Raw genomic sequence first — 115,343 nt, 5'->3', positions numbered from 1 at the left:
TCTTCAAGACGGGGCTTGGCGCCACCAACCATTTCGAGGCGGCCGCCTTCGTGCGCTCGCGCGCCGGCGTCGACTATCCTGATATCCAGTACCACTTCATCCCGGCGGCGGTCCGCTACGACGGCAAGGCGGCAGCGAAGTCGCACGGCTTCCAGGCACATGTCGGGCCGATGCGCTCGAAGTCGCGCGGCTCGGTGACACTGCGCTCGCCAGACCCGAAATCGAAACCGGTGATCCGCTTCAATTACATGTCGCATCCGGACGACTGGACGGAGTTTCGCCACTGCATCCGGCTGACCCGCGAGATCTTCGGCCAGCAGGCATTCGACGGCTATCGCGGCAAGGAAATCTCGCCGGGTTCGCACGTGCAGTCGGACGACGATCTCGATGTCTTCATCCGGGACCACGCCGAAAGCGCCTACCATCCTTGCGGCACGTGCAAGATGGGCCGCGCCGACGACATGATGAGCGTCGTAGATCCGGAATGCCGGGTCATCGGTGTCGACGGCTTGCGGGTCGCCGATTCCTCGATCTTCCCGCGTGTCACCAACGGCAATCTCAACGCACCGTCGATCATGACCGGCGAGAAGGCTTCCGACCACATTCTCGGCCGCACGCCGCTGGCGCCGTCCAACCAGGAACCATGGATCAATCCGCGCTGGCAGGCATCCGACAGATAGAGCATGATCCGGCGGACGTTGCGCCCAAGCGAAGACGATTTGGAGACCTCCCATGCGCGCCCAGCCCACGGCATCGCACTATGTCAACGGACGCTACATCGACGATGAGCAAGGCGCGCCGCTGCCGGTCATCTACCCGGCAACAGGCGAGACCATCGCCATGCTGCGCTCGGCGACGCCGAACGTTCTGGAACTCGCCATCGAGGCCGCACGGGCCGCGCAGCCTGCCTGGGCCCGGCTGAAGCCGGTCGAGCGCGGACGCATCCTGCGCCGTGCCGCCGACATCTTGCGCGCCCGCAACGCCGATCTCGCTCGCATCGAGACGCTCGACACCGGCAAGGCGATCCAGGAAACGCTGGTCGCGGATGCACCGTCGGCCGCGGACTGCCTGGAATATTTCGGCGGCGCGGTCGCCGCCTACAATGGCGAGGCTGTCGATCTCGGCGGACCCTTCGCCTACACACGGCGCGAGGCGCTCGGCGTCTGTGTCGGCATCGGCGCCTGGAATTATCCGATCCAGATCGCCGGCTGGAAATCCGCACCCGCACTCGCCATGGGCAACGCCATGGTGTTCAAGCCGTCGGAAAACACGCCGCTTTCAGCGCTGGCGCTGGCCGAGATCTACAGCGAGGCCGGCCTGCCTGACGGGCTGTTCAACGTGGTGCAGGGCTATGGCGATGTCGGCGCCGGCCTCGTCGGCCACGACGTCGTCGCCAAGGTCTCGGTGACCGGCTCGGTGCCGACCGGCCGCAAGGTGCTGTCGCTGGCCGGCTCCAAGATGAAGCACGCGACGATGGAGCTCGGCGGCAAGTCGCCGCTGATCGTCTTCGACGATGCCGATCTCGAAAATGCCATTGGCGGCGCCATGCTCGGCAATTTCTATTCGACCGGCCAGATCTGCTCCAACGGCACGCGCGTCTTCGTCCAGAGCGGCATCCACGACCGCTTCGTCGAGCGCCTTGTCGAGCGGACGAAGAAGATCCGCATCGGCGACCCGCTCGACCCCGAGACCCAGATGGGTCCGCTGGTCTCCAAGGCGCAGCATGAGAAGGTGGTCGGCTATATTGCGGTCGGCAAGCAGGATGGTGCTGTTCTGGCCTGCGGCGGCAATGTGCCGTCGCTGCAGGGTTTTGACGGCGGCTTCTTCGTCGAGCCGACGGTGTTTACAGGCGTTACCGACACGATGCGCATTGCCCGCGAAGAAATCTTCGGACCTGTCATGAGCGTGCTGAAATTCGACGGCGAGGACGAGGTGATCGACCGCGCCAACGACACCGAGTTCGGCCTTGCCGCCGGCGTCTTCACGCGCGACCTGCCGCGCGCCCACCGTGTCATCGCCGAGCTGCAGGCCGGCACCTGCTGGATCAATGCCTACAATCTGACACCGGTGGAAATCCCCTTCGGCGGCTTCAAGCAATCGGGCATCGGGCGGGAGAATTCGCTGGCGGCGCTGGCGCTCTATTCGCAGCTCAAGTCGATCTATGTCGAGACCGGGGATGTGGCGGCGCCTTACTGAATTGGCGAACCGTCTCCAAAAACGTTGGCGGGACAGCGCCCCCCTCAGCCTACCTTCTCCGCCGTCCCATCCAGATACTGCGTCAGTGCGCAGACCAGATGATAAAAAATGCTGGCCGGCACGTCGGTCGCCAGCGAGCGGCCGCGCTCGTCGATGCGGTCGATCCACAGGCCGAGCGGCGCCGGGTCGATGTGCCAGCGGAACAGCCGGCCGACGCGTGCCTCGATCTCCGGCTTGAGATCCGGCCCGCCCGAACCATCCAGTGCAATCGCCGCCTTGAGCGCCTCGGCCTGTGGCCAGCTGCGGGAGACGCGGTCGAGCGGCAGGCCCTGCCGCGAGACGGCGCCATAGGCAAGACCGGTGGCACGGTTGAGGCCGTTGGCGATAGCGGAGGCATAGAGTTTCCTGGCAAAGCCGCTCAGCTCGGCCTGGCCGCTGCGCCGCGCGAAATCGACCAGCAGCGAGGCCCATTCGAAGTGATGGCCGGGCTCGGTCCAGGACCCTTTCTCGCCAGCCGACGGTTTCCATTCGGCATCGAAATACTCGCCAAGCGTCCAGCTGTCCGGGTCGAAGAAATGGCTGCGGAACAGGTCGATGATGCGTGCCGCGCGGCGCAGATGGGCACGCTCGCCGGTCGCCTGATACCAGGCGAGGAAGGCCTCGAGCAGATGCATGTGCGGGTTCGAGCGCCGCTCACCCTCCCCGTCCGACGTCTCGAGGAAGCCGGTCATGCGGCTGTCCTCGAGATGCGCGTCCAGAAAGGCCAGGGTTTCCTCGCCGAGCCGCAACGCATCGGGATTGCCCGACATATGCGCATGCGCCAGCGCCAAGAGCACGCAGGAATGATCGTAGGCATCCTCGGTGGCATCGGCGACGCTGCCATCGACATTCAGCGTGCGCACCCAGCCGCCTTTGTCGGTGCGGCCCTTCCCGGCCATGAAGTCGATGCCGTGGCTGATCAGCCGGTCAGCCGGACCGTCCCAGCCGCGCGCCTTGGCAACGGCGAAGGCATAGACCTGCCTTGCCATGGTGCGCATGCGCTTGGGCTTCATCAGCGGCGCGGCGTCAAGGCCGAGCGCTTCGTGGAACCCGCCATGGCGCTCGTCGACTCCTGATGTCGACCACAGCGGCAAGGTCTCCTGAAACAGCCAGTGATGCACGCGCCGCCGCCAGGCGCCGCTTTCGATGACGCGGTCATGCGCCGGTGTGAACCGGGTTTCCAGCCGGCCCGACTTCTCGAGCTGTTCGACGATCTTCTTGACGTGCTGGCTGTGGCTGACCGGGGCGACGAAGGTGGCGTCGGCGGTGGAAACGATGGCGACGTCCTTCATGCCGATCGCGGACAAAAGGCGGCCGTCGCTGCGGATGTAGGAGTTCTCGCAGTCGATGGCGACGACATCGCCGATGACGATGTTACCCTGGCCGTCGGCTGGGCCGACATCGAGCAGCGACTGCCAGGAGCCGAGATCGTTCCAACGGAAGCCGGCCGGCACCATGGCGATGTCTCTTGCCCGCTCCATGACGGCGTAGTCGATCGAGTTCGACGGAATGGCGGCGTAGAGTTCCAGCGGCATATAGAGGCCCGACAGATCCGATGTCGCCGCCCTGTAGGCCGCTTCGGTGGCCTGCCAGATATCAGGCTGGAACACTGCGAAGGCATCGCGCATGGCGCCGGCGCGAAACAGGAAAATACCGGTGTTCCAGTAGAAATTTCCGGCCTGGAGATAGTTCTGCGCAGTCGCAAGGTCCGGCTTTTCGACGAAACGCGACACGTCGAAGGTGCCGCCGCTTTCGGCTGCGACCTCGATATAGCCGTAGCCGGTCTCGGGCTGCGTTGGCTTGATGCCGAACACCACCAGCCGGCCGGCGCTTGCCGCCTCGGTGCCGGCTTCGACACTCTGCCAGAATTGGCGCGGGGTTGATATCTCATGGTCGGACGGCACCACCAGCACCAGGCTGTCGCCGAACTCGGACAGCGTGCGCAACGTCGCCAGTGCCACGGCGGCGGCGGTGTTGCGACCGGTCGGCTCGAACAGCGGCCCGCCGCCGGCGAGATCGAGGCCGGCGAGATCGGCATGGACGCGTTCGGCATGGCGCTCCGAGGCGATCAGGAAGATCGGCGTGTCGCCTTCCGGCCTCGCCGTCAACCGACGCAAGGTCTTGGCCAGCATCGAGCCGTCGCCCGACAGATCGTGGAACTGCTTGGGATTGTCCTCGCGCGACAGCGGCCACAGCCGTGAGCCGACGCCGCCGCTCATGACAAAACTGACGATCCGCTCGGTCATTCGGGTCTCGCGCTCAGAAGGTAATTGGTGGCCGGTTGCTACCACACAAGCCTTAAGCGGTGTTTATCCCATTGGGAATGCGCTCTGATGCAAGTTCGATGAATGCCCTGACCAGCGGCGAAAGGTGGCGGCTACTCGGATAGAGGGCATGCAGGCCGCCGGCCGGTGTCGTGTAATCCCTGAGAATGTGCTGCAGCCGTCCGTCATCGATCAGCCCTTCGGCAATCGGCTGCGGCAATTGGGCGATGCCGAAGCCGGCGAGCGCGGCCGCGACGACCGCCTGCATTTCATTGGCGGCGAAGCGCCCGGCCACAATCACCGTTTCCTGGCCGTGCGGCCCGTCCAGCACCCAGTGAGCGCCTGAGGCCGACGGGCCTGCGATGACGCATCGGTGGTGCGTGAGGTCCGCCGGACTTTCCGGCATGCCGTGCCGTGCGAGATAGTCCGGGCTGGCGCAGAGCAGCCTATGCGCGGAACCGAGCTTGCGGGCGATCAGCGTCGAATCCCGAAGGATCCCGGTGCGGAAAGCGAGGTCTATGCCGTCCTCGACCAGATTGAGCCTGTCGTCGGTGAGGCGCAGCTCGACATTGGTCTTCGGATACATTGCGAGAAAGTCAACCACCGTGCGGATGAGAAAATGACCGCCAAAGCCGACCGGGGCCGAAATGCGAATCGTGCCCGATGGTTCCGCCCTCGCCTCGGCAAGGCGCAGATTTGCCTCCTCGATGGTCCGCAGCCCCTGGCTGCTCTGCTCATAGTAGAGACGCCCGGCATCCGTCAGGTTGAGGCTGCGTGTCGTGCGCTGCAGCAGGCGGACGCCGACTTCGCGTTCGAGCGCGGCGATGCGGCGGCTGACCGTCGTCTTGGGCATGGCGAGCAGGCGCGCGGCAGCGGTGAAGCTGCCGGCTTCGACGACCCGAGCAAACACGACGATATCGTTGAAGTCGATCATTGTATCCAAAATTGGAACTAAGTTTTCCAATTATAGCCAATTATGCATCAATGCGACAGGTCCTAATTTTGCTCCAGGAGAAACAAGAAGGAGCAGACATCATGACCAGCAAACGAAGCATTCTGGTGACCGGCGCTACCGGCCAGCAAGGCGGCGCGGTTGCGCGCGCCCTGTTGTCGAGGGGACACCGCGTCAAGGCACTGACGCGCAGGCCCGACAGCGAGGCAGCGCGGCAACTGGCGTCGGCGGGCGCCGATGTCGTCGCCGGCGATCTCGCTGACGCGGCCTCCGTTATGAAGGCCGCCAAAGACGTCGACACCATGTTCTTGATGGGCAACAGCTATGAGGCTGGCATGCAGGAGGAGACCCTCCAGGGGATCATCGCCGCCGATGCGGCCAAGGCTGCGGGCGTCGGACATCTGATCTATTCATCCGTTGCCGACGCCGACAAGGAGACCGGCATCCCGCATTTCGACAGCAAATATCTCGTCGAGAAACATGTCGTCGGGCTTGGCATCCCCTACACGATCAGCGCGCCGGCCGCGTTCATGGAGAATATCGTGGCGCCATGGTCGATCGGCGCGCTCAGCCAGGGCACTTATGCCTTCGCGATGCCTCCCAAACGCGTCCTCCAACTGGTCTCCCTGGCGGACATCGGCGGCTTCGTTGCCGCTTTGGCCGAACGGCGAGAACAGGTGTTCGGCAAGCGCTTCGATTTCGCCGGGGACGAATTGTCGGGCGAAGAGCAGGCGAAAATCCTGTTCGAGGCCATTGGTCGCCCGATCCGCTATCAGGAAATACCGATTGCCGTGGCGCGCCAGCAAAGCGAGGATGCGGCGCTGATGTTCGAATGGTTCGACCGCGTCGGCTACGACGTCGATATCGCGGCCTTGCGCAGGGATTTCCCCGAGGTCCGCTGGCACGATTTCGCCGACTGGGCGCGAGCGTTCGACTGGAGCGCTCTGGAGCGGACAGCTTCAGCCGGCTGAGTAACCGTCGCCGACAGTCTGCGATGCGACGAGGTCGTGAAGGCTAGAAGGTCTGGTTGTAGGCGCCGACTTCCCGACTGCGGCGCAGCACGGCGTCGACGGCCTCGAACATCTGCCGGCGACGATCCGACGAGACCGGGCTTTCGACGACCACGACAAGCTCCGGCTTGTTCGACGACGCCCGCACCAGTCCCCAGGTGCCGTCCTCGGCGACGACGCGCACGCCGTTGACGGTGATCAGATCAGCGATCTTCTGGCCGGCGAAGCTGGCGCCACTCTGCTTCATCGCCTGAAAATCGGCAACCACCCGCTCGACCACGCCATACTTCACATCGTCCGCGCAATGCGGCGACATGGTCGGCGTGCCGAAGGTCAGCGGCAACGCCCGGTAGAGGTCGGCCATCGAACTGCCGGGGCTGCGATCCAGCATCTGGCAAATGGCGATTGCCGTGACCAGCCCATCGTCGTAGCCGCGTCCGATCGGCGGGTTGAAGAAGAAATGGCCGGATTTTTCGAAACCGGCGACGGCGCCGAGTTCGGCGACGCGGCGCTTGATGTAGGAGTGGCCGGTCTTCCAGTAGTCGGTGACGGCGCCATTGGCGCGCAGCACCGCGTCGGTGTTGAACAGGCCGGTCGACTTGACGTCGACGACGAAGGTCGCGCCCGGGTGGAGCAGCGAAATATCGCGCGCGAGCATCACACCGACCTTGTCGGCGAAGATCTCGTTGCCTTCATTGTCGACGACACCGCAACGGTCGCCGTCGCCGTCGAAGCCCAGGCCGACATCGGCGCCGGTCTCCAGCACCTTGTCCCTGATGGCGTGCAGCATCCGCATGTCCTCGGGATTGGGATTGTAGCGCGGGAAGGTGTGGTCGAGCTCGACATCGAGCGGGATCACCTCGCAGCCGATGCGCAGCAAGGCTTCCGGGGCAAAGGCGCCGGCGGTGCCGTTGCCGCAGGCGGCGACCACTTTCAGCTTTCGCGTGATGCGCTTGTCGCGGGTCAGATCGTCGAGATAGGTGGCGCGAAAATCGCGGACGAAATCATAGGAGCCGCCGCCGGCAAGATCGAAGTCGCCGGCCTGCACGATCGCCTTCAACGCACCCATCTCCTCCGGGCCAAAAGTCAGCGGCCGCGCCGCGCCCATCTTGACGCCGGTCCAGCCATTCTCGTTGTGCGAGGCGGTGACCATGGCAACGGACGGCGTATCGAGTGCGAACTGGGCGAAATAGGCCATCGGCGACAGCGCCAGGCCAATATCCCGGACCCGTGCGCCGGTGGCCATCAGGCCGGTGACAAGCGCCAGTTTGATCGACAGCGAATAGGAACGGAAATCGTGCCCGGTGGCGATATCGGGTCCGGCGCCGAGGCGGCGAATCAGCGTGCCGAGCCCCATGCCGAGCGCCTGGACGCCGATCAGGTTGAGTTCGGGCGGTTGCGTCGAGCCCGGATGGCCGAACCACCAGCGCGCATCATATTCTCGAAAGCCGGACGCTTTGATCAGCGCCTCGGTTTCGAATTCGAAGCTGTTGGGGCGGGCTTCGCCAACGATTTTTGGGCCAAGGATTTTTGGGGACAAGACAGCAGAGCTCCAGGCGGCAGAAATACGATCCGTCGAGGCAGCGGCTTAGCACACAAGGCTTTAAGCCACGTTTATCCCGGGTGGAAATCCGGGCTTTCCGGGAATGCCCGACGAAAGAGGACGAAATGCGACAGAAGTGCTGCCATTGCCGCTTGCAGGAACGAAGTGCGGCGGCTATAAGCCCGCGGTCTGGTCACGGAGTGTAGCGCAGCCTGGTAGCGCACCTCGTTCGGGACGAGGGGGTCGCAGGTTCAAATCCTGCCACTCCGACCAGAAAAAACAATGTGTTAGCGCATCCCGACTTTGGCGCCCCCACAGCCATTCACGACCTTTCTCATTGGGCGAACGGCAATGATGGTTCAGGCCAGCGCAGTCATGTGACTCCAGCGAAGTTCGCAGTCGCGAGATGTCACGCTGACGCTGGATCACCAATAGGTGACAAGCTCGCGAAGGTACGCAGGACTCATACCGTCGCGCCACCCGTAGTGATCCGCTGTACTTCGGGCCTTCCGCTTGCGGTGCTGCCATGCTTAATTCGAGTAAATTCACACCAAATTATAGAGTTGCCCCGTGATACCAATCTACATTGGGTATGATCCACGCGAATCCCGAGTTCTAGACGTAGCGCGATGGAGCGCCTACCGACGGACAAGCACGCCGTTGCAGATACAGCCACTCGTGCTCAAAGACCTTGAAACCCAAGGAATCATGAAGCGACCGATGGTGGTACGTGATGGTAAGCTCTGGTGCCCGATTTCCGAGGCACCGATGTCGACCGAGTTTGCCATATCGCGCTTTGCCGTTCCGTTTATGAGGCAAGGCGGCTGGGCCATGTTCTGCGATTGTGACGTCCTGTTTCTGAAGGATCCAGTCACGCTGCTCGATCTGGTCGATCCTTCCTACGCGATTATGGCGGTTAAGCACCAGCAACGCGAATCCGAAGCGGTCAAGATGGACGGGCAAACGCAGACGTTCTATCGCCGCAAAAACTGGTCGTCGGTCGTTTTGTGGAATCTGGATCATCCCGCCAACAAACGGCTTACCACCGAGATGCTCAACACGTGGCCCGGACGTGATCTTCACGCCTTCAAATGGCTTGAGGACCATGAGATCGGAGAGTTGCCTCTGGCATGGAACTACCTCGTCGGGGCTTCGGCTTCCGAACTCAAGCCCGCCGATGTCTCGCTGGCGCACTACACGCTCGGTGGTCCCTGGTTTGCGGGCTGGTCCGGCGTCACGCAATGGGACGAATTGTGGCGCCGAGAAGAAAGCATTCTGCGCGCCTTTGAAGACGCGGTTCAGATTCCCACATGAAGACTACGCTTTCGCATTTCTTGCCAACCTTCTCAAAGCCAATTCTTCGCTTGCCTAGGGTCACGGGTCCCGCCTTGGTGATGGGGTCGGCGCCGAATTTTCGCCTCCCGGAGGGACACGATGCCGATTGGGCACTTGTGACCGTCAATGCTTCCCAGCTTTTGGCGGAAACCTTCGGCCTCCCCGTTCCTCATATCGCCCTGATCCGCCGCGGCATTTTGGTCGGCGAGGGCGAGCAGGATTTTTACAAGCGTGATTTGTTAAAAGGACGGCAGGCAAAGCATCTGATCATCCCGATTTGGCCGGACGTTGAGGACAAGCTGAAAGCCGGTTGTCGCACCTTCGATTATCGTTATGACACCTTGCAGGCGCTTACCAAATGGCAGCTTGCCAACATCGTCTGGCGGCTCAGCGGCAAATATCATGTGTCCCGCGGCTGGCACCGCAAAATCTCCACAGGAGCCTTCGCGATCATGCTGGCGCGTTTCGCCGGTTTCGCTCCTGTTGTAGTCAGCGGGTTTTCCCTGTCCCAAGCCGGACATGGATACGACACCCGAAATGCCTTCCGATATCATGCCGACGAGGATGCGGATTTGCTTCGACGGATGGTGAGAAGAGGCGAGCCAATCTACGCAGAGGATAGGGACTTCGCTGCAGAAAGTGGATTGCCCTTGTGGCAGGGACAGATGCCATGACGACGACAGCAGCAGCCCGATGGCGAATGGCAGATGGTCGAATCAGGGCGGCATTGCCTAGCATTTTCTAAGAGCGCGTAATGATGGTGAGCCAAGCAACGACAGGGCCAAGGATTGAGGTTTCGTCTTTGAACTGCTTTCAAGACGGCCTTGCTTCGATATCGAAAAGAGAGATATCCGTTAGCCGGAACCGTGAGCTCGATTGGACGTTGGTGCCCACCAAAGACCAATCTGACCCGCCCCTCGTGAGGTCGATGTGCTGAATATCTCGATGGCTGATCGGCTGGCTATCAAGTCCATTCTCGTAATTCAGACGAAGTACATCGGGGATGTCATTCTGACCTCGGCGCTCGTGCGAAATCTGCGCCTCGCTTACCCAAACGCTGCGATAGCCATGCTTTGCGCTCCTGGCCTGCGGGACTTCGTAGTCAGCCAGAATATCGCAGACGTGGCCATCGGATTCGACCGTCGAGGTCATGGTAGAAGTCTGCCTCAGCGAGTGAAGGAGTTTTCAACCTTGGTCGCTGACCTCCGCCGCCGGAAATTCGATCTCACCATTGATCTAACTGACTCGAAGACATCAAGGATAATCCACAGGTCAATCGGCGCTCCTCTGCGCGTTGGATACAATCCCCCGGAAAACCCCCTGAAATTCTGGGAAGTTCAGCCTGCTAATATATTTGCTGACACCTTCGGCCATGGAGGCGCGCACTACTTGTACCGATATCTGTCCCCGCTTGAAGCGCTTGGGATAGAATTGCGCGAAGTGACACCGAGGCTTGAACCCACACCAGTCGGGCGAAGCGCATCTACCCAAATTCTGGTGCAAAGCAATCTGGCTGTAAAAGCTTTCGTCGCAGTGCACGCTGGAGCAAGGTTCGAAGGGCGGTGTTGGCAACCTGAACGGTTCGCTGCAGTAATCGACGAGGTTTATGCAACGACGGGCCTGCGGTCACTGCTGATTGGTGGACCTGATGAGAGCGCAACCGCACAAGCTATCCTGAATGTGGCAGTGTCACCATTGGTGAGCGTTGTTGGTAAAGCCTCGCTTGAGACACTAACAGCATTGCTTGCGGATGCATTTATCTTTCTGGGAAACGAGAGCGGCCCAATGCATTTAGCTGCGTCAGTCGGAACTCCAGTTGTGGGCCTGTATGGCCTGACGCCCCCCGACATCTGGGGGCCTTTTGGGGTGCTTCACCGCACCGTTGAGCCGCCGTTGCCTTGCCAGTGTGTTGCGCCCGATTTGTGCAAACCCAACAACCCGGGCGGCGTCTACTGCGTTCATCGACTACCAGTTGCCAAGGTCGCTCAAGCGACACGAGACTTGATAGATGCAGTGAGACAACAGGCGAATGAGACGCCCAATTGAACCTACTCCCTCTGGAGGAGACAGCCACGACCGGCCCGCTCGAAACCGTGAAGCTGCAGGCCTATGTCGACAAGAATCGTGCGCTCTCCATTCGGTCATCGGCAAGCCGTACAGCTTCACTAGTCCGCTCGACAACTCGCTCAGTCGCGAAATCGATTTTGAACGCTGCTGGCTGTCAATAACATCCCATCGTCTTGTGCTCATCTAACCTGGCTGTGACGCTGGTTCGGCAGGCCAGTTGCGATAGTGTCGGCCGGCCGGGAGCGCTTGGGCCAGACCTTCTGCGATCACACGATATAGGGCAGCGGCGGCGCCGCTGTTACCTCTGACGGCGGCTTTGATTTTGTCTGGCCACCCAAGCTCCCAACTGGCGCCAGCCACCTTCAGGCCCATCACTTGTCCGGCATGGTCCCTTCTTCCTCGGCTGATCACATTCCGATGAATGGGTGACGAAAGGCCGACGGGCAGAACTTGCGTTGCGCCTATCGGAGGCCGAAGAAGCTCAATATCGCCAACACGATGACAATCGCTCCAACAAGCCAAATGATATTGTTCATGATCTCTCTCCCGTTGCCTAAGACCGCGTCTCTGGCGAAACGCGGACCGACCAGCCTTTGCCAGCTGATCTTCAGCCGGCAGTCGTGGTGTCGGCTGTGAGGAATAGAACTATTAGGCGAGCCTAATGTTCCGCCATTTGGCGAGATCGAGAGATAGCCCGGTGAATCGCCTTATGTTGGCAATGGCCATGTTTCGACCGGCAGCAGCGACAGAATGCCGGTGATGCCGGAGCCACTATGCGCAAATTGGTTTTCACAGCCGCAGTAGGGCTTGCCTGTTTCTGTGCGCCCCCCCAGGCGGACGACGAGCGGTCCTGCGATATAGTGGCGGCGGCAGCCCAGCTCTCGGAGAAGACCAACTGTAGGGATGGCGATATCGCTACCATCTCTGGCATGAGCAGCCAGGAACTGCCGCGGGCAATAGCCAGATATTGCGATTTTTGGGGGCAGATCGTTGCGCGGCCCGATACGAGCCAGACCGACGCCTCGAGCCACATGGTTCTTTGCAGGTACCGTCAGCGAGAGGCAGTTCCCTCCCAGCCTTAAGCGATGCCGTCGCCGGTCTTTCGACTTGCGGCAGACTTCCCGGCTCCCTGGCGAAACCGGAACCAAGGGAACTCAGCGGCATTTATCCAACGAAGGGCCAATTAAGGAATGGAGAAACTGCAATGAAAACAATGATCATGTGCGCTTTGGCGCTTTCCATTGGATTACCGACCATAGCTTCGGCAGCCGAGGCCGATGTGGTTATCAGAACCCACCATCGACACCATAACAACGTCAAGATCATCAACGAGGAAGGTGAACGCCTGCATCACCGTCGTCACGGCGAAGTTGCGTTCTACGACCATGGCCGCCGGCATCATCGTCGAGACACCGTCATTGTGACAGGCTCCACTCACCGCTATTACCATCGGCATCACCGTGTGGTGATCGAAAACGGCGGCTACTGATCACCGACAGTCGGCCCGGCTCTTTGGAGTCGGGCCATTCGGCAATTTTTCTTGAGGTTCTTACGCACACGCGCCCAGCCCAGCTATCTCCATAGCCTTCTGCTGAAGGCCACATTTGGCGTTGCCGCTGGCGGGGAGCGCGCCTGGGCGTTGCCGAACGTTCTGGTGGCGGCGCACTTTGACGAAAATGGCGGTCAGCTTTAGGTTGGTTCGATGGATATTCTAGGCCCAGTAGATCGACGATGCCGGATGCCGACATGAATCGGATTTCAACGGCTGCCTCGCCACCGATTCTTGTGATTGCGCTGTTTCTCGTCGCCGGCTGTTCATCGTTCAGCAGAACGGTCGATCCGGCAAAATACGACTCGATGACCTGCACCGAACTCAACAGCGCGATAGGAAACATCGCCCGCGACATCTCGCAGACCGCGATCACCCGCGGCAAAGTCGCTAACACCAGCGTCCCGCGCTGGCTGCTGGGCGGCGCGCGCGTGAAGGGCGCGGTCGCGGAGCGTGAAACGGCCAGGATCGACCGGCTGAAGCAGCAGCAGGAGGTTCTTGCCGGCGCAAGGGCGCGCAGGTGCACCTCGCCATCGCAATAAGCTTGACCCCCCGGTTGAGGCGATCAGGCGCTCAACCTGAACCGCGTGACATCGATCGCGGCGGCCATCAGCGTCTGCGTGTAGGCGTGCTGCGGATTGCTGAAGATCGCCTCGGTCGGCCCCTCCTCGACGATCTTGCCCTGCTTCATGACGATGATGTAGTCGGCCATGGCGCGCACGACCGAAAGATCGTGGCTGATGAAGAGATAGGACAGCTCGTGGTCGGCCTGCAGCTTGCGCAGCAGTTCGACGATCTGCTTCTGCACCGAGCGGTCGAGGGCCGAGGTCGGCTCGTCCAGCACCACCAGCTTGGGCTTCAGGATCATGGCCCGGGCGATGGCGATGCGCTGCCGTTGCCCGCCGGAAAATTCGTGCGGGTAGCGGTTGCGTGCGTTGGGATCGAGGCCGACTTCGCGCAGGGCCTCGACCGCGCGTTGATCGCGCTGCTTGCCCGACAGGTTCGGCTCATGCACCAGAAGCCCTTCGGTGATGACCTGGCCGACGGTCATGCGCGGCGACAGCGAACCGAACGGATCCTGGAAGACGAGTTGCATCTCGCGCCGCAGCGGCCGCATCGCCTGTCGGTCGGCCTGGGAAATGTCGCGAGCGCCGAAACGAATAAGGCCATCACTCGGTAACAGCCGCAGCAAAGCGCGGCCGAGCGTCGATTTGCCCGAGCCGGATTCACCGACAATGCCGATGGTCTGGTTGCGCTGCAGCCGGATCGAGATGTGGTCGACGGCGCGCAGCATCAGCGGTTCGCCAGCAAGGAACCCGCCGCCGATCCTGAATGTCACTTCGACATTTTTGCCTTCGAGCACCACCGGGGCATTGGCGGGCGGCGGCGCCTTGCTGCCGGTCGGCTCGGCTGCCAGCAGCATTTTGGTGTAGGCGTGCTGGGGGTTGACGAAGATGGCCTCCGCCCCCCCCTCCTCGACAACCTCACCCTGGCGCATGACATAGACCCGGTCGGCGAAACGCCGCACGATGCCAAGATCGTGGGTGATGAAGACGATCGCCATGCCGAGCTTGCGTTGCAGCTCGGCCAAAAGCATCAGGATCTGCGCCTGGATGGTCACGTCGAGCGCCGTCGTCGGCTCGTCGGCGATCAATATGTCGGGGTCGTTGGCGAGCGCCATGGCGATCATGACGCGCTGGCGCTGGCCGCCCGACATTTCGTGCGGATAGGATTTCATCCGCCGCTCCGGATCGGGGATATGCACGAGGCGCAACAGCTTGAGCGCCTCTTCGCGTGCCTCGGCGGCGCCTAAGCCGCGATGCCGGCGGATCGGTTCGATCAGCTGGTTGCCGATCGAATAGAGCGGATCGAGCGAGGTCATCGGCTCCTGGAAGATCATGCTGATCTTGCGGCCACGGACCTTGTTCAGCTCGGATTTGCTCAATGTCAGAAGATTGCGGCCGCGATAGTCGACACTGCCGGTGGCTTCGCCATTTGATGCCAGCAGGCTCATCGCCGCCATCATCGTCTGGCTCTTGCCGGAGCCGGATTCGCCGACAACGGCAACGGTTTCGCCCGCATTGACGTGGATGTTGATGCCCTTCACCGCCTCGACCGCGCCGTCGAGCGTGCGGAAACGGACGCGCAGGTCCTTGACGCTGAGGATCGTTTCGGAAGCGGCCATCTTAGCGATCCCCATCTTTATCGATCTCTCGGGTCGAGCGCGTCGCGCAGGCCGTCGCCGACGAAATTCAGGGCGAACAGCGTCGAGACAAGGAAGAAGGCGGGAAACAGCAGCAGCCAGTTGGCGGTGCCGATGTTCTTGGCGCCGACCGAGATCAGCACGCCCCAGCTGGTCATCGGCTCCTGCACGCCGAGCCCGAGGAACGACAGAAAACTCTCCAGGATGATGACCTGCGGCACCAGCAGCGTCATGTAGATGACGACCGGACCGAGCAGGTTGGGAATGACGTGGCGCAGCAGGATGCCGCGCTGGCCGACACCCATGGCTTCCGCCGCCTGGACATATTCCTGGCGGCGGATCGACAGTGCCTGGCCGCGCACGATGCGCGCCATGTCGAGCCACAGCACGGCGCCGACCGCCAGGAACATCAGCACGAAGTTGCGGCCGAAGAACACCACCAGCATGATGACGAAGAAGATGAAGGGCAGCGAATACAGCACGTCGACGATGCGCATCATCACCTCGTCGACCTTGCCGCCGGCAAAGCCGGCCGCGGCGCCATAGATCACGCCGATGACCACCGCAACGACGCCGGCGAGCATGCCGATGGCCAATGAGATACGCCCGGCCATCAGCGTGCGCGCCAACAGATCGCGGCCGGTGTTGTCGGTGCCGAACAGGAAATATTGCTGCTTGACCGACGCGCTCATCGTCATTTCGAGGCCGTCGGGCGATTTGCTCTCGATCTTGGTGTTGTCGAAGGCATCGGAACGGTCGAGATAGCGGATGTTGCGGTCGTCGATCGGCTTGGCCGACTTGACGGTGACGAAGATCTTATTGCCTTCCTGCCGCCATTCCTTGATGTCGACCCGCATCCGCTTGATCGCCTCGGTGAGCGCCGTCTCGATCATGTCGGCCTTCGGATAGGCCGACAGGCTTGGCGGCGTACGCACATAATCGGCATAGATGGTCGTGTATTGATGCGGCACGAGCCAGGGCCCGAACACGCTGATGACCGCGATCAGGGCGAGATAATAGAGGCTGAACATAGCGGCGCGATTGGCCCTGAGGCGCGCCCAGGCGTCACCCCAGAGCGAGCGGCCGATGATGGCGGGAGCGGTGGCCGCGATATCAGTCATAGCGCACCCTCGGATCGACGACCGCGTACATGACGTCGACGATCAGGTTGAAGACGATGGTGAAGATGGCGATCACCACCACTGTTCCCATCACCAGCGTGTAGTCGCGGTTAAGCGCGGCGTCGACGAAATAGCGGCCGACGCCCGGAATGGAGAAGATCGTCTCGACGATGACCGAGCCTGTCAGCAGCGCCGCGGCCGCCGGACCGGTGAAGGAGACGATCGGCAGGATGGCGCCGCGCAGCGCGTGCTTGACCACCACCGACCAGTCGGAAAGGCCGAGCGCACGGGCTGTGCGGATATGATGCGAGCGCAGTGATTCGATCATCGAGCCACGCATCAGCCGGGCGACGATGGCGATCTGCGGCAAGGCCAGCGTCAGCGCCGGGCCGACCTTGTTGATGAAGGCGCCATCACCCCAGCCACCGATCGGCAAGAGCTTCCAGGTCAGCCCGAACAGGAGCTGGATCACCGGCGCGATGACGAAGGTGGGGATGGTGCTGCCGGCGGTTGCCAGCGCAATCACCGTATAGTCGCCAAGCTTGTTCTGGTTGAGCGCGGCAATGGTGCCAAGCATGGAACCGAGCAGAAGTGCAAGGACGAGCGCCGAGGCGCCGAGCTGGACCGAAATGGGCAGGCCCTTGGCGAAGAGTTCGGTGACGGTGAAATCCGGCATGTTGTAGCTCGGGCCGAAATTGCCGCGCAGCAGATTGCCGAGATAGTGGACAAATTGCAGCCAGAGCGGGTCGTTGAGGCCGAACTGGGCTTCGAGATTGGCCCTGATCTCGGGGCTCAGCCCCCGCTCCTGGTTGAATGGGCCGCCTGGAGCGACGCGCATCAGGAAAAACGCCATGGTCACGATGACGAACAGCGTCGGAATGGCGGTCAGAAGCCGCCTAAATACGTATCGCAGCATCGGTGCCCCGCTTGATCCAGAGCAGCGCGCGTCCAGTTGGACGATTATGCTCCAGCCTGCAAATCTTCGCACCGACTTTGTCGAAAATCGATTCCGGTTCCCGGGCCGATGCGATGGCAAACCAGCACCGCCGCGCATTGGGTTGCGCGGCGGCCCAGCTATGGGATCAGTCCTTGCTGATGAAGCGGGACGGATGGATGTCCATCACATTGTCGTCGAAGCCATGCAGCTTCGAGGAAACGATGTCGTGGTAGCTGTAGTAGAGAATCGGGATCTCGCCGACGTCGTCGATGAGGATGCGCTCGGCCTCGGCGAGGTCCTTCATGCGCTCTTCGGGCTTGCCGCCGGCGGCGGCGGCCTTGTCCATGGCCGCTTCGTAATTCGGGCTGTTGTAGTTCGAATAATTGTTGCCGCTGGCTTTGCGGGATATGCCGAGGAAGGTTTCCGGGTCCTTGTAGTCGGCGATCCAGGCGGCACGCGCCACGTCGTAGTTACCCTTCTGCTCGAGGAAGGAGTAGTGGGTCTTGGTGTCGGTGTTGAGCAGCGTGACCTCAACGCCGAGCGGCTTCAGCTGTTCCTGGATGGCGACAGCGGTGTTCTTGTGGTTTTCCGAGGTGTTGTAGCGGATCTCCATCTTCAACGGATGCTCGGGTGTATAGCCGAGTTTCTCGAGGATCTTCTTGGCAGCGTCCTCGCGGTCGATCTGAGGCATATCGGCATATTTGGCCAGTGCCGGCGTGTAGCCCTCGATGCCCGGAGGTACCATCGAATAGCCGGGCAGCATCGAATTCTGCCAGACTTTTTCGGCCAGGAAGTCGCGATCGATCGCCATGGAGATGGCGTTGCGCAGTTCGACATTGTCCCATGGCGCCTTGTCGGTCTTGATCGCATAATAGTAGGTGCCGAGATATGGCCCGACACGGACCTGGTCGCCGAATTTGGTCTTGAGATCGGCGAGCTGTTCGGTTGGCAGGTCACCGTAGCTGTCGAGTTCGCCGGCCTCGAAGCGCTTCATCGCCGACGAGCGATCCTCGGTCGGGATGTAGTTGACCACGTCGAACTTGACGCTCGCGGCGTCCCAGAATTTCGGATTCTTGACCAGCTTCAGATGGTCGTTGGGAATCCACTCCGCCGCTGTAAAGGCCCCGTTGGAGACCAGCTTGCCCGCCTTGACCCAGTCGGCGCCAAGCTTTTCGATAGACGCCTTGTTGACCGGATAGGTCGCCTGATGGGTCAGCATCTCCAGGAAGTAAGGCGTCGGCGCCTTGAGCGTGACTTCGAGAGTATTTGCGTCAATCGCCTTGACGCCCATATCCTCCGGCTTGCCCTTCTTGGTGTTGACTTCCTCGGCATTCTTCACGGGATAGAGCATGGAAGCGTATTCGGCAGCGGTGGCCGGATCTTCCAGCCGACGGAACGAATAGACGAAGTCGTCCGCCGTTACCGGAGTGCCATCCGACCAGAGGCCGTCCTTGCGCAGCTTGAAGGTGTAGACGGTGCCGTCGTCGGACACCGTCCAGCTTTCGGCGGCGCCTGGAATGAGGTTCGTCTTCTGGTCATGCATGACGAGGCCCTGGAACAGGTCCCGTATGATATCGGCTTCATAGACCGTCGAGGTCTTGTGCGGATCGAGCGTCTCCGCTTCGGCGGCGGCTCCGCGGTTATAGACGGTCTCGGCGAAAGCCGGCGTATAGAACGTGCCGGCGGCCAGCGCCATGGTCGTGGCGAACACCGTCGCCTTCAGCATGTTTTTCAGCATGAAGTTCTCCCTGTCGGCGCAGCCGTCGGCGCGCCTTTAAGTGTTGACGCCCCGGAGCCGATATCTGACCCCTTTGAGCGCGCCGCCGGTTCCCTTCCTGCGGCTGGTGCCCAAACACTAACGCGGAGAATTTTTATTTCAACAGACTCTCTGGGTCACCCAAAGTAAGGCGGCACCAAAGCTGTGCCTCGACAGCCAAAACACCAGCCGAAACCAGAAGCTTGACTTGGTTTCCTCACCTCGACGCGATTTATCACGGGAAATCTGTGGCTGCGTCAGTCTGCGGGAATGTGTTAATGCGCTCTTATGCAACCAAAGGTTACATTACGACTACCTTCTGTACGAATTCTACCCCCGGACGCGTGGCGGCCATGAGTAACAAGTCAAGTAGACTACCAGAAGTTCGTCAAATAACGCGTAAATTTCAAGAAGAATCTGGGACTTCGGCGGTTGAATTCGCCTTTCTCTCGCCCATCTTCATCTTCCTCTGCTCGGAATGGTTGCATATGGTATATATTTTGGCGCCGCCAACTCGGTCCAGCAGATCGCGGCGGATGCGGCCCGTACTGCAATTGCCGGACTGAACCAGACCGAACGCCAGACGCTCGTAGCCAGCTTCGTCACCAACAACGCCGGCGGATATCCCTTCGTGGATGTCAGCAAGTTGACCTACCAGGCCAACGACAGCACGGCCGACGGAAGCCAGTTCGTCGTGTCCATCCAGTACGATGCCCGCAACCTGCCGATCTGGAACCTCTTCCCGGACATTGCCATGCCGGGAACCACGATCAAGCGCCAGTCAACGATAAGGGTCGGGGGCATTTGAATGCTGCTGCGGGCGCGCAATGAGATCGGCCGGCTTGCCCGGTTGATGCTGGGCGACACACGAGCGAATCTTACCGTCATGATAGCATTGAGCGCACCGGTCGCGCTGGCGCTGGCTGCTGTGGGCATCGACGAAGCCTCGATCTACACCGAGCGCCGCGAAGCCCAGGCAATGGTGGACCTGGCGGCGATCACCGCGGCCTCGAACATCGCCAACGTCGAGACCGCCGTGGTGACCACGCTGACCGACAACGGCATGCCAGGTGTGGTGGTTCAAGGCTCGGGACAAACGATCGCGCCAGCCGTCGGCAAAACCGTCGTGTCGGTCACGCCCGGGCGATACGCGGCATCGACCGCCAGTGTCAGCCAACGCTTCCAGGCCGCGTAACGCCCTACAATGCCGTCCGTGTCACCCTGAAGAAGGTCCCCGCCCGCTATTTCGCGAGTTCGCTGATCCCCTCTCCTGTCATTGGCACCGAGGCCACCGCCAGCATGACGCCGCAGGCGACGTTCTCGGTCGGGTCGCGGCTGCTCAGCGTCAATGGCGGCATTCTCAATGCGCTGCTCAGCGGTCTTCTCGGCGGCAACATCTCGCTCAGTGTCATGGACTACAACGGGCTGATCTCGGCCGATGTCAGCGTGCTCTCGTTCATGGACGGCCTTGCCACACAATTGAGCCTGACCGGCGTCACCTATTCGGACGTACTGGCATCGAAAGCGACCGTCGGCCAGATCGCCACGGCCATGGCCAATGTGCCCGGACTTGGCAATACGGCCAAGCTGGCGCTGCAGACGATCGCGTCCAAGTCGACCAGCACGACCAAGATCCCGCTCAGCAAGCTTGTCGATCTCGGCTCCATCGGCAGCCTGGGCCTCGGGCAAAGACCAGCCGGCCTTGGAGTAGACGCCAGCGCCATGGGAATGCTGACCGCCGCCGCCGTGCTGGCAAACGGTACCAACCAGGCCCAGGTCAATCTCGGCGCCACCATACCCGGGCTTCTGTCCACCGCGCTGACCATTGCTATCGGCGAGCCGATGCAATCGTCGCCGTGGCTCGCGGTCGATGGCATCGGAACCGTGGTGCGCACCGCCCAGACGCGCATCAAACTGGTGGCCGCCGTCGGTGTCGGCACGCCCGGTCTCGGCGGCGGTATCAGCCTGCTGGCCGTCAACCTGCCGCTCAATGTGGAAGTCGCCTATGCCGAAGCCAAACTGACCGACATCACCTGTCCGACCGGACCCTCCAGCATAAAAGTTTCCATCGCCGCGCAACCAGGCATAGCCGCGCTGCATCTGGCCAACAGCAACAGTTCAGGCTTCGCCGACTTCAGCCAGCCGCAGACATTCACCGACGCGGAGATCGCTGATGTGAGCCTCCACCTGCTGCTGATCAACATTCCGCTGATACAGGTGATGGGTTCCGCCGCGACCGCGATCACCAACAACAGCCCGACGACGCTGACCTTCGATGCCACCGACATCGCCAACAAGACGGTCAAGACCGTTTCGACGCGCAACATCTCGCAGTCGCTCACCACGTCGCTGGTCAACAACCTGTCGCTTTCGGTCAACGCGCTCGGTCTCGGGATCGATCCGACCGCCCTGCTCGCAACGGTCAAGCCGGCCGTCGTGGCCGTGCTGAACGGGGTGACGGCGCCGGTCGACGACCTGCTCTACAATGTGCTTTCGGCGCTGGGTGTCAGCGTCGGCCAGGCCGATGTGCGGGTTACCGGCGCGACCTGCGGGCGCTCGGTTCTCGTTCAATAAATCAATCGAGGCGGCCAAGGAAGCATCCGAGCGCCGGCAAGGAGAGCTCGGTCGCTTCGATGACCGCAGCATCGCCAAGCCTTGCGACCGATCCGATATCCGGCGGCAACGGCCAATTCCCCGGCTCCCCGGCGAAATTGAAGACACAGAGCAGCCTCTCGCCGCCGCCTTCGCGGATGAAGGCGAGAATTTCGCCCTCCGCATCGAGAAACCGGATCGAGCCCGTCACCAGCGCCGGGTGCTCTCTACGCAGCGCGAGCGTGGCGCGATAGGATGCCAGCACCGAGGTGGCGTCAGTGTTCTGGACGTCGACGGCGCGGGCGCGATGGCTGGCCGGTATCGGCAGCCACGGCTTGGCTGTGGAGAAACCTGCATTGTCGGCGCCGGCCTCCCAGACCATCGGCGTGCGGCAACCATCCCTGCCCTTGACCCCCGGCCAGAAGCGGATGCCAACGGGATCGCGGAGATCCTCATAGGCAAGCTCCGCCTCTTCCAGGCCGAGTTCCTCGCCCTCGTAAAGACAGATCGAGCCGCGCAGGCAGGAGAGCAGCGTGATCGAGAATCCAGCGACCGCGTCGGGGTCGCTGTCCGGCCTTGTCCAGCGGCTGACATGGCGCACCACGTCGTGGTTGGAGAACGCCCAGCAGACCCAGCCATCGGAGACGGCCGTCTCGAAGGCTTCGACGCAGCTCCGCACATGCGCCGCCGAGAACTGCGGGCCAAGCAGATCGAAGGTGTAACACATATGGAGCTTGTCGCCGCCGGTGGTGTAGGCCGCAAGCGTCTGCAATGAGCGGCCCTCATCGCCGATCTCGCCGACGGCGGCGCGGTCCTCATACTCGTCGAGCAACGCCCTGAAGCGCTGGAGGAACGCCAGGTTTTCCGGCTGGGTCTTGTCGAACAGATGTTCCTGGTAGAGGTAGGTGTTGGTCTCGCTGTTGGTGCCGGCGACGCTTGACGCCAAGGGCGGATTGCTGCGCAGCCAGCGGTCGTGGACATAGTAGTTGACCGTATCGAGCCGAAAGCCGTCGACGCCACGCTCCAGCCAGAACCGCACCGTTTCCAAAAGCGCATCCTGAACCTCCGGATTGTGGAAATTCAGGTCCGGCTGAGAGGCGAGAAAATTGTGCATGTAATATTGCCGGCGGGTCGAATCCCACTCCCAGGCCGGGCCACCGAAGACGGACAGCCAGTTGTTGGGGGCGCCGCCATCGGGCTTCGTCTCGGCCCAGACATACCAGTCGGCCTTGGGGTTGTCGCGGCTGGCGCGACTTTCGACGAACCAGTCGTGCTTGTCGGAGGAGTGCGAGAGCACCTGGTCGATGATGATTTTCAGGCCAAGACGGTGCGCCTCGGCGACCATCGCGTCAAAGTCCGCGATGGTGCCGAACATCGGATCGACGTCCTGATAGTCGGACACGTCGTAGCCCATGTCGGCCATCGGCGACTTGAAGAAGGGCGACAGCCAGATGGCGTCGACACCAAGCGAGGCGACATGCTCCAGACGTCTGGTGATGCCGCGCAGATCGCCGCTGCCGTCGCCGGTCGTATCCTGGAAGGAGCGCGGATAGATCTGATAGATGACGCAGCCACGCCACCATCCGGTCTTGTCACCTGCCGCCATTGCGCTTCTCCCTTGTGCCGGCCTGCATGGCTGCGCGTTCGATCATGAAGATCACCGTCCGCCCTGATACCGGCCGCGAGATGTCGGCCGCCACGCCTGTTTCGAGGGCTGGTGCCCAAAAAAACCCTTCGCGCCCGGGCAAGGTGAACATGCTGGCCCGGCGATCGCCGTTAACGAGCACCGCAAGACGGCGTTCGTCATTGGCGACGCCACCCAGGATCATCACCAGGCGGTGCCGCTGCGGATCCTGCCAGCTCTGTTCGTCAAGCGGCACGCCTGTCTCGGTCAGCCATGCGACCTCCGGCATGTCGGATCCGGCTGGTGGCCGGCCAGCAAGGAAGCGTGTATCGGCGAGCGCCGGCACTGCGCGGCGCAGCGTCGAGAGCAGCGCCGTGTAACGCTCCAGTGCCTGGTCGCGCCCGGTCCAGTCGAGCCAGGTGATCTCGTTGTCTTGAGCATAGGCGTTGTTGTTGCCGTGCTGGGTGCGGCCGAATTCGTCGCCGGCCGTCAGCATGATGGTGCCGCGCGAGGCAAATAGTATGGCGAGCAGCGCATGCTGATCGTTCAGGCGCGCAATGGCTACCGCCGGTTCGTCCGCATCGCCCTCGACGCCATTGTTCCAGGACAGGTTCTCATTGTGGCCGTCGCGGTTCTGCTCGCCATTGGCCTCGTTGTGCTTGCGCTCATAGCGCACGATGTCGGCCAGTGTCATGCCGTCATGGGCGGCGATGAAATTGACGGTGCGGCTGGCGTTTTGTCCCTTCGTGGCAAACACATCGGACGAACCGGCAAGCCGGGTCGCCAGCGCACCGACCATGCCGGCGTCGCCGCGCCAGAAGCGTCTGACATCGTCGCGATACTTGTCGTTCCATTCGAGAAAGGGTGGGAGAAAATTGCCGAGCTGATAGCCATCCGGGCCAATGTCCCAAGGCTCGGCGATCAACACGCGATCGGCCAGCAACGCGTCCTCGCGCATTGCATCCAGCAACGGCGCCTGGGGGTCGAATGCTCCTTCGACCCGCCCGAGAATAGGCGCAAGATCGAAGCGGAAGCCATCGACGCCGGCATGCCGGACAAAATGGCGAAGCGTGTCGAGGACCATCTCCTGGACGACGGGATGGTCGCACGCGACCGTGTTGCCGGTGCCGGTGTCGTTGGCCAGCCTGCCGTCGGGTGTGTGCCGGTAATAGGCCTTGTCGAAGCCGCGCAGCGACAGTGTCGGCCCGAGCCGGTCGCTCTCGCCGGTGTGGTTGAAGACCAGATCGAGGATGACGCCGATGCCGGCCTCACGCAGCGCGGCCACCGTGTTTCGCAACTCCATGATGCCGCCAGGTACAAGGCGTGGATCGAGCGCCATGAAGGTGACGGGATTGTAGCCCCAGGCGTTGCGCAGCCCGAGCGCCGGCAGATGCCGCTCGTCGATCGACGCCGTCACCGGCATCAGTTCGACAGCGCCGACGCCGAGTTTTTTCAGGTGCTCAAGGATAGCCGGATGGGCAAGTGCGGCTATGGTGCCGCGCAGCTTTTCGGGAACGTCCGGATGCAGCATGGTGAAGGCGCGCACCGGCACTTCGTAGACCAGGCCGCCGGGCTGAAAGAGCGGTGGCGCAGCCTGCAAGGGTTTCGGCAAGGCTGTTGCAATCGCCTTCGGCATCAGCGGCGCGGTGTCGGCCCCCTCGCTCCGACGCTGGGCCAGCCGCCAGTCATAGGCGTAGGGCCTGTCGATCCCGATGGCGTAGGGATCGATCAGGAGCTTGTCGGGATCGAACCACAGGCCGCGCTCCGGTGCATAGTCGCCATCGGCGCGAAACCCGTAGCGGGTGCCGGGGCCAAGACCAGCGCCGAACAGCGCATGCACGCCCTCGCTTTCCGGTTGCAGCTCAAGCCTTTGGATTTCGCGATTGCCTTGCTCGTCAAAAATCGAGACCCAGAGACGTCTCGCGATCGAAGACCAGGCGGCGAAACGGATGCCTTCGCCGGTGACGATGGCGCCGAGCGAACTCATGCGACCGCTTTCCGTCCTGCCCCTTGTGGAGAGGGTCGTGAACGGGCGTCACCTTCTCCCCTTGCGGGAGAAGGGAAAGCCCTGCGACGCAGGCTATCCGCCAACGTCAAGTAATCACGCTCGGTTTGGGGCGGCCGGTATGGCTGCGAATCCCGGCAATATCATCGGCCGCCGATATCAGATCGGCAAGGGCGGCCTGGGTGTCGAGATCGTGCCTCGACTTGTCGGGCTCGTAGCGCTCGATGTAGACGCGCAGCGTCGCGCCCGACGTACCGGTGCCGGAAAGCCTGAAGACGACGCGCGAACCGCCGTCGAACAGCACCCTGATGCCCTGGTGTTCACTGGTCGAACCATCGACCGGATCGTGATAGGCAAAGTCATCGGCGCTGGCGATTGTCATGCCGCGCACGCTGGTGCCCGGCAATGAGCCTAGCTTGGCGCGGAGTTCGTCGACCAGCGCATTGGCGCGATCACTCTCGACCTCCTCGTAGTCGTGCCGCGAATAGTAATTGCGGCCATAGGTCGCCCAATGCTCGGTGACGATCTGCTTGCAGCTTTCACCGCGCGCGGCGAGGATGTTGAGCCACAGCAGCACGGCCCACAGGCCGTCCTTTTCGCGGACGTGGTTGGAGCCGGTTCCCGCACTTTCCTCGCCGCAGATCGTCGCCATGTCGGCGTCGAGCAGGTTGCCGAAGAACTTCCAGCCGGTCGGCGTTTCATAGATGCCGATGCCGAGTTTTTCGGCGACACGGTCGGCCGCGCCACTGGTCGGCATCGAGCGGGCGATGCCCTTCAGGCCTTCCTTGTAGCCGGGCGCCAGGCGGGCGTTGGCGGCGAGCATGGCGACCGAATCCGACGGCGTGACGAAGATACCCTTGCCGATGATCAGGTTGCGGTCGCCGTCGCCATCGGAAGCGGCACCGAAGTCGGGCGCGTCCGCTCCCATCATCTCGTCATAGAGGTGCTTGGCATGGACGAGGTTGGGGTCGGGATGGTGGCCACCGAAATCCGGCAGCGGCTTGAAATTGCGGCAGGTGCCGTCGGGCGCGCCAAGGCGGTTTTCGAGGATCTCCTTGGCGTAGGGACCGGTCACCGCATGCATGGCATCAAAGCGCATGCGGAAGCCCGACTTGAACAGTTTGCGCAGCGCGTCGAAATCGAACAGGCTTTCCATCAGTTCGGCATAGTCGGCGACCGGATCGATGACCTCGACCGTCATGCTGGCGGCCTTGACCGTGCCGACCGTGTCGATGTCGATCGGCTCGAGATCGGCGATCTTGAAGCTCGAGATCGACTTGGTCTTGGCGAAGATCGCGTCGGTCAGCTTTTCCGGCGCCGGCCCGCCATTGCCGGCATTGTACTTGATGCCGAAATCCTCGTGCGGGCCGCCCGGATTGTGGCTGGCCGACAGGATGATGCCGCCGAAGGTCTTGTATTTGCGGATGACATGCGAGGCGGCCGGCGTCGACAGGATGCCGCCCTGCCCGACCATCACCTTGCCGAAGCCGTTGGCGGCGGCCATGGCGATCGCCTTCTGGATGACTTCGCGGTTGTAGAAGCGGCCGTCGCCGCCGATCACCAGGGTCTTGCCCTCGAACCCCTCCAGCGCGTCGAAGATCGACTGGATGAAGTTCTCGGCGTAGTGCTCCTGCTGGAACACCGGCACCTTCTTGCGCAGGCCCGACGTGCCGGGTTTCTGATCGGCGTAGGGTTTGGTGGGAACGGTCCGTATCATGCTTCAGGCAACCCTTTTCGAAAGCAGCGAGCGATAGAGTTCGATATATTTTTCGGCGCTCTTGTCCCACGACACATCGGCCTTCATGCCCTGGCGCTGCAGCGATTCCCAGACCGCCGGACTGGCATGTGCGTCGACAAGGCGGCGCATGGCGTGCAGCAAGGCGCCGCCATTGCTGGGCGCGAACTGGAAGCCGGTGGCAACGCCGGCCGAGACGGCAGCCTCGTTGGCGTCGATGACGGTGTCGGCCAGGCCGCCGGTGCGGGCAACAACCGGCACGCAGCCATAGCGCAGGCCGTAGAGTTGCGTCAGCCCACATGGCTCGAAGCGCGAGGGAACCACGATGGCGTCGCAACCGCCTTGCATGATGTGCGAAAGTCCCTCGTCGTAGCCGACGACGACGCCGATACGGCCGCGATGCCTGGCCGCGGCGGCAAGCAGCGCGCCTTCGAGGCCGGCATCGCCGGAACCCAGGATGGCCAGCCGCGCGCCCGTGGCAACGATGCCGTCGACCACCAGAGCCAAAATGTCCATGCCCTTCTGCCACGTCAGGCGGCTGACGACGCAGACGATCGGGCTGTCGTCGCGCTCAAGGCCGAAGCGGTCCTCCACGGCAGCCTTGTTGGGCGCGCGCGCCTCCAGCGTCCCGGCCGTGTAGGTGGAGACCAGATGCTTGTCGGTTCCCGGGTCCCAGATGCCGGTGTCGATGCCGTTGACGATGCCATAGAGATCACTGGAGCGCATGTTGATGAGGCCGTCGAGACCCATGCCGAATTCCGGCGAGCGGATCTCCTGTGCGTAGGTCGGACTGACCGTGGTGATTGCCCAGGCCGCCTGCAGGCCGGCCTTGAGGAAGCCGACGCCGCCATAATATTCGACGCCGTCGAGCGCCATCGCCACCGCCGGCAAGCCAAGCTCGCCGAAGATGCCGGCGCCGAACTGGCCCTGGAAGGCAAGGTTGTGGACGGTCATCATCGACGGGACGCCGACCGCCTTGCCGTAGCGCATATAGGCCAGCGTCATCGCCGACTGCCAGTCATGGGCATGGACGATGTCGGGCTGGTAGCCCGAGATGGCACCACCGGCGATGTCGCCGCCGACCTGGCTCAGCGCCGCGAAACGCCGCCAATTGTCCGGCCAGTCGACGCCGGTCGCATTGCCATAGGGGCCGCCGGGACGGTCGAACAAGTGCGGCGCGTCGAGCACGAACAGTTCGAGCCCGGCAAGCTGCACGGAATGGACGGACGCCTTGCCGCCCTGCAGCAAGGGATATTGCATAACCGCCTTCTTTTTCTTGAAGGCGGCCATCACGCTTGGGAAACCCGGGATGAGCGTGCGCATGGTCACGCCCTTGGCGGCCAGAGCGATGGGCAGCGCGCCGGTCACGTCGGCAAGCCCGCCGGTCTTGATCAGCGGAAAAATCTCGGGCGTGACCGACAGAACCTGCATGCGCCTACAATCCGATCCTGTCCGTCCTAGAGTTCTTTGCCCTGGCACAATTCCGGACGGAAAACCGCTTCACACTTTTCCTGGAATTGTTCTTTTGTCTTGGCACAATTCCGGACGGAAAACCGTGTCACACTTTTCCTGGAATTGTTCTAAAGCCCCAGTTTGTCGATCATGTCCTGGGTGACCAGGCAGATGCCCTTTTCGGAAACGCGGAAGCGCTTGGCGTCAAGAGCGGGATCTTCGCCGACCACCAGCCCTTCCGGTATCCTAACACCATGGTCGATGACGACCCGCTTCAACTTTGCGTTCCGGCCGACATGAACGTCGGGCAGCATGACGACCTCTTCCAGCGTCGAATAGGAATTGATGCGCGCACCGGTGAAGATCAGGCTTTTCTTCAGCGAAGCCCCCGAGACGATGCAATCGCCCGAGACAAGCGAGGAGACGGCGGAGCCACGGCGGCCATCCTCGTCATGCACGAACTTGGCCGGCGGCTTCAACTCGGCATAGGTCCAGATCGGCCAGTCGCGGTCGTAGAGGTCGAGTTCCGGCGTCACGTCGGTCAAATCGATATTGGCCTCCCAATAGGCATCGACCGTTCCGACATCGCGCCAGTAGGCTTCGTTTTCGGCGGTCGAGCGGACGCAGGATTTGGCGAAGCGGTGGGCGATCGCCTTACCGTGCTGGACGATGTAGGGGATGATGTCCTTGCCGAAGTCGCGGCTCGAGCCCGGGTCGGCCGCATCACGGCGCAATTGCTCCATCAGGAACTTGGTCTTGAAGACATAGATGCCCATCGAGGCGAGCGCAAACTCCGGCTTGTCGGGAATGCCGGGCGGATCGGCGGGCTTTTCGACGAAGGCGATGATGTTGTCCTTGGCATCGACATGCATAACGCCGAAGCCGGTGGCTTCCATGCGCGGCACTTCGAGGCAGCCGACGGTGACGTCGGCATTGGCGTCGACGTGCTGGCGAAGCATCATCTCGTAGTCCATCTTGTAGATGTGGTCGCCGGCCAGGATGACCATGTATTCAGGCCCGTAGGCCTCGATGATATCGATGTTCTGATAGACGGCGTCGGCCGTGCCTTCATACCACTGCGTTTCCGAGACGCGCTGGCTGGCAGGCAGGATGTCGAAACTCTCGTTTCGCTCGGGCCGCAGGAAGTTCCAGCCGCGCTGCAGATGGCGAATCAGCGAATGCGCCTTGTACTGGGTGGCGACGCCGAGGCGGCGAATGCCTGAGTTGAGCGCGTTGGAGAGCGCGAAATCGATGATGCGCGTCTTGCCGCCGAAATAGACGGCCGGCTTGGCGCGCCGGTCGGTCAGTTCCTTGAGGCGGCTGCCGCGGCCGCCGGCCAGTACATAGGCCATGGCATCGCGCGCCAGCGGCTGGGTCCGTTTCAAGTCTGCCATTTCTACCCTCCCAAGTTGCTCAGTCTCGACATGTTACCCAGTTTCAATGGGCTCAGTCAGCAACGAGTTCCAGCATGATCGTCGACAGCGGCGGCAAAAGCATCGTTGCAGAGATGCCTCCGCCCTCGCTCCGCGCCTCGATCATGCCGCCATTGCCCTTGCCGGAACCGCCATATTCCGAAGCGTCGGTGTTGATGATTTCACGCCAGTTTCCGGCCGTCGGCAACGGCACGCGATAATTGTCGCGCGGCACCGGCGTGAAATTGGAGATGACGGCCACCGGGCTGCCGCCCGGCGCGCTGCGCAGCCAGGCAAAAACCGAATTCTGGCTGTCGTCGACGATCAGCCAGGAAAAGCCTTCCGGTTCGCAATCGCGGCCATGCAGCGCCGGGCGCGAGCGGTAGAGGTAGTTGAGATCGCGCACCGTCTGCCAGACGCCGCGATGCGGACGGAACTCAAGCAGGTTCCAGTCGAGCGCGCGTGCCTCGCTCCATTCGCGGCGCTGCGCGAACTCCTGCCCCATGAACAGCAGCTTCTTGCCGGGATACCCCCACATGAAGGCGTAATAGGCCCGCAAGGTTGCGAATTTCTGCCAATCGTCGCCGGCCATCTTGCCAAGCAGCGTGCCTTTGCCGTGCACGACCTCGTCATGCGAGAGCGGCAGCACGAAATTCTCCGAGAAGGCGTAGGTCAGGCCGAAGGTGAGATCGTTGTGGTGGTGCTTGCGAAAGATCGGCTCCTTGGAGAAATACTCCAGCGTGTCGTGCATGAAGCCCATGTTCCACTTGAAGCCGAAGCCCAGCCCGCCTTCATGCACCGGTGCCGAGACCTTTGGCCAGGAGGTCGATTCCTCGGCGATGGTCATCACGCCCGGATGATGGCCATAGACCTCCTTGTTCATCTTCTGCAGGAAGCTGACTGCCTCGAGGTTCTCGCGGCCGCCCTTTTCGTTGGGGATCCATTCGCCCTGCTTGCGCGAATAATCGAGGTAGAGCATCGAGGCGACCGCATCGACGCGCAAACCGTCGACATGATATTTCTCGGCCCAGAACAACGCGTTGTTGACGAGGAACGACATCACCTCGCGGCGGCCGAAATTGTAGATCGCGGTGTTCCAGTCGGGATGAAAACCTTTGCGCGGATCGGCGTGCTCATAGAGCGCGGTGCCATCGAAATGGACGAGACCGTGCTCATCGATCGGGAAATGCGCCGGTACCCAGTCGAGGATGACACCGACGCCGGCGCGGTGGGCGCCATCGACGAAGCGGGCAAAGCCGTCCGGATCGCCAAAGCGAGCCGACGGCGCGTAGAGGCCGGTCGTCTGATAGCCCCAGGACGGATCATAGGGGTGTTCAGATATCGGCATGAATTCGATATGGGTGAAGCCGGTCTCGACGACATAGGGGATCAGCCGGTCGGCCAGTTCGTCCCATGACAGGAACGTGCCGTCGTCGCGAAGCTGCCAGGAACCGGCATGGACCTCGTAGATCGAGATGGCTTCACGCCGGTGATCGGCATTGCGCCAGAAATTGCGATGCGCCTCGTCGCCCCACGGATGCGCCGGCGGCACCGCGGTCACCGAGGCGGTCGCCGGCCGCAGTTCGGATTTGAAGGCGAACGGGTCTGCCTTCAGCGGCAGCCTGACGCCATCAGGGCCGATGATCTCGTATTTGTAGGGCCTGCCGGCGCCGATATCGGGAATGAACACCTCCCAGATGCCGGTATCGCGACGGTCGCGCATCGAGTGCCGGCGGCCGTCCCATTCGTTGAAATCGCCGACCACCGAGACGCGCCGTGCGTTGGGAGCCCAGACGGCGAAATGCACACCCGTGGCGCCCTCATGCTCGATAACATGGGCGCCGAGCTTGTCGAACAATCTGAGGTGCGACCCTTGGGCGATGTAATAGTCGTCCATCGGGCCGAGCACCGGGCCGAACGAATAGGGATCGGTCAGCCACCAGTCGCCGCCGGCATTGCGTGCGTGATAGCGCAGGGGCTGCCGCTTCCTGATCGACAGCCTGCCTTCGAAAAAGCCGCCATCGTCGCGCCTGGACAGTTCACCCGCGATGATGCCGGTCAGCGTGTAGGCGGTGACGAATTGGGCATGCGGAACGAAGCAGCGGGCAAACAGGCTCTTGCCGACCTCATGGAGGCCAAGGACCGCGAAGGGATCGCCATGCGTGCCGGCAACAATCGCCGCGACATCGCCGGCTGCCGCCAGTCCGTCCGGCCCGCTTGTCGCAGCGGTCGCGCGCGGCTTCTTCATCAGGCAGTGTCCCTCCCCGGGCACGACTCTTTGTTCTCATGCATTTCGTTATCCCAAAACCGCTATGCACTTTTGGGCAACATGCACAGGACCACATTGTTTCGCGGCCTCATGCAATCACATCAGGCGGGCACGTTCCAGATTTCTTTCGCATATTGGCGGATCGTGCGATCGGAGGAGAACCAGCCGACACGCGCAACGTTGCGGATTGCCCTGGCGTACCAGTCGGGACTGTTGCGCCAGACCGCATCGACGTCGCGCTGGGCGGCGGCGTAGGCATCGAAATCGGCGGCGACCATGAACCAGTCGCTCTGGTAGAGACCGTTGATCAAGTCGCGGTAACGATCCGAATCGTCCGGCGAGAAGACGCCCGACGATACAGCGGCCACGGCCTGTGCCAGTTCAGACGATGCTTCGATCACACCGCGCGGGTTGTAGCCATTGTTGCGCCGTTCGGCGACCTCGGCGGTGGTCAGGCCGAAGATGAAGATGTTGTCGTCGCCGACGCACTCCTTGATCTCGACATTGGCGCCGTCGAGCGTGCCGATGGTGAGTGCGCCGTTCAACGCGAACTTCATGTTGCCGGTGCCCGACGCTTCCATGCCGGCGGTCGAGATCTGCTCGGAAAGATCGGCAGCCGGCATCATGATCTCGGCCAGGCTGACATTGTAGTTCGGCACGAACACCACCTTCAGCAGACCGCGCACCGCGGGATCGCGGTTGATGACCCTGGCGACGTCGTTGGCGAGTTTGATGATCAGTTTGGCGTTGTGGTAGCTGGGCGCCGCCTTGCCGCCGAAGAATTTCACGCGCGGCATCCAGTCCCGTTCCGGGTGCGAGCGGATCTGGTCGTAAAGCGCGATCGCTTCGAGGATGTTCAGCAGCTGGCGCTTGTATTCGTGGATGCGCTTGATCTGGATATCGAACAGCGCCGAGGGATCGACCTTGATGCCGAGCCGGTCGGCGACAAGGTTGGCCAGCCGCGCCTTGTTGGCGCGCTTGACGGCAGCGAACTTGTCGCGAAAGCCGGCATCGTCGGCGAAGGCATCGAGATCCTTGATGGCGTCGATGTCGTCGAGAAAGCGGTCACCGATCGCCTCGCGGGCGAGCGACGTCAGCCCGGGATTGCACTGGATCAGCCAGCGCCGCGGCGTGATGCCGTTGGTCTTGTTGTTGATGCGGTCGGGATAGAGCTTGTGCAGATCGGCGAACACCGTCTCCTTCATCAGGTCTGTGTGGAGAGCCGAAACGCCGTTGATGGAATGCGAGCCGACAAAGGCCAGATTGCCCATGCGCACCCGGCGGTCGCCATTTTCCTGGATCAGCGAGATGCGGCTGATCTGCTCGTCCGAGAACTGGTCCGACGCGCGCGCCTCCAGAAGCACTTCGGCATTGATGGCGTAGACGATCTGCATGTGGCGCGGCAAAAGCCGCTCGAACAGCGGCACCGGCCAGCTTTCCAGCGCTTCGGGAAGCAGCGTGTGGTTGGTGTATCCGAAGGTGCGCTTGGTGATGCTCCAGGCAAGGTCGAAATCCATGCCGTGGACATCCATCAACAAGCGCATCAACTCGGGCACGGCGATGGCCGGATGGGTGTCGTTGAGATGGATCGCAGCCTTGTCGGGCAGCGACTTCAGATCACCATACTGGCTCAGATGGCGCTGGACGATGTCCTGCAGCGAGGCGGTGGAGAAGAAGTACTCTTGCCTGAGCCGCAGTTCCTGGCCGGCCTTGTGCGAATCCGCCGGGTACAGCACGCGTGACAAGGCATCGGCCTTGTTGCTTTCGGCAAGCGCGCCGATGTGGTCGCCGGCATTGAACTTGTCGAGCAGGATCGGATCGACCGGCATGCCCGACCACAGCCGCAGCGTGTTGACGCGGTTGGCCCGCCAGCCAACGACGGGCGTGTCATAGGCGACGGCCAGAACATGCTCGGTCGGCTTCCAGACATGGCGCTCGAGCCGGCCGTCCTTGGAGGTGATCGATTCCACCGAACCGCCGAACCCGACCTCGAAGGAGCGTTCGCGCCGTTCGAACTCCCAGGGGTTGCCGTGGTCGAGCCAGGTCTCGGGCAGTTCGACCTGCCAGCCGTCGTGAATCTCCTGGCGGAACATGCCATTGGCGTAGCGGATGCCGTAGCCATGCGCCGGAATGTCGACGGTCGCCATGCTTTCCATGAAGCAGGCCGCGAGCCGGCCGAGACCGCCATTGCCAAGCGCGGCATCCGGCTCGAGTGCCGCGATGAGGTCAAGGTCGACACCCAGCGACGACAGCGCCTCGCGCATGTTGTCCATCAGGCCGAGATTGGAGAAAGCATCGCGCATCAGGCGGCCGATGAGGAACTCCAGCGACAGATAATAGACGCGCTTTTCCTTCTGGTCGTAGGCCTCTTTCGTCGCCTGCATCCAGTTGTCGACAATGCGGTCGCGCACGACCTTGATCGAGGCAGTGAGCCAGTCGTACTGGGTCGCGACCGTGGTGTCCTTGCCGACCCTGTATTTGAGGGCCATCAAGACTTCCCTTGCGAGCGTCTCTGGGTCGGGATTTTCGAGCAGTGGCGGGAGGGGTTCGGATATCATCGCGCGCGTCATGCTGCCTCTCGTGCGGTTGCCATGATCATACCGGCTTTCATCGTTCGTCCCAGCCCATGCTAGCCGATACAGCTGCTTGTTCAATCGATTTAGATGAACCCGGGCCAGCTTACCCTGCGGCAATTTGGCAGTTCAAGCCGCCACAACCGCCTCCGGCGGAACCTTGGCTCCGGTCATGAAGGCCACGGCATCCGACATCGTATATTGCTTGGGATCGATGACGCAGAGGCGACGACCCAGCCGATGGATGTGAATGCGGTCGGCCACTTCGAAGACATGCGGCATGTTGTGCGAGATGAGCACGATCGGCAGGCCGCGCTTCTTGACGTCGAGGATCAGTTCGAGCACGCGGCGGCTTTCCTTGACGCCAAGGGCGGCAGTCGGTTCGTCCATGATCACCACACGACTGCCAAAGGCGGCGGCGCGCGCCACCGCCACGCCCTGGCGTTGGCCGCCCGAGAGCGTTTCCACCGCCTGGCTGATGTTCTGGATGGTCATCAGGCCAAGTTCGGTGAGCTTGTCGCGGGCACGCTTTTCCATCGCCGGACGGTCGAGCATGCGCAGCCATTGGCCGAGAAAGCCGGGTTTGCGGATCTCGCGGCCAAGGAACATGTTGTCGGCGATCGACAGTGCCGGCGACAGCGCCAGATTCTGATAGACGGTCTCGATGCCGGATTCGCGGGCCTCCATCGGCGATTTGAAGGAGACGGGTTTGCCTTCAAGCCGGATCTCGCCTTCGTCGGGCACGGCCGCGCCGGAAATTGCCTTGATGAGCGACGACTTCCCGGCGCCATTGTCGCCGATCACGGCAAGGATTTCGCCCGGGTAGAGGTCGAAGTCGGCATTGTCGAGAGCGGTGACGCGGCCATAGCGCTTGACCAGACCGCGCGCGGTAAGGATGGGTTCCTGGGTCATGATTATGCCGAAACCTTTCTGATCCATTGGTCGATCGCCACGGCGCCGATGATCAGCACACCGGTAAGCAGCACTTTCCATTGCGGATCGGCGCCCAGCATGTTGAGCCCCATGGAGACGACGCCGACGATCATCGCGCCAAACAGCGTGCCCAGGATCGAGCCGCGCCCGCCGAACAGGGAAATACCGCCGATCACCGTCGCGGTGATCGCCTGGAGATTGTAGTCGGTGACGGCGGCTGACGGCGAGATCGAGCCGTTGCGGCCGATGGAGACCCAGGCAGCGAAGGCGGCGATCAGCCCGGCAAGGGTGTAGACCGTCACCAGCACCTTCTTGGTCTGGATGCCCGACAGCTTCGCCGCCTCCTGATCATCGCCGACGGCGTAAACATGGCGGCCCCATGCCGTGTGATTGAGCACGTACCACAAGATCAGGACGAGCACGACCGTGGCAATGACGCCGAGCGTCAGCACCGCCGTGCCGACCTTGAAGCTCATTGCAAAGAGATGCAGCAGCGGTGCCTGGTTGTCGACGTCGGTGTCGCGGATCGTCTCATTGGCCGAATAGATGAAGTTCGTGGCCATGACGATGTTCCAGGTGCCAAGCGTCACGATGAACGGCGGCAGCTTCATGTAGGCGACCAGCAGCCCGTTGAGCAGCCCGCAGGCCGCGCCGGCGGCAAGCCCGATCGCCACGGCGACCACGCTCGGCATGCCGTAGCTGACCGCGCAATTTCCCATGATCACAGCAGAAATCACCATGATCACACCAATCGACAGGTCGATGCCGGCGGTCACGATGACCAGCGTCTGCGCGGCTCCGAGAATGCCGACGATGGCGATCTGCTGCAGGATCAGCGTCAGCGTGTAGGACGAAAAGAATCGCCCGCCGATGGCGATGCCGAAGATGATGACGGCCAGAACCAGCACGATCAGCGGCACCGCGGCCGGCGTCGAATGCAGGAAATGCTGGATGCGCTTGACGGCCGATTTGTGCTCGTCGAAAGCGGCAACGCTTGTGTCGCTGCTCGAGAGAACCTTCTCGAATTCCTGAGCTTGAGCCATGTTTCCTCCCCGTAGAGTGTCAGCCACACGCCGACTCCGGTCCACGCCTTTCCGGTCTGCTGCCGGGATTGTTCGCGGTCACGCGATCCATCGTCCACCCGAAGTGGCCGGGGATCAAGCCCCGACCGCTTCGGTTTTATAGTTGCCGGTCAGACCGGCATCAGCCCCAGCACTTGGCGAGGCCTTCCTTGGTGTCGATGGACTTCACGCCGTTGGCCGGCTTGTCGGTGACCAGGTTGACGCCGGTATCGAAGAAATTCTTGCCCTCGGTCGGCTTCGGCTTGGTTCCGTCCTTGGCGAAGGCAGCGATCGCCTCGATGCCGAGTGCTGCCATCTGCAGCGGGTATTGCTGCGATGTCGCACCGATGACACCTTCGGTCACCGACTTCACGCCGGGGCAGCCGCCGTCGACGGATACGATCAGCACCTGCTTCTCGAGGCCGACTGCCTTGAGCGCCTGGTAGGCACCGACAGCGGCCGGCTCGTTGATGGTGTGGATGACGTTGATGGTGTTGTCCTTTTGCAGAAGGTTCTCCATCGCCTTGCGGCCGCCTTCCTCGTTGCCGTTGGTGACGTCGTGGCCGACGATGCGCGGATCGTCCTCATCGCCGATCTTGTTGGGGTCCTTCACGTCGATGCCGTAGCCCATCATGAAGCCCTGGTCGCGCAGCACGTCCACGGTCGGCTGCGACGGCGTCAGGTCGAGGAAGCCGATCTTGGCGTCCTTCGCCTTGTCGCCGAGCGTGGCGGCGGCCCAGGCGCCGATCAGCTTGCCGGCTTCGAGATTGTCCGTTGCGAAGGTCGCGTCAGCCGCGTCGATCGGATCGAGCGGCGTGTCGAGCGCGATCACCAGCAGCCCGGCATCACGCGCCTTCTTGACGGTCGGCACGATGCCCTTGGTGTCGGATGCGGTGATCAGAATGCCCTTGGCGCCGTCGGCGATGCAGCTTTCGATCGCCGCCACCTGGCTCTCGCTGTCGCCGTCGATCTTGCCGGCATAGGTCTTGAGGTCGACGCCAAGTTCCTTGGCTTTCGCCGTGGCGCCTTCCTTCATCTTGACGAAGAAGGGGTTGGTGTCGGTCTTGGTGATCAGGCAGGCGCCGACACCGGCCGCGGATGCGGACGACGCGAACGCCATGAGACCCAGCGCGGCGGCGGCAAAAACGGTCGATTTCAAAAGTTTTGTATTGGTCACGACTTTCCTCCCAGTGGAACCATCCGGATGCCGGCCAACCGGCATCTGCAGCGCATCCAACGAAATTCTCCCAGCGTGGACGCTGCCTCAACAGACACCAGAGCGAAGTCCCTGTCAATAATTAAATCACTCTTATTTATTATTGACAGCCTTGCTCCGTTCACCCATTCTGGCCTCAAAAGCATTGCGGGGAAGCGACGGGAGGAACAAGGGTGGAGACCGCCATTGCGAGGCACGGTTCGCCCGAGGCGAATGACAGTCTCATTCACCGCGGCACCAACCAGAGCGGCATGCGGGACCACAACGAGCGGTTGGTGCTCTCGCTGGTGCGCCAGCACGGCAGCCTGGCGAAGTCCGACATCGCCCGCATGACCGGGCTTTCGGCGCAGACGGTTTCGGTCATCATGCGCGAACTCGAGGAAGAAGGCCTTCTGCTGCGTCAGGCGCCGTTGCGCGGCAAGATCGGCCAACCCTCGATCCCGATGGCGCTCAATCCCGACGGCGCCTATTTCATCGGCCTGAAGATCGGACGCCGCAGCGCTGAACTCGTGCTGATCGATTTCCTTGGCCAGGTCCGTTCGATGCTGCAGCATTCCTACCGCTATCCGGCGCCACGCGAGACAGTGGAATTCGTCACCACCGGTATGAAGAAGATGCGCGGCGCGCTGACGCCCGCGCAAGACAAGCGCATTGCCGGCCTCGGCATCGCCATGCCGTTCGAATTGTGGAACTGGGCCGATACCGCCGGCGCCCCGCGCGACGTCATGGACGAATGGCGTCACCGCGACATCAGAACCGACATCCAGGCGCAATGCGATTTTCCTGTGTACCTGCAGAATGATGCGACATCGGCCTGCGGCGCCGAACTCGTCTTCGGCCAGACGGGTGCTGCGCGTGACTTCGTTTATTTCTACATCGGCGCCTTTGCCGGCGGCGGCATCGTGCTGAATGGCCGGCTCTTTGGCGGGCCGACCGGCAATGCCGGTGCACTCGGCTCGATGCCGGTGCCGGGGCCGGATGGCAAGCCGACCCAGCTGATCGACGTAGCGTCCATCGCCATGCTCGAAAAGGCGCTCAATGCGCGCGGCGTCGAGGCTTCGCATCTGTGGACATCGCCGGAAGACTGGGGCGAGATCGGCCCCGAACTCGATGACTGGATCGCCAGCGCCTCGCAGGCGCTCGCCTATGCCATCGTCGCCGCATCCTCGGTCATCGATTTCGAAGCGGCGGTGATCGACGGATGGATGCCGAAGGCAGTGCGCCGCCGGCTGGTTGACGCCATCATCGCGGCCATCGCCACGATCGACGGAGAAGGCTTGAAGCTTCCCGCCGTCCGCGAGGGAACCGTCGGCATCCATGCCCGGGCGCTCGGCGGCGCCAGCCTGCCGCTTTCCGAACGCTTCCTGATCGGTTCGACGACGATTTCCAGGAGCGCCTGATGCTGATCGGAATCCCGGCGCTGCTTGGTCCGGAGCTTCTGGCGACATTGCGCGCCATGGGCCATGGCGACGAGATCGCCCTCGTCGACGGAAACTACCCTGCAGAGGAGCAGGCCAACCGTCTCATCCGGGCCGATGGGCATCATCTCCTGCCGGTGCTCGATGCGATCCTGAGCGTGCTGCCGGTCGACGATGCCGTACCAGAGGCGCTGTTTCGTGCCTCGGTCAAGGGTGATCCCTCGCTTGCCGACCCCGTGCATCATGAGATCGAGGCGCTGTGCGCAAAACGCGCTCCCGGCCGCAAGGTGGTTGCGCTGGCCGGTGCCGACTTCTATGCACGGGTCAAATCGGCGCATGCCATCGTCGCGACAAGCGAGCCGCGGCTCTACGCCAACATCATCATCCGCAAGGGCGTGATCTATCCGCCGGAGACCAGGAAACCATGATCCTCTGCTGCGGCGAAGCCCTGATCGACATGCTGCCGCGCACCACGACGGAGGGCGAGCCGGCCTTTGCCCCCTATGTCGGCGGCGCGGTGTTCAACACGGCCATCGCGCTTGGCCGGCTCGGCGCGCCGGCCGGCTTCTTTTCAGGCCTGTCGTCGGATCTGTTTGGCGGCCAGTTCAGGGATGCGCTTGGGGCGAGCAAGGTCAGCTCGACCTATGCGCACACCTCGCCGCGGCCGACGACGCTGGCCTTCGTCAAGCTGCACAATGGCCAGGCGACCTACACATTCTACGATGAGAACACCGCCGGCCGCATGCTGACCATCGACGACCTGCCACAGCTCGGCAACGAGATCGAGGCCATGCTGTTCGGCGCCATCAGCCTGATCTCCGAGCCCGCCGGCAGTGCCTATGAGGAGTTCATGCGGCGCGAGCATGAAAGCCGCGTCATGATGCTCGATCCCAACATCAGGCCGAACTTCATCCCGGACAAGGCAAAGCACCTCAGGCGCATCCGCGCGATGATGGCGATGGCCGATATCGTGAAACTGTCCGACGAAGACCTGAACTGGTTCGGCGAAGCCGGCTCGCACGAGGATGTCATCCGCAACTGGCTCGACCGCGGCCCCAAGCTGATCGTCGTCACGCATGGCAGCGAAGGCGCCGTCGGCTATACCAGGGAACACGCCGTCACAGTGATGCCGGAAAAGGTCAAGGTGGTCGACACGGTCGGCGCCGGCGACACATTCAACGCCGGCATCCTCGCCTCGCTGCACGAACAAGGCCTGCTGACAAAGACGGCGATTGCCGGCCTTTCGCAGGGTGCCATCGGCAAGGCGCTGGCGCTTGGCGCCAAGGCAGCGGCGGTAACGGTGTCGCGCGCCGGCGCCAATCCGCCCTGGCGGCATGAGATCGCCTAAGCAGGCCGCGAGCCGCCTGACGAGCGCTGGGATTGTCGATCACTTTATGTTTCGCGTGACCGTGCCGATCCGATATAGGCTGGTGGCGGCAGCTGCCGAAGCCCGGATTTCAGGCATCTCGAACGATCAGGCCGGAAATCCGAGGTAACAGACTGCGACACTTAAGCAATTCTCGGTTTTGCTCCCGTGCCTTTCTCGGCTGGCGCAACTCTGATACCAGCGGCCGGTTATCTGGCTAACCCGTTTTGAGGCCGACATGCAGTTCATCGATCTTGGCGCGCAGCGCGAACGAATCCGCGACCGGCTAAAGGCCGCGATCGACCGTGTCGTCGAAGAAGGCCGCTATATCCTCGGCCCGCAGGTCACCGAATTCGAGAACAAGCTCGCCGCCTATGTCGGCACCAAGCATGTCGTGGCCTGCGCCAACGGCACCGACGCGCTGCTGTTGCCGCTGTTTGCGGCCGGCGTCGGCCCGGGTGACGCGGTGTTCGTGCCAAGTTTCACCTTTGCCGCCACCGCCGAAGTGGTGGCGCTGGCCAAGGCAGAGCCGGTGTTCGTCGATGTCGACCCGCACACCTACAACATCGACATTGCCAGCCTCGAGGCGGCGATCGCCATGATCAAGAAGGAAGGCCGGCTGAAGCCGAAGGCAATCATTCCCGTCGATCTGTTCGGCCTCGCCGCCGACTATGGGGCGATCATGGCGATCGCCAACCGTGAAGGGCTGATGGTCATCGAGGATGCCGCCCAGTCGATGGGCGGCTCAAGCGACGGCAAGATGTGCGGCTCGTTCGGCGCCGTCGGCTCGACCAGCTTCTACCCGGCAAAGCCGCTTGGCTGCTATGGCGACGGCGGCGCGATGTTCACCAATGACGATGCGCTGGCCGAGCAGCTCAGGTCGTTCGCCTTCCACGGCAAGGGCGAGACGCAGTACGACAATGTCCGCGTCGGCATCAATTCGCGGCTCGACACGATACAGGCGGCGATCCTGATCGAGAAGCTGGCCATCCTCGAAGACGAGATGGTTGCCCGCCAGGTGGTGGCAAACCGCTACGCCGAAGGGCTTGGCGACATCGTGACCGCCGCCCGCAATTTGGACGGCAGCCGGTCTGCCTGGGCGCAGTACGCGATCGAGACACCCAAGCGCGATGGGCTGAGGGCGCATCTCGGCGAAAAGGGCATTCCGTCGGTCATCTACTATGTGAAGCCGCTGCATGCCCAGGTCGCTTATCGCGACTATCCGCGCACGCCGACCGGTCTTGCCGTGTCGGAGGAACTGCCGAAGCGGATCCTGTGCCTGCCGATGCACCCCTATCTCAGCGAAGCCGACCAGGATCGCATCATCGAAACGATCCGCAACTACATCGGCTCGAATTCCGCACAGGCCGCGGCCGAGTAGATTCCGGCCCGTCTCAGGCGGGGCTGACCCCTGCCCTGCCGCTAGCAATGAAATGCGGGTTGGCGAAATCCTCGTCATCGCTCTGCCTGCGCTTGCCATAGACCAGGGGCCGGCCATCCAGCGTGCGCGTCATGCCGCCGGCCGCGCGCAGCACGGCATCGCCCGCCGCAGTATCCCATTCCATGGTGCGGCCGAAGCGCGGATAGACATCCGCTTCGGCGCTGGCGAGAAGGCAGAATTTCAGGGACGAACCGACCGAGACGATTTCGGCGGCACCGAGATCGCGAATATAGGCCTCGGTTTCCGGCGTGTTGTGGGAGCGGCTGGCGACGACGGCCAATGGTTCCACAGCCGTTCTCACCGAGATCGGCCGGCGGGCTGTGATCTGATAGTCGCTGTCGACCTCGATGGCTTCCGCCCTGCCCGGCCGGCCTGAAAAAAAACGACCGCTGCATGGGGCGAAGACGACACCGACTTCCGGCACGCCATCACGGACAAGCGCGATGTTGACTGTGAAATCGGTGCGGCGGTTGACGAATTCCTTGGTACCGTCGAGAGGATCGATGAGAAAGAAAGCCCCGTCCAGGCGCGGTGGCACGATGCCGGCGGATGCTTCCTCCTCGGCCACGCAGGGAATGTCGGGAAATGCGGCACGCAGTCCGGCGAGAATGATCTTCTCGCTTTCGCGGTCCGCCTCGGTCACCGGCGAGGCGTCGGACTTGCGGTCGACCGCACAGCCAGCGTGGAACACACGCATCACCTCGCGCCCGGCCATCAGGGCCAGCCGCTCGAAGACTTCGAGCATCAGCCTGTCGTCAGATGCCGCCGCCGTTGTCGTATTGGTCTTCGGCAATGTCGCGCTCGTTCAGCCAGTGTTCCAGGGCGTCTACCATCTCCTCGGCCGATTTGCCGAGCGTCTTCAGATGGATCTCCGGGGTTTCCGGCGCTTCGTAAGGTGAATCCACGCCGGTGAAATTCTTGATCTCGCCATTCAGCGCCCGAGCATAGAGGCCCTTCGGATCGCGTCTGGCGCATTCCTCGAAAGGCGTATCGACAAACACCTCGATGAATTCGCCGTCGGCCATCAATTCGCGCGCCATGCGCCGCTCGGCGCTGAACGGCGAAATGAACGAGACGATGACGATAAGTCCGGCGTCGGCCATCAAACGCGCCACTTCGGCGACGCGCCGAATATTTTCGACGCGATCGGCGTCGGTGAAACCAAGATCGCGGTTGAGACCATGACGGACGTTGTCGCCGTCCAGGATATAGGTATGGCGACCGGTGGCGAACAGCTTCTTTTCGAACAGATTGGCGATGGTCGATTTGCCGGAGCCCGACAGTCCGGTGAACCAGAACACGGCGGGCCGCTGGTTCTTCATGTCGGCACGGACGCGCTTGCCGACATCGAGCGACTGCCAATGGATGTTTTCGGCCCGGCGCAGCGAGTGCAGGATCATGCCGGCGCCGACCGTGGCGTTGGAGATGCGGTCGATCAGGATGAAGGCGCCGGTGGTGCGATTCTCGGCGAAGGGATCGAAGGCGATCGGTGTCCGCGTCGAGATGTTGCAGATGCCGACTTCGTTCATTTCAAGCGACTTGGCCGCCTCATGGGCAAAGTCGTTGACGTTGATCCGGTACTTCAGGTCTGTGACGGTGGCGCTGGTCTGGTCGGTCTCGGTGCGCAGGATGTAGGAACGGCCGGGCAGCAGCGCATGCTCGTCGAACCAGACGATGTTGGCGGCGAACTGGTCGGCGACCTGCGGCCTTGCGGCCGGCGAAACCAGCATGTTGCCGCGTGAAATCTCGACCTCGTCGTCAAGGACAAGGGTGACGGCCTGACCGGCCGCCGCTTGGGCCAGGTCACCGCCATGGGAGACGATCCGCTTGATGCGCGAGGATTTGCCGGACTTGGCGACGACAACTTCGTCACCGGGTGCAATCGAACCCGACGCGATCGTGCCGGCAAAGCCGCGAAAGTCGAGATTGGGGCGATTGACATACTGGACCGGAAAACGGAACGGCAGTTCGATCACCGCTTCGTCGACCGACACGGTTTCGAGATGCTCGATCAGCGTCGGGCCGGAATGCCATTCCATGCTTTCCGAGCGACGGGTGACGTTGTCGCCGTAGCGGGCGGACATCGGGATCGGCACGATGGTCTGGAAGCCGAGATCGCGCGAGAATTGCCGGTAGGACTCGGTGATGCGGTCGAAGATCGCCTGATCGAACCCGACGAGATCGATCTTGTTGACGGCGAGCACGATGTGCCGGATGCCGAGCAGCGAGGCGATGATCGAATGGCGTCTCGTCTGCGGCAACACCCCTTGCCGGGCATCGATCAGCACAATCGCCAGGTCGGCGGTCGAAGCGCCGGTCGCCATGTTGCGGGTGTATTGTTCATGGCCGGGCGTATCGGCAACGATGAACTTGCGCTTCGGCGTGGCGAAGAAGCGGTAGGCGACGTCGATGGTGATGCCTTGCTCGCGTTCGGCCTCGAGGCCATCGACCAGAAGCGCGAAATCGATGTCGTCGCCGGTTGTGCCGTGTTTGCGCGAATCGCGTTCGAGCGCGGCGAGCTGGTCCTCGAAAATCTGCTTGGTGTCGGACAGCAGGCGGCCGATCAGCGTCGATTTGCCATCATCGACCGAACCGCAGGTCAGGAAGCGCAGCAGCGACTTCTTCTCCTGCGCCGCCAGATAGTCGCGGACGCCATCGGTGGGTGCGAGGCTCTTTGCCATGATGTGGCGCATGGTCAGAAATACCCCTCGCGCTTCTTCTTTTCCATCGAGCCGGCTTCATCGCGGTCGATCAGGCGGCCCTGCCGTTCGGAGGTGCGCGCAGTCAGCATTTCGCCAACGATGGCTTCCAGCGTGTCGGCATCCGATTCGATGGCGCCGGTCAGCGGATAGCAGCCCAGTGTGCGGAACCGCACCAGCCGGTTCTCCACCACCTCGCCGGGCAGCAGCTTCATGCGCTCGTCGTCCTTGAGGATCAGCATGCCGTCGCGCTCGACCACCGGCCGTTGCTTGGCGAAATAGAGCGGCACGATCGGGATGTTTTCCTGCAGAATGTACTGCCAGATATCGAGTTCGGTCCAGTTCGACAGCGGAAAGACGCGGATCGATTCACCCGATGCGATACGGGTGTTGAATATCTTCCACATCTCGGGCCGCTGGTTCTTCGGGTCCCAGACATGCTGCGCGTTGCGGAAGGAAAATATGCGCTCCTTGGCGCGCGATTTCTCCTCGTCGCGGCGAGCGCCGCCAAAAGCCGCGTCGAAACCGTATTTGTCGAGCGCCTGACGCAGCGCCACGGTCTTCATCACATGGGTATGGGTGTTCGAACCGTGATCGAACGGATTGATGTTGTCGCGCACGCCATCTTCGTTGACGTGAACCAGCAGATCGAAGCCGAGTTTCTGCGCCATCTGATCGCGAAAGGTGATCATCTCGCGGAATTTCCACGTCGTGTCGACGTGAAGGAAGGGGAACGGCGGCTTGGCCGGATAAAACGCCTTCATCGCCAGATGCATCAGCACGGATGAATCCTTGCCGACCGAATAGAGCATGACCGGCTTGGCGAAGGCGGCCGCAACCTCACGGAAGATATGGATGGACTCGGCTTCAAGCCGCTGAAGATGCGTAAGCGCAGTTGTCATGGACTGTGAGCGTTCTTTCGTGCCTTCCGACAGAAGACCTTGCCTCAAATCATCGAGCTTTTTGCGCCCGGTTCGAGCCTTGCTTCTGGACAATCTCTTTCGTGCCGGCGTTCTAGCAGATCGCCGTTGTCGAGAACAATGCTGGACTGACGCGGCGGGACACGGTTCGGGAATGAATTTTCCATGCGCGCCGCAAAAGCCGGAAATTCCTGCTCACTGGGCGAACCGACAAGAAAAGCCGGGAAAAATATTGCCTGGCTGAAACACAAGCTGCCATCCGCATGCCTTCGCCAGGCGTCCGTCGGTGGCCCGCCGATTTCTGGTGGCAACCCCGCCTTGCCGCACTATCGAAAAAAGGGGCCAGCCGCTATACCGGCCGTTGAAGACGAGCACGACGCACGATGGAACACGTGTAAATTCGAGGCGGTCATATCCGTTTCCGCTAATGACACCTATCGCTTCCAGAGAATTGCGACCTAGAGCATTGAACCGGTTTTCATCCATAAGACAGCAGTTCACGCCCTCGCGGGTGAATATCTACTTCTCCATCCTTTGCTTCTTTTTTCCACCGGTTCTGGGATCGGTGGTCAGTTTCGTTTTCAATGGCGGAGCCCTCGCGTCCGTCGTGCTGATTGCCACTGGGAAAAGGCGCTTCAACGCCGACCTGCCCGTGATCTGGCTGACAGCCGCAATCTATGCGTACTGCGCGGCCAATCTCGTGGCTTCCGTCGTCAACAACTCGTTCGTCAGAGATGCCCCGCACCTCATCCCGCTCGTCACCTTCCTGTTCTTCCCGGTCTCCTATTCGACCTGGAGCATCACACAGAAAACCACGCTTGCCCGCGTCATCGTGCTCAGCAGCATGGTCGCCTGTTTTGCAGCGCTGCTGATGGCCGTCGTCCAGCAATATTGGATTGGGGTCAGGGCCGAGGGCGGGGCCGGAAATCCGATCGTCTTCGCAACTGTCGTCTGCCTTGCCGTGGTGGTCTGTGTGGCCGGTGCTTTGTCAGGCATAGAGCGAACCCGGAACCCCCTCTTCTACGCCGCACTGGCCGGGACGATCGCCATCATCTATTCCGGTTCGCGTATTGTCTGGCTGGCGCTGCTGATTGCCGGCATCGCTGTTCTGCTGATCAATCATCAGAGGCTCAGAGGCAGGAATGCCGTTCGCGTCCTGCTGCTGCTGGCGGCAGTCGGCGTCGTGATCGCCGCTTTCGGCTTCCAGGCGATATCCGGGCGCGTCGACTTTCTGCGCTCCGATTGGGATGCGCTTGGGACCGGCGGCAATTACGACACCTCGGTGGGAATACGTGTTGCCCTTTGGGAGATCGGCCTCAAAGCGTTCCATGACATGCCAGTGTTCGGACATGGTGTGGGTGCGAGCCAGCTTTTGATCAAGCAGGGGTTTCATGATCAGTTCGCAATGGACACAGGCTTCAACCATTTCCACAACGGCTTCCTGACCGCCTTGGTGCAAGCAGGAATTCTGGGCGCCGCGTCGCTGGCGGCGATCTTTGTCGTTGCCGCTGGAAATGCCGCACGGGTGTTGCGAAACAACAGCGATCCGGTCGAGCGGTTCGGCGCCACCATGATCGTCGTCGTCGTGATCACCTATCTGACGGCCGGAATGACGGGTATCCTCGTTGGCCATGACATCCTGGACTCGGTGCTGATGGTGTTCCTGGTGTGCGGAACATATCTCGCCTCCGGACGTCAGGCGCCTTTGATGGAAGAGCTGGCACTTCCACCCGTGATGGAAGAGCAGACACTTCCATCAGCCACCCAAGAGCTGTTGCGAGCAAGGCAATGAAAGTCTTGGTGACAGGCGCGACGGGTTTCATCGGACGTCTTGTCGCGCATCACCTTCGCGAGGCCGGTGTCGAGCTTCGCCTCGCCTCCCGTCACCCGGAGCGGCTTGGTTCGGGAAACGAGGCTGTGCTGATGCCCGGTTTCGATGCGCCGGCCGCGGCCTTCCTGGAACTTACCAGGGGTGTGACCCATGTCGTCCATTGTGCCGGCCTCAACAATGATCAGGGCAATGCCACCGAAGCCGACTATCGGGCCGCCAATGTGGAGTTGAGCGCGCGGCTGGCGCATGCCGCCGCCACGCAGGCGAGCGGACGTTTCATCCATCTCTCCTCGATCCGGGCCGTGATCGGCGCGCGCGTCAGCGCAACGATCGACGAGAACACGCTTCCCGCCCCGCAATGCCTATATGGGCGCACGAAGCGCGAAGGCGAGATCAAGGTTCTGGACGCCTTTGCGTCGCACGGCCGTTCCGATGCCGCCGTGTTGCGGCTGCCTCCGGTCTATGGAAGCGGCATGAAGGGAAACCTGGCGACGCTGATGCGCCTGGCCGATACGGCGCTGCCGCTGCCGACAGGCGCCTTGACGGGAATCCGCTCGCTGATGTCCTCCGAGGCCGCGGCGCGGGCAGTATCGCACCTGCTGAGCCATCCGGGGTCACTTCGCCCGATCTATGTTGGCGCCGACGTGCCGCCGGTCGCGGTCGCCGCCATCATCGCCGCCTTTCGCAGCGCTTTCGGACGGCCAATGCGCCTGATGGCCGTACCGGCCAGCCTGATGCGGCCGGCCGCGGCCGTGCTGGGCAGGCGGGCGTTTTGGGACGGCATGACCGCGACGCAGATATGCGACCCTGCCCTCTTGATGTCGCAGGGGTGGGCGCCTGAAACCGGCACGCTGGAGCGGCTGGCCGAATTGGCGCGGCTCAGCAAATCCCGACTTCTTGTTTGACCATGATCTTTTCTGCTCAGCCCCGATAGACTGTTCCTAACAGGATCCGAAGGTCGAGCCAAAATGACGCTGTCTTGAGATAGGCGGCATCCGTTTGCGCCAAAAGCTCCGGGTTCGACATGTCGATGCCCCTGATCTGGGCCAGGCCGGTTATGCCCGGAAGTGCCGCCAGAACCCCCAGCCGCCTGCGGTATTCGATCAGTTCCGTTTGCGTCGGCAGACAGGGACGCGGCCCGACCAGGCTCATCTCGCCCTTCAGAACGTTCCAGAATTGCGGCAGCTCGTCGAGCTTGAACTTCCGCAGGACCTTGCCGACCGATGTCACGGAACTCACCGGCGCCTCATGCGTGGGCAATGACGGTGTTCCCTGGTACATCGTGCGCAACTTGTGACAGCGAAAAAGCAGGCCGTCGCGGCCGACCCGCGTCTGCGAGAAAATAACCGGACCGGGCGACGATAGCCGAACGGCAAGGGCGGCGAGCACCAAAACGGGCGACGTGGCCACCAGCAGCAGAGCCGCACCGGCAAGATCGAAGATTTGCTTGGTTGCCTTCATGAATGGCCGATCGTGCTCCCTGCCAAAGCCCCTAGAGCATGATGCCGAAAAGTGCGAAGCGGCTTTCGGACGACATCATGCTCTATCTCTTTGAATTAGAGGCGGATTCAGATTTCAGGTCGATTCGACCTGAAATCATCCGGCTCTAGGCGACGCCGCAGGCGAAGCCCGTCAATGCGGTCGACGTAGCATGAGGTCGTCGCTTGACCAAGTGCGCCATGCAGCCGTTTCGATGCTCAGATGCGGCCCAGGATGAATGCGAGATAGAGGCCCAGGGTCCCGGGAAAAGTCTGCCTATAGACACCGCTTTTGCGCAAGCCGCCCAAACGCTGGAAGAGACTGCCCCGCCGCCCGCTTGTGAACATGTCGAGGCATGCCGCTGCATCTGACGTAAGAAGGTCGCGATTGACGGCAAGGCCTTCAAGATTGAGATCGGTCCAGCCGGCAAAATCGCCCTTGAACAACCGGCCAAGCCGGGAAAATCTTGCCCTCCACGACACGTTGGCGCCAACCAGGTTTGCCGCATGCTGCCGGTAGCGCACCAGCGGCCGCGGATCGTAGCGGACGATGCCGCCGGCGGCGGTCACGATAAGATAAGCCCACCAGTCGTGGCTGACGAACCCGCTTCGCGCCGAGGCCCTGGCCAGCAGGTCGCGTGCCGCGGCGTTGAGCAGAATGGTGTTGCCGCCGGCGATGCTTTGCACAAGTGCGTTGCGAAAGGATGGCGGCCGGCGAAACAGCGGCGAATGGCCGACAAGGCTTCCCGTCTCTGTCATGGTCGCGGTTCGCGAGCAAAACATCAGCGGGATCTTTGCGTCATAAGCCTGCATCCAGCTGATAGCGTTCTCCAGCCGGTCGGATTCCCAGATATCGTCCTGGTCGCAGAAGGCATAGCAGTCCGCATCGATACGTCGATCGAGGATCATCGACCGGAAATTGGCGGCGAACCCTTGCCGCGGCCCCTCCACTAGGGTCACTCGACCCTTGGGCCAGCGGGATTTCCATGTCTCGATGATGGCGATCGTGTCATCGATGGAGCCATCGTCGGAGATCCACAGGTCGATCAGCGGGTGCGACTGCACGAGCAGGGATTGCAACTGCTCATCGATGAAGGCAGCGCCGTCTTTCGTGCCCATCAGGACCGCGATGCGCAGATCTTCTTTGCTCACGAGATTCCAACACCCTGCAAATGCCCAGGAATGGCTGGGCTTGTCCGATCCACCATCAAGATCGCTTTCTGAATTTGGAGCGGTTCATCATTTCACGGAAACGCAGAACCGCTCTATCTCTTTGTTTTGACCCAGTTCCGGGTTTTGACGCAGTTCCGGACGGAAAACCGTTTCACACTTTTTCTGGAATTGCTCTAGGTCGTCTGCCCGGCCGTTTTCGGGATCGCGTCCTGATGAATGCTCCCTTTGGCCTTCTTGGCGCGGTCAAGGCCTGCGAGCACGGCGAGTGCAGCGGCCTTGTCCTGGTTCTTCACCGACTGCTGCAGATCCGTGAGCGCGGCCTGGACATCCGACCATTCCACGACATCCGTGCTGAGGCCGAAAATCTTCGAAATGCCGATCTCGACGAGTTCCTCATCCTCACCATGCAGCGTTTCGTGAAGCTTTTCGCCCGGCCTTATGCCGGTGAACCGGATTGGAATGTCCGTGTATGGGCTCTTTCCGGCCATGCGGATCATCGTTTCGGCCACTTCGAGGATCGGCACCGGCTTGCCCATGTCGAGCATATAGACGGCATAATCTTCCCCGCCCTGCCGCGACGCGGCATCGACCGCCGACATGATGACGAGATCGACGGCTTCGGCCACTGTCATGAAATAGCGCGTCATGCGCCGGTCGGTGATGGTGACTGGCCCCCCGGCCTCGATCTGCGCCTGGAATATGGTCGCCACCGAACCATTGCTGCCAAAGACATTGCCGAACCGGACAGCGACGAACTTGGTGACGGATCGACGCCCGCCCGGCTCGCTCGCGGGCGTCCCATGCAAGGCGCTGACGATCTGTTCGGCAGCCCGTTTTGTCACGCCAAGCACCGATGAGGGATCCACCGCCTTGTCGCTCGATATCATGACGAACTGCGCAACCCCGCATCTGGCGGCGACCTCGGCACAGACAAGGGTGCCGAAGACATTGGTCTGGATGGCCGAATCCCAGTTTTCCTCAAGCAGCGGAACATGCTTGAGCGCCGCGGCGTGAAAGACGATGTCCGGCCTGAATTCGGTGACGACACGCGTTATCTGGCGCCGGTCCGCGACATCGACGATGCGGACCTTGAGACGGTCGTGGTGCTTCTCGTCAATGTACTGGCTCAACTGGAAGATGCCGAACTCGGAGTTGTCGGCGACGAGTACCGCCTCCGCCCCCAACTCCAACGACCGCTTGACCAACGTTCGGCCGATCGATCCGGCACCCCCGGTCACCAAGACACGCTTGCCGCCAACGAAGGCACCGATCCGCTCGACATCGGACGGCACTGTCGGGCGGCGCAGGATCGTCTCCATCTCGACAGCGTCGAGAACCAGCTTTCCCTGCTTTTCCAGCTCCGAAAGACCGGAGAACTGCACGACCGTTATGTCGCCGTGCCGGGCGACGCGGACGAGTTCCGAATACTCCTCGATCTCGCGCTCGGCGCCGCTTCCGAAAATCAGCAGGTCCAGGCTTTTGGTGCCGGTCGTATAGTCTTCCAGGACGTCGATCAGACGCGGCCGGGTCGCCACCACGGGAACGCCTTGAATCCGCGTGCCCAATGGTACGCCGCGCTCGGTCGCCATGATCCCGGCGATGGCATAGTCCGCCGGGTCCGCCGTGCGCGTGAAGCGAATGATCAGGTCGGCTTCGCCGAGCCGGCCAACGAACAACGCTCGCTTGGCCTGCGTCTTGTCGGTCTTGCGGCTCAGGATACCCCAGCTCGCGCCGTCACGCAGGAAGCGGTAGAACAGCCGGGGCGCCGATATGACCGTGAAGGAGACCAGGAAGAAGACGATGAACTGGCGCTCGTTGAGCCCCTGCACAGGCTGGAAAGAACGAACCAGCATCGAAGTGGCATACAGCGTGACCGTCAAAATCGCGCAGCTCTTCAGGATATTGAAAAAGTCGGGCGTCGAGGCAAACCGCCAGACGGTGGTGTAGAGACCACAATACCTGAACAGGAAATGGCTGATGACAACAATGCCCGCCCAGGTTGCCAAACCCTGGTTGGAGAGCGGATCGAACGAAAGATTCGACCGCGAAAGCACAAGGCTCAGTGCCACAGCGACCAGGACCATGACCACATCCTGGACCATTATCAAGGCGCGCCGCATTCCCGGCCTGAGTCCGAATACAGCTTCGACATAAGAATTCATTGGACGGCACTAGACTCCAGGCTCACTGACATGGATATCACCAAAGTGCGAACACGAAGACCATTCGTGGCCGATCACCTTTCTCAAAGTGCCATCCCCGGCCCCAGCCGTGCGGTATCGCATACTGCGGGCTTGAGGTCATAGCCAGATGTTTTTTTCTAAACCGCACTCGGCCAAGCCCGCGCTTATGCTTATCTTTGTTTCGCGCATGACGCCAGTTCCCTAGAGACCGGCCACCGCGCCCCTTGCAAGAGGCAGGCCTGCAGGATACAGGGCGGTGCTCAACCCTGCCGCGAGAAGCTCCATTTTTCCAAGGCCATTGTGACGCAGTGCGTTGCCATATGATCATCACAATGACTATGAACAGGTCTTTGGCGGTTCATCAGAGCCGCCCCGACATGACGCACAAAAACAAAGATGTGACACTCCCCGATGATTTCGGCATTAAACGGCGCCTTTGACGACATCTCCAAGGCCATGAGGCTGTACCGGGTCTGGATCGCCCTTGCCCATGAGGATATCGGCGACCAGCACAGACGCACGACCCTGGGACCGCTTTGGATGCTGGTCAATTATTTCGCGTTCGTAGGCACATTTGTCTTTGTTTTCGTGACCAAGGACGCCAGCAACCCAAGCTATATAGCCTATGTCGCCATCGGTATGCTGGTGTGGTTCTATCTTAGCGAAACCATCAGCGTGAGCGTGTCGCTGTTCCAGCGCGAAGCGAGCTTCATTCAAGGCACGACGCTGCCGTTGTTCGTCTATGTGATGCGATTGACGATGCAATGCATCATCCGGGCTGCTTATTCGATGGCGGGTTGCATTCTCATTCTGTTGCTAAGCGGCTACGGCACCAACATGAACTGGTTGTTTTCGCTGCCGGGCCTGCTGCTCATCATCTTGGCTACGCCGGCATTTGTCGTGGTTTTTGCGTTCCTGGGCGCTTTCTTTCCCGATAGCGAATTCATTGTCGGCAACATGATGCGGGTGGGCATGTTCTTCACGCCGGTCTTTTGGGTCTATAGCGGGCAAGAGGGCGTTCAAAAACATGCCTATCATTGGAACCCGTTCACCTATTTCCTGGAGAGCGTGCGCGAGCCGATCACCGCAGGCATATTTCCGGTGCACTCCCTGGCGGTGACGGGTTATTTCTGCCTCGGCCTCTGGGCACTTGCGTTGCTGCTGCTGGGCCATTATCGCAAGCGCATCGTTTTCCTGATCTGAGTGTCATGACTTCCATCAAACTGAACAATGTCAGCCTCGTTTATCGCCTGTTCGAAAAGTTGACGCTTTCGGCGCCTGGCCGGCGTCGGACCGCTCTGGGCGGCAACATTGCAAGCTCCGGCACCAGGCAGGTCGTGCAGGCGCTCGACGATGTCAGCTTCGAACTCAAGGCGGGCGACCGATTAGGGCTTGTCGGCCCGAATGGCGCAGGCAAGACCACCTTGCTCAAGGTTCTATATGGGATCTACCAGCCATCGGGCGGCACGATATCGATCGCGGGCAAGGTCGACGCCCTGTTCAACATCAGCATAGGGTTTCGTCCCGAGGCCACAGGGCGCAGAAACATTGTGCTGAGGGGGTTGATCAGCGGCTGGACGACGGCTGAGATCGAAGAGAAAATGGAAGAAATAATCGATTTCAGCGAACTGGGCGACTTCATCGACCTGCCGTTCAAGGCGTACAGCCAAGGTATGGCGGCACGCCTGGCGTTTTCGGCAGCGACCGCGCTTGAGCCTGAAATTCTGCTGATGGATGAATGGATTGGCGCCGGCGACGCGTCATTCCAGGAAAAGGCCAAACGGCGGATGGACGAACTCGCGGAAAAGGCCGGCATCATCGTGCTGGCCAGCCACGATCACACGCTGATCGAGCGCGTTTGCACGAAGAAACTGACACTTCGAGCCGGCCAGGTGGAGTCGCTGACTTAACAAGCGCCTGGCGATTGTTTGCCTCGTATCCACGGCGTTCTGCGAGTTGCCGTTTCCTCGGTTGCCGAAACCTCGCACGCACCCCCCTGTGAATTCGCTTTGAACGCCATCCATTCAGGGCCGTCTGGAACCTTACCCGAGCGAATTGCCCATGCGTGAGGTCAGTTCGTTGCGCCGCGACCAAGCGTGGTCATCCATCGCAGCCCGCGATGCAGCGGCCTGAGGACCCTGAACGCGGTTGGCGATCTAAACAGGATTGACCTCTTGATCGAGAAGATGAGGCCACGGAATGATCTTTTCACTCCCAGGTTTCCGAATTCCGCCGGCGATCCATTCGCTAACAACGCCTGCAATTTGGTCTCCAGCATGACATAGTTGTGAGCCGCGTGCCCCGCGGTCATCACGTGTCGGAAAGTATATTCGGCGTCGATTGCGACATAGGCTATGATCCGCTCTATGGCATGGACCAAACTTCCATCGCGATAATCCATATCGGCGAAGTCGTTCCAGCTCCATTTATGTTCGAAAAGCTTCCTTAGCGCTGCAGGACGAAACCAGTACATTCCACCATAAGGCGCGACGGGCGTATTATCATCCAGATGCACGATCAGACCCAATTGTTCGGCCAACTTTGCAACGTTTTCCTTGTTGCCAAACCATGAGTTTCCCATGGTCGCATAGCCAATATGAATCATCGGCGGCATGACGAGGCCAAGCGCTGGATTTTTAGCAAAAAGCTCAAGCAGATTTTCAACATATCCAGGAGTGTGGAGAAGGTTCTCAAAGGTGTGAAGCTTGAACAATTCTCCCTTTGCGCCGTCCTGGGGAGATCGCTTGGAATGGATCCGGCAGATCAGGTCGTAACGGTCCTCGAGCACATAGTCCCGGCACCCTATGAGAAGAGCCGAGGTATCCCTGCCGTCGTTTTGGACGACCAGAACGACGGCATTTCTGGCATTCGGCGCCTTGGCGATTGCCTGCTGGATCAACGCCTGCTTGTCGGCATTGTCTGTCGTGATGATCAGGTCGTAGCCCTTCGGCACATTCTCGGCGTAGCCTAGAATCTCATCTATCAGGTCGACATGATAGACATGCGCAAGAACCGCTATCCGATAACTGTCCCAATTCCGTTGCACACCGACATATCTGTCTGGCAGGACGGAGAGCAACGCGGCGTTGCCATTTAGCGTGCGAGGGGTCCCCAGGCGGCCAACGCTTTTCCATACCAGCGACAAATCATAATCTGATTGGTTCTCTACTATCTCCAGAGCCCGCGGCAGGTTGATGGCCTCGCGCTCGAGAAATAGCGTGTCATGAAAGAACAGCCGCTTCTTCAGGATCGGGCTGCGGTCCTCCAGCGTTCTGTCCGGCTCCATCATAACTGGATAGGGCGTCTTGTACCGCTCCGGATCAACCAACACCGAACAGGTGTAGCCCAGCGCCTGGAAGTGCTCCGTGAACACAGTCTCGTGCTTCGCGATTGAATCCATATAGGAGTTGATTGGCACCATCTGGGTCCAATAATCACGAAACGCCTTGGACTGATGCAAGGACCGCCGCACCGCGATGAAATGGGAGTTCAGGTGGAAGGGCAGTTCCGACTTCCTGACGTCGATCGGATTGGGCCTCATCGCCTTGTGAGCGGAGATCCCCCAAAAGTCACACTGACGTTGGTCCATCTCGGAGAACATTTCCGAGAAGGGAAAAATCGGCCCGTAAAACGTGTGGTTGAAAAGCAAGATCTCATCGAAGTGTGAAAGTTCATCCCACCCGATATGTTCGAGCGCGGTCCGATAGGCCCATACGTCGAACCCTTCATTTTCCCTGATCAGGAAACTATCGGCAGCTTCAGAAAGGCGAGACTGGGCCTCCTCGTCTACAGGACCGTTGCAAACCACCAGCAGTTTCTCAACAAATGGCCTGATCGACGCAATCAGGTGAAAATAATAGTCATCCACTTTGCCGTGCTGATCGTAGTAAAATGCAATTGCCAGACGCCTCATCGACCCATCTCTCTTTGGTGCAAACGACACCTGAATTTAACTGGAAAACGGCTCTCTTGAATGACCCACCAGCACGGCCGGGAGTGCCGATCAAGACGCCTATGTCGATAGCAAGCCGGAACGTTCCGATACGGGATTGACGACGTCGCCAGGCCATATCCTGCCACCCAAACGCCATCGAGAGATGATGTTTTCGGGGCGCTTCATCGAAGTCCGTGATAGCGTCGAAAAAACAGGCATTCCGAGACCGCTGGTTAGATTGGGCGCTATTCGCAGGACGTCAGGCGCACGCATTAAACCATTCGGTGCCGATAAAAAAGGCCGCAGAACCACAATCCCATGGATGTCCGTATCCTTGGGAAGGAACAATCAGCTTCTCCCTGAAGACTCCGCGAGGACCGCCTCCCCTCTTGCAAGCGAGTCGATGTTCTTGCGACCGGCAACCCGAGACGAAAAGCGCTTGCCCCATTTGTTGATTGGATCCTCAACAAAGTAATTCAGCAGGAAGGCAGCCGGGATCACCAGGGCCAAAGTCATCGTCAGACAGAGCATGAAGGCAATGGTTTGACTCGCGACCAACCCCTGGATCGATCTCATGGCCGGAATGAGCGTGACGATAAAAAGGCTGTGAAGAAGATAGACCGAGTAACTGATTCTCCCCAGCCATGCCGAAACAGGATTGACGATCGCAGCAACGGGGAAAAGGCCAAGCCCGATGACCAACGCGCCAAACATCACCCCTTCCCAATAATATTTGTCGAATATCGCGACCTTGTTTGCGGTGATTGCGAAAAACAGCACAGGCACAAACGTCAGAAGAGCCAATCCTATCTGCTTCCTTTCCAAGCGCTTTTCCAATATCGGCAACAGGTAGAATGCGATGAGGCCGAACGTAAAAATTGGAGCTCGATAAAGAATGGAATATAGATAATAGTCGAAAGCGTCGGCAACAAACAAGCTTACATTCATGAAGAAAAGGGTGGCTATGCATATAGAAACAAGGAACACGGAAATTGACAACAGCACCCCTTTGGCAAATCGATATAACAACGGGAATATTAGGTAAAATACCATTTCCACTCCAACGGTCCACCCGGCCGGAACGATGGAGGTTTGGTAACCTGGAACAAAATTGAATAGAAATGTCAAATTGAGGAATATTGATTTGGCATCGATCTTCACGCCGCTGAAATTGTGAATGCACATGACCAGGATAATTAAGTAAAATAGGGGAGCAATCCTGAAAAACCGACGCAGCGCGAACCCCAGCATCGGGCGAACTTCGCGATCATGAACTGGCATACTGAGGCAGAGTGAAAATGCACTCACCACGAAAAACAGATCCACTCCCATGGTGCCGTTTACGACGAACAGATCGAGAAACGGTGCAACTTGCAGACGCGGAGATGGAAGCATCGCCACGTGCACAACGACGACCCAAATGGCCGCCAGCCCACGCAATGCGTCGAGGAAGGGCACCCGGTTCGGAGCTGCGTTGTACCTACCTGCCAATTTAGTAACCTCAGCGGAATTCTTGCAGCACCCCTACTTGGAACACCCCGGCTACGCAACCTGTCGGCTTGAGGGAGCACTGTCCGGCAACTACCCGCATTGACGCGGGTCCGGCCGCCCCACGGATGCTGGCGGCGACCTGCCTTCGCGTCCGATGACGGTGTGCCTCGCACGGCAGTCGATTTCCGTGCGTTAGTCGATGTCAGCGTGCCGTTCAAGGTGTACGGCTCGAGTACGAAGACACGCTTCCTTCGCGTAAATCTTTGCGCTATCCGCCATTGCGTCGAGAATTTGGCTTTAAGACCGCCCTCATGCCCCGATAGATCGGCCTTAGTGTTTTGAACAGGATAGGCGCTCTGAACTTCAGAGAGCTTTTGATGGCCAGATTGAGTTTAGCCAGAGAACGTCTCACTGATGTCGACGCGTCTGGCGCAGGGGGCGGAAGGGGGGCGACCAAGGGATAGCCGGCCTTCCTCCACTCAGACAGCAAATGACACTGCCACAGGAAGTCGCCTGACGGCATCAGGCTGGCAAGCTTTTGCAGCTTGAACTCCAGCATGGTGTAGTTGTGCGCTGCCTGATGCGCGCACATGATATGCTGCGTGGTGTATCCAGCATCCTGAGCCGCATAGGCAATCAGCCGCTCGAGCGCATGAGCCAACCCGCCGTCGAGGTGATCCGGTTCGGCATTGAACTCTTCCCATTTCCACTTGTGTTCGAACAGCTTGCGCAGCGCGCGCGGCCGGAACCAGAACATGGTGCCATAGGCAGCCACCGGCGTGCTCTCGTCGAACTTGACGTTGATCTTCAACAGGCGCGCGATTTCCTCGACCTTCGGCCTGTTGGCGAACCAGGAATGCCCCATGGTCGGATACGAGATATGAAAGATCGGCGGAATGGCCAGTCCGATCGAAGAATTGCCGTGAAACATGTCCAACACATTGTGAACGTAGCCACGGGTATGCAGCAGATTGTCGACCATGTGCCGCTTGAACAGATTGCCCCTCGACGACTGCACCTGAGGCGACTTCTTCGTATGCAGGCGGCAGACGAGGTCGTAGCGGTCGTCGATGAGCAGATCGCGCAAGGAGATGAAAAGCGAGGACATGTCACGACCGCGATTTTTCTCGATAACGCGGACGATGGCGTTCTTTACGCCAGGACGCTTTGCCAAGGCGGCTTCAATCTCCGCCTTTTTTTCCGTTGTATCCGTGGTGGCGACAAAATCATAGGGAACCGGAATGTTCTCGGTCAGGGCCAGGATCTCGTCAAGCATATCGGTGTAGTAGATATGCGCACAGACGGCGACCTTGCCGTAGTCGGCAGCAGCGCCGTCGCCTTTCGTCCACTCATCCGGCAGGACGCTCATCAGCGCCGCGTTGGTGTTGAGATTTCTCAACTCCGAAGAGCGTAAAACATTGCGCCATATCAAATTGAGGTCGTAGTCGGACGTCTCTTTAAGCACCCGCAAAGCGCGCGGCAAATCAATGCCTTCAGCATTCAAGAACGCCGGGTCATGAAAAAACGGGCGTCGCTTTAGCAGAGGGAAGCGGTTGGTGATCGTTTCATCAACATTGATAAACGCAGGATATCGCGATCCGTATTGGTCTGGGTCAACATAAGCTTCGGCCGTATAGCCGAGATCTGTGAAATGCTTGGTAAATCGTGACTCGTGAAGCACAATGGCATCGACATAAGTTTTGATTTCTGGGAGATTTTCCCAGTATTTTTTGAAGGCATGCGATTTCAGCATATCCTTCCGGACAGCAATGAAGTTTGCGGTGAGATGACGGGGCAGATGGCCTGTTCCGGTAAATGGATTTGGCGTCATCTGCTGGTGCGCAGCACTGCCCCAGAAATCACAATCCCGGCGTTCCATTTCCGAGAACATTTCCGAGAACGGGAAAAGCGGCCCGTAGCAGGTGTCATTCAGCAGGATAAGCTCATCATACCCAGAAAGATCATCAAAACCGATGGCTTCAATCCCGGTCTTGTATCCCCATACGTCAAACCCCTCGTTCTTCCGAACCAGAAGCTGATCACAGCTATTCCTTATTGCAATTTCCGAAAGCTTGGAAAGATTCCCATTGGAAACGACAACAATCCTCTCGACAAACTCACGCAGCTTTCCGAGCAGAAAGATGACATAGTCGTCTGCAATTCCGCGCTCGTTATAGAGAGAAAATACGGCGACACGACGCACCTGATACTCCTGCCTAGATCGTTGATTTCACTTGTCTGGTGCCTGCCATAGTTACGAAAAAACGCGATCCGCCATCACGCGCAGGGTTGGCTTCAAGACCGCCCTCGTGCCGCGATAGATCGGCCTGAGAATTTTGAACAGGGTGGGCGATCTGAACTTCAGAGAGCTTTTCGCGGCAAAATTGAGTTCAGCCAGGGAGTGTCTCACCGAGGTTTGCGTCCCTGGTGTCCGCGTCTCCGGCACAGAGCTTGCCAGGGGATAGCCGGCCTTCTTCCACTCGGACAGCAAATGACACTGCCACGGGAAGTCGCCTGACGGCATCAGGCTGGCAAGCTTTTGCAGCTTGAACTCCAGCATGGTGTAGTTGTGCGCCGCCTGATGCGCGCACATGATGTGCTGCGTGGTGTATCCAGCATCCTGAGCCGCATAGGCGATCAGCCGCTCGAGCGCATGAGCCAACCCGCCGTCGAGGTGATCCGGTTCGGCATTGAACTCTTCCCATTTCCACTTGTGTTCGAACAGCTTGCGCAGCGCGCGCGGCCGGAACCAGAACATGGTGCCATAGGCAGCCACCGGCGTGCTCTCGTCGAACTTGACGTTGATCTTCAACAGGCGCGCGATTTCCTCGACCTTCGGCCTGTTGGCGAACCAGGAATGCCCCATGGTCGGATACGAGATATGAAAGATCGGCGGAATGGCCAGTCCGATCGAAGAATTGCCGTGAAACATGTCCAACACATTGTGAACGTAGCCACGGGTATGCAGCAGATTGTCGACCATGTGCCGCTTGAACAGATTGCCCCTCGACGACTGCACCTGAGGCGACTTCTTCGTATGCAGGCGGCAGACGAGGTCGTAGCGGTCGTCGATGAGCAGATCGCGCAAGGAGATGAAAAGCGAGGACATGTCACGACCGCGATTTTTCTCGATAACGCGGACGATGGCGTTCTTTACGCCAGGACGCTTTGCCAAGGCGGCTTCAATCTCCGCCTTTTTTTCCGTTGTATCCGTGGTGGCGACAAAATCATAGGGAACCGGAATGTTCTCGGTCAGGGCCAGGATCTCGTCGAGCATATCGGTGTAGTAGATATGCGCGCAGACGGCGACCTTGCCATAGTCGACAGCAGCGCCATCGCCTTTCGTCCACTCATCCGGCAGGACGCTCATCAGCGCCGCATTGGTGTTGAGATTCCTCAATTCCGAAGAGCGTAAAATATTGCGCCAAATCAAATTAAGGTCGTAGTCGGACGTCTCTTTAAGCACCCGCAAAGCGCGCGGCAAATCAATGCCATTCTGCTCCAAAAAAATCGGATCATTGAAGAAAAGACGCCGCTTTAAGATCGGATTTCTATCCGAAACAGTCTCATCTACTTCAATAAATACAGGGTATTTCGACGTATATCCATCCGATTCAACATATATAGAAGATGTATATCCAAGATCTTCAAAAAACTTCGTAAAACGCGACTCGTGAATCAGCACCGAGTCTGTGTAATCTTTAATTGGCGGCATGCTTTCCCAATAATTCCGGAAAGCGATCGAGATAAGCATCGTCCTTCTTATCGCGATGAAATGAGAATTTAGATGACCGGCCAAGCTCCCCTGCCCGGTGAAAGGATTGGGCACCATTTCCCGGTGACCGGATATGCCCCAGAAATCACAATCCCGGCGTTCCATTTCCGAGAACATTTCCGAGAACGGGAAAAGCGGCCCGTAGAATGTGTGATTGAGCAAAAGGATTTCATCATAGTCGCCGAGCTTGTCGTAGCCTATGAACTTGAGCCCGTCGCTGTACGCTCCAACGTCGAGTCCCGTATTTTCACGGATGACTATCTCGTCGACAGCAGATCGCACTGAAATTTCTGAGGATTTTGAAAGGTCGCCATTGGAGACAAAGACAATCGTCTCTACGAATGGTCTCAGTTTGCCCAGAAGGAAGAGTATGTATTCGTCGACAAGGCCGGCTTCATTATAGAAGAAAAAAATTGCCCCACGACGCATCCCCAAATCCCCGCAAAACCAAATCCACGTGGCATAGGGACCACGTCTCCCATGGAAGCACCTCGACGGCAGGACACCTCCGTGTCACGATGTCACAGTTCTAGCCAAGCTGTGAATCTATCCATTCGGAAAGTTGGCTGATCCCCTCGTCCACACTCTTCAAGGGCCGCCATCCCAGGTCGCGGACCGTCCTGTCAATGTTGGCGACAGCGCAGCGCACATCGCCGTTTCGGAACATGCCGTTGACGTGCGGTTCCGGCGCTCCGTATCTTTTAGCGATGATCCTTGCCAGATCAAGAACCGTAGTCTTGGAACCGGTGCCGACATCATAGGCGAGCGACTGCGACAGATCCGTGGCTGTGGCTTTGTCGAGGGCCGACGCAACATCATCGATGAAAACGAAGTCCCGTCCGATATCCCCGTCCTCATAGATGGGGATGCTCTTGCCTTCCTTGGCCATCCGAATGAACAACGACACAATTCCCGTGTAGCTATTCGTCAGCGACTGGCCAGGACCATATACGTTCTGAAGGCGAAGCACGTTGACGATCGTTCCGAACGACAGGGCCCAAGCCCGCAATATTTGTTCCTGGGTTAGTTTCGTCGCCCCATAGATGCTGGTTGGATTCGGTATCGTCTTTTCCGCATCCATCGGTAGAGGTTCGAGCCCGGGGAAATCCCATTCCGCGCGTTCAAGCTGTTGCCTCGATCTCTGACCCGGATACGTTACCTCGCCTGTCCTGGACCGCCACGCCCCTTCTCCATAAACGGCGCGGCTCGAAGCCAGAATGAAGCGCTCCGGGACGTGCGATGCCGCGGCAAAGGCATCCAACATGCGGGTCGTGCCAAGGACATTCACAATCGCGTGGCGAGAACCCTCAGTGAGCGACTGCCCTGTGCCCGTTTCAGCCGCAAGATGCACCACAACTTGAGGTCGGGCGGTTTCCAATGCCTGCACCCAGGTAGAAGCCTCGGTCACATCGGCAACCATCAACTCAACGCGAGGATCGAGAGCCGCAGGGCGGTTCCGTTGCGCGTGTATCTGCGGATGCAAACTATCGATGACGATTACGCGGTCGAAACGGTTTGCCAACGTGCTGGAGAGCGCACATCCAATGAACCCGGCTCCGCCGGTCACCATACATGTTTTGGACATTCAAGCAGCATTCCTGTTCCATTGACCCGGCTGTTCGTTATCAGCGTCGACCTCATTTGAACAGGTACAGGAGGTTCAACCCCACTCGAATCGGATTCAAAGCATCGCGTTCGGCATCCGCGCCAGTCTACGGAAAGTGGCACCACACAGCGTTTCTGGACCAGGTCTCGACTCCCTCTCCGTGGTCGAATTTACGGCAGAATCGCGTCGCCATGCCCCTTGCGTCGGGCATCATAGACACGCTGCGTCACGCCTCCGTGGTCGAGCCGCCCTCGCGGGCAGGTTGAAAACTTCGATTTTGGAGTTTTGAACGTTGGACAGCCGAAGTTTGTTCGGGCTAAAGAGGTGCCAAATAACGCCGTTTAGGGAGCACAGGCATGAACGTCGCTCATCCGAAGGCTCATCTCTATTCGTCGAATTTGAAAGAGATAAGGGTCCCCGAAGAATTGCTCCAGCGCAGCACGTTCTGGATAGCCACCTACGCCGCAAAGCCCTTTGTACTGATCATGCTTGCAATGACGGCCGGCCTGACGATTGGCCCCCTGTGGGTCGCCATACCTGTCGCCGCATTACTTCTTCTCGCCGCACAACGTCATTTTCAGACACTGATCCATGACGCCGCGCACTATTTCTACAGCCGGAATCCAGCAAGGAATGACACCCTGGCCAACTGGCTTGCGGCCGGGTGGATTGGAATGGATGTCGCGAGATACCGCAAAATCCACATGAAACACCACGCACACAATGGCAGCAAGGACGATCCCGAGCATGTCAGCTTCGCAACGGTGAGCACCGACGGCGGTCTCGCATGGATGATCGCCCGCTACGTCCTTGGCCTGGAGTCTGTGCGTCTTTTTCTTAAATATTTCGCGAAGTCGGAGGCCCCTACGAACAAGTCGGAGGCTCCCACGAAGAAGCAGAGCGGTTCATCCAGCAAGCTCTGGTCGATGAAGCATATCTTCGTCTGCCAGCTTGTCCTGGCCGCTGTGATGGCTGTTTCAGGGCTCTGGTGGGAATATGCCGCATGGCTGTACCTTGCCGTGACCTGGAACCCGCTGCTCAGCCGCCTCCGTTTTATGGCCGAGCACCCAGGCGAGGACGATATGACGGTGACCACGCTGGCGACCGTTCTTGAGAACACCTACTTCGCTCCGCAGAGCTTCAACTACCATCTGGAGCACCACGGCTGGCCAATGGTCCCACCCTATCGGCTGTCGAAAATGCACCGGTTCCTGCGCGAGGAGGTGCGCTTCTACGACGATCGCGGTGAGCTCCTGTCCCCCAGCTATATCGGGAAGCTCTTGGAATTGTCCCATGATCGCAACGAGCCGAAAGGGGTCCAGGTTTGAGCGACATCTGCCTGCTGTGCGCCGCCGAACACAAACCTGGGCGAATGTCGCCGATCTACAGCTCGATCGCAGACTACGAATATGCGGTTGCGCGGCGATCCAACTATTTCGAATGCACGGATTGCGGGTTTGTGATGCAGATCCCAAAGGTGCCGGCGGCTGAGATTCCGTCTCTATATCCCGACGACTACCTGGCCTATTCGAAGCCTAAGAATTCGGTGTTCGGCGCCTTGAAACGCGCGATCGTAGCGCGCGACGCCAGAAAGGTGCTGGCCCTTGCGAAAGTGCCCGCTCCTCGAATCCTTGAGGTCGGCTGCGGTAACGGCTCCCTCCTGGAAAGCATCCTGGAAACCAATCCGAATGCGTCCGTGTGCGGCATCGACATCAAGGATCTCGGCCTGAGCGCTAACCCACGCATCGACTTCCACCTTGGCCAGATCGAGGAAGTGGACCTGCCGGACGGCTCGTTCGATGCGATCTATTGCTCAAACCTGATTGAGCATGTCGTCGATCCCGTCGGCTTCATCGGACATATGCGACGGCTGCTGCGGCCCGGCGGCGGCGCGCTCATCATCACGCCGAACCATTTGTCACTGGACCGATACGTTTTCGGCCGGCGCTGGGGGGGATATCACTATCCCCGCCACCTGACGCTGTTCAACCATCACAACGTCGTCACGGCGATGAGAATTGGTGGGCTCGAGACCGAGCGCGTTTCCGGAGCCTATGCGTGGTGGGCTATTTCCCTCGCCAACTCGCTGTTTAAGGAATCAGCTCGGCGCGGCCGCGGGGTGATGCATACGGCCTTGTCGGTGGCGTTCCTGCCTTTGGATCTGGCCATCAACTTGGTTCGGCCGCACGGGTCAATGACCATCAAGGCGCGACGCCCGATTAACTGAATCTGCCCTCAACAAATGACTGAGTGCGACGAGTGATCCCGGACGACCAATTACCCGGTTGTCCGTGGCCTTGAAGTCCTGCCGGTCAACACGATCAGGAGAATGACTGAAGCCGCAAAGCCAGCAATGCAAAGCTCCAGCGTTTTCAGCAAGTGACTGCTATCGTAATAAAATCGAATCTTGCTTCGTCCGCTCACCTCAACAGCGGGAAAAAAATCCAGAAACTTCTTCAATTCCACAGGCTTTCCATCCAGCGTGGCTCGCCAATCCTCATTGATGCGAATTGGGAAAACGACCCATCCATGGGTTGCGCCCGAATATTCCACCGTCAGGTCATCCGGTCGATACGTCGCAAGGTGCACAGGGCCATAATCCGCGTCCGGTTGTCCGCTCAAATCATTCACATAATAGGCGGAACCTGAAACCGCATGATTTTCGATAACGCTAATGCCCGGCTCTACCGACGCCGTCGAGAAATTCTGGGGAGTACGAACCCTATCGCCAATCTTAATCATTGGCATGCCCGGAAATACATTCGACCCAACTTGATAAGTTGCTCCTCCGGCGGTTTCGAAGGCCCATGCACTGAGCGGCTTCTCGCTATCCGGCTTGATCATTGAAATAATGTACCGATAGGTTCCGGCCGCAAGAGGGACATCTTGATTGAAACGAAAGGTGGCGAATTGGTTGTTGCGTATCGCCTCCGGCGGTAATTCAGCATGGGCTACGAGGAGTGCGTCCCGGTAAAGATCAAGCGTCACTGCCGAAGGGGCGAAATCCTGATCATAGGTTGCGAGCAGCACCTGTACATTCGTAGCGTTCATGGACTTGTCGATTAACAAGTCACCCTTAAGGGCACCGCTGTTAAGGGGGAGAGTAGCTCGCTGACCCGTGCCAGAGGTTTCGTAATCCAAGTCGACACAATTGTCTTTAATAAGGAGGAAACGGATCGCGGCGTAGGTAATGTCTCGGCTGGAGAAATTAATGTCGAAGCATTGAATGACTGATGCCGTGTATGTTGTCTGATAGGAAGGCAATATGTCCGCGATTATCTTCCTTTGGGCATCGGTACGAAAGCCATGAGCAAATAACTCTGGCAATCGATAGTTCGATAGAAAACCAGAGACAAGAAAGCTGTCATCCGCAACAACACTTTGACCCGGCAAAATCTTAGATAAAACATAGGATATAGATGGAGTAATAGGAAAGAACGTGTCGATGTCAGGTCGCGCATTATACTGCCTGAACCAATACCCTAGATTAATTGATTGCAATACGCATAGAAATAGCACTGCATGCAATTTATAAGACGAATTAATTTTTAAAGGCGACACGGACTCCTTAGAAGACAGCATGATTGAGAGTGTGTAAGACGACAATATAGCCGCCGACAATCCGAATAATATGGACCCTCTGCTCCATGCGTTGAAGCCGAATCCCGGAATTGCCTCCACGAACTCGGCGGGAGCCGCCCCAAAAACAGTCGCCAGCATGAATATTGCCACGATTAACCCAAAAAAGGCAAACCGATTAGGAAACTTAAAAATAAGACATAGTGCAAGAAGAGCAAGGAGAGCGGCGGGTGCTCCAGCCGAAAAGATACGCTCAACGCGGAAATGATTCACAAAGTCGAAGCCAAACATATAAATGATATCGTAGGGCGTGAACCACGTTCCACCTGTTCGGCTCGATAGATCAGTTGAACCCAGAATGTCCTTAACTTGCAAAAGACCTGGAAGGGCGAGGAATGCACCGGCAATGCCTGCGCATCCCAGCCCCATAGCTCGCCTGACTGCAAGCTGATTGATGCCGGTGCTCCAGAGTTCGGCGCAGAGGAGTACGACCGCCAGCGTCAGGGACGACATAGCTCCAAGGAGGGCCACAAATGGAAAGCCGCCCAGGGCCATCAAGGCTACGCTGAAGGAGAACCCCAGGGCCCAACTCAAACGGCCTGTTTGCCAATATCGAAGTTGGGTAGCGAGCACCCAAGGAATTAGAGCGCCGGTCGTCACGTGCGGCCAATGTGCCCAGGCGATGTTAAATCCACAAAATGCAAATACCGTGGCACCGAAAACCGCTGCCAAACGATTTCTGAACATGAAAAACAACAGGAAATAGGTACCGAAAGCAGCCAGGAGATAATTTGCCAGAATTGCGAACGTGTAACCCATGGCCTCGTTCGGAGTGAGGGCATAGATTAGAAAAGGTATTGAAAGGCCTTCAAAAATCGGCGCCTGGATGCCAACTGCACCCAGTTGATGGATGGGGTTCCATAGCGGGATATGACCTTCCCGTAACTCTCGCCTGAACTCCCGCCAGTTTGGCAGCCGATGATCCAATGCGTCGGAACGCTCTATATTGACAAGTGGAGTGTCGATCCCGGCATTGTCCCATCCTGGATAGGCCAACAGCAGATCCATCGGCGCCAGCGTTTGCCGAAAAGGATTCACGCCCGCGATACCCAGGACGAGAACGAAAAGAAGCGCCATCGAGACGGCGTGCCGCAAGAATGAGGGCTGCTTCAGCAAAGCTTCATTTTGCATGGATGTTTCCGTCGCTAACACATTCATGCGCTTTTCCGCCTTTGCAACATCAACGCCACCAAGGCGAGCAGGCAATCTCCAAGAACCGTGACAAGCCGGTTGCCGAGGGCAACCGCGGTAGCCGATGGATGCGGCAGACCCGCCGCGGTAAGCCCCATGATCAGAACGGCCTCGCGCACGCCAAGCCCGCCGGGCGCTCCCGGAACGACAAAGCCAATGAGCCAGGCCGCGGCGCCTATGCCAATCAACTCAGCCATATGCCCCCCATCGTTCAGGGTCCTAAAAAGCGCAACGATCAGCAACCCGTTGCCAATGAAAAACAGAACATAGAGGACGAAAGCTTCGGCAGATACGACAAGCGCTCCGCCCCCGATGTCCGCCATCCTGAAGCGGAATAGAAGTCCCATCCCGATCGCAAGCGCCAAAAGGCTGGCGGCGATCAATCCCATTGTCAAAGCAGGATTGTCGGGACCATACCGAGCATATGCACCTTGGAAAATCGGCCACGCCAGCAATACGCCCAACGCCCCGGCGGCGAGAATCGTGATGGACAATTCCCCTATCTGGGCAACGGCAAGCGCCCTGTTCGACGCCCCGGCACTACGGGCGAGGGCAAAACGGCCAACCATATGCATCACGTTGCTCGGCAGGTATTTGTAAATCTGTGTCCTTGCAAAAATGGCAAGCGCGCGACCCAATCCAAACGAAGGTCCATCGATGAGCACCAAGAACCGGTACCAGGCGATGCCGACCAGCTGCAGCATGGCGGCATATGCGATAGCGCAGCCCAATATGGCGATCAAAAAGAGTGGCGAGATGAGCTGACGTTGCAGATCACCGAAGGAGCGATGGATCGCCAGCCCAACGAAGACAAGCGCTGCAAGACTGACGGTCAGACCACCGAGGCGAACTATCGACTTCAGCCTGCTGCTTTTGGCCGGTTGCGCCGTCTGCATTGTCTTAGTCACAGCGGCAAAGGACCATGGTCCAAGGAAACGGTTTGCAGACCTTCACGATTTTGAGCGAATTGCTTAGCAAATTGACGAAGGAGGCGGATGACCAATGGTTGATATGCCCTGGCGTATTTCCAAAGTCCGCTATGTATTTTCCTCTGGCAATATTAAGCACCCGCCATATCGGCTCTCGCGGCACGCTAACAAGAAGGTATGGCTTGGCCAACGATTTTAGCACCGAGAGTGCTTGCTCGGTGTTGGGAACATGCTCAAGAACTTCGCAGCATATCACCAATTCGGCGGAATCCTCTTCCGGCCTCAGGTCGAAAAGCGAGCGGGCTTCAAATATCGGAGCTATGCCGCGCTTGGCACATTGCTGATTGGCCTCCGAAACACTGACAGCTTCCAAGTCACTCCCGCGGACATTCCACCCCTGATCATGAAGACGAATAGACAAATTTCCTTCGCCGCAGCCAACCTCGTACGCATCGCGAACGCCTGTCTCAGCCGTCATCATATCGAAGTTGCGTAGAAAGCCCTGCATGAGGTATCGAGCAATCGGATTCTGAGTATTGTACTTGTCGTAAAAATTTCCCGGAACGTTGTCGTAGGCTAGCGGCGCTTCATTCATCTATATTGCTCCGCCTACGCTATCTTTTTTAACTTTTGTCTCTTTGTTCTCTAATGCAAATGACCGGATCCGGGCCCTTCCGCCGTGCTCCTGCTGCAATTGCCTGATCCTGATTTCTTCAAGCAATTGCCGATTAACTGCGACTAGTTCGGAAATGACGCCGCTCATGGCGAGGATGCCAGCAAGCGCGAGCAAGGCGCTGGAAAGAACGAGCGACTGGATGTTGCCACTGCCTTCGCCCATCCAGTAATGGAAAAGAAACCGGACGACCATGATCAACCCCGGCGCGGCGACGATAGCCGCACACACCGAGAAGAAGCGCAGCGGGCTATAGACGATAAAAATCCTCACGACCGTTATCAAGGAGCGCCGCACATAGCTTGGTATGCTCTTGACCAGCCGCGAGGGCCGAAGATCCCCGTTTACGCGGATCGGCACGGAGGTAATGGGAATGTTCCTGCGTCCCGCCTGGATGATCGTTTCCAGCGTATAGGTGTAGCGGTTAAAGACATTGAGCTGTATGGCCGCGTCGCGATGAATGGCACGGAAACCGCTTGGCGCGTCGGGAACCGTCGTGCCACTGGCAAGCTTGACAACGAAGCTCCCAAGCTTCTGCAGAAATTTCTTGACGGGTGAAAAATGCTCTATCTCACTGATCGGCCTTGCGCCGATGACGATCTGAGCCTTTTTTTCCAATATGGGGCGGACCAGGTCGGGAATGCAGGAGGCATCGTACTGGTTGTCGGCATCGGTGTTGACAATTACATCCGCGCCTAGTTTCAGCGCGGTTTCAATACCGGTCATGAACGCCTTGGCTAGCCCCTGATTATGGGGCAGTGAGACCACGTGGTCCACGCCGTTTTCCCGGGCAACCTCGACCGTGCGGTCGGTGGAGCCGTCGTCGATTACGAGCCATTCCACGGCATCGAACCCCGCGACCTGACGCGGGAGATCAGCAAGCGTGACAGCGAGCGTCCCCTCCTCATTCAGGCATGGGATTTGAATAATAAGCTTTGACAATCCACCCTCTTCAAGATCGATCAGCTGCGGTCTTCGGTCATGGACCTAAAGAACTTTGCTCCCGCGCGCTACCTGCTTTGGCAAAATAACCTGTTTTGCGGCCATCAACAGCGGCGCAGGGAGGGCTCCGGACGGCGCTGAGTCGATGGCATTCAACGCGAATTCACTTGAGGGCCATGGATGATGCAAGCTTTCGGTCAGAGCTCCCACCAGGGCAATTCAATTCATGCGTTGTGTACGAGCCGGATTTCGCCTCAACGAAAAACCGAGGCGACCATTTTCAGTAACCACCTGACACTCACAGATAGCGCTCGCAGGGGACTGGTTATTCGCCAACTCGTTGAGCCCCTGAGTTCTTGAACAGCGAATTCACTTTGCTTCAACTTCTCCTGGAGCGCAGCCATCACCACTTGCGCTCGCGCGATCTCGTCGTCGCGCTCGGCCTGCAGCGTGCGTGCGCTGTCGCGCTCGGCCATTAGCGCGCCTGCAGCCGCGTGCGCAGCCGATATTTCTTCTTGCAAGACCCGGATCTCTTCGGCTCTCTCGACGAGGTGCGCCCTCATCCGTGCGATCTCGTCGTGGCCGCTCCGGAGCTGTTCGCGTGTTTCGGCTATCTCCCGTGAGAGTTCCTCTATGCGCATCGCGCTGCGCGTCACCAACGCCCTGCTGGTTTCAATCTCCGCTTCCATGGTCGTCGACGTTAGGGACCATGGATTTCCGGCTTGATCGATCGCCTCACTTGTCGTGCCGTCAAGACGAACCATTCTCCTGTCGGCGAGTGCAACCCCGCCTTGCACATTGCGAGCCCCGAGAACATTTTCCCGATTAGGTCGCTTGGTTATAATACAGAGCGAGTTTAAAAATTCGACGGAATGAACGGATGCCAGCGAATCTTCCCCGAATTCGGTTTCATACCTATCGGCGAAAGTGGCTAAAACATCCGCCCGAACGCGAGGCAGTCCCCAATGCTCATGGTTGAGCACATCAAGCAGGCGCTTGAAGAACGACATCGACGAAAGTGGATCATAGAGACCGCCCTCGAGTTCCCGCCAGTAGCTGCTATGCAAATCTTCAGCTATGTAAACTCCCCCATCAGAAAGATGGGGGAAATAACGAGCGAACGAACGAACGATGTCTGATGACTTGTGCGATCCGTCATCGATTATGATGTCGAATGTCGCGGATTTTTCGACAATTCTTTGTTCCACTTCATCAGTATTGGCATCGCCGATAACCATGGCGATCTTCTTATCGTCGAAAATCAGACCGCTGCAGGCCACGTCGATATCGCAGCCAAGAATAAGCTCCGAATTCGGGAAATATCGCGGCCAGATTTCGAGCGAACCACCGTTTTGAACGCCAATTTCCAGGAGGCGAACCGGCCTATTCCGATAGTCCAAAAAAATGCGGTCATATGCGTCCAGATAGGTGGACCATTTGTCCGACACTTTGCCGCTATGGGCATCGTACAGATCGCGAAGTGAGGGGGCGTGCGCTCCAAGCGGCGCGGCCTGCGTCTTGGTCGGAACGCTCGGGGGCACCTCGCCGATCACCTTTGGGCCGACAGTCTCCGGGGCGACCGCCTCTGGGCCGACCTCCTTTGCGCCGACCTCTGCATCGGGCATGTTTTCCGGCGATGGGTTCGTCATGCCTCAAAGCCCATCCCGTCTCTCAGACCAGGACACGACGCACCACCGCTTCCGTCGATAGCCGCCAGTCCGGCGCATTCCATCCGAAGACGGAGGCGAATTTGGCGCTCGATAGCCGGGAATTAGCGGGGCGTCGCGCCTTGGTCGGATAGTCCATCGTAGCAATGTCCCGTACCCGCGCCCAAGGACCACCAGACACTCGGCTTGTGTCCAGGATATGGCGGGCAAAGCCGCTCCAGTTGGCCTCGCCTGTGCCGGCCAGGTGATAGACGCCGAATGCAGCGAAGCTCTTGTCGCCATGCAGCTGTGCTGCCGCATGCAGGATTGCGTCGGCGATATCCAGCGCGGAGGTGGGATTTCCCCACTGATCGGCCACCACGGCGAGCTCATCCCGGTCGGCGGCAAGCCGCAGCATGGTCTTGACGAAATTCTTGCCGAACGGGCTGTAGACCCATGCCGTGCGCAGGATCAGATGGCGTGGATTGGCAGCGGCCACCGCCTGTTCGCCGGCGAGCTTGGAGGCACCATAAACGCTTTGCGGTGCGGTCGCGTCGGTTTCGATATAGGCACCGGAAGCGCGGCCGTCGAAGACATAGTCAGTCGAAAGATGGATGACGGGAATGCCGAGCCGCGCCGCGGCTTCGGCCACCTTGCCGGCGCCGACAGCGTTCACCGCAAACGCCACATCCGGCTCGTCCTCGGCCTGGTCCACGGCCGTGTAGGCGGCAGCCGACACGACGATATCCGGCTTCGCGGCCGCTATGGCGTCAATGACGGTGCCGGGGTTTGCCAGATCGAGATCCGGACGGCCAATGGCAACGACTTCCACGCCGTCGCGCCCTGGGCCGGCCTCCAGAAGGCTTGCCACGACCTGGCCTTCACGTCCGGTGACAACGAGCCTCACGCGGCCCCCTTGCGCGCTTCACCCAATCTTTCACCAGCATAGTGCTGTTCGCGGATCGGCCCCCACCACCATTTGTTGTCCAGGAACCAGTCCACGGTTCTCGCCAGGCCGCTGTCGAAATTCTCGCTGGGTGCCCAGCCGAGGTCCCGGTTTATTTTCGATGCGTCGATGGCATAGCGGCGGTCATGGCCGGGACGGTCGGTGACGAAAGAGATCAGGTCGCGATAGCTCTTGCCGCCGGAACGGGGGCGCCTGATGTCGAGCAGATCGCAGATCGTCTCGACGACGCTCAGGTTTGTCCGCTCCGAATTGCCGCCGACATTGTAGCTCTCGCCTGGCGTGCCTTTGGTGGCAACCAGTTCCAGCGCGCGCGCATGGTCCTCGACGAACAGCCAGTCGCGCACGTTGGCGCCGGCGCCATAGACCGGCAGCGGCTTTTCGTCGAGCGCGTTGAGGATGACCAGCGGGATGAGCTTTTCGGGAAAGTGATAGGGTCCGTAGTTGTTCGAACAATTGGAAAGCACGACCGGCAGGCCATAGGTTTCGTGCCAGGCCCGCACCAGATGGTCTGACGCCGCCTTCGAGGCGGAATAGGGCGAAGAGGGTGCGTAAGGCGTTTCCTCGACGAACAGGCCGCCGTCGAAGGGAAGATCGCCGAACACTTCGTCGGTCGAGACATGATGGAAGCGGAAGCGGTTCTTCTTCTCATCGGGAAGGCCGCGCCAATATTCCAGGGTAGCATTCAGCACCTTGTAGGTGCCGACGATGTTGGTTTCGATGAAGGCGCCCGGTCCGTCGATCGAGCGGTCGACATGGCTCTCGGCGGCGAGGTTCATGACGATGTCGATATCGTCCCGCCGGAGGATGTCGAGCACTGCCCTCTCGTCGCAGATATCGGCATGAGCGAAGCGGTAATTGTGCGCATTCTCGATCGGCCGCAGCGAGGCCAGATTTCCCGCATAGGTGAGCTTGTCCAGATTGGTCACGCGATAGGCCGGGTTGGCGCACAGATGCCGGCACACCGCCGAGCCGATGAAGCCGGCACCGCCTGTCACTAGGAAATTCATGCTGCTGTCCTCATGCAACCCATCAGGTAAACACCTCGGCGGCGGCCAGCACCGGCGCCCTGAGGTCCTTGTCCGAAAGCTGGAACCCGCCAGCCAATGACGGCCATTCGATGCCGATGGCAGGATCGTCGAAACGGATCGAGCGGTCGTGTTCGGGCGAATAGGTATCGGTCACCTTGTACAAGACTTCGGTGTCCGGCACGAGCGTCACGAAGCCATGCGCAAAGCCCTTTGGCACCAGAATCTGGTTGCCCTTTTCAGCGGTAATTTCGAGCGCAACCCATTTTCCGAAGGTTGGCGAACTGCGGCGAATGTCGACCGCGACGTCCAACAGCGCACCCCGGATGACACGCAGCAGCTTGTCCTGGGCTCGCGGCGCAAGCTGGTAGTGAAGCCCGCGCAGCACGCCTGCCGCAGCGGAATAGGACTGATTGTCCTGTACGAAACTCAAGCCTATGCCGGCCTGCGAAAAGCGCTCGGCTTGATAGGTTTCGACAAAGTAACCGCGGGCGTCGCCATGTCGTTTCGGAATGATTTCCAGCACGCCTTCGATGCCAAGGGACCTGACCTCCAGCATTTATTCCTCCAACCGCTCGACGACACGCCGGCGCAGATAGGCGGCGTACTCGTTTTTTCCCAGGCGGGTGGCGCGCTGGAGGACTTCGTCCGCCGTCAGCCAGCCTTGTTCGAAGGCGATTTCCTCCGGGCAGGCGACCTTGATGCCCTGGCGATGTTCGATCGTGCGCACGAAGGAGGACGCTTCGTGCAAGCTGTCATGGGTGCCGGTGTCGAGCCAGGCGTAACCGCGCCCCAACCGGTGCACATGCAGCTGGCCACGATCGAGATAGACGTTGTTGACCGCCGTGATCTCGAGTTCACCACGCGCCGACGGCCGGATCGCGGGGGCGATGTCAACGACATCGTTGTCATAGAAATAGAGACCGGTGACAGCCCAGTTGGATTTCGGCTGGGCTGGCTTTTCCTCGATCGTCAAGGCGGTTCCGGTGACCTTGTCGAAGGAAACGACGCCATAACGTTGGGGATCCTCGACATGGTAGGCGAACACCGAAGCCCCCTTTTCGCGCGATGCCGCCGCACGGCAGAGCTGCGACAGCCCATCGCCGAAATAGATGTTGTCGCCGAGGATCATCGACACACTGTCGTTGCCGATGAAATTCCGGCCGATGATGAAGGCTTCCGCGAGCCCGTTGGGTTGCGGTTGCTCAGCATAGGACAGCTCAAGCCCGAAGTTCGATCCGTCGCCAAGCAACTCGCGGAAAACCGGCAGATCCCGCGGCGTCGAAATGACCAGAATTTCACGGATACCCGCGAGCATCAAAACGCTCAGCGGATAATAGATCATCGGCTTGTCGTATATCGGAAGGATTTGCTTGGAGACTGCCAGCGTTAGCGGATAGAGGCGCGTTCCGCTGCCTCCAGCAAGGATAATTCCTTTCAAGAAGCTCTCCTTGACATGCCTAAAACCCCCAGCCCTGACATAAACCGCTCGTGCTTAGGTTCCACGCAATGGCTTGTCAATCTCGGCGCTTGACAACGGCCGGACTATTTCGGGCCAAGATGCGGGCTCAGCTAGGTCAGCCCAAAATACGCCTGGTACCAGTCCACAAACCGCCCTACCCCCTCGGTCACCGTCGTCGTCGGGCGGTAGCCGACCGCCTGCTCCAGCGCCGATGTATCGGCAAAGGTATCGGGCACGTCGCCGGGCTGCAGCGGCAGCAGTTCGATGATGGCCTTCCTGCCAAGCGCGTTTTCCAGCGCCTCGACATAGGCGGCCAGCTTCACCGGGTTGTTGTTGCCGATGTTGAAGATGCGCCACGGGGCGCTGCTCGTGGCCGGATCCGGACGGCTGGAGTCCCAGGCGGCATTGCGGACCGCCGGGCTGTCGCTGGCCCGGACGACGCCTTCGGCGATATCGTCGATATAGGTGAAGTCGCGGGTGTGGTTGCCGTTGTTGAACAGCTTGATCGGCTCGCCGGCAAGAATGCTCCTGGTGAACAGGAAAAGCGCCATGTCCGGGCGCCCCCAGGGACCGTACACGGTAAAGAAGCGAAGCCCGGTCGTCGGCAGCCCGAACAAATGGCTGTAGCTATGCGCCATCAACTCGTTGGCGCGCTTGGTCGCGGCATAGAACTGCAGCGGGTGATCGGCCGGCCGATGCTCGGAAAACGGCATGTCGGTGTTGGCGCCGTAGACACTCGAGGTGCTGGCATAAGTCAGGTGCGCAACGGCGCTGCCGCGGCAGGCTTCGAGCATGTTGGCGTAGGCGATGATGTTGCTTTCGACATAGGCATGCGGGTTTTCCAGGCTGTAGCGAACCCCGGCCTGGGCGGCGAGATGGATCACCCGGTCGAATGCATGATCGGCAAAACAGCCGTCGACCACGCGTTTGTCGGCGAGATTGCCGCGAATGAAATGATATCCCGCATTGGTCTTGCGGCCCGCTTCCTTCAGCAGCCGCAGCCTCGCCTCCTTGATCTGCGGATCGTAATAGCTGTTGACGCTGTCGATGCCGACAACCTCGTCGCCGCGCTCCAGCAGGCGCTTCGCTACGTGATAGCCGATGAAGCCGGCGGCGCCGGTGACCAGGACCTTCATCAGAAGCGCCCGTCCGTGACATGCCTGGGAAACAGGCCCTTGATATCGTAGATGACGCCCGGGTCCTTGCAAAGCGCTTGCAGGCCGGCGACGCCCAGTTCGCGGAACTGACTGTGCCCGACAGCCACGATGACGCCGTCATAGCGCCCGTCGGGAATCTCCTTCATGCTCGGTATGCCGAAGGCGCGCGCGCATTCCTGCGCGTCGACCCAGGGGTCCCAGATGTCGATGCCGGCATTGTATTGCTTCAGTTGGGCGACAATGTCGGCCACCTTGGAATTTCTCAGGTCCGGACAATTTTCCTTGAAAGCCGCGCCCATGACCAGAATCCGGCTGCCAACGACAGGTATCCCCTTGCGCATCATCAGGCGGGCAGTCTGGTCCGCCGCGTGCTGGCCCATGCCGTCATTGATGCGGCGGCCGGCAAGGATCACCTCGGGATGATAGCCGAGTTCCTGGGCCTTGTGGGTGAGATAATAGGGATCGACGCCAATGCAGTGACCGCCGACAAGGCCTGGCGTGAAGTGGAGGAAATTCCATTTGGTGCCGGCGGCTTCCAGCACTTCGGAGGTGTCGATGCCGAGCTTGCCGAAGATGAGCGACAGTTCGTTCATCAGCGCGATGTTGAGGTCCCTCTGGGTGTTCTCGATGACTTTGGCCGCCTCGGCGACCGCAATGCTCGAGGTACGATGCGTGCCCGCCGGCACGATCGAGGCATAGAGCGCATCGATGGCCTCCGCCGCTTCCGGCGTGGAGCCGCTGGTGACCTTGACGATCGTCTGCAACCGATGCTCGCGGTCGCCCGGGTTGATGCGCTCTGGACTGTAGCCGAGGAAAAACCCCTCATTGTAGCGCAGACCCGAATGTTTCTCGATGAGCGGCGCGCACACCTCTTCCGTACAGCCGGGATAGACCGTCGATTCGAAGATCACCACCGCGCCTGGCGAGATGACCTCGCCGACCGTCGTCGACGCCATGATCAGCGGCTTCAGGTCCGGCCGGTTGGCCCTGTCGATCGGCGTCGGAACCGTGACGATGAAAATCCCGCAATCGCGCAGATCAGCCTTGTCGGTGGTGAATGTCAGCCGCGAAGCAGCACTGATCTCATCACTGCTGGCTTCAAGCGTATGGTCGTCGCCACGCTTCAGCGCGTCCACCCTCGACTGGTCGACGTCAAACCCGACGACATCCCTGATGGCGCCGAAGGCGACCGCCAGCGGCAGACCGACATAGCCAAGCCCGATGACCGCTATTTTCCTGGAGGCAAGATCCATCTGCTTCCTGCGCTTGCTATCCGGATTCATACTTCGCATTGGCTACGCGCACCAAAGCCGGGAAGCACCGTTTCGCCGTCCTGAGAACGATCGAAACGTCGGGCCAAGGTGAAAAAATCTGATGCGCCTGGCTCCCCCGTTTCGTTCGCAGAACAAACCAGACGTCTCGCCTTTGGCGATTCGACAGCGATGCCCATATTTTCATGCCCTGCAGGCACGACGCCGGGACCTGCCGATAACCTCATTCAGGACCGGATTTGACTGACCGGCGCGAGCCAGGAACCCGCTCCGCCCAATCAGCCGCGCTTCAGCAGCGACCACACGGCCGGCACCAGGCTTGCCGCAAGGGCAACCTTGATCAAATCGCCGACGATGAACGGCACGACGCCGAACTGCCACGACTTTTCGGGACCGATCAGCAGCGCCAGCCAGGCAAAGCCCATGGCCATCATGACGACTTCGGCAACCAGCATGGCGTTGAAAAGCTTGACCGGATGGCGGTCCCAGCCCCGATCGGCGGCCCAGCCGACAATCGCCGCCATGGCCACGAAACCCAAGAGATAGCCGCCGGTCGGGCCGACCATGTAAGCAATGCCGATACCCTTTTCCGGGGTGCTCTGGAAGACCGGAAAGCCCATCGCGCCCTCCGCCATGTAGAGCAGCAAGGTGGCGACGCCGAGACGCATGCCGAAGGTGGCGGCGATCAGCAACACGGCCAGCGTCTGCATCGAAATGTCGACCGGCCCGAGCACCACCTTGGTCTTGGCCGACAGGGTCAGCAGCAGCGTTCCGGCGATCGCCAGGAAAAGCTGCGTTGCCAGCCGCGCCGCGCCCGTTTGCGGCAAAGCCAGGGACACAAGCGGACGCATCGTTGTTGCAATTGCCATGGTATTTCCCCAATCCGGTCGCCGCTATCTTATGTTCGCGGCCTCGCGTTCTCCTATATTGGCTTGCGCGTTATGCGGCAATCGGTTTTGCCGTCTCCTCAAACAAAGCACCGATGCACCTGCCATGGCTCTCAGATTCGACACCGGCTTCGACCCCTTCTATGGCCTGGGGGTAAGCGTCGCGCCGGATATCCAACGCATCACGGCGCGCAATCCAAGCCCTTTCACATTCCACGGCACCAACAGCTACATCGTTGGCCGCGATACGCTGGCGGTGATCGATCCGGGGCCGGATGACGAGACGCATCTGCACGCGCTGCTCGACGTGATCGCCGGCCGGCCGGTCAGCCATATCTTCGTCAGCCACACGCACCGCGACCACTCTCCGCTGGCGGCCCGGCTGAAAGAGCGGACCGGCGCCGCCGTGCTGGCAGAGGGACCACATCGCCCCGCCAGGCCCTTGCATATCGGCGAGACCAACGCGCTCGACGCCAGTGCCGACACGGCCTTCGTTCCCGATATCGCACTGCCCGACGGCAAGGTGATCGACGGCGATGGCTGGTCGATCAGGACGGTTCTGACCCCTGGCCACACAGCCAATCACGCGGCATTCGCGCTGGAAGGAACCGGGATCCTGTTTTCGGCCGATCATGTCATGGCGTGGGCAACCTCCATCGTCGCGCCGCCGGATGGGGCGATGGCTGACTATATGGCCTCGCTCGACCGGTTGATCGAACGAGGCGACCGCTTGCTGCTGCCCGGACATGGCGGGCCGGTGACGGCGCCGCGCGGTTTCATGCGCGGGTTGAAGACGCATCGCAAGATGCGCGAGCGCGCCATCCTGGAGCGGCTCAGAGCCGGCGACCGGACGATCGCAGACATGGTCAAGGCGATCTATCGCGATACCGACCCGCGGCTGCACGGCGCTGCCGGATTGTCGGTGCTTGCCCATATCGAGGACTTGGTGGCACGCGGTCTGGTCGTGACAGATGCCGCCCCGGCCATTGACGGCATTTTCAAGCCGGCCAGATAGAGCAATTCCAGGAAAAGTGTGAAACGGTTTTCCGTCCGGGATTGCGTCAAAACAAGAGATGGAGCGGTTGCCAAGTCCCGACGCCTCATTCGGCCGGAGCCGCACCAACCTGACCGGCGACCTCCTGGTCGAGTTCGGCGAGGAAATCGACGATACGCGCGGCGTTGTCGCCGAGGTCGTAGCGGCCGTAGCGAGAAGCCGACCGCATGTCGACGATGATCGTGTCGCCGTCGTCGGTCACCCGGATCGCGACGTCGGCGGGAAGACCGAGGACGAAACCCTTGGCCACCGCGGCAATCGTCACCTCGCTTTGCCCTCTGAGGTCCGGATAGGGTTCGGAAAGGTCCCAATCGCGTCGGTCGAGCACGGTTTCGACGGCATCCACCACAGTTTCGAACGGCAGATCGTAGCTGCGTCCGCTGACCAGCGGATAGCTCTCGGTCAGCAGCCGCTGTTCGCCTGATGTGGGTGGGGAGAGCACATTCATGTCCCTCGTCCGGTCGCTCACGTCGAGCGCGGGCGGATTGTCGAAATCCGTCGAGATGTCCCTGAGCGGCGGATAGATTGTCGCCCAGTAGGCGGCAACGCCATAAGGCGCGAGCACCAGCAGCGCCAGCAAGGCGCCGACCGTCAGGTCGCGACCACCAAGGTCGCCAAAATTCCACAGCCGCGAAAAGGCAAACCCGGCAAACAACAGCGCCAGGGCCGCCAGCAACGCGACGATACCCAGCACCCACAGGAAAACAGGCGTTTCGACGAGGTCGAAGCGATGACCGACAAAAGCGGTCAGCAGCAGCACCGCCGAAAAGGCTCCGGTGCGCCGCGACCAGCCGGCCGCCCTCGACGTCTGCCGTTCAGGAATACTTGCCATCGATTGCCGCACCACCCCAATCCGAACGGAGACTTAGCGCATGACCCCGGAAATCGGAATCGATTTCCGGCAGGGATCACGCATCAGCTAGAAAATGCTACAGCGTCCTTTGCGTGCCTGAAAGGGCGCGCGGCGCTGCAGTTGGGCGGCTTGAAGCCGACACGCAACATTCCCGTCAATCCGTCGGCAAGCGATAGTTCCTGAATTGCTGACGCAAGGTGACCTTCTGGATCTTGCCGGTGGCGGTGTGCGGAATTTCGCCGACGAAAGCGACATCGTCCGGCATCCACCATTTGGCGACCTTGCCGTCCATGAAATCGAGAATGTCCGCCTTGGTCGGCTCCTTGCCCGGCTTGCGAACAACGACCAGCAACGGACGCTCGCCCCATTTCGAATGATGAACGCCGATGGCTGCCGCCTCGGCGACATCCGGGTGACCGACAGCCAGATTCTCGAGATCGATGGTCGAAATCCATTCGCCGCCGGATTTGATGACGTCCTTGGCGCGATCGGTGATCTGCATATAGCCGCCGGCGTCGATGTGAGCGACGTCGCCGGTGTCGAACCAGCCGTCCTCGTCGAACTGCTCCGAGCCAACACCGCCATAGTAGGCGCGGGCAATGGCCGGTCCACGCACTTTCAAGCGGCCAAATGTCTTGCCATCCCAGGGCTGCGCGTTGCCGTCGTCGTCGGTCACCTTCATTTCGACGCCGAAGGGCGGGTAGCCCTGTTTCTGCTGCACATCGAGCCGGGCTTCACCCTGGAGACCGGCATAGTCCGGCTTCAAGGTGCACAGCGTGCCGAGCGGCGACATTTCGGTCATGCCCCAGGCGTGGATGACCTGGACGTCGTAGTTCTCCTGAAACTTGGTCATGATCGCGCGTGGGCAGGATGAGCCGCCGATGACCACCTTGTTCAGATAGGGAAGCTTCTTGCCGGTCTCCTCCAGATGCTGCAGCAGCATCATCCAGACGGTCGGCACGGCGGCGCTGAAGGTCACCTTCTCGGTGTCGAGCAATTCGTAGATCGAGGCGCCGTCCATCTTGCAGCCGGGCATGACCAGCTTGGCGCCGATCATCGGCCCGCTCTGGCCGAGGCCCCAGGCATTGGCGTGAAACATCGGCACGACCGGCAAGATCGTATCGCGCGACGACAGCCCCATCGCGTCGGGCATGGCGGCGATCATGGCATGCAGCACGTTCGAACGGTGGCTGTAGACGACGCCCTTGGGATCGCCCGTGGTCCCCGACGTGTAGCACATGCCGGCGGCCGTGCCTTCGTCGAAGGTCTTCCAGGCGAAGTCGCCATCCGTCTCGTCAAGCCATTCTTCATAGGCAACCACATTCGGCAGTGTCGTCTGCGGCATGTGCGTCTTGTCGGTCAGCACGATCACCTGTTTCAGCGACTTGACGGCGCCGGCGATCTTCTCGAGCAGCGGCACGAAGGTCAGGTCGACGAAGACGGCCTTGTCCTCGGCATGGTTCATGATCCAGACGATCTGCTCGGGAAACAGGCGCGGATTGAGCGTGTGGTAGATGGCGCCGATGCCCATGATGCCGTACCAGGCCTCGATGTGGCGTGCGGTGTTCCAGGCCAGCGTGGCGATGCGGTCGCCCAGGCGATAGCCGTCGCGTTCCAGCCGCTGGGCGACCTTCAGGGCGCGACGGTGGATGTCCGCATAGCTGGTGCGCACGATCGGCCCCTCGATCGAGCGCGACACGATCTCGCGCGCGCCATGCTGCCGCTCGGCATTGTCGATGAGCTTATGGCAAAGCAGCGGCCATTCCTGCATCAGTCCCAGCATTGGTTCCTCCCTCACGCTTTTGCGTTGTGCTTTTGCTGCCATTGTGGAGCGAACTGCCGGATTGTCCAGCCACCAGCATGGGCAAGCGCGGCATTGATCGGCATGACGGAGCAAACCGCCACAATCCGGCCATCGTCGGCGTTAAGTTTCGTTAACGGGCAAGGGGCGATTGGCGACTGAAAGAGGTTCGCATGGACGCGCTGCTCGACGACAAGGCCCTCGAAGATACGCTTGCCGAAAGTCTGGCCGATCTGGGGCCGGATACAAAGACTGTTTCCGAAGATGAATTTGTTGAAGTTGTCGGCGGCGCGCTCGAAGCGGTCGGCGGCACGCTGCTGTTCAAGATGTGCGTCCAGAACGAAGGCGCGGGCCAGCACGTCGCGGCCGCTTCCATCGGCGACGGTGGCAACCGGCAGTTCCTGCTGCTCACCTTGCCTACCGGTGGTGGCCACTTGAAGGTCGAGACCGTGTCGAGAAGCAGCAACCCGGTGGCCGGTATCGCAGCCGCCTACGCCGGGCTCATGGATGCGTTCAAGGCCGCCGCCTGACGGTCGCCGACAGGCCATCTTCAGCCGACAAGGCCATCTTCAAAGGCGTGGTCGGGCCACACTAGGCCCGGGGAAGTGACTTGCGTGTCGCTGCTGACAGCCGGCCCTTGCGCAATGCGCTTGCGCGACACACCTTAAGGCCGAGGCAAGGAGACCCCCACATGGATCAGATCGCCAACCCGGCACCCGGCTTTCAGCGCAATCCCGACAAGGTCATCACCATCGAGCCCTATATCGGCACCGTTACGGTGCGTGCCGGAGACACGGTCATAGCTTCATCGACGAAGGCCAAGGTGCTGGCCGAGTCCCCGTATCCCGCGGTCTTCTACATTCCGTTCGCCGACGTCGATTTCGGCAAGCTCGCCCGCACGGAACACTCGACCCATTGCCCCTATAAGGGCGATGCCAGCTATTGGAGCGTGCTGCCCGCGGGCGAGACCGGCCAGAACGCGATGTGGGCTTACGAGCAGCCTTTCCACGAAATGGCCGAAATCCGCGACCACGGCGCATTCTACGCCAGCAAGGTTAGCATCGAAGCCAAACCGGGCTGAGTTCTTCGACTTGAAGGCAGTCAGGGTGCATTGAGATTCAGGTCAGGCCGGCTGAATATCAACTCACCCTCAGTCCGTGGTGCCGTGATTGCCGATGCCGTCGGCATCGTCGAGCCGCACAAAGGTCAGGCCTTTTTCCTTGAGCGCCAAAAGGCCCTGCACCACGCCTTCGCCGGCCGCATGGGTCGGCTGGTTGATGTGCGAGATGATGACGTCACCGTCCTTGGCCGCTGCAATGCGCCGCGCGGTTTCCTTGGCGCCGAGCAATGAGCCGCCGTCGCCGTTTATCGAGAATCCGGCGATCTTGAAGCCAAGCTTGCGGATCATGGCAATGGCCGACGGGCTGTATTCGGCGGTCGCGCCACGAAACCATTTCGGCGCCGGCTCACCGGTCCCGGCAAGGGCCGCGGCACCCGACTCGACCTCGGCCAGCACGGCGTCAGGACTGCCGGCGCTGCGGATACCGTAGATTTTCAGCGGCGTATCGACCGCCGGAATATGGTGGCCGCCGTGATTTTCCAGCTCGAACAGCTCTGGATGCGCCCGCATGATCTCGACAGCGGCTGCGTTTCGCTTGAGCCAGATGCCGGTCACGAAAATGGTGGCGGGTATCTTGTTTTCGACCAACGCCGAAAGGATCCGGTTGTCGATCTGGCCACCGCAGGCATCGAGCGTGAGCGCAACGCGGCCGGCTCCGCCTGCGTCCGGCTTGATGTGCAGCGTGGGCTCGACAAGCGGCGCGGCATGGCCGCTGGACACAACGGCCAGCGACATGGCGATCACGCAGAGATTCTTTTGCAGCAGGCGCATCAAACCGAATTCCAGACCAGCACTTTCAAGCAAGCATCCCAAGACCCGCATGAAGGCGGAAATCGGGATGATGCATAGCAGAAAAGCGCCCAGCGCGACAATTTGACCGTCCGTGCGGTGAACAGCCGATTCCGCTGTAGCGGTTGTCCGCGCGCATGATCTCAGACTGCGCGCTCCAGCAGTTCACGGTTTCACGGAAACCGCGAACCACTCTACCCTTTGTTTTGACGCGATGCCGGACGGGAAAACCGCTTCACGCTTTTCCTGGAATTGCTTTGGCAACCAGCACCGCCGCCTGCGCGGCCGCCAGCCTCGCGATTGGCACGCGATAGGGCGAGCAGGACACGTAGTCGAGGCCGACCTCTTCGCAAAAGCGGATCGAGGCCGGGTCGCCGCCATGTTCTCCACAGATGCCGAGTTTGATGTCGGGCCGCGTCGCCTTGCCCTTTTCGGCAGCCATGCGCACCAGTTCGCCAACGCCGTCTATATCGAGCGAGACGAACGGATCCTGATCGATGATGCCCTTCTGGCGGTAAGTCTCCAGGAACGAGGCCGCATCGTCGCGCGAGATGCCGAATGTGGTCTGGGTCAGGTCGTTGGTGCCGAAGGAGAAGAACTCGGCCGTAGCGGCGATGACATGGGCGCGGATCGCGGCGCGCGGCAGCTCAATCATCGTTCCGGTGAGATAGTCGATCTTGACGCCGGTTTCCTCCATGACGCTTTTGGCGACAGCGTCAATACGTGCCTTCACATAGTCGAGTTCCTTCACCAGGCCGACCAGTGGCACCATGATTTCGGGAACCACAAGCGCGCCGGCCTTCTTGCCGGCCTCGACGGCGGCCTCGAAAATGGCGCGCGCCTGCATCTCGGCGATCTCGGGATAGGAGACGGCCAGGCGGCAGCCGCGATGACCGAGCATCGGGTTGAATTCGTGCAGCGCTTCGGTGCGCTCGCGGAGCTTGTCCGGCGACACCTTCATGGCGGCAGCGACCTCGGCCACCTCCTCCTCGGTCTTCGGCAGGAATTCGTGCAGCGGCGGATCGAGCAGGCGGATCGTCACCGGCAGGCCGGCCATGATCTCGAACAGTTCGAGGAAATCCGAACGCTGCATCGGCAGCAGCTTGGCGAGTGCCGTGCGCCGGTCCCTTTCGGTGTCGGCCAGGATCATCTCGCGCATGGCGACGATGCGGTCGCCCTCGAAGAACATATGCTCGGTGCGGCAAAGCCCGATGCCTTCGGCGCCGAAGGAGCGCGCCATGCGCGCGTCGAGCGGCGTTTCGGCGTTGGTGCGCACCTTCATGCGGCGCACGGCGTCCGCCCATTCCATGATGGCGGCAAAATCGCCGGACAGTTCCGGCTGCAGCATCGGCACGGCGCCCTTCAGCACCTGGCCATTGCCGCCGTCGATGGTGATGATGTCACCCTTGCGGAAGGTCGAGCCCATCGCCGTCAGCGTGCCGGCCTTGTAGTCGACGCGCAGTGAGCCCGCGCCCGACACGCAAGGCTTGCCCATGCCGCGCGCCACCACCGCGGCGTGACTGGTCATGCCGCCGCGTGTCGTCAGGATGCCTTCCGCCGCATGCATGCCGTGAATGTCCTCGGGACTGGTTTCGATGCGCACGAGGATCGCCTTGCGGCCTTGCGACTTCAGCTCCTCGGCATCGCTGGAAGAAAAGACGATCTCGCCGGTGGCGGCGCCGGGAGAGGCCGGCAGCCCGATGCCGATGACGTCGCGCGCGGCCTTGGGATCGATGGTCGGATGCAGCAGCTGGTCGAGCGAGGCCGGATCGATGCGCGCGACCGCCTCTTCCTTCGTAATCAGCTTGTCCCTTGCCATTTCGACGGCGATCTTCAACGCCGCTTTGGCGGTGCGCTTGCCAGACCTCGTCTGCAGCATCCACAATTTGCCGCGCTCGATGGTGAATTCGAGATCCTGCATGTCGCGGTAGTGCTTCTCCAGGCTGTCGGAGATGGTGACGAAAGACTGGAACGCGTCCGGCATCAGCTTCTGCAGGGATGGCTTGTCCGATCCGGCGGCAATGCGCGCCGCCTCGGTGATGTTCTGCGGCGTGCGGATGCCGGCAACGACGTCCTCGCCCTGCGCGTTCACCAGGAACTCGCCGTAGAGCATCTTTTCGCCGGTCGACGGATTGCGGGTGAAGGCAACGCCAGTGGCCGAGGTCTCGCCCATATTGCCGAACACCATGGCCTGGACGTTGACCGCCGTGCCCCAGCTTTCGGGGATGTCGTGCAGGCGCCGGTAGGTGATGGCGCGGTTGTTCATCCAGCTCGAAAACACGGCGCCGATCGCGCCCCAGAGCTGCTCTTGCGGATCCTGCGGAAACGGCTTGCCGAGTTCTTCCTCGACCTTGGCCTTGTAGAGCGCGATGACGCCTTGCCATTCGAGCGCCGTCAGTTCGGTGTCGAGCTCATGGCCGAGCCCGCCCTTCTGGTCTTCGAGGATTTCCTCGAAAACCTCATGGTCGAGGCCCATCACGACATCGGAATACATCTGGATGAAGCGGCGGTAGCTGTCATAGGCAAAGCGCGCATCGCCGGAATCGGCGGCCAGCGCCTCGACCGTCTCGTCGTTCAGCCCGAGATTGAGCACGGTATCCATCATGCCGGGCATCGACGCGCGAGCGCCGGAACGCACCGAGACCAGCAGCAGTTTCGACGGATCGCCGAACCGGCGGCCGGTCAGCCGGCCGATGTGATCGAGCGCGACCGCGACATCGGCTTCCAGCCCCGCCGGATAAATGCGGCCATTGGCATAGTAGGCGTTGCAGACCTCGGTGGTGATGGTGAAACCCGGCGGCACCGGCAGGCCCAGGCTGCACATCTCGGCCAGGTTGGCGCCCTTGCCGCCCAGCAGATTCCTGTCGCCGGCACGGCCTTCCGCCGCACCATCGCCAAAGGTGAAAACCCATTTGGTCATGCTTTGCTCTCCGGTTGCAGGAGATTGGAAAGATTGGCGAAACGGAAAGTTCCGCCGTGTCCGACTGTCGAGCGATATGATGCTGCAGTGCGAAAGGCAAGGCGTCGGCAAAGCCATCCGGCCGCTACAATCGATTAAGCAAAAGCTCTGTCCAGGGATGCGTCAAAAAGACTTGCCATCCCAGGGCTTTTGGAGTAGAATATAAAGGGAACAAATGGGGTGTCCATGAAACTGTCCGGAAAACTCGACTATCTTGAAATGCCGGCGACCGGCGGAACGCTGGACCGGTTGAAGGCCTTCTACAGCGCTGCCTTTGCCTGGTCGTTCACCGACTATGGGCCGACCTACTCGGCTTTTGCCGAAGGGCTCGACGGGGGTTTTCAGGCCGATGCGGCGGAAGCGCCCGCCAAGCCGCTGCCGGTGCTCTACAGCAGGGATCTGGAAGCGACCCTCGACGCCGTCGAAAGCGCCGGCGGCACGATCGTCAAGCCGATCTTCCCGTTCCCCGGCGGCAGGCGTTTCCACTTTGTCGATCCCGCCGGCAACGAGATGGCGGTGTGGTCTGAATAGCCGGCTTGTGCCGTCTTTGTGGCAACCGCCTTAGCTGCCAATTGGGCGTTCCCACCATCGCTCATAAGGATTGTGCTTTTCGGCTGCTCTGCTAAGAACGCGCCGCACAAGCGACTCTGACGGCAATTGGGGCGTCGCCAAGTGGTAAGGCATCGGTTTTTGGTACCGACATTCCCAGGTTCGAATCCTGGCGCCCCAGCCAAGCACTTTTTCCTTTTATTTCAATGCTTAACAAGGAACGCCTGATAGCTTTCGTGTCGCGTGCTTCGTTCCGCATTCTGTGGGCTAAACCATTGTAATTCTTGACTGTCCCGAATGGTCAAATCCAATCCATGCAACACGGGTGCAACACGAATTGCTCGATTTGTGCCGGGTATGTTCCCGCGCAATGAGGCTTGGGCCATGCACGCCGGTCGAAATCAGACAAAGTCCCCCATCCCCATTCTTCAGATTGCTGACGATAGGCAAGCACCGGCGATGGTCGAACTCGCCAATGGAGAAAACGAGCCGCTGGCGCTGACCGCATTGCGCGATCTCGTTCGGCCGCCGGACGGCGATCGAACTGGATGATGGGCGGCGCGTGTTTGCACCGGCGGGTGCGACTGCGGCTGCGGTGAAGCGGCAGCTCGCCGGCAGGGAGAAGGCGTCATGATCGTCGTTCCAGCTGGCGTGAAAGTGCACCTGGCGCTCGGCTACACGACATGCGCAAGGGTCTCGACGGTCTTGCCACGCGGATCCAGGAACAGCTCAAGAATGACCCCTTCTCTGGTTACCTGTTCGTCTTCCGCGGCAAGAATGCCTCGCTCCTGAAGGGAACTTGGCCTTCAGATTGCACCGGTGTGGCAACAAAATCCGCTTGCGGTAGCAGCTTTCCAACTTGATGTAGGCCTGGCGAAACCAGCCCGTACGCATCAAATGGGCAATGCCCCAGCGCATCGGCCTTGTCGGTTACTATGACAAGACGAACAGGATATAAAGCTATCCGGCAGCTGGTCGAGGAAAGCCTCACCGTCATGAAACCGATGAACGAAGAGCACCTTGCGGTTCTACGCAGGCACATGGTCGAGATGATTGCGATCCATGCCGACCTTGCAAGCGAAGAACTCGGCAAGGCAACGCTCGATGAGCGGGTGATGGCATCGATGCAGCGGGTGCCGCGGCATCGCTTCGTGCCAGCCCCGTTTGCGCCTTATGCCTACGAGGACATGCCGCTGCCGATCGGCTTCGACAAGACCGTCTCGCAGCCCTTCATTGTCGCTCTGATGACCGATCTCCTTGCTCCCCAACCGCACGAGGCAGTGCTCGAGATCGGGACTGGCCTGGGCTATCAATCCGCGATCCTCGCGGAACTCGCAGGACAAGTTTGGAGCGTCGAAATCATCGAGGAATTCGCAAGCCATGCCGAGGCTCTCCTGCAGGGCCTTGGCTTCTCGAATGTCGCCATTCGTGTTGGAGACGGGTCTCGCGGCTGGCCCGAGTACGCCCCATTCGACAAGATCCTGGTTAGCGTGGCGGCTGAGCGGACGCCGCCGGCTCTGCTGAATCAGCTCAAGGCAGGGGGACGCCTTGTTCTACCTTTGGCGTCTGAAGAAGTACAGTTTCTGACTATCATCGACAAGGATGCGGCGGGGCAACTCGAGACTCGAAAACTCATCCCGGTTCGGTTCAGCCGGCTCGAAACCGTCTAATGATGTGCGCACAACTGGCGCGACCTCGCTTTTCCGGCCGGCGGCCGGATGCCAGCCTTCCGTGCTTCTCTGCCCGTAGTGAACGCGAAGAAACGAGCTATTGCAGTCATTCAGTTGCCAGAAAATGGACGAAGACCGGCGCCAGGTGCCGGTCTTCCCTATAGCGGCCAGCGAAGGAGGGGCTCTGATCGGGCGATTGCGCGGGCGATGATACGCGCCGGGAAGCACCTATAGCCAGCGGCCGTCCTACATCGCGGCGGCGCTGGGGTAAGGCTGCTGAAGGGCGCCAGGACGATATCGGCCAGCTAGCCCGCCTTAGGCTCGGGCTCTGGAGGCGGCGCGTTCGGGTCGGGGCAATCAGACAATTGCTTACACGGAGGGGGCCGATCCCCAACGCCGCCATAGCGTTCCGCGAGTTTTGCGAATCCGTAGGCGAAGGCGGAAAGAAGCGCTAGGACAACCACTATTCGGACGGCCATTCGGGATTGTAGCAGGACCCCGATCCGGATTTGACTAGCTACAGGTAGAAGAGCGATTTCCCATGGCGCCAGCCGAGGCGTCCTTCGTCCACATGCTGCGCATATTGGCCGGAGCGCATCCACTATCAAACAACCGGTTCCCGTCCCCCGACCCCACCGGCCAGGCCCGGCACCGTGCTGGCCTCCCCGCCAAGAGGTGCCGGCCGTTGCCCGTGCCAACCACGGAGCATTCCGCTTTCACGCATCTCGCCTCATGCTTCAAGAAAGTGAGACGGGATTGACGACCTCTGGCAGCCAAACCCGGTCCGCGGTAACATGAGACAGAGGGACATTCACCAACCCCAGCAAGGGAGGTCCGTTATGAAAGTCAAAGACGCAATGCATAGGGGCGTCGACTGGGTCAGCCCCGAAACCGCTGTCACCGAACTGGCGAAAATGATGCGAGCCCAGGATATTGGGTCGATTCCCATCGGCGAGAATGATCGGCTGATTGGAATGGTGACCGACCGCGACATCGTCTGCAAAGGACTGGCGGACGATGGTTTTGACAACCGCACCGCGACGGCGCGCGATGTCATGACGGCCGGCATTCACTGCTGCCGCGAAGACGACGATCTGGCCAAGGCGGTACAGCACATGGAGGAACTGAAAATCCGCAGGTTGCCGGTGATAAACAAGAATATGCGGATGGTCGGCATCCTTAGCGTCGGCGACGTCAGTCAGTCGGCGCCTAGGGAACTGGTGTCCGAATACGTCAAGAGCGTTTCCGCCCATCACCACTGAAGGCGGCTCGCCCGTGCCCTCGAGCGAAGGCCTCAACTTGCCGCCGCGCTGGCCGCAGCGCGTCGGCAGAAATGTCCGGTCGTCGAGCCCGGTGCCGACTCTTCATGCTACAATGAGCGCCGATGCCTGCGGGGCAGGACGGCAACTGACGCAAGCAATCACTTTGAGTGCGATGGAGCCTCTTCCAAGGGACCTTTTGCTTAAATCGCGATATCCTGACTTTCAGTCCGCCTAACCGCCAAATGGACGATCTAGCTAACCATTCTACAGGTGCAGCAGCCCGCAGGTCGCTGAGCTTTCTCGAGCGGCCAGTGTGCGACGGAGTTCAAAGGGCCTCGTTGACACATACCGCGCCTGGTTCGGATGACAGGCATCCTCGACCCTTATATTAAAATCACATATTCTTCATCGGCACGTCGGGATCGACATGTCCCCCATCGGCAGTGATCTTCAGCCTTGAGAGGTAGTGCTCCCATCCCGTTCGATGGCTGTCACGCTCCTTTGCGCTCGGCAGTCCGCTGTGCGTGAAGCGGATTAGTGTCCCCGCATCCCTAGCGATCAGGTCGATCTCGACATGGCTGGAGCCGGGCGGCACGGTCTCGTTGTCTTCCCAGCCAAAACTGTAGGCAAGACGGTGGACCGGGATCACCTCGGTGAACTCACCGCGCGCCATATGGCGACCGCCGACATTGACGAGGAACAGACCGCCCGGCGTTGCATCCAAATTCGCTTCTGTCCCGATCCATCGCACGATCTGGTCCGGATCGGTCAAAAGCGCGAACACGGTCGCTTGTGGCGCCGCGACCTCAATCTCTATGTAAAGCGATTCCGCCATTGCTCACTCCGGGTCACGTCCGCATCGAATGCCGTGCATCATTGAAGCGAATGTTGGGAGTTGCAAGAAGATGTTCGAGGCGTAAGCATAAGCTGGTACCGAGTGACCTTCTACCGATGCTTCTCGCAAACTCGCTCTCATTCCTTCTGGACGACGCCGCGCATATTGGCGACGGTGGGCGACTTCTATTGCAGCTCTCAACGCATTTGATGGAAGACGGCTTGCCGATCATTGCCGGCGCGCTGGCACAGGATGCTCCCGAGCCGATCATTTCACGCCGCATCTGGCTCTGGCGAGCGCCTAGCGGTGAAGTGGTCGAGGCTTTGGGGATAGGCGCCGACCGCCAGAATGCCGATCCACGGCTCGTGCTGCGGGAGTGGTTTGCCACGCCACGGGCAATCGTGTTCGACGAAGGAGCGGGCGGTGTCGCACCGACTTTGGTGTGGGCGTTCGATCATGCTCCGGATGAGGCACAGTCAGAGTTGCTGCGGCAAATCTCCCGGTTTGCTGAGGCTCCGATGACCGCACTCGCAGAACGGTCTGCGAAACGCGCACTGCTCGAAGCATATTTGGGAAAGCGGAGTGCAGCGCATGTGCTCAAGGGTCATTCTCGTCGAGCAAAGGGAGAGACGATACGGACTGCGCTTCTGTGGGCGGACCTTCGAGGTTTCACCGATCTATCCGAGGTTCACGATGCAGACGAGATCGTATTGATACTTGATGCCTGGTTCGATTGCGTCGCCGGCGCAGTGCACGCATTTGGTGGCGAGGTTCTCAAGTTTATAGGTGATGGCGTCCTCGCGATTTTCCCGATTGGCGAGCGCGATGCAAAGGCCGCATGTGACGCGGCGGTACGCGCCGTGAAGGCCACGCGCGCCGGGATAGATCATCTCAACCAAACTCGGCGCCGCAATGGGGACCCTGAGTTCGGATATGGCATTGGCCTGCATGTCGGCGAGATATTTTGGGGGAATATCGGCACTGCCGGCAGGTTGGATTTCACCGCGATCGGCAAGGCCGTAAATCTTGTCAGCCGCATCGAAGGGCTGTGCAAGCCGTTAGGACGGACGGTGCTCGCGTCGGCAGTGTTCGAGGCAGAAACTGCCGAGCCGATGATCGCCATGGGCAGTCATCCGCTCAGAGGAATAGCAGGCGCGCAAACACTTTTCGGTTTGCCGGAATAGATCGAATGGTTGAGCGTGCCGTGTCACTGCATATCTTATTATCGTGCGAAGCCATGCCTCAGAGAAATTCGAATGGCAAAGAAGCTACGCATACAATTGGCATAGGCCGCACGCAGCCTAGAGTCGCAATCGCCAATCAACAGGCTCGGCTTGATCGGGACAACCTGTTGAGGCTCCACATCTACTAGCTGGGCTCACTCTTCTCTGAATGCCCTGTCGATCTGATCGGCCAAGGGTTTTACGATATAGGAAAGCATCGTCCGGTTGCCTATCCCGACCTCCTTAACCAGTGCCCGCAGTTCGGCTGGTGGCGCGAAGCAGAAAGTTCAAAAAACGTCCAAGAACCCCAGTCGATGGCCAATTGTAGAACCGTCTGTCGACCGCTTTTGGCCGAACGCGGACTGGCGGCTAACGGCTCGGACATTTTCGAAATCAGTCTTTTTGGACGATCGCTCTAAAGCTGATGCATCACATTCGGTGGCGCAATTGTTGATTTTCACTGAGAACTGACCCGGCATTGGAGTGAACCCCTGAGGCTGGACCAGCGAGGCGCTTCAAACTAAGCCGCCTGCCGGGCGAGCTGGGTTTCGAATTCTGCTGGCGATCTGTAGCCAAGGGCTGAGTGCATCCGCCTGGCATTGTAGACCTCTTCGATGAACCGGGGCAATCGCTCGGCCACTTCCATGAAAGTCTCGTAGCCGGCGGGATAGATATCTTCCACTTTCAGCGTCTTCTTGAAGCTTTCCGCCTGCGCGTTGTGATAGGGTTCCCGACGGCACTCATGGAGCCTGTTAGACCGGCCGCATCAAGCGCCCGTCGGTAGGTCTCGCTTGCGTATTGGCATCCGCGGTCAGTGTGGTGAATGCAGCCTTGCGGAGGTTTCCTGTTCTCGACGGCCGAATGCAATGCTGCCAGCGCCAGGGGCGTGTCCAGGCGTTTCGATAGTGCATAGCCCACAACCTTGCGGCTGCAGGCGTCAAGAATGACAGCCAGATAGCAGAAGCCAGCGGCAATCCGGATGTACGTAAAATCGGCAACCCACACCATGTCGGGTCGAGGCGGGATCAGGTTGCGATAGAGGTTCGGGTAGATCGGTGAATCGTGGCTGCTATCGGTCGTGCGAACATAGCGCCTGCGCGGCTTGATCCCCAGGCCGTTGGCCCGCATCACGCGCGCCACACGCTTGTGATTAACGAGGTGCCCCCGTCGGTGAAGCTCGTGCGTTACGCGGCGATAGCCGTAGCAGGGCAATTCATCCTGAATGTCCTCGATGATCGCAACGAGGTCGGTATCGTTAAGATTGAAAGCCCCTGCGGTGGATCGGTAGTAGTAGCTGCTTCTCGGGAGATCGATCATTTTGCACCCCCGTCTGACGGAGCAGGCCGCAGGCCGGTGACGATTGAGGAGCTCTCGCTGCCGCCGGCGATTGGCTGGCGCGGCGCGCCGGTTGCTCGTAGATTCGCACTGCCATTGCGTGATGCCGTTCGGCACGCTTGTATCTGTGACGTGCAAGAAAGGGGAGTAGTCATTTGTCTGCTAGAAACGAAACGTCCGCTGGTCACGAAGCGAGTGACGCCGGCTGGCTCGACCTTCATTTCGAATCGTCGCGCCCAGAATACGAGGCGGCATTCCTCGACGCCGGCATCCGCCCGGGCTGGAGTGTGCTCGACGCCGGTTGCGGCAGCGGCAGCTTCCTGCCGCTCATCTCCAAGGCCGTTGGCCCATCCGGTTTCATCGCCGCGCTGGACCTCGCGCCCGAAAACATCACCCGGGTTGAGACACTCGCAGGCACGTTGTCCCAGCCGCCGGAAATTGCCGCACATGTCGGCAGCATCCTGTCGCTCCCTTTCGCCAACGCATCGTTCGATTGTGTCTGGTCTGCCAATGTCATGCAGTATCTGACGCCGGCAGAGTTCGAGCTTGCCGTCGGCGAGGCCAAGCGCGTGTTGAAGCCGGGCGGCATCTTCGCTGTCAAGGATTTCGATTCGACCATCCTGCAGATCCTGCCAATGGATCGGGCCCTGTTCGCGCGTTTCATGGCAGCCAGGCTCAAGGGATTTCGCGACCGAGGCGTGCTCGGCACCGATTGCGGTTCGACACTTCCGATGCGGCTGGGGCAGGCGGGCTTAGAGGTCATCAGCCGCAAGGGCTGGCTGGTCGAGCGTTGGGCGGCCGCGCCTCGTTTCACGCATGACTATGTTCGGGACCTGCTAGCCTATTTTGCCAGCGTCGCGCCGGGCTACGCCCTCCCCGACGCTGACCAGGCCTATTGGCGGGAACTGGGGGAGCGGCCAAATTGCCTGATCGACGATCCGGACTTCTGCTATCGCGAGTTCTTCGTGGTGGCGGTCGCCGGACTTAGCGCTCTGCCCCCGGGTCAGGAGGAGCGGCGGCATGACCGAGATGCGGCGAGAAGCTGACGTCTATCCATGAGACGCGAACGTCCTCTGGCTCAAAAGCTAACGTTCGCGACCAAGCGGCGGCGAGCGCAAGCTAATAATGAGCGAATACCTCGATCAAAGTCATCCCCAGGACGGATTCCGACACCCCAGCTTCTCTTACAAGTGCCCGCAGTTCGGCCTGAGGCGAGAGCCAGAAAGTTCGAAAAGCTTCCAAGAACCCCAGCCAAACTTTTCCGGTCCATTCTGGAACATCACCCATCTCTCGGGAAGGGGGCAGCGATTTATGATCTTTCTGCCCAATGACCAAGATGTGTGGACCAGTTCACAATTGTGACATGACAATCGCCCAAGCGGGCTGCCGTCATCAAACTAGGTGATTTTCCTGACGCGCGGCCTGCGCTAAAATATCGCCTTGCCGAACTTGAGACCCGTCGTGGCCAGGACCAAAAAGCGCCCATTCAACGTGAACGTCTTCCTCAATACCGTGGACGGCGGAAGGACTGTGGCGACGTATCGCAAGAGCGAGACTGTCTATGCGCAGGGCGACCCGGCGGATTCCGTCTTCTACATCCAGAAGGGCAAGGTCAAAGTCTGCATTGTATCGGAGCAGGGCAAAGAAGCGATCGTCGCTCTCCACCAGAGCGGAGACTTTTTCGGCGAAGGCTGCTTGTCAGGCCAGCCGCTACGGTTGGCTACGGTTTCTGCGATGATGGACAGCGTCATTATGCGGCTTGATAAAGCATCAATCACCCGGGTGCTCCGGGAGGAGCCGAAGTTCTCAGAGATGTTCATGTCCTATTTGCTGGCGAGGAACGCCCGCGTCGAAGAGGACCTGGTAGACCAGCTTTTCAATTCGAGCGAGAAGCGTCTGGCGAGATTGCTCCTTCTGATGGCGAACTTTGGCAGGGAGGGGAGCCCTCAGCCTGTCATACCGAAGATAAGCCAGGAGACGCTCGCGGAGATGGTCGGCACCACCAGGTCGCGCGTCAGCACGTTCATGAACAAGTTCCGCAAGCTCGGGTTCATCCATTACGATGGAGATTTGGAGGTTCATAACTCCCTCCTGAACGTGGTCCTGCACGACAATCCTCATCTCAGAGGCAGGGACCGTTGAGGACTGTTCTGTGTGGAACAGTCAAGTCACTTGCGCCCATGTTAAATTTCAGCGGCGGTCCCACCCTCCGGACCGGGCCTACAACCAAAGACCATCTCGGCGAGGCAACGGCATGACTGCCGGCGTACCCACCCCAGTCGTGCGCGTCAAAAAGATGGCACAGCGTTGTTGGTGACGTCGGCGCGTCCGCCCCACCCCCCGCTAGCGGACGCGCCGGCCCCCATTGCGCTGGGGCTTGTGAACAAGCCAGTCGCGGAGAGCGCCAACTTTCTTACCGATTTTGGTCTAGTAGCTGGAATGCCAGCTATCGTGCTGCGAGGAGGTTGACCGTCTCGCCAACCTTGCATGAGCGTGTCCCGGCTGATGCCCTTGGGCGTTCTCTCGCCCGTAAGTTCCACGATGCCCTCCCCTCGCCGGCTATTGGCCCCCGCTTCCGGTTCAACGTCGATCGATGAAGGGGTACGTCGGCATTCATGCGACATCGCCACGTTCATCTTGCCAGGTCCGGGTCTCGCATGTGCACAGAGGGCTTATGCGATCGCCGCCACTCAGCACTGCCTTTCGGCGACCCATGGCGTGTCGCGGCCAAGTGAAGGCTCAAACGAACCCCGATGATCTCTTTAAGTTGCGAAAGCATGCACATGGCCTGAACGGTATCGCCTTGAACATCTGCCTCTTTTCCATACAAGGTCATCGAAGACTCGACTAAGAGGTGTGGCGGTCCAAAATGGAATTTCAATGAACCTTCCTATCTTCGCCATCAACCTCGATCGCGAGACCGGTCGCTGGAGCGGATTGCTCGCCAGTGCTGAAGCGGCCGGCCTGACCTTGCGGCGCATTGCCGCCATCGACGGCCGCGCGCTTGCCAAGGAGGATTGGACTGAGATCGATCTTCCAACCGCGCGCAAGCTGAGCGGGCGCGACATTCTGCCCGGCGAATATGCCTGTTACCGCAGCCATATCCAGGCGCTGGAAACGTTCCTGGCCGGTGGCGGTGCCTATGGCCTGATTGTCGAGGACGACGTCCTCTTCGGCGAAGACACCACACGGCGCATCGAGGCCATCATCGCCGCGGTGCCGGATTTCGACGTCATCAAGCTGACCAACCATCGCATGAGCCTGTTCCTGCGCGCCGTCGGGACGACGGAAGGCGACGAGATCGGTCGCGCGCTGCATGGCCCGCAGGGCTCCGCCGCCGCCTATCTGGTGTCGCGGCAGGGGGCGCAGGGGCTGTTGTCGGCGCTCGCGGTTATGAAAATGCCGTGGGACGTCGCACTCGAACGATTTTGGGACACCGGCCTGAAAGTCTATTCGGTTCGCCAAAACGTGCTTGGCTTTGCCAAGAGCAGCGCGATTTCCGGCATAGCCGGCCCTTCGGGCAGCTATAAATCCGCAAGGCTTGGCGGGCCGAGCCGGCTAAGTGCCGGGGCATTGCGGGCCAGGGACGAGCTGCGCCGCCTGCATCACGTGCTGCTGCGGCCGCCGTTGCCGCGGGAAACCCCGGACTACGCCAGGGACGACGCGCCGCGCAACACCCTGCTTCTGTTCCTTGCGGCACTCGCCATTCTCGCTTTGGTCTCCGCAGTCTGGCGCGAGGCTGACACCTACCGCTATGCGGGGATGGCGCTGGCCGCGGTCGCAGCCATCCGCTGGTTCAGGCTGGACCTGTGGACCTACAGCAAGCCGCTGATCGGATGGGTCGGCGGTCTCTGCCTGGGTTGGTCGCTCTATGTCTTCATCCGACTGGCGATCGTCTATTTGGGCACCCACCAGTTGGGCGCCGCCGAAGGCATCTACCTGTTTCCGCTGTTTTATGCGACGACCGGCTTCTCGTTCTTGCTGTTTGTCAGGCGGCCCGCGCGGTTCGTCCTCTGGTTCATGATCCTCAGTCTTGTCTTCCTGGCGGCGGACACCGCCTATTGGGACATGCTTCATGGCATTCGACCGGAGCCGTGGCTTTTCAACAATCCCATCCACGCTTCGGTGGCGGCCGGTTTCATCTTCCTTTGCACGCTGCAGTTCATGGCCTACACGGCCCAAAGAACGGACCTGAACAACGTGACCAGGAGCCTGCACTGGGCGCTATCGACGGCCGTCCTCCTGTTCGCCATCGCCAACATCATTGCGCTGCGGTCAAAGGGCGTCTGGCTTGCGCTCGCGCTCGTCCTGCTCCTGTTGGCGGTCATGATCCTGGCGAGAGGCCATCGACGTGAGCTGATGGTCGGGGGTGGCGTGCTGGCGATCGTGGCAGCCGGCGTTGTCGCCGCACACAACATCTTCTGGTCCACCGCCGGCGACACCATGATCTTCGTCAAGAGCCTGGTTTCGGATGTCTTGAGCCATGGCGTCCTGTCGGCCTTCGACCGCGCCATCGCGAACGATACGGTTCCGCTTGCGGCCAAGGAACGGCTGATGCTGTGGGCCGATGCGATCGAGGTCTGGAAGCGCCATCCTATCTTCGGAGCCAGTTCCAGCTGGCTCACCGAATGGCAGAACAGGTCTTATCATCCCATGATCTTCAACGTCTTCCACAACGGCTATCTGGAGATAGCCGTGCGCTATGGCGTGGTCGGACTGGCGTTCTTTGCGTTTCTCTACATTTGGTCGTCCAGGCAGGTCCTGCTGGCCATGCGGGCCAGGCTTATCGCTCCGGCCGCATGGTCCTGCTACATCTCAACGCTGGTCTTCTTCGCCCTCACCGTCCTCAGCAATTCGAACAACCGGCTGGCGATCGGCGAGGCCTTCATGTGGTTCGCTGCAGCATTCGGCTTCTACTGCTTCTATCTTCGACAGCAGAACAACCTTGTCGAGCCAAGAACCTATATTTAAAGCGCGTCGCGCGGCGGCTCAGCTCGCCTCACGCATCGCCTCGGCCGCCTGCAGGTCGACCGAGACGAGCTGGCTGACACCCTGCTCGGCCATGGTCACCCCGAACAGCCGGTTCATGCGCGCCATGGTGATCGGGTTGTGGGTGATGATGACGAAGCGCGTCTCGGTGGTGGCGGCCATCTCGTCCATGAGATTGCAGAAGCGCTCGACATTGTGATCGTCGAGCGGCGCGTCGACTTCGTCGAGCACGCAGATCGGCGCCGGATTGGTCAGGAACACGGCAAAGATCAGCGACATCGCCGTCAGCGCCTGTTCGCCGCCGGACAGCAGCGTCATGGTCTGCGGCTTCTTGCCGGGCGGGCGGGCCAGGATTTCAAGCCCGGCCTCGAGCGGATCGTCGGACTCGATCAGCTGCAGTTCCGCCGTGCCGCCACCGAACAAATGCGAGAACAGCCGTTGGAAATGGCTGTTCACCACGTCGAAGGCGGCAAGCAACCGCTCGCGGCCTTCGCGGTTCAGGCTCTGGATCGCCTGCCTGAGCTTGCGGATCGCCTCGATGATGTCCTCGCGTTCCGACACGATCGTCTCCAACCGGTCGGAAAGCTCTTTCTGCTCCTCCTCGGCGCGCAGATTGACGGCGCCCAGCCGCTCGCGCTCGATCTTCAGCCGGTCGAGCTGGCGCTCGATCTCGGCCATCTCAGGCATCGGGCTGTCGGCCTCCAGACCGGTATGACGGATGACCAGATGCGGCGGCGTGTTCAGTGTTTCCTGGATGCGCGCCTCGACCTCCAGCCGGCGTTCGTCGGCCGCGGTCAGCCGTTCTTCAGCGCGGACGCGGGTCTCGCGCGCCTCGGCCAGCGACTGGATGGCGCCGGTGGCCGCCTTGTCCAGTTCGGATTGCCGGCTTTCCGCCTCCTGCAAACGGTCGGCGGCCGCCTTGCGCAAGGTCTCGGCCTCGTTGAGCTGCGACAGCAAGGCGCGTCGCTTGGCATCGATCTCGTCGGGCGCATCCGCCAGCCGCTCGCGTTCGGCCTCCGCCTCGGCCTTGCGTTCGCCGAGCGAGGCGATCTGCGTTGAGGCGTTTTCGGCCCGCTCCAGCCAGTTGCTGCGCTCGGCGCCAATGGCATCGAGCCGGCGCGTGCGCGCCTCGGCTTCGCGCCGCAAACCCTCATGCACGGCACGCGCATCGGCAAGCGTGGCGCGATCGCGGGCGACATTGGCCGCGGACTGTTCGAGCTGCAATTGCAGGTCGCCCAGATCAGGCGCGTCCTGCAGCAGCATTTCGGCTTCGGCGAAGGCCGCCGAGGTCTCCTCATGGCTGTCAACGATGCGGGCGCGCGCCTCATCCAGGGCGGCGCGCCGGCTCGACAATTCGCCGCCGGCCTTTTCGGCCTCGGCTAGCGCATTGCGGGCTGCGTCCAACCGATGCTGCGCGTCACGCCCGGCCTGGCGCGTGTTGCGCTCAGCCTCGCTCGCCAGGCGAAGCGCCTGTTCGGCCTCGGCCAGCGCCTCCTCGGCCTGGCGCAGGACGAGCGTCGCCTGCACCGCCTCGGCATCGAGCTCGGCCAGCCGGTTCTTCTGCGCCAGCCGTTGCGCGGCGGCGGTCGGCGCATCGGCACTGGCGGTAAAGCCGTCCCAGCGCCACAACGCGCCCTCGCGGCTGACCAGCCGCTGGCCGGGAGCAAGAAGCGCCTGCAGCCGGCGGCCGTCGCCAGTCTCTACGATACCGATCTGCGCCAGACGGCGGGCGAGCTGTGCCGGCGCGTGAACGACGCTGGCAAGGCTTTTGACGCCTTCGGGTAGCGCCGCGTCGCCGGGTTGGATCTCGCTTTCGCCCCAATGCACCGGTGCGCTGCGATCGAGCGGCACGTCGAGGTCTTCGCCAAGGGCAGCCCCCAGCGCCGTCTCGAAGCCGCGCTCGACGCTGATCTGCTCCAGCACGGCCGGGAAGAGATCGCCACTGGCCGCGTTGAGGATCTTGGCCAGCGTGCGCGCTTCGGTTTCGATACGCGCCAGCTCGGCCCTGGCATCCTGCAGCGGTGGCCGGGCAGCGCTTTCGGTGGCGCGGGCATCGATGACCGACTGCTCAGCCTCCGCCACGGCAGTCTCGGCTTCCTCCAGCAGCGCCATCGCCTGTTCGACCAGCATGCGCTTCTCGGCCGGATCCGGCAGGCCGGCGACCTTGGAGAGGATGTCGGACAATTCCCGGTCGACATCGGCGAGCTGGCGGGCGAAACGGTCACGGCGCTCGGCGGTGTCGCGCAGCGTCCGTTCGATCTGGTTGCGCGACGCAGCGGCCTCCGCCCGTTCGGCGGTCAGTGCGGCGAGTTTCGCTTCGCTTGCGGCAAGCGTCGATGCCGCCTGTTCGAAGGCAGCCCGGGTGCTGGCTTCGCGCTCGGCGGCACCGGCATTTTCGGAGTTGAGTGAGGCTTCCTCGGTGCGAAGGCGCTCAAGGATATCCGCGTTGTCGCGGACCATGCGCTCCTCGCGCGCAATGTCGCCGTCAAGCTGCTGCAGCCGGCGCTCGAGCTCGCTCTGACGGGCGCGGATGCGGCCGGCTTCCTCCTCGATCTGCGACTTGGCGATCGACAGGCGTTGGAAGGCAGCGGCGGCGGCGGCTTCCGCGTCGCGCAAATCAGGCAAGCGATGGGCGCCGATGCCTTGCTCCCTTGCGGCGGCCATCTGGGCTGCGGCGCGATCGCCGACCAGCGCCGTGGCAACCGCCAGCGCCGAGCGCGCCTCGCCTTCCTGTGTCTTGGCCAGCGTCCAGCGCAGATGCAGCAGCGTCGCTTCGGCCTTGCGGATATCGGCCGACAGGTTCTTGAAGCGCGAAGCCTGGCGCGCCTGGCGCTTCAGGCTTTCGATCTGGCTTTCCAGCTCGCCGACGACGTCGTCCAGGCGTTCGAGATTTTGCTCGGCCGCCTTCAGCCGCAGCTCGGCCTCGTGACGACGGGTGTGCAGGCCGGAAATGCCGGCCGCTTCTTCCAGCAGGGCGCGGCGCGCCTGCGGCTTGGCCTGGATCAGCTCGCCGATGCGGCCCTGCCCGACCATCGACGGCGAGCGCGCACCGGTCGACTGGTCGGCGAACAGAAGCTGCACATCCTTGGCGCGCGCTTCCTTGCCGTTGATGCGGTAGAGCGAGCCCGCCTCACGCTCGATACGGCGCGACACCTGCAATTCATCGGCATCGTTGAAGGCGGCGGGCGCCGAGCGGTCGCTGTTGTCGAGGAAGAGCGTGACTTCGGCGGTGTTGCGCGCCGGGCGCGTGCCCGAGCCGGAAAAGATGACGTCGTCCATACCAGACGCGCGCATGTTCTTGTAGGAGCTTTCGCCCATCACCCAGCGCAGCGCCTCGACCAGGTTCGATTTGCCGCAGCCGTTCGGCCCGACAATGCCCGTCAGGCCGCGCTCGATGACGAACTCGCCGGGCTCGACGAAGGACTTGAAACCGAGGAGGCGAAGGCGCGAAAACTTCATTCGCGCCGCCCACTATAGCGGTTCAGCGTTTCACGGAAACGCAGAACCGCTCTATCTCTTTGTTTTGACGCAATTCCGGACGGAAAACCGCCACACACTTTTCCTGGAATTGCTCCAAGCGGATTCAGCAGAAGTGTGCCGCGGTTTTGCGAGGAGAATCCACGGCAAGGCAAATGGGCGCGCACGCCGAAGCGCCGCCGGCTCGGCGCTGCCCGAGCGTCAGAGCAGAGGGTCGATGATGGCCGACATTTCCGCAATCGACATCGCCCCCTTGTAGGTCTTACCGTTGATGAAGAAGGTCGGTGTCGAGTCGACCTTGAATTCATTGGCGCCGCGCTTCTGGACCGATCTCACATCGTCCAGAAGTTTCTGGTCCGTCAAGCAGGCCTCGAAGGACTCCTGTGTAAAACCGGCGAGCTTCGAGATTTGCAGCAGCGCATCCTTGGTATTGGGCACTCCAACCCAGTTCGCCTGCTGCCTGAACAGGACATCCACCATCGGGAAATAGTTATCCTTGGCGCAGCGCGCCAGCATGAAACCGGCTTCGGCACTCGGATCGAACGGGAATTCGCGCAGGATGTAGCGGGCCTTGCCGGTGTCGATGTACTTGGTCTTCAGGTCCGGAAAGGTGGTCTCGGCGAAATGCGCGCAGTGCGGGCAGGTCATCGAGGCGTATTCGACGATGGTGACCTTGGCGTCGTCCTTGCCGAGCTGCTTGTCGGGCAATGCACCGGGCTTCAGCAGTTCAGCCATGTCAACCGTGCCCTGGGCTTCCGGTGCCGTAGCGGCGGCCGGCGTTGTCGGCGTGGCCGGCTTCGTGGGCGCGGCCGGATCCGCGGGCTTCACGTCCGCCGCCTTGGCTTGCTCGCCAGAGTCGCTGCAGGCGGCCAGCAGTGCCACCGCCGGAATGGCGGCGAGCGAAGACAGGACGTTTCTGCGAGACAAGCTTTGGCCAAACGGGGGACGGTTCATACGAATCACCTGACAAGGGTTGGATTTTGCAATGCAAAGGCAAGAAAAGGCGAGAGTTGGCGCGAATTAAGGCATCTCGATCCCCAATCCAATCGCGAAACCTGAGAAGGGTGATCACGAATGCGAGATATTGACGACAAATCTATGACTTCCTTTCCCCCAGAATGGTCGCGCCGAGCCGTTCCAGCGAGGCGCGCAGCCCATCATCGTCGACCAGGCCGACGGTCGAGGACAATTTCGTCTTCTCGGCCGCGGTCAGCGGCCTGAAGGTCGGTTTGCGCTTGCCGTTGTCCGCCGTCACCGGCTTCTGCAGGATCCTGATCCGGTTGATGGCGGTGAAGCCGAGGAAGGCATTGACCCGGTTGATGATCTCGCCGGTCTCGTGCTGCAGGTGAAGTGCCGCCATGCCTTCGCAGGCGATGACCAGCACCGCCGGCTCGAACGGATCGTCCTCATGCAGGCGGCGCGGCCACTGGATCTTTTCGGGCCGCGAGCGGCTGGCAAGGCGCGGGCCGGCGATCTCTTCCCACGATTGGACGAGGCCGATCGAAATGCCGGCTCGCTTGCGCAGCACCGGGTCGAGGATTTTGGTCGCAAGATCGCTGACCGGGACGGGATTGCCGTAGGGCGTTCTCCCTGCCATGTACGTTCTCCAGCCACCACCAGCATCGGCCAAGGCCAATTCCCGATCAATGGCACCAGCAGAGCAGACCCGCAAGACCATACCCCAAGACAGTGACATCGCATCCCGCTTGCTCGGCTGGTACGATGTGCATCATCGCGAGTTGCCGTGGCGGATCACACCGCGCGAGCATGCGCGCGGCATACGGCCTGACCCCTACCGTATCTGGCTTTCCGAAGTCATGCTGCAGCAGACCACCGTCGAAGCGGTGAAATCCTATTTCCGCGTATTCGTCGAGAAATGGCCTGATGTCGAGGCACTGGCGGCGGCGCCGACCGAGGACGTGATGAAAGCCTGGGCCGGGCTCGGCTACTATTCCCGTGCGCGCAATCTCAAGGCCTGTGCAGATCTGGTGGCAGAGCGCGGCGGCCGCTTTCCCGACACGGAAACGGCCTTGAGAGAACTGCCCGGCGTCGGCGCCTATACATCGGCGGCCATTATGGCGATCGCCTTCGACCGCCCCGCCGCCGTCGTCGACGGCAATGTCGAACGTGTCATCTCCCGGCTGTTTTCGATCATGACGCCGCTGAGCGAAGCCAAGGCCGAGATACGCGCCCATGTCGAGCGCATGGTGCCAGACACAAGGCCGGGCGACTTCGCCCAGGCGATGATGGATCTCGGCGCCACGATCTGCACCCCGCGCCGGCCGCGCTGCATGCTGTGCCCGCTGCGCGGAGATTGCAGCGCCGTCGTTTCAGGCGACCCCGAGCACTTCCCGGTGCGGCTGCCAAAAGCCGACAAGCCGCTGCGGCGCGGCGCGGCTTTCGTTGCCGTGCGGGGTGACGGCGCCATCCTCCTGCGCAAACGGGCGGAGAAAGGGCTGCTCGGCGGCATGACCGAGGTGCCGACGACCGCCTGGACCGCGCGGGTCGACGGCGCCACCACGCAAGCGGCCGCACCCTTTCCCGGCAATTGGAAGCCCACGGGCCGGATCGCGCATGTCTTCACCCACTTCGCGCTCGAGCTCGACGTGTTCCTTGCCAATACGAAAGGCGAGACCCCGGCCGGCCACTTCTGGTCGCTGCCCTCGGACATTTCGGGTGAAGCGCTGCCCACTGTCATGAAAAAGGCAATCGAGGCTGCGATACCCGGCGCGACGAAAAAACCGTCGCCACACAGTGCAAAGAGGCCTCATGACTGAAATCCGCCACATCGTTTTCGACATCGGCCGCGTGCTGATCCATTACGATCCGAATATCCCGTTCAGCCGCCTCATACCGGATGCCGAAGAGAGAAAGTGGTTCTTCGACAATGTCTGCACGCATGACTGGAACATCGAGCAGGATCGCGGCCGGACATGGCAAGAGGCCGAGGCGCTGCTGATCGCAGAACATCCCGATCACGCGGAAAACATCCGCAATTTCCGCCGCCATTGGCACGACATGGTGCCGCATGCCTATGACGACAGCGTCGCCATCATGGTCGGCCTGATCGAGAGCGGCCACGACGTCACCATGCTGACCAATTTTGCCAGCGACACGCTGGCCGAGGCGCGCAAGCGCTTCGATTTCCTCGATCGCCCGCGCGGCGTCACCATCTCCGGCGAGATCGGCATGATCAAGCCGGATCGCGGCATCTATGACCATCACGTCGCCGCGTTCGGGCTCGAGCCGTCGGCCACGCTGTTCATCGACGACAGCCAGAAGAACGTCGACGGCGCCAAGGCGGCCGGCTGGCAGGCTGTGCTGTTCACCGATGCGAAGACGCTTCAGGCAGACCTTGAACGCCTCGGCATAAAGGCGTGATTTGAATCGCTTCCAGCGATCCGTTGAGAATTCAAATCAACGAGAATGCGCGGCAATTGGCAGGGCTTCAGGCCCCTGCCCGCTCCATGCCGAGCCGGGCGATGCGACGCAGCTCGTCGATCGGGGTCAGGCCGCCGCTGCGCTCATAGTGCCAGAAGGTCCAGCCGTTGCAGGCATCCAGGCCCTGCACTTCGGCGCCGATCTTGTGGATCGAACCGGCACTGTCGCCGATCGCAACGGTGCCGTCGGCGCGCACCTTGGCCGCCCAGCGCTTCTTGGCGTCGTATAGCGTGGCACCGGGCGTCATCAGCCCGGTGTCGATCAGGCTGACGAAGGCGACGCGCGGCTCGGCGCGCTTGCCGGTGAGCACGGTCAAGTCGGCGCCCTCCAGCGGCCGCACCGCGTCGATGCGCTCGTTGGCCGCGTCGATATAGGCCTGCTCGCGCTCGATGCCGACGAAATGGCGGCCGAGGCGCTTGGCCACCGCGCCGGTGGTGCCGGAGCCGAAGAACGGGTCGAGTACGATGTCGCCGGGCTTGGTCGACGCCATCATGATGCGGGCGAGCAGCGCTTCCGGCTTCTGCGTCGGGTGCAGCTTGTCGCCATTGTCGTTCTTCAGCCGCTCGCCGCCGGTGCAGATCGGAAACAGCCAGTCGGAGCGCATCTGGATGTCGTCGTTCGAGGCCTTCATGGCTTCGTAGTTGAACGTGTAGCCCTTGCCCTTCTGGTCGCGTGACGCCCAGATCATCGTCTCATGCGCGTTCTGGAAACGGCGGCCACGGAAGTTCGGCATCGGGTTGGTCTTGCGCCAGACGACGTCGTTGAGGATCCAGAACCCCAGATCCTGCATCTTGGCGCCGACCCGGAAGATGTTGTGATAGGAGCCGATGACCCAGATGGTGCCGTTCGGCTTCAGCACCCGGCGCGCCGCCAGCAGCCAGGCGCGGGTGAAGGCATCGTAGGCCTCGAAGCTCTCGAACCGGTCCCAGTCGTCGTCTACGGCGTCGACCTTGGACTGGTCGGGCCGGTGCAGGTCGCCGTCGAGCTGCAGATTATAGGGCGGATCGGCGAAAATGACGTCGATGGACTTTTCGGGCAGCCGGTCGAGCGCGGCGACGCAGTCGCCCTTGAGGATCGTGTCCAGCCATTCGGATTGCTGGGGAGCGTTGGAAAGCTCGTCGAGAAGACGCACGGCAGACATTCTGACACCCAAGGCACGCGTTGCAGTTTTACTCTCTGTTATGGTTACCGATCAGCGTAAATATTCGGTGAAGGTCAAAGCCGCGGACTTGCGAATTTGCGAAGGTGGCCCTGTTGGTGTATGCCGCGCCGCCTGAGCCTTCCGAGGCCCCTTCATCCTCCCATTGTCCGGATCACCATGCCCCAGCCAGACCTTGTCATCTTCGATTGCGACGGCGTGCTCGTCGATTCCGAAATCATCGCCGCACGGGTCGAGGCGGAGCTGCTGACCATGGCCGGATACGAAATATCGGCTGAGGAAGTCGCCGAAACCTATGCCGGGCTGACCTTCAAGGACATCATGATGCGGGTCGAGGAGAAGTCCAGCATTCCGTTCCAGGCCTCGCTGATCGACCGCGCCGAAGACCTTGTCGACCGCAAATTGCGCAGCGACGTCCGCGCCATCGACGGCGCGCGCGAGGCGGTCGCCACGGTCACGGTGCCGCGCTGCGTCTGCTCGAATTCGCGCTCCGAGCGCATCGAGTTCATGCTGGAGAAGGTGCACCTGCTGCCATATTTCGCCGGCCGGATCTTTTCGGCCCTGGAGATACCAAGCAAGAAGACCAAGCCGGCGCCTGACGTGTTCCTGTTCGCGGCGGAAAAACTCAACGCCAAGCCGGCAAACACTTTCGTCATCGAGGATTCCGTGCACGGCGTCCACGGCGCCAGGACGGCCGGCATGCGGGTGATCGGCTTCACCGGTGCCGGCCACAGCTATCCCGGCCATGCCGACGCGTTGACGGAGGCCGGCGCCGAGACGGTCATCCGCCGTTGGGCGGAGCTGAAAAGCGTGATCGCCGCATTGTCGGAGTGGTCGGCGGATGCCTGAGAGCGTGCGCCGCAACGCACGCTTCGTACAATCGTCGAGACTCAGTTCGTCGCGGCAGCCTTCTTCCGGTTCTTCTTCGACTTGTCCGTCGTCGCCTTCGGTGCGGTTTCGTCATAGCCGGCATAGACCTGATAGTCCTTGGCCGCCGGCTCGGGCACGACAACATTGGGATCGCTAAAGACGAATTGCGTGGCGACCGAGGGATCGGTGACCTGGACCTGATACTGGTGCAGCTGCGAGTACAGGACCTCGGGGCCATGCATCACGGCGACCCGGATCGGCATGGTGATGGTGCCCGGAGAAAACTTCGGTCCCGGAACGATCTTGCCGGCGACCGCAACCTTCATCGACAGCTGGCCGTTGGCACGGCTGCAATCGCGTGTCACGTCGCTGACCGATGCCTGGTAGATGATCTTGTCCGAATCGTCGGGCGGAGTCACGGTCGCGTCGGCTGCGGCCTGGGCATCCTCGGCGGCATCGGCCTTTTTCCTCGACTTGGGCTTCGGGACGTTTGCATAGGTGTTGAAGAAGGCCGTGCCGTCTCGCACCGTCACGCTCGGACAATAGGCCTGCAACTGACTGGCCAGGACCTTGGGATCCTGTGGTGGTGGCGGCGCCGTCGGATCCTTCTTGCCGATGCCGAGGTTCAGGATGCCATTGTCGCCCGATTGGCAGCCGGCGGCGGCAAGCATAAAGCCGGTGAGCGCAAGACCCGCCAAAAAGCGACTGCTGAATGTACGAAACGCCATGAAACTGCACTTCCCTCTCGCAAAGCTGGTGACGTATATCAACCGCGCGGCAAAAATGCGACTGAGCCAGCGCAGAAATTAACCACCTTGCGGTGGACGGAAAAGCCAAGCAGCAATGGATTTGTGACAATGCAATATGTGAGTACCCGCGGCGAAGCGCCCGTGCTTGGATTTTCCGACGCCGTGCTGGCTGGCCTGGCGCGCGATGGCGGGCTCTATGTGCCGCGCGAGTGGCCGCAATTTTCCGCGGCCGAAATTCGCGCCATGCGCGGCCTCGCCTATCCCGACCTTGCCATCCGCGTGCTGTCGCCGTTCCTTGGCGACGAAATCCCGGCGCCCGTCTTCGAACGCCTGGTCCGCGAAGCCTATGCCACCTTCCGCCACGAGGCCGTCTGCCCGCTGGTGCAGACCGGCCCCAACACCTTCATCCTGGAACTGTTCCACGGGCCGACGCTCGCCTTCAAGGACGTGGCGATGCAGCTTCTCGCGCGGCTGATGGACCATGTGCTTGCCGAACGCGATCAGCACGCCACCATCGTCGGCGCCACTTCGGGCGATACCGGCGGGGCGGCCATCGATGCCTTTGCCGGCCGCAGTCGCACCGACATCTTCATCCTTTTCCCGCATGGCCGCGTCTCGCCGGTGCAGCAGCGGCAGATGACGACATCGACGGCTGAAAACGTCCACGCGCTGGCCATCGAAGGCAATTTCGACGATTGCCAGGGCCTGCTCAAGGACATGTTCAACGATCACGGCTTTCGCGACCGGGTTGCGCTGTCGGGCGTCAATTCGATCAACTGGGCCCGCATCATGGCCCAGATCGTCTATTATTTCTCCTCGGCGCTGTCGCTCGGCGCGCCGGACAGGCCGGTCTCCTTCACGGTGCCGACCGGCAATTTCGGCGATATCTTCGCCGGCTACGCCGCCAAGAAGATGGGCCTGCCGATCGAGCGGCTGGTCATCGCCACCAACGACAACGACATCCTGGCGCGCACCTTCGCGACCGGCGAATATCGCACCAAGGGCGTCTTTGCGACCACTTCGCCGTCGATGGATATCCAGGTGTCGTCGAATTTCGAACGCTTGCTGTTCGAAGCCTCCGACCGTGACGCGGCGACCGTGCGTCGCTACATGGACGGACTGAAGCAGTCCGGCGCCTTCACCATCGAACCCCGGGAAATCGCTCGGATGCGGTCGGAATTCGATGCTGGCCGCGCTGATATGGACGAGGTCGCCGCCACCATCCGCTCGACGCTGACCGCCAGCAATTACCTGCTCGATCCGCACACCGCGGCGGCCGTGCATGTCGCGGCAGGCAGGGCGGGTGCGGTGCCGATGGTGGTGCTGGGCACCGCCCATCCGGCGAAGTTCCCGGCCGCCGTCGAAGCCGCCAGCGGCGTGTCTCCGGCACTGCCCGCATGGCTAGGTGGGTTGATGACATCAGAGGAAAAATACACGGTACTTCCATCCGACCTGAAAATGGTGGAAGATTACGTCGGCCGCCGCGCGCGGGCGGCGCGTTAGGGAGTAGTAGCCATATGGGTGTTGAGGTAAGCCGTCTGTCGAACGGCCTGACAGTCGCCACCGAAACCCTTCAAAGCATCGAATCGGTTGCCCTTGGTGCCTGGGTCAAGTCAGGTGCCCGCAATGAACGTGACGAAGAGCATGGCATGGCCCATTTGCTCGAGCACATGGCGTTCAAGGGCACGAAAAGGCGAACTGCCTTTGAAATCGCATCGGAGATCGAGGACGTCGGCGGCGAGATCAACGCCGCCACCAGCGTCGAGACCACCTCCTACTATGCCAGGGTGCTCTCCGACGACGTGCCGCTGGCCGTCGACATTCTTGCCGACATCCTGCAGGAGTCCGAGTTCGACCCGCAGGAGCTCGAACGCGAGCAGCATGTGATCCTGCAGGAGATCGGCGCCGCGCACGACACGCCCGACGACATCGTCTTCGACCGCTTCACCGAGACGGCCTTCCGCCACCAGACGATCGGCCGCTCGATCCTGGGCACGCCGGAAACCGTCAAATCCTTCACCTCGAAGCAGCTGCACGATTTCATCGAACGGCAATACGGCGCCGAGCGCATGGTGATCGTCGCTGCCGGCGACATCAAGCACGACAATTTCGTGCGCGAGGTCGAAAAGCAACTCGGCGGCTTCCGCAGCAAGGCCGACAGCACCATCCCGCAATATGCGCAATATGTCGGCGGCGATTTCCGCGAGAATCGCGACCTGATGGACGCGCAGATCGTGCTGGGGTTCGAGGGCCGCGCCTACCATGTGCGTGACTTCTATGCCTCGCAGGTGCTGTCGATGATCCTCGGCGGCGGCATGTCGTCGCGTCTTTTCCAGGAAGTCCGTGAAAAGCGCGGCCTGTGCTATTCGGTCTATGCCTTCCATTGGGGCTTTTCCGACACTGGCGTCTTCGGCGTCCATGCCGCGACCGGCCAGAGCGACATCGCCGAACTGGTGCCGGTCATCATCGACGAGTTGCAGAAGGTCGGCGAGAACATCCTGCAGGAAGAACTCGACCGGGCGCGTGCGCAATATCGCGCCGGGCTGATCATGTCCGCCGAAAGCCCGGCCAGCCGCGCCTCGCAAATCGCACGGCAGCTGCTTCTGTTCGGCCGGCCGATCGCCAAGGAGGAACTGATGGAACGGCTGTCGGCGCTGACGATCGAGCGTCTGACCGATCTGTCGTCCCGGCTGTTCTCGACCACACCGACGCTGACCGCTGTCGGGCCTGTAGGTACGCTGGCGCCCTACGAGGCGATCCTCGAGTCGCTTGCGGGCACGCAGACCACGGCCCGCAAGCTCGCCGTCTAGCCCCTCAAAGCGTCGTGTTCGCGCTCCCGTTCTTTCGCCGTGACCTGCCGGCGCTGAAGGGCGACCGCGTCACGCTGCGCGTGCCCTTCACGAACGACTACCGCGAGTGGGCGGCGGTGCGCGGCGAAAGCCGCGCCTTCCTCGAACCATGGGAGCCACGCTGGACTCCCGATGAACTCGACCGTACCGCATGGCGGCTGCGCATCAGCCGCTACCGCGAAGACTATGCCCAGGGAACCGCGATCGCCTTCTTCATCTTCGAGAAAAGCAGCGGCAAGCTGGCGGGCGGCATCACCCTCGGCAACATACGCCACGGCGTCTCGCAAAGCGGCCATATCGGCTACTGGATCGGCGAGCGCTTTGGCGGCCGTGGCCTGATGACCGACGCGGTCAAGGTGGTGGCGCCCTTCGCCTTCGATACGCTGAGGTTGCACCGGATCGAGGCGGCCTGTATTCCCGACAATATCAGGTCGATCCGCGTGCTTGAAAAAGCCGGATTCCGGCGCGAAGGACTGCTGCGATCCTATCTCAGGATCAACGGCATCTGGCAGGACCACTACCTCTACGCCCGGATCGCGGACGATCCGCCGGCCGCAGGAACGAAGGACTGATTTTTGACGAATTTCCTGCGAAACGGGCCGCTGTTCGCCTTTGTCGTCGCGACAATCCTGGCGCTGTGCGCGGCATCGTCGGCCTTCGCCGTCGAACCGATCAAGATTGCCCGCGACGATGTCGCGCTCGACCTTTCGGGCGCCGTCGAGATCTACCGGAACCAAGGTGAAAATTTCCAGGTGTCGACCGCTCCCGGGCCGGACGGCATCGTGCGGCGCATCGAGGTCGAGGCCAACGATGCGCGTTCGACCGGCGACTGGGCAGTGTTCGCGCTGGCCAACACCACCGACCAGCAGCTCGACCGGCTGATCGTCGCGCCGCATTTCCGCCTGGTGAATTCCGGCATCTTCTGGCCCGATCTCGGCTCGACCCGCATCGCCGCCATCACGCCCAGCGAAGGCTTTGCGCTCGACCGCCAGACCAGCCCCGATGCTGACGTGTTCCGGGTGACGCTGAACCCGGGCACGGTCATCACCTTCATCGCCGAGCTGGCCTCGCCTAAGCTGCCGCAGGTCTATCTGTGGGATCCGGAATCCTACAAGGATTCGGTCAATTCCTACACGCTGTTTCGCGGCATCGTCATCGGCATTGCCGGCCTGCTGGCGCTGTTCCTGACCATCCTTTTCGTGGTCAAGGGAACCTCGATGTTCCCGGCGACCGCGGCACTCGCCTGGGCGGTGCTCGCCTATATCTGCGTCGATTTCGGCTTCCTCAACAAGATCATCGAGATCTCGCCCGGCAACGAGCAGATGTGGCGAGCGGGAACGGAGGTGGCGCTGGCGGGAACCTTCGTGGTGTTCCTGTTCGCCTATCTCAATCTCAACCGATGGCACGGCCATTTCAGCTATGGCGCGCTGGTCTGGATCCTCGGACTGGTGCTGATCGCCGGCGTCGCCATCGTCGATCCGGCGGTCGCCGCCGGCATCGCCAGATTGTCCTTCGCCGCCACCGCGCTGACCGGGCTCGGCCTCATCATCTTCCTCGGCATACGCGGCTACGACCGCGCCATCATGCTGGTGCCCAGTTGGGTCATGGTGCTGTTGTGGCTATGCGGGTCGTGGATGGCGATCACCGGCATGCTCGACAACGACATCGCCCAGCCGGCACTGGGCGGCGGGCTGATCCTGATCATCCTCTTGATCGGCTTCACCGTCATGCAGCATGCCTTCGCCGGCGGCGCGCTGCATCAGGGCCTGTTCTCCGACCTCGAGCGGCAGGCGCTGGCCGTCGCCGGATCGGGCGACACCGTGTGGGACTGGGACGTGCTGCGCGACCGCGTCGTCACCAAGCCCGATGTCAGCATCCAGCTTGGGCTGGCGCCGAACAGTCTGGGCGGTGCCGCACGCAACTGGCTGCCGGTGCTGCACGCCGACGACCGCGATACGTTCCGCACGACGCTCGACGTGGTGCTGGAACACCGGCGCGGCCGGGTGTCGCAGAACTTCCGCCTGCGCGGCGCCGACGGCCACTATCACTGGTTTTCGCTGCGTGCGCGGCCGGTCATCGGATCGGACGGCGAGGTTATCCGCTGCGTCGGCACCATGGTCGACGTGACCGAGCAGAAGAAATCCGAGGAGCGGCTGCTGCACGACGCCGTGCACGACAATCTGACCGGTCTGCCGAACCGCGAACTTTTGATGAACCGGTTGGAAGCGGTCATCTCGATCGCCCGCACCGAAGAGAAAGTGCGGCCGACCGTCTTCGTCATCGACATCGACCGTTTCAAGCAGGTCAATGACGGGCTCGGCATCTCGGCCGGCGACACCATCCTTTTGACCATTGCGCGCCGGCTGCACCGGCTGCTCAAGCCGAAGGATTCGCTGTCGCGCTTTGCCGGCGACCAGTTCGCGCTGATGCTCTTGTCCGAACAGGACCCGGCCCGTATCGCGGCGGTGGCGGATGCCATCAAGCACGCGATCAACAACCCGATCACTTTCGCCAAGCGCGAGATCGTATTGACGGCGTCGATCGGACTGATCACCTGGAATTCGCCGCAGATGTCGGCCGAGGACATGGTCAAGGATGCCGAGCTTGCCATGCATCAGGCCAAGCGCTTCGGCGGCGACAGGATCGAGCCGTTCCGTCCGGCTTTCCGCACCGTCGGCACCGACAGGCTGCAATTCGAATCCGACCTGCGGCGCGCCATCGAGCGGCGCGAATTCACGCTCGCCTACCAGCCGATCGTGCGGCTGGAAGACGGCAGCGTCGCCGGCTTCGAAGCCCTGCTGCGCTGGGACCATCCGCGCCGCGGCATGATCCCGCCGGCGGATTTCATCCCGGTCGCCGAGAGCTGCGGGCTGATCGTGCAACTCGGCCTGTTCGCCATGCAGCAGGCGGCGGAAGACCTCGCCGGATGGCAGAAGCAGATCGGCGACGCGCCGCTGTCGGTCTCGGTCAACCTGTCCAGCCGCCAGCTCATCCGCCGCGACCTGGTCAGCGATGTCCGCTCGGTTATCGCGCGGGCCAATCTGAAGCCGCGCTGCTTCCGGCTCGAGCTCACCGAATCGCTGGTGATGGACAATCCGGAGCAGACTGCCCATGTGCTGACCAAGCTGAAGCAACTCGGCATTGGCCTGTCGCTGGACGATTTCGGCACCGGCTATTCCTCACTGGCCTATCTGACGCGTTTCCCCTTCGACACGATCAAGATCGACAAGAGCTTCGTCGACGACAACACGCCCAAGCGCGCGGTGCTGCTCAAATCCATGGTCAACATGGCGCATGAACTCGGCCTGTCTGTCGTCGCCGAAGGCATTTCGGACGAAAGCGATGCGTTGGAACTGCGCCAGATGGGCTGCGAATATGTGCAGAGCTTCATGTTCGGCGCACCGATGCCGG

The 115,343-nt window shown here is 61.0% G+C and carries 89 protein-coding genes, 2 tRNA genes and 4 pseudogenes (1 of these 95 running past the window's edge); 41 read left to right on the top strand and 54 right to left on the bottom strand.

All coding sequences use genetic code 11. From position 1 onward, the window contains the following. On the top strand, positions 1-680 hold the 3' portion of the coding sequence (gene betA / locus ACFSQT_RS28985) for a choline dehydrogenase (protein ID WP_379024579.1). The gene continues 973 nt to the left of window position 1, outside the view; the window shows 680 of its 1,653 coding nt (coding positions 974-1,653); its start codon lies beyond the left edge, outside the window; the stop codon is at positions 678-680. A 52-nt stretch (positions 681-732) separates the two neighbouring features. Then, the gene (betB, locus tag ACFSQT_RS28980; RefSeq protein ID WP_379024577.1) at positions 733-2,196 is read left to right on the top strand and encodes a betaine-aldehyde dehydrogenase; all 1,464 of its coding nucleotides are present in this window, start codon (positions 733-735) and stop codon (positions 2,194-2,196) included. 44 nt (positions 2,197-2,240) lie between these two features. Here the strand turns inward: betB and ACFSQT_RS28975 are convergent, their stop codons facing one another. Both ACFSQT_RS28975 and ACFSQT_RS28970 read right to left on the bottom strand, forming a co-directional pair. Beyond that, the gene (locus ACFSQT_RS28975) at positions 2,241-4,481 is read right to left on the bottom strand and encodes a mannose-1-phosphate guanylyltransferase/mannose-6-phosphate isomerase (protein WP_379024575.1); all 2,241 of its coding nucleotides are present in this window, start codon (positions 4,479-4,481) and stop codon (positions 2,241-2,243) included. A gap of 52 nt (positions 4,482-4,533) precedes the next feature. Next, positions 4,534-5,433, bottom strand: coding sequence for a LysR family transcriptional regulator (locus ACFSQT_RS28970; RefSeq protein ID WP_379024573.1), 900 nt, complete (start codon positions 5,431-5,433; stop codon positions 4,534-4,536). A gap of 101 nt (positions 5,434-5,534) precedes the next feature. On the opposite strand from ACFSQT_RS28970, the gene ACFSQT_RS28965 reads away from it, so the two are divergent. Further along, positions 5,535-6,422 carry an NmrA/HSCARG family protein gene (locus ACFSQT_RS28965; protein WP_379024571.1) on the top strand — a complete coding sequence of 296 codons (888 nt, stop codon included), beginning with the start codon at positions 5,535-5,537 and terminating at the stop codon, positions 6,420-6,422. A 43-nt stretch (positions 6,423-6,465) separates the two neighbouring features. Here ACFSQT_RS28965 and ACFSQT_RS28960 read toward each other — a convergent pair whose 3' ends face one another. Beyond that, positions 6,466-8,001, bottom strand: a complete 1,536-nt coding sequence (locus tag ACFSQT_RS28960; RefSeq protein WP_379024569.1) for a phosphomannomutase/phosphoglucomutase — start codon at positions 7,999-8,001, stop codon at positions 6,466-6,468. A gap of 199 nt (positions 8,002-8,200) precedes the next feature. On the opposite strand from ACFSQT_RS28960, the gene ACFSQT_RS28955 reads away from it, so the two are divergent. The 6 genes from ACFSQT_RS28955 to ACFSQT_RS28930 all read left to right on the top strand — a co-directional run bounded on the left by ACFSQT_RS28955 (position 8,201) and on the right by ACFSQT_RS28930 (position 13,497). Continuing rightward, positions 8,201-8,277 (top strand) — tRNA-Pro (locus ACFSQT_RS28955). Positions 8,278-8,682: 405 nt separating this feature from the next. Next, positions 8,683-9,318, top strand: a complete 636-nt coding sequence (locus ACFSQT_RS28950; protein WP_379024567.1) for a hypothetical protein — start codon at positions 8,683-8,685, stop codon at positions 9,316-9,318. Next, a complete protein-coding gene (locus tag ACFSQT_RS28945; RefSeq protein WP_379024565.1) occupies positions 9,315-10,013 on the top strand; it encodes a hypothetical protein in 699 nt (232 codons plus the stop codon). Before ACFSQT_RS28950 ends, ACFSQT_RS28945 begins: the two co-directional genes overlap by 4 nt. A gap of 256 nt (positions 10,014-10,269) precedes the next feature. Beyond that, the gene (locus ACFSQT_RS28940) at positions 10,270-11,385 is read left to right on the top strand and encodes a glycosyltransferase family 9 protein (protein ID WP_379024563.1); all 1,116 of its coding nucleotides are present in this window, start codon (positions 10,270-10,272) and stop codon (positions 11,383-11,385) included. Between the two features lie 1,225 nt (positions 11,386-12,610). Then, entirely contained in the window at positions 12,611-12,895 is a 285-nt protein-coding gene (locus ACFSQT_RS28935; protein ID WP_379024561.1) for a hypothetical protein, read from the top strand. Positions 12,896-13,152: 257 nt separating this feature from the next. Continuing rightward, positions 13,153-13,497 carry a hypothetical protein gene (locus ACFSQT_RS28930; RefSeq protein WP_379024601.1) on the top strand — a complete coding sequence of 115 codons (345 nt, stop codon included), beginning with the start codon at positions 13,153-13,155 and terminating at the stop codon, positions 13,495-13,497. Between the two features lie 23 nt (positions 13,498-13,520). Here the strand turns inward: ACFSQT_RS28930 and ACFSQT_RS28925 are convergent, their stop codons facing one another. The 4 genes and pseudogenes from ACFSQT_RS28925 to ACFSQT_RS28910 form a co-directional block, all read right to left on the bottom strand. After that, a complete protein-coding gene (locus ACFSQT_RS28925) occupies positions 13,521-15,140 on the bottom strand; it encodes an ABC transporter ATP-binding protein (RefSeq protein WP_379024559.1) in 1,620 nt (539 codons plus the stop codon). Between the two features lie 17 nt (positions 15,141-15,157). Continuing rightward, entirely contained in the window at positions 15,158-16,279 is a 1,122-nt protein-coding gene (locus tag ACFSQT_RS28920; RefSeq protein ID WP_379024557.1) for an ABC transporter permease subunit, read from the bottom strand. After that, the gene (locus ACFSQT_RS28915; protein WP_379024555.1) at positions 16,272-17,195 is read right to left on the bottom strand and encodes an ABC transporter permease subunit; all 924 of its coding nucleotides are present in this window, start codon (positions 17,193-17,195) and stop codon (positions 16,272-16,274) included. The genes ACFSQT_RS28920 and ACFSQT_RS28915 overlap by 8 nt, the downstream gene beginning before the upstream one ends. Positions 17,196-17,613: 418 nt before the next feature. Continuing rightward, positions 17,614-18,759 (bottom strand): annotated as a pseudogene (locus ACFSQT_RS28910) (peptide ABC transporter substrate-binding protein); the annotation flags it as partial. A 691-nt stretch (positions 18,760-19,450) separates the two neighbouring features. Here ACFSQT_RS28910 and ACFSQT_RS28905 point away from each other — a divergent pair. Continuing rightward, entirely contained in the window at positions 19,451-19,780 is a 330-nt protein-coding gene (locus tag ACFSQT_RS28905; RefSeq protein WP_379024553.1) for a pilus assembly protein, read from the top strand. Next, positions 19,781-21,546 (top strand): annotated as a pseudogene (locus tag ACFSQT_RS28900) (hypothetical protein). It abuts the gene before it with no gap. Position 21,547: 1 nt separating this feature from the next. On the opposite strand, the gene bglA reads toward ACFSQT_RS28900, so the two are convergent. From bglA to ACFSQT_RS28850, 10 genes are all read right to left on the bottom strand, one after another. Next, positions 21,548-23,170: a beta-galactosidase BglA gene (bglA, locus tag ACFSQT_RS28895; protein WP_379024551.1), complete on the bottom strand. Its 1,623-nt coding sequence runs from the start codon at positions 23,168-23,170 to the stop codon at positions 21,548-21,550. Continuing rightward, entirely contained in the window at positions 23,157-25,175 is a 2,019-nt protein-coding gene (glgX, locus tag ACFSQT_RS28890; protein ID WP_379024545.1) for a glycogen debranching protein GlgX, read from the bottom strand. Before glgX ends, bglA begins: the two co-directional genes overlap by 14 nt. Positions 25,176-25,281: 106 nt before the next feature. After that, a complete protein-coding gene (locus tag ACFSQT_RS28885; RefSeq protein WP_379024543.1) occupies positions 25,282-26,910 on the bottom strand; it encodes an alpha-D-glucose phosphate-specific phosphoglucomutase in 1,629 nt (542 codons plus the stop codon). A gap of 3 nt (positions 26,911-26,913) precedes the next feature. Continuing rightward, the gene (gene glgA / locus ACFSQT_RS28880) at positions 26,914-28,359 is read right to left on the bottom strand and encodes a glycogen synthase GlgA (protein WP_379024541.1); all 1,446 of its coding nucleotides are present in this window, start codon (positions 28,357-28,359) and stop codon (positions 26,914-26,916) included. Positions 28,360-28,508: 149 nt separating this feature from the next. After that, positions 28,509-29,774, bottom strand: a complete 1,266-nt coding sequence (glgC, locus tag ACFSQT_RS28875; RefSeq protein ID WP_379024539.1) for a glucose-1-phosphate adenylyltransferase — start codon at positions 29,772-29,774, stop codon at positions 28,509-28,511. A gap of 52 nt (positions 29,775-29,826) precedes the next feature. Then, entirely contained in the window at positions 29,827-32,040 is a 2,214-nt protein-coding gene (gene glgB / locus ACFSQT_RS28870; protein ID WP_379024537.1) for a 1,4-alpha-glucan branching protein GlgB, read from the bottom strand. Between the two features lie 122 nt (positions 32,041-32,162). After that, positions 32,163-34,631, bottom strand: a complete 2,469-nt coding sequence (locus ACFSQT_RS28865) for a glycogen/starch/alpha-glucan phosphorylase (RefSeq protein WP_379024535.1) — start codon at positions 34,629-34,631, stop codon at positions 32,163-32,165. A gap of 132 nt (positions 34,632-34,763) precedes the next feature. Then, positions 34,764-35,546 (bottom strand): ATP-binding cassette domain-containing protein, encoded by a 783-nt coding sequence (locus ACFSQT_RS28860; RefSeq protein WP_379024533.1) that lies wholly within the window; start codon positions 35,544-35,546, stop codon positions 34,764-34,766. Positions 35,547-35,548: 2 nt separating this feature from the next. Then, entirely contained in the window at positions 35,549-36,610 is a 1,062-nt protein-coding gene (locus ACFSQT_RS28855) for an ABC transporter permease (RefSeq protein WP_379024531.1), read from the bottom strand. Between the two features lie 160 nt (positions 36,611-36,770). Continuing rightward, complete coding sequence (locus ACFSQT_RS28850; RefSeq protein ID WP_176480035.1) at positions 36,771-37,748, bottom strand: sugar ABC transporter substrate-binding protein; 978 nt, start codon at positions 37,746-37,748, stop codon at positions 36,771-36,773. Positions 37,749-38,017: 269 nt separating this feature from the next. On the opposite strand from ACFSQT_RS28850, the gene ACFSQT_RS28845 reads away from it, so the two are divergent. The 4 genes from ACFSQT_RS28845 to ACFSQT_RS28830 all read left to right on the top strand — a co-directional run bounded on the left by ACFSQT_RS28845 (position 38,018) and on the right by ACFSQT_RS28830 (position 42,009). Beyond that, positions 38,018-39,244 (top strand): ROK family transcriptional regulator, encoded by a 1,227-nt coding sequence (locus ACFSQT_RS28845; RefSeq protein ID WP_379024529.1) that lies wholly within the window; start codon positions 38,018-38,020, stop codon positions 39,242-39,244. Beyond that, positions 39,244-39,690, top strand: coding sequence for an RbsD/FucU family protein (locus tag ACFSQT_RS28840; RefSeq protein ID WP_379024527.1), 447 nt, complete (start codon positions 39,244-39,246; stop codon positions 39,688-39,690). The genes ACFSQT_RS28845 and ACFSQT_RS28840 overlap by 1 nt, the downstream gene beginning before the upstream one ends. Continuing rightward, the gene (locus ACFSQT_RS28835; protein WP_379024525.1) at positions 39,687-40,610 is read left to right on the top strand and encodes a carbohydrate kinase family protein; all 924 of its coding nucleotides are present in this window, start codon (positions 39,687-39,689) and stop codon (positions 40,608-40,610) included. The genes ACFSQT_RS28840 and ACFSQT_RS28835 overlap by 4 nt, the downstream gene beginning before the upstream one ends. Positions 40,611-40,866: 256 nt before the next feature. Then, positions 40,867-42,009 (top strand): DegT/DnrJ/EryC1/StrS family aminotransferase, encoded by a 1,143-nt coding sequence (locus ACFSQT_RS28830; RefSeq protein ID WP_379024523.1) that lies wholly within the window; start codon positions 40,867-40,869, stop codon positions 42,007-42,009. A 13-nt stretch (positions 42,010-42,022) separates the two neighbouring features. Here ACFSQT_RS28830 and cysQ read toward each other — a convergent pair whose 3' ends face one another. From cysQ to ACFSQT_RS28810, 4 genes are read right to left on the bottom strand one after another with little or no spacing between them, the layout of a single operon-like run. After that, on the bottom strand, positions 42,023-42,814 hold the full coding sequence (gene cysQ / locus ACFSQT_RS28825; protein WP_379024599.1) for a 3'(2'),5'-bisphosphate nucleotidase CysQ: 792 nt from the start codon (positions 42,812-42,814) through the stop codon (positions 42,023-42,025). Between the two features lie 10 nt (positions 42,815-42,824). Beyond that, on the bottom strand, positions 42,825-44,762 hold the full coding sequence (cysN, locus tag ACFSQT_RS28820; RefSeq protein ID WP_379024521.1) for a sulfate adenylyltransferase subunit CysN: 1,938 nt from the start codon (positions 44,760-44,762) through the stop codon (positions 42,825-42,827). A 2-nt stretch (positions 44,763-44,764) separates the two neighbouring features. After that, positions 44,765-45,670, bottom strand: coding sequence for a sulfate adenylyltransferase subunit CysD (gene cysD, locus ACFSQT_RS28815; RefSeq protein ID WP_379024519.1), 906 nt, complete (start codon positions 45,668-45,670; stop codon positions 44,765-44,767). 44 nt (positions 45,671-45,714) lie between these two features. Next, positions 45,715-45,939 (bottom strand): hypothetical protein, encoded by a 225-nt coding sequence (locus ACFSQT_RS28810; protein WP_379024517.1) that lies wholly within the window; start codon positions 45,937-45,939, stop codon positions 45,715-45,717. Positions 45,940-46,253: 314 nt separating this feature from the next. On the opposite strand from ACFSQT_RS28810, the gene ACFSQT_RS28805 reads away from it, so the two are divergent. Both ACFSQT_RS28805 and ACFSQT_RS28800 read left to right on the top strand, forming a co-directional pair. Further along, positions 46,254-47,480 carry an O-antigen ligase family protein gene (locus ACFSQT_RS28805; RefSeq protein WP_379024515.1) on the top strand — a complete coding sequence of 409 codons (1,227 nt, stop codon included), beginning with the start codon at positions 46,254-46,256 and terminating at the stop codon, positions 47,478-47,480. Continuing rightward, entirely contained in the window at positions 47,477-48,424 is a 948-nt protein-coding gene (locus ACFSQT_RS28800; RefSeq protein WP_379024513.1) for an NAD-dependent epimerase/dehydratase family protein, read from the top strand. The genes ACFSQT_RS28805 and ACFSQT_RS28800 overlap by 4 nt, the downstream gene beginning before the upstream one ends. A 16-nt stretch (positions 48,425-48,440) precedes the next feature. Here the strand turns inward: ACFSQT_RS28800 and ACFSQT_RS28795 are convergent, their stop codons facing one another. The 3 genes from ACFSQT_RS28795 to ACFSQT_RS28785 all read right to left on the bottom strand — a co-directional run bounded on the left by ACFSQT_RS28795 (position 48,441) and on the right by ACFSQT_RS28785 (position 52,332). Continuing rightward, the gene (locus ACFSQT_RS28795) at positions 48,441-48,980 is read right to left on the bottom strand and encodes a sugar transferase (RefSeq protein ID WP_379024511.1); all 540 of its coding nucleotides are present in this window, start codon (positions 48,978-48,980) and stop codon (positions 48,441-48,443) included. A 236-nt stretch (positions 48,981-49,216) separates the two neighbouring features. Further along, positions 49,217-50,149 carry a glycosyltransferase family 2 protein gene (locus tag ACFSQT_RS28790; protein ID WP_379024509.1) on the bottom strand — a complete coding sequence of 311 codons (933 nt, stop codon included), beginning with the start codon at positions 50,147-50,149 and terminating at the stop codon, positions 49,217-49,219. Between the two features lie 194 nt (positions 50,150-50,343). Further along, positions 50,344-52,332, bottom strand: coding sequence for an SDR family NAD(P)-dependent oxidoreductase (locus ACFSQT_RS28785; protein ID WP_379024508.1), 1,989 nt, complete (start codon positions 52,330-52,332; stop codon positions 50,344-50,346). A gap of 432 nt (positions 52,333-52,764) precedes the next feature. Between ACFSQT_RS28785 and ACFSQT_RS28780 the strand changes: the two genes are divergently transcribed. Beyond that, on the top strand, positions 52,765-53,556 hold the full coding sequence (locus ACFSQT_RS28780) for an ABC transporter permease (protein ID WP_379024507.1): 792 nt from the start codon (positions 52,765-52,767) through the stop codon (positions 53,554-53,556). 134 nt (positions 53,557-53,690) lie between these two features. Beyond that, on the top strand, positions 53,691-54,263 hold the full coding sequence (locus tag ACFSQT_RS28775) for an ABC transporter ATP-binding protein (RefSeq protein WP_379024505.1): 573 nt from the start codon (positions 53,691-53,693) through the stop codon (positions 54,261-54,263). Positions 54,264-54,424: 161 nt separating this feature from the next. Here ACFSQT_RS28775 and ACFSQT_RS28770 read toward each other — a convergent pair whose 3' ends face one another. The 5 genes from ACFSQT_RS28770 to ACFSQT_RS28750 form a co-directional block, all read right to left on the bottom strand. Next, positions 54,425-56,266, bottom strand: coding sequence for a rhamnan synthesis F family protein (locus tag ACFSQT_RS28770; protein WP_379024503.1), 1,842 nt, complete (start codon positions 56,264-56,266; stop codon positions 54,425-54,427). A gap of 369 nt (positions 56,267-56,635) precedes the next feature. Further along, positions 56,636-57,778 (bottom strand): acyltransferase family protein, encoded by a 1,143-nt coding sequence (locus tag ACFSQT_RS28765; RefSeq protein ID WP_379024501.1) that lies wholly within the window; start codon positions 57,776-57,778, stop codon positions 56,636-56,638. 268 nt (positions 57,779-58,046) lie between these two features. Continuing rightward, complete coding sequence (locus ACFSQT_RS28760; RefSeq protein WP_379024499.1) at positions 58,047-59,981, bottom strand: rhamnan synthesis F family protein; 1,935 nt, start codon at positions 59,979-59,981, stop codon at positions 58,047-58,049. A gap of 51 nt (positions 59,982-60,032) precedes the next feature. Continuing rightward, complete coding sequence (locus ACFSQT_RS28755) at positions 60,033-61,982, bottom strand: rhamnan synthesis F family protein (RefSeq protein WP_379024497.1); 1,950 nt, start codon at positions 61,980-61,982, stop codon at positions 60,033-60,035. Between the two features lie 100 nt (positions 61,983-62,082). Further along, on the bottom strand, positions 62,083-63,138 hold the full coding sequence (locus ACFSQT_RS28750) for an NAD-dependent epimerase/dehydratase family protein (protein WP_379024495.1): 1,056 nt from the start codon (positions 63,136-63,138) through the stop codon (positions 62,083-62,085). Positions 63,139-63,515: 377 nt separating this feature from the next. Between ACFSQT_RS28750 and ACFSQT_RS28745 the strand changes: the two genes are divergently transcribed. Together ACFSQT_RS28745 and ACFSQT_RS28740 are read left to right on the top strand one after the other, a co-directional pair. Continuing rightward, positions 63,516-64,487, top strand: coding sequence for a fatty acid desaturase (locus ACFSQT_RS28745; protein WP_379024493.1), 972 nt, complete (start codon positions 63,516-63,518; stop codon positions 64,485-64,487). Then, positions 64,484-65,386 carry a class I SAM-dependent methyltransferase gene (locus ACFSQT_RS28740; protein ID WP_379024491.1) on the top strand — a complete coding sequence of 301 codons (903 nt, stop codon included), beginning with the start codon at positions 64,484-64,486 and terminating at the stop codon, positions 65,384-65,386. Before ACFSQT_RS28745 ends, ACFSQT_RS28740 begins: the two co-directional genes overlap by 4 nt. 50 nt (positions 65,387-65,436) lie before the next feature. Here ACFSQT_RS28740 and ACFSQT_RS28735 read toward each other — a convergent pair whose 3' ends face one another. From ACFSQT_RS28735 to ACFSQT_RS28680, 12 genes are all read right to left on the bottom strand, one after another. Next, positions 65,437-67,956, bottom strand: coding sequence for a hypothetical protein (locus ACFSQT_RS28735; protein ID WP_379024489.1), 2,520 nt, complete (start codon positions 67,954-67,956; stop codon positions 65,437-65,439). Further along, a complete protein-coding gene (locus ACFSQT_RS28730) occupies positions 67,953-68,885 on the bottom strand; it encodes a hypothetical protein (protein WP_379024487.1) in 933 nt (310 codons plus the stop codon). Before ACFSQT_RS28730 ends, ACFSQT_RS28735 begins: the two co-directional genes overlap by 4 nt. Before the next feature lie 4 nt (positions 68,886-68,889). Further along, positions 68,890-69,513 (bottom strand): class I SAM-dependent methyltransferase, encoded by a 624-nt coding sequence (locus ACFSQT_RS28725; RefSeq protein WP_379024485.1) that lies wholly within the window; start codon positions 69,511-69,513, stop codon positions 68,890-68,892. Continuing rightward, positions 69,514-70,533: a glycosyltransferase family 2 protein gene (locus tag ACFSQT_RS28720; protein ID WP_379024483.1), complete on the bottom strand. Its 1,020-nt coding sequence runs from the start codon at positions 70,531-70,533 to the stop codon at positions 69,514-69,516. Between the two features lie 254 nt (positions 70,534-70,787). Then, complete coding sequence (locus ACFSQT_RS28715; protein ID WP_379024481.1) at positions 70,788-72,182, bottom strand: class I SAM-dependent methyltransferase; 1,395 nt, start codon at positions 72,180-72,182, stop codon at positions 70,788-70,790. A gap of 22 nt (positions 72,183-72,204) precedes the next feature. Next, a complete protein-coding gene (gene rfbD / locus ACFSQT_RS28710) occupies positions 72,205-73,086 on the bottom strand; it encodes a dTDP-4-dehydrorhamnose reductase (protein ID WP_379024479.1) in 882 nt (293 codons plus the stop codon). Next, complete coding sequence (rfbB, locus tag ACFSQT_RS28705; RefSeq protein WP_379024477.1) at positions 73,083-74,153, bottom strand: dTDP-glucose 4,6-dehydratase; 1,071 nt, start codon at positions 74,151-74,153, stop codon at positions 73,083-73,085. Before rfbB ends, rfbD begins: the two co-directional genes overlap by 4 nt. A gap of 22 nt (positions 74,154-74,175) precedes the next feature. Beyond that, positions 74,176-74,730: a dTDP-4-dehydrorhamnose 3,5-epimerase gene (gene rfbC / locus ACFSQT_RS28700; protein WP_379024475.1), complete on the bottom strand. Its 555-nt coding sequence runs from the start codon at positions 74,728-74,730 to the stop codon at positions 74,176-74,178. Then, positions 74,731-75,612, bottom strand: a complete 882-nt coding sequence (gene rfbA, locus ACFSQT_RS28695) for a glucose-1-phosphate thymidylyltransferase RfbA (protein ID WP_379024473.1) — start codon at positions 75,610-75,612, stop codon at positions 74,731-74,733. It abuts the gene before it with no gap. Between the two features lie 131 nt (positions 75,613-75,743). Beyond that, positions 75,744-76,769, bottom strand: coding sequence for an NAD-dependent epimerase (locus ACFSQT_RS28690; RefSeq protein WP_379024471.1), 1,026 nt, complete (start codon positions 76,767-76,769; stop codon positions 75,744-75,746). After that, entirely contained in the window at positions 76,769-78,043 is a 1,275-nt protein-coding gene (locus ACFSQT_RS28685) for a nucleotide sugar dehydrogenase (RefSeq protein ID WP_379024469.1), read from the bottom strand. The genes ACFSQT_RS28690 and ACFSQT_RS28685 overlap by 1 nt, the downstream gene beginning before the upstream one ends. A 296-nt stretch (positions 78,044-78,339) precedes the next feature. Next, entirely contained in the window at positions 78,340-78,930 is a 591-nt protein-coding gene (locus ACFSQT_RS28680; protein ID WP_379024467.1) for a biotin transporter BioY, read from the bottom strand. A gap of 124 nt (positions 78,931-79,054) precedes the next feature. Between ACFSQT_RS28680 and ACFSQT_RS28675 the strand changes: the two genes are divergently transcribed. After that, the gene (locus ACFSQT_RS28675) at positions 79,055-79,963 is read left to right on the top strand and encodes an MBL fold metallo-hydrolase (RefSeq protein ID WP_379024464.1); all 909 of its coding nucleotides are present in this window, start codon (positions 79,055-79,057) and stop codon (positions 79,961-79,963) included. 85 nt (positions 79,964-80,048) lie between these two features. Here ACFSQT_RS28675 and ACFSQT_RS28670 read toward each other — a convergent pair whose 3' ends face one another. Next, the gene (locus tag ACFSQT_RS28670; protein ID WP_379024462.1) at positions 80,049-80,834 is read right to left on the bottom strand and encodes a DUF1499 domain-containing protein; all 786 of its coding nucleotides are present in this window, start codon (positions 80,832-80,834) and stop codon (positions 80,049-80,051) included. 175 nt (positions 80,835-81,009) lie between these two features. Beyond that, the gene (locus ACFSQT_RS28665) at positions 81,010-82,638 is read right to left on the bottom strand and encodes a fatty-acid--CoA ligase (protein ID WP_379024460.1); all 1,629 of its coding nucleotides are present in this window, start codon (positions 82,636-82,638) and stop codon (positions 81,010-81,012) included. Between the two features lie 191 nt (positions 82,639-82,829). Between ACFSQT_RS28665 and ACFSQT_RS28660 the strand changes: the two genes are divergently transcribed. Then, positions 82,830-83,186 carry a hypothetical protein gene (locus ACFSQT_RS28660; RefSeq protein ID WP_379024458.1) on the top strand — a complete coding sequence of 119 codons (357 nt, stop codon included), beginning with the start codon at positions 82,830-82,832 and terminating at the stop codon, positions 83,184-83,186. Between the two features lie 161 nt (positions 83,187-83,347). Continuing rightward, on the top strand, positions 83,348-83,737 hold the full coding sequence (locus ACFSQT_RS28655) for a DUF427 domain-containing protein (protein ID WP_379024456.1): 390 nt from the start codon (positions 83,348-83,350) through the stop codon (positions 83,735-83,737). A 69-nt stretch (positions 83,738-83,806) separates the two neighbouring features. Here ACFSQT_RS28655 and ACFSQT_RS28650 read toward each other — a convergent pair whose 3' ends face one another. After that, positions 83,807-84,547 (bottom strand): polysaccharide deacetylase family protein, encoded by a 741-nt coding sequence (locus ACFSQT_RS28650; RefSeq protein WP_379024454.1) that lies wholly within the window; start codon positions 84,545-84,547, stop codon positions 83,807-83,809. A gap of 253 nt (positions 84,548-84,800) precedes the next feature. After that, positions 84,801-87,485 (bottom strand): pyruvate, phosphate dikinase, encoded by a 2,685-nt coding sequence (ppdK, locus tag ACFSQT_RS28645; protein ID WP_379024452.1) that lies wholly within the window; start codon positions 87,483-87,485, stop codon positions 84,801-84,803. 225 nt (positions 87,486-87,710) lie between these two features. Here ppdK and ACFSQT_RS28640 point away from each other — a divergent pair, with 225 nt between their 5' ends. The 4 genes and pseudogenes from ACFSQT_RS28640 to ACFSQT_RS39855 all read left to right on the top strand — a co-directional run. Beyond that, positions 87,711-88,055 (top strand): VOC family protein, encoded by a 345-nt coding sequence (locus ACFSQT_RS28640; RefSeq protein WP_379024597.1) that lies wholly within the window; start codon positions 87,711-87,713, stop codon positions 88,053-88,055. Between the two features lie 127 nt (positions 88,056-88,182). After that, a tRNA-Gln gene (locus tag ACFSQT_RS28635) sits at positions 88,183-88,257 on the top strand. A 113-nt stretch (positions 88,258-88,370) separates the two neighbouring features. After that, positions 88,371-88,625 carry a hypothetical protein gene (locus tag ACFSQT_RS28630; protein WP_379024450.1) on the top strand — a complete coding sequence of 85 codons (255 nt, stop codon included), beginning with the start codon at positions 88,371-88,373 and terminating at the stop codon, positions 88,623-88,625. Positions 88,626-88,756: 131 nt separating this feature from the next. Further along, positions 88,757-88,816 (top strand): annotated as a pseudogene (locus ACFSQT_RS39855) (IS66 family insertion sequence element accessory protein TnpB); the annotation flags it as partial. Here ACFSQT_RS39855 and ACFSQT_RS39850 read toward each other — a convergent pair. Continuing rightward, positions 88,812-89,004, bottom strand: a pseudogene (locus ACFSQT_RS39850) (IS110 family transposase); the annotation flags it as partial. The pseudogenes ACFSQT_RS39855 and ACFSQT_RS39850 sit on opposite strands and share 5 nt — an antisense overlap. A gap of 64 nt (positions 89,005-89,068) precedes the next feature. Between ACFSQT_RS39850 and ACFSQT_RS28620 the strand changes: the two are divergent. Both ACFSQT_RS28620 and ACFSQT_RS28615 read left to right on the top strand, forming a co-directional pair. Next, on the top strand, positions 89,069-89,743 hold the full coding sequence (locus tag ACFSQT_RS28620; protein WP_379024446.1) for a protein-L-isoaspartate(D-aspartate) O-methyltransferase: 675 nt from the start codon (positions 89,069-89,071) through the stop codon (positions 89,741-89,743). Positions 89,744-90,582: 839 nt separating this feature from the next. Continuing rightward, on the top strand, positions 90,583-91,005 hold the full coding sequence (locus ACFSQT_RS28615; protein WP_379024444.1) for a CBS domain-containing protein: 423 nt from the start codon (positions 90,583-90,585) through the stop codon (positions 91,003-91,005). A 394-nt stretch (positions 91,006-91,399) separates the two neighbouring features. Here the strand turns inward: ACFSQT_RS28615 and ACFSQT_RS28610 are convergent, their stop codons facing one another. After that, complete coding sequence (locus ACFSQT_RS28610) at positions 91,400-91,840, bottom strand: SRPBCC family protein (protein ID WP_379024442.1); 441 nt, start codon at positions 91,838-91,840, stop codon at positions 91,400-91,402. Positions 91,841-91,956: 116 nt separating this feature from the next. Between ACFSQT_RS28610 and ACFSQT_RS28605 the strand changes: the two genes are divergently transcribed. Next, positions 91,957-93,024, top strand: coding sequence for an adenylate/guanylate cyclase domain-containing protein (locus ACFSQT_RS28605; protein ID WP_379024440.1), 1,068 nt, complete (start codon positions 91,957-91,959; stop codon positions 93,022-93,024). 559 nt (positions 93,025-93,583) lie between these two features. Here ACFSQT_RS28605 and ACFSQT_RS28600 read toward each other — a convergent pair. Both ACFSQT_RS28600 and ACFSQT_RS28595 read right to left on the bottom strand, forming a co-directional pair. Next, positions 93,584-93,745 carry an IS3 family transposase gene (locus ACFSQT_RS28600; protein ID WP_379024438.1) on the bottom strand — a complete coding sequence of 54 codons (162 nt, stop codon included), beginning with the start codon at positions 93,743-93,745 and terminating at the stop codon, positions 93,584-93,586. 2 nt (positions 93,746-93,747) lie between these two features. Further along, the gene (locus tag ACFSQT_RS28595) at positions 93,748-94,515 is read right to left on the bottom strand and encodes an IS3 family transposase (protein ID WP_379024436.1); all 768 of its coding nucleotides are present in this window, start codon (positions 94,513-94,515) and stop codon (positions 93,748-93,750) included. A 38-nt stretch (positions 94,516-94,553) separates the two neighbouring features. Between ACFSQT_RS28595 and ACFSQT_RS28590 the strand changes: the two genes are divergently transcribed. The 3 genes from ACFSQT_RS28590 (at position 94,554) to ACFSQT_RS28580 (ending at position 99,369) form a co-directional block, all read left to right on the top strand. After that, positions 94,554-95,444, top strand: a complete 891-nt coding sequence (locus ACFSQT_RS28590; RefSeq protein WP_379024434.1) for a class I SAM-dependent methyltransferase — start codon at positions 94,554-94,556, stop codon at positions 95,442-95,444. Between the two features lie 415 nt (positions 95,445-95,859). Beyond that, entirely contained in the window at positions 95,860-96,540 is a 681-nt protein-coding gene (locus tag ACFSQT_RS28585; RefSeq protein WP_379024432.1) for a Crp/Fnr family transcriptional regulator, read from the top strand. A gap of 738 nt (positions 96,541-97,278) precedes the next feature. Next, entirely contained in the window at positions 97,279-99,369 is a 2,091-nt protein-coding gene (locus ACFSQT_RS28580; protein WP_379024430.1) for an O-antigen ligase family protein, read from the top strand. An 18-nt stretch (positions 99,370-99,387) separates the two neighbouring features. Here ACFSQT_RS28580 and smc read toward each other — a convergent pair whose 3' ends face one another. From smc to ACFSQT_RS28565, 3 genes are all read right to left on the bottom strand, one after another. Continuing rightward, positions 99,388-102,846, bottom strand: a complete 3,459-nt coding sequence (smc, locus tag ACFSQT_RS28575) for a chromosome segregation protein SMC (protein WP_379024428.1) — start codon at positions 102,844-102,846, stop codon at positions 99,388-99,390. A 219-nt stretch (positions 102,847-103,065) separates the two neighbouring features. Continuing rightward, positions 103,066-103,818 carry a DsbA family protein gene (locus tag ACFSQT_RS28570; protein ID WP_379024426.1) on the bottom strand — a complete coding sequence of 251 codons (753 nt, stop codon included), beginning with the start codon at positions 103,816-103,818 and terminating at the stop codon, positions 103,066-103,068. 142 nt (positions 103,819-103,960) lie between these two features. Then, a complete protein-coding gene (locus tag ACFSQT_RS28565; protein WP_379024424.1) occupies positions 103,961-104,461 on the bottom strand; it encodes a DUF721 domain-containing protein in 501 nt (166 codons plus the stop codon). A 49-nt stretch (positions 104,462-104,510) separates the two neighbouring features. On the opposite strand from ACFSQT_RS28565, the gene mutY reads away from it, so the two are divergent. Next, complete coding sequence (gene mutY, locus ACFSQT_RS28560) at positions 104,511-105,641, top strand: A/G-specific adenine glycosylase (RefSeq protein ID WP_379024422.1); 1,131 nt, start codon at positions 104,511-104,513, stop codon at positions 105,639-105,641. Next, entirely contained in the window at positions 105,634-106,245 is a 612-nt protein-coding gene (locus ACFSQT_RS28555; RefSeq protein WP_379024420.1) for an HAD family hydrolase, read from the top strand. Before mutY ends, ACFSQT_RS28555 begins: the two co-directional genes overlap by 8 nt. 67 nt (positions 106,246-106,312) lie before the next feature. Here the strand turns inward: ACFSQT_RS28555 and ACFSQT_RS28550 are convergent, their stop codons facing one another. Next, positions 106,313-107,446: a site-specific DNA-methyltransferase gene (locus ACFSQT_RS28550; RefSeq protein WP_379024418.1), complete on the bottom strand. Its 1,134-nt coding sequence runs from the start codon at positions 107,444-107,446 to the stop codon at positions 106,313-106,315. A gap of 177 nt (positions 107,447-107,623) precedes the next feature. Between ACFSQT_RS28550 and ACFSQT_RS28545 the strand changes: the two genes are divergently transcribed. Then, positions 107,624-108,313 (top strand): HAD family hydrolase, encoded by a 690-nt coding sequence (locus ACFSQT_RS28545; RefSeq protein ID WP_379024416.1) that lies wholly within the window; start codon positions 107,624-107,626, stop codon positions 108,311-108,313. A 41-nt stretch (positions 108,314-108,354) separates the two neighbouring features. Here ACFSQT_RS28545 and ACFSQT_RS28540 read toward each other — a convergent pair whose 3' ends face one another. Further along, positions 108,355-109,062, bottom strand: a complete 708-nt coding sequence (locus ACFSQT_RS28540; protein WP_379024414.1) for a hypothetical protein — start codon at positions 109,060-109,062, stop codon at positions 108,355-108,357. A gap of 129 nt (positions 109,063-109,191) precedes the next feature. On the opposite strand from ACFSQT_RS28540, the gene thrC reads away from it, so the two are divergent. From thrC to ACFSQT_RS28520, 4 genes are all read left to right on the top strand, one after another. Then, a complete protein-coding gene (thrC, locus tag ACFSQT_RS28535; protein ID WP_379024412.1) occupies positions 109,192-110,586 on the top strand; it encodes a threonine synthase in 1,395 nt (464 codons plus the stop codon). A gap of 14 nt (positions 110,587-110,600) precedes the next feature. Continuing rightward, on the top strand, positions 110,601-111,893 hold the full coding sequence (locus tag ACFSQT_RS28530) for a M16 family metallopeptidase (protein WP_379024410.1): 1,293 nt from the start codon (positions 110,601-110,603) through the stop codon (positions 111,891-111,893). A 14-nt stretch (positions 111,894-111,907) separates the two neighbouring features. Beyond that, a complete protein-coding gene (locus ACFSQT_RS28525; protein WP_379024408.1) occupies positions 111,908-112,504 on the top strand; it encodes a GNAT family N-acetyltransferase in 597 nt (198 codons plus the stop codon). 3 nt (positions 112,505-112,507) lie between these two features. Continuing rightward, positions 112,508-115,343 (top strand): EAL domain-containing protein (locus tag ACFSQT_RS28520; RefSeq protein ID WP_379024406.1); only part of this gene is annotated, 2,836 nt, incomplete at its 3' end.

The organism is Mesorhizobium calcicola (assembly GCF_042682105.1).
In the GTDB taxonomy this organism is placed as follows: Bacteria; Pseudomonadota; Alphaproteobacteria; order Rhizobiales; family Rhizobiaceae; genus Mesorhizobium; species Mesorhizobium calcicola.
This window is presented reverse-complemented; position numbering and strand designations above follow the sequence as displayed.

Coding starts and splice junctions, on each gene's coding strand:
- ACFSQT_RS28530 (WP_379024410.1), top strand. CDS start 110,601: ATGGGTGTTGAGGTAAGCCGTCTGTCGAACGGCCTGACAGTCGCCACC.
- ACFSQT_RS28860 (WP_379024533.1), bottom strand. CDS start 35,546: ATGACCCAGGAACCCATCCTTACCGCGCGCGGTCTGGTCAAGCGCTAT.
- ACFSQT_RS28735 (WP_379024489.1), bottom strand. CDS start 67,956: ATGAATGTGTTAGCGACGGAAACATCCATGCAAAATGAAGCTTTGCTG.
- ACFSQT_RS28795 (WP_379024511.1), bottom strand. CDS start 48,980: ATGAAGGCAACCAAGCAAATCTTCGATCTTGCCGGTGCGGCTCTGCTG.
- ACFSQT_RS28965 (WP_379024571.1), top strand. CDS start 5,535: ATGACCAGCAAACGAAGCATTCTGGTGACCGGCGCTACCGGCCAGCAA.
- ACFSQT_RS28915 (WP_379024555.1), bottom strand. CDS start 17,195: ATGCTGCGATACGTATTTAGGCGGCTTCTGACCGCCATTCCGACGCTG.
- rfbB (WP_379024477.1), bottom strand. CDS start 74,153: ATGAATTTCCTAGTGACAGGCGGTGCCGGCTTCATCGGCTCGGCGGTG.
- ACFSQT_RS28655 (WP_379024456.1), top strand. CDS start 83,348: ATGGATCAGATCGCCAACCCGGCACCCGGCTTTCAGCGCAATCCCGAC.
- ACFSQT_RS28630 (WP_379024450.1), top strand. CDS start 88,371: ATGGTCAAATCCAATCCATGCAACACGGGTGCAACACGAATTGCTCGA.
- ACFSQT_RS28685 (WP_379024469.1), bottom strand. CDS start 78,043: ATGGATCTTGCCTCCAGGAAAATAGCGGTCATCGGGCTTGGCTATGTC.
- ACFSQT_RS28750 (WP_379024495.1), bottom strand. CDS start 63,138: ATGTCCAAAACATGTATGGTGACCGGCGGAGCCGGGTTCATTGGATGT.
- ACFSQT_RS28850 (WP_176480035.1), bottom strand. CDS start 37,748: ATGGCGTTCGCGTCGTCCGCATCCGCGGCCGGTGTCGGCGCCTGCCTG.
- ACFSQT_RS28680 (WP_379024467.1), bottom strand. CDS start 78,930: ATGGCAATTGCAACAACGATGCGTCCGCTTGTGTCCCTGGCTTTGCCG.
- glgC (WP_379024539.1), bottom strand. CDS start 29,774: ATGGCAGACTTGAAACGGACCCAGCCGCTGGCGCGCGATGCCATGGCC.
- ACFSQT_RS28935 (WP_379024561.1), top strand. CDS start 12,611: ATGAAAACAATGATCATGTGCGCTTTGGCGCTTTCCATTGGATTACCG.
- ACFSQT_RS28840 (WP_379024527.1), top strand. CDS start 39,244: ATGCTGATCGGAATCCCGGCGCTGCTTGGTCCGGAGCTTCTGGCGACA.
- smc (WP_379024428.1), bottom strand. CDS start 102,846: ATGAAGTTTTCGCGCCTTCGCCTCCTCGGTTTCAAGTCCTTCGTCGAG.
- ACFSQT_RS28690 (WP_379024471.1), bottom strand. CDS start 76,769: ATGAAGGTCCTGGTCACCGGCGCCGCCGGCTTCATCGGCTATCACGTA.
- ACFSQT_RS28565 (WP_379024424.1), bottom strand. CDS start 104,461: ATGGCAGGGAGAACGCCCTACGGCAATCCCGTCCCGGTCAGCGATCTT.
- ACFSQT_RS28930 (WP_379024601.1), top strand. CDS start 13,153: ATGAATCGGATTTCAACGGCTGCCTCGCCACCGATTCTTGTGATTGCG.
- ACFSQT_RS28925 (WP_379024559.1), bottom strand. CDS start 15,140: ATGGCCGCTTCCGAAACGATCCTCAGCGTCAAGGACCTGCGCGTCCGT.
- ACFSQT_RS28945 (WP_379024565.1), top strand. CDS start 9,315: ATGAAGACTACGCTTTCGCATTTCTTGCCAACCTTCTCAAAGCCAATT.
- rfbC (WP_379024475.1), bottom strand. CDS start 74,730: ATGCTGGAGGTCAGGTCCCTTGGCATCGAAGGCGTGCTGGAAATCATT.
- ACFSQT_RS28650 (WP_379024454.1), bottom strand. CDS start 84,547: ATGCGCCTGCTGCAAAAGAATCTCTGCGTGATCGCCATGTCGCTGGCC.
- ACFSQT_RS28540 (WP_379024414.1), bottom strand. CDS start 109,062: ATGGCGTTTCGTACATTCAGCAGTCGCTTTTTGGCGGGTCTTGCGCTC.
- ACFSQT_RS28715 (WP_379024481.1), bottom strand. CDS start 72,182: ATGACGAACCCATCGCCGGAAAACATGCCCGATGCAGAGGTCGGCGCA.
- ACFSQT_RS28665 (WP_379024460.1), bottom strand. CDS start 82,638: ATGCTGGGACTGATGCAGGAATGGCCGCTGCTTTGCCATAAGCTCATC.
- ACFSQT_RS28620 (WP_379024446.1), top strand. CDS start 89,069: ATGAAACCGATGAACGAAGAGCACCTTGCGGTTCTACGCAGGCACATG.
- mutY (WP_379024422.1), top strand. CDS start 104,511: ATGGCACCAGCAGAGCAGACCCGCAAGACCATACCCCAAGACAGTGAC.
- ACFSQT_RS28550 (WP_379024418.1), bottom strand. CDS start 107,446: ATGTCTGCCGTGCGTCTTCTCGACGAGCTTTCCAACGCTCCCCAGCAA.
- ACFSQT_RS28780 (WP_379024507.1), top strand. CDS start 52,765: ATGATTTCGGCATTAAACGGCGCCTTTGACGACATCTCCAAGGCCATG.
- cysD (WP_379024519.1), bottom strand. CDS start 45,670: ATGACAACTGCGCTTACGCATCTTCAGCGGCTTGAAGCCGAGTCCATC.
- ACFSQT_RS28770 (WP_379024503.1), bottom strand. CDS start 56,266: ATGAGGCGTCTGGCAATTGCATTTTACTACGATCAGCACGGCAAAGTG.
- thrC (WP_379024412.1), top strand. CDS start 109,192: ATGCAATATGTGAGTACCCGCGGCGAAGCGCCCGTGCTTGGATTTTCC.
- cysQ (WP_379024599.1), bottom strand. CDS start 42,814: ATGCTCGAAGTCTTCGAGCGGCTGGCCCTGATGGCCGGGCGCGAGGTG.
- ACFSQT_RS28975 (WP_379024575.1), bottom strand. CDS start 4,481: ATGACCGAGCGGATCGTCAGTTTTGTCATGAGCGGCGGCGTCGGCTCA.
- ACFSQT_RS28675 (WP_379024464.1), top strand. CDS start 79,055: ATGGCTCTCAGATTCGACACCGGCTTCGACCCCTTCTATGGCCTGGGG.
- ACFSQT_RS28605 (WP_379024440.1), top strand. CDS start 91,957: ATGCTTCTCGCAAACTCGCTCTCATTCCTTCTGGACGACGCCGCGCAT.
- glgX (WP_379024545.1), bottom strand. CDS start 25,175: ATGAGTTCGCTCGGCGCCATCGTCACCGGCGAAGGCATCCGTTTCGCC.
- ACFSQT_RS28730 (WP_379024487.1), bottom strand. CDS start 68,885: ATGCAGACGGCGCAACCGGCCAAAAGCAGCAGGCTGAAGTCGATAGTT.
- ACFSQT_RS28545 (WP_379024416.1), top strand. CDS start 107,624: ATGCCCCAGCCAGACCTTGTCATCTTCGATTGCGACGGCGTGCTCGTC.
- ACFSQT_RS28885 (WP_379024543.1), bottom strand. CDS start 26,910: ATGATACGGACCGTTCCCACCAAACCCTACGCCGATCAGAAACCCGGC.
- ACFSQT_RS28745 (WP_379024493.1), top strand. CDS start 63,516: ATGAACGTCGCTCATCCGAAGGCTCATCTCTATTCGTCGAATTTGAAA.
- ACFSQT_RS28610 (WP_379024442.1), bottom strand. CDS start 91,840: ATGGCGGAATCGCTTTACATAGAGATTGAGGTCGCGGCGCCACAAGCG.
- ppdK (WP_379024452.1), bottom strand. CDS start 87,485: ATGACCAAATGGGTTTTCACCTTTGGCGATGGTGCGGCGGAAGGCCGT.
- ACFSQT_RS28865 (WP_379024535.1), bottom strand. CDS start 34,631: ATGACGCGCGCGATGATATCCGAACCCCTCCCGCCACTGCTCGAAAAT.
- ACFSQT_RS28570 (WP_379024426.1), bottom strand. CDS start 103,818: ATGAACCGTCCCCCGTTTGGCCAAAGCTTGTCTCGCAGAAACGTCCTG.
- ACFSQT_RS28800 (WP_379024513.1), top strand. CDS start 47,477: ATGAAAGTCTTGGTGACAGGCGCGACGGGTTTCATCGGACGTCTTGTC.
- ACFSQT_RS28855 (WP_379024531.1), bottom strand. CDS start 36,610: ATGGCTCAAGCTCAGGAATTCGAGAAGGTTCTCTCGAGCAGCGACACA.
- ACFSQT_RS28555 (WP_379024420.1), top strand. CDS start 105,634: ATGACTGAAATCCGCCACATCGTTTTCGACATCGGCCGCGTGCTGATC.
- ACFSQT_RS28580 (WP_379024430.1), top strand. CDS start 97,279: ATGAACCTTCCTATCTTCGCCATCAACCTCGATCGCGAGACCGGTCGC.
- bglA (WP_379024551.1), bottom strand. CDS start 23,170: ATGGCGGCAGGTGACAAGACCGGATGGTGGCGTGGCTGCGTCATCTAT.
- ACFSQT_RS28725 (WP_379024485.1), bottom strand. CDS start 69,513: ATGAATGAAGCGCCGCTAGCCTACGACAACGTTCCGGGAAATTTTTAC.
- ACFSQT_RS28785 (WP_379024508.1), bottom strand. CDS start 52,332: ATGAATTCTTATGTCGAAGCTGTATTCGGACTCAGGCCGGGAATGCGG.
- ACFSQT_RS28640 (WP_379024597.1), top strand. CDS start 87,711: ATGAAACTGTCCGGAAAACTCGACTATCTTGAAATGCCGGCGACCGGC.
- betB (WP_379024577.1), top strand. CDS start 733: ATGCGCGCCCAGCCCACGGCATCGCACTATGTCAACGGACGCTACATC.
- ACFSQT_RS28830 (WP_379024523.1), top strand. CDS start 40,867: ATGCAGTTCATCGATCTTGGCGCGCAGCGCGAACGAATCCGCGACCGG.
- glgA (WP_379024541.1), bottom strand. CDS start 28,359: ATGCAGGTTCTGTCGGTCACGCCCGAGATTTTTCCGCTGATCAAGACC.
- ACFSQT_RS28615 (WP_379024444.1), top strand. CDS start 90,583: ATGAAAGTCAAAGACGCAATGCATAGGGGCGTCGACTGGGTCAGCCCC.
- glgB (WP_379024537.1), bottom strand. CDS start 32,040: ATGAAGAAGCCGCGCGCGACCGCTGCGACAAGCGGGCCGGACGGACTG.
- ACFSQT_RS28970 (WP_379024573.1), bottom strand. CDS start 5,433: ATGATCGACTTCAACGATATCGTCGTGTTTGCTCGGGTCGTCGAAGCC.
- ACFSQT_RS28835 (WP_379024525.1), top strand. CDS start 39,687: ATGATCCTCTGCTGCGGCGAAGCCCTGATCGACATGCTGCCGCGCACC.
- ACFSQT_RS28660 (WP_379024458.1), top strand. CDS start 82,830: ATGGACGCGCTGCTCGACGACAAGGCCCTCGAAGATACGCTTGCCGAA.
- ACFSQT_RS28920 (WP_379024557.1), bottom strand. CDS start 16,279: ATGACTGATATCGCGGCCACCGCTCCCGCCATCATCGGCCGCTCGCTC.
- ACFSQT_RS28905 (WP_379024553.1), top strand. CDS start 19,451: ATGGTTGCATATGGTATATATTTTGGCGCCGCCAACTCGGTCCAGCAG.
- cysN (WP_379024521.1), bottom strand. CDS start 44,762: ATGCGCCACATCATGGCAAAGAGCCTCGCACCCACCGATGGCGTCCGC.
- ACFSQT_RS28755 (WP_379024497.1), bottom strand. CDS start 61,982: ATGCGTCGTGGGGCAATTTTTTTCTTCTATAATGAAGCCGGCCTTGTC.
- ACFSQT_RS28670 (WP_379024462.1), bottom strand. CDS start 80,834: ATGGCAAGTATTCCTGAACGGCAGACGTCGAGGGCGGCCGGCTGGTCG.